Here is a 114,578-nt window from a genome sequence, read left to right on the forward strand (position 1 = left end):
ATCGAGTTATCTAGATAATGGTGCGGAAGGAGAGACTTGAACTCTCACACCTTGCGGCGCCAGAACCTAAATCTGGTGCGTCTACCAATTCCGCCACTTCCGCATCTTAATCTGTAGTTATCAAGACAATTGGTAAAGTCTCARTAACGTTGTGTATGGCAGGTCTACCTGGATTCGAACCAGGGAATGGCGGCATCAAAAGCCGCTGCCTTACCACTTGGCGATAGACCTGCAGTGTGATAACTCATCGAGTTATCTAGATAATGGTGCGGAAGGAGAGACTTGAACTCTCACACCTTGCGGCGCCAGAACCTAAATCTGGTGCGTCTACCAATTCCGCCACTTCCGCATCTTAATCTGTAGCTATCAAGACAATTGGTAAAGTCTCAATAACGTTGTATATGGCAGGTCTACCTGGATTCGAACCAGGGAATGGCGGCATCAAAAGCCGCTGCCTTACCGCTTGGCGATAGACCTGCAGGCATAGTCCTAAGACTATTCAATTTATGGTGCGGAAGGAGAGACTTGAACTCTCACACCTTGCGGCGCCAGAACCTAAATCTGGTGCGTCTACCAATTCCGCCACTTCCGCATAAATTGTTATTTGTAGAGTATATCAAGATGGTGCGGAAGGAGAGACTTGAACTCTCACACCTTGCGGCGCCAGAACCTAAATCTGGTGCGTCTACCAATTCCGCCACTTCCGCAACTTGAATCTACAGGACCGTTAGCCAAAAGCTAGCAGTCAAAATAAATGGTGGCTACGACGGGATTCGAACCTGTGACCCCATCATTATGAGTGATGTGCTCTAACCAGCTGAGCTACGTAGCCACTCGTGAGCGAGACAATATAAACTTTCACGCTCTCAGTGACAAGCCCTTTTTCCCAAAGGCTTACACTTTAAATAAATGGCAGGTCTACCTGGATTCGAACCAGGGAATGGCGGCATCAAAAGCCGCTGCCTTACCGCTTGGCGATAGACCTGCAGGCATAGCCCTAAGACTATTCAATTTATGGTGCGGAAGGAGAGACTTGAACTCTCACACCTTGCGGCGCCAGAACCTAAATCTGGTGCGTCTACCAATTCCGCCACTTCCGCATTGATTCCTAAAAACTCTTAAGCAAGAGCACTTAGGAATGGTGGCTACGACGGGATTCGAACCTGTGACCCCATCATTATGAGTGATGTGCTCTAACCAGCTGAGCTACGTAGCCATGTCATGTTTTGTACCTTCAAATAAGTTAGCTTATTGTCGGGAACGGCGCGCATTATGCGAAGTTGAGGCAAAGCCGTCAATAGTTTTTTTGAAGAAATCAGGATAAATCAACTGTTCGGTTTCTTTTTAAACAAAGAGGCGTGTTAATGATCGAAAAGTGATAACAAAATGTCATGCATTTATCGATTTAATTTAGAGGATCTAGTCGGCATAAAAAATAAAGCCAGCACTAAGGCTGGCTTTGAAAGTCAATAACTTGCAAGGAAATTATACGTTGAAGCGGAAGTGAACAACGTCACCATCTTTAACGATATAATCTTTACCTTCTAAACGCCATTTACCTGCGTCTTTTGCACCACTTTCACCGTTGTATTCGATGAAGTCATCGTAGCCGACCACTTCGGCACGAATGAAGCCTTTTTCAAAGTCAGTGTGAATCTTACCAGCCGCCTGTGGTGCTGTAGCTCCTACAGGAATTGTCCAGGCACGTACTTCTTTAACGCCAGCAGTGAAATAGGTATGAAGGGTTAGTAGTTCATAACCTGAACGGATCACTCGATTCAAACCAGGCTCTTCAATACCCATATCCGCTAGGAACTCTTCACGATCCTCGTCTTCAAGCTCCGAAAGCTCAGACTCAATTGCTGCGCATACTGGAACAACGACATTGTTCTCTTTCTCAGCAAATTCACGCACTGCATCTAGATAAGGGTTGTCTTCGAAGCCATCTTCGTTAACGTTGGCAATGTACATTGTTGGTTTTAGAGTCAGAAAGTTGAGGTAACCAATAGCCGCAAGTTCTTCTTTACTCAGTTCAACAGTGCGGGCCATGCCGCCTTCAGTTAAAACGGGCAATAGCTTCTCTAGTACTGTCAGTTCGAACTTCGCGTCTTTGTCACCACCTTTCGCTTTTTTGGCGTTACGCTGAATTGCGCGCTCACAAGAGTCTAAATCGGCCATAGCCAATTCAAGGTTGATGACTTCGATATCCTCAATCGGAGACACTTTACCAGCAACGTGAACGATGTTTTCATTTTCAAAACAACGGACAACGTGGCCAATCGCATCGGTTTCTCGGATGTTCGCCAGGAATTTGTTCCCTAAACCTTCACCTTTAGATGCACCTGCAACCAAGCCCGCAATGTCAACGAACTCCATTGTGGTTGGTAGAATTTTCTGTGGGTTAACAATTTTTGCCAGTGCATCAAGGCGCAGATCTGGCACAGGTACAACACCAGTGTTTGGTTCGATCGTACAGAACGGGAAGTTTGCTGCTTCGATACCTGCTTTAGTTAGTGCGTTGAACAGTGTTGATTTACCGACGTTTGGTAGACCAACGATGCCACATTTAAAACCCATGATAATAACCTTATTCTGCTTTGAACGTGTGTAGACGATTTTGTGCTTTTGACAAGCCATCCTTGAGTAGAATGTCTAAACAGCGAACAGACTCATCTGTTGCTGCCTCTAGCAGCTCTTGCTCTTTAGCGGGCGCTTTGCCCAGAACAAAACCGGCCACTTTATCTTTGTGCCCCGGATGACCAATGCCAATCCGAAGACGATAAAAATCTTTGCAATTGCCTAGCTTACTGATGGTATCGCGCAGGCCATTATGACCACCATGTCCGCCCCCTTTCTTAAACTTAGCGACACCTGGGGGTAAATCCAGTTCATCGTGTGCCACCATAATTTCTTCAGGCTTAATTTGGTAAAACTTCGCTGCTGCGGCGATGGATTTACCTGAAAGGTTCATGAACGTAGTAGGGATGAGTAAGCGGAGATCCTGACCATTTATCATTATGCGTCCTGTAACCCCAAAAAACTTGGCTTCATTTTTTAGTGTGATGTTATGGACGCGAGCAAGCTCTTCTACTACCCAAGCACCAGCGTTATGACGAGTCCTAGCGTATTCAGGGCCGGGATTAGCAAGCCCTACGAGAAGTTTGATTTGTTGACTCAAGGTAAGGATCTCTCTTGGAATCTCAAAAAGCGCAATATGATAGCACAGAATTATTATTGCGGGCGAGGTGTGCTTGAGCGTTTATTCTCTGGCATAAAAAAACACCCCGAAATGGGGTGTTTTGAGAAACTGACGAATTCGAAATTAATTAAACATCGCTGAAATCGATTCTTCGTTGCTGATACGACGAATTGCTTCTGCCAGCATGCGAGATAGGCTAAGTGTGGTGACTTTACCTGTTGCTTGCATTTCTTTTGACAGGGTAATGGAGTCCGTCACGATGACTTGGTCCAGTACGGAGTTCTTAATGTTTTGTGCAGCGTTACCTGAGAAAACAGCATGTGTTGCATAGGCGAATACGCGCTTCGCCCCACGCTCTTTTAGAGCTTCTGCTGCTTTACATAGTGTGCCACCAGTGTCGATCATGTCATCAACGATTACACAGTCACGACCTTCAACATCACCGATAAGGTTCATTACTTCAGATACGTTAGCGCGTGGGCGACGCTTATCCACGATAGCAATATCGATATCACCTAGCGCTTTAGCGGTTGCACGAGCACGAACTACGCCACCCAAATCAGGGGAAACCACAACTGGGTTTTCTAGGCCACGCGCTTCCATGTCATCAAGAAGCACTGGAGTACCGAAGATGTTGTCTACTGGTACATCAAAGAAGCCTTGAATCTGCTCAGCGTGCAGGTCAATAGTTAGGACGCGATCAACGCCAACGTTAGAAAGGAAGTCAGCGACAACTTTTGCAGTGATTGGCACACGCGCTGAACGTACACGACGATCTTGGCGAGCATAACCAAAGTAAGGGATAACTGCTGTAATACGGCCCGCTGAAGCGCGGCGCATTGCGTCAATCATCACTACAAGTTCCATTAGGTTGTCGTTAGTTGGTGCGCAGGTAGATTGAATGATGAAAACATCACTACCACGTACGTTTTCGTTAATTTGTACAGCGACTTCGCCATCAGAAAAACGAGAAACACTTGCATCACCAAGAGAGATGTATAGACGATCAGCAATACGTTGGGCTAGTTCAGGTGTAGCGTTACCAGCAAATAGCTTCATATCAGGCACGGTGGAAACCTCGGGGTTGCGTCCAGTATTTAGATAGATATATTGTGGGCTAAGCGATACTTAGCAAGCGTCTCGTGTAAAGGAGAAATATTTTTTCCTTTCGCTATAAAAGCGGAGACGTTGTCAGGCACTTTTTCAAGAACCTTATTGGCCTCATTTTGGCTCGAAAACTCAGCAAAAACGCAGGATCCGGTTCCTGTCAGTCTAGACGGCGCGTATTGTAGCAGCCAAGAAAGTTGCTTATCAACCTCTGGGTACAGCATTCGAACAATTTTTTCGCAATCGTTTTCGTATGGGCTGTCAAGAAGTGTTGCCAAATCGCGCTTTGGTGTGTTTCGTGTCAGATCTGGATGGGTAAAAATATCCACTGTCGCAATCGCAACATTCGGTCTGACGACTAAATACCACTTTTCCTCGGGTTCCGCTTGAGTTAATTCTTCACCCACACCTTCGGCAAATGCAGCGAAGCCCTGGGCGAATACTGGCACATCTGCCCCAAGTTTTAGGCCAATGTCAGCTAATTTTTGCTCAGTTAAGTGAGTTTGCCATAGGTGATTCAGGGCAACTAAAACGGTTGCTGCATTTGAAGAGCCGCCACCGATGCCACCCCCCATAGGCAAGCGTTTATTGAGGCTGATATCTGCGCCATATGCACAGCCGGTTTTGTTTTTCAAAGCCATCGCGGCTTTCCAGATGAGGTTGTCTTCAAGAGGAAGGCCCGGTAGCTCAGGTGTTAAAGTGATCGAGCCGGTCTCATTCGCTCTGATACTTATATCGTCACCAAAGTCAATGAACTGAAACAGCGTCTGCAGTTCGTGATAACCGTTTTCTCTCCGGCCCGTAATGTAAAGAAATAGATTGAGTTTTGCCGGTGATGGCCAATGGGTTGTTTCGCTGATCATTGTTCAATATTCCACTTGGATATCACGATGTTAATTGATATATCGCCTTGTTTTAGCTTGAGCTTTTGTGGAAGAGGCAAAGCGCTACCTTGATATTGAATGTCTTGGTAATTGAGGTAATCAAGTTGCCAAACTTTATCGTTGATTTGTTTGGTCAATGAAGCGAGAGTGTGCGTCTCATTGAGTATATAACTGTCAGCCGCTGCAGGGCTGCCTAAGAACCAGCTATTGAGCTGTTCGATAGGGAGCATCAAACCAGTCAGCCGATATATGAGAGACTGAGCGTCATGTGAGGTATAAGTTTCACCATCATAAGTCTCGACTAGTGTGCCGCTAGGTGTGATTTTTAGATTCAAAGCGGTCTGGCCGATAAAAGTCGTTAGGCGAAGTTGACTTAAATCTGGGCTGTATTTCCACTGAAAATTCAGAGATTGACGCTGTTTAGGGGAGATATAACCCAGTTTACCGTTGGACTGATATTGAGCGATACTGGCTAATCGTTGTTGATGCGTTTGCCACTCGACATTCGTTGTACTGGTGTTGAAAGTGGCACAACCCGACAGAATGAAACTAGAGAATAGAAAAATGAGTAAGGGACGAAAGTAAGTCGTCATTGGCGATTATTTATCCATTTAAGTCCTTGTCTTACGCCACACTATATCATTGAAATCACGAAGTCATGAAAACATATCCCGAATACCCTTTAATTAAATTGGGCCATCAAGTAAAATTCCGTCCTTGTTTGTTCATTCGCTGATTCAGAGAACCTCGATTACATGTCTTTGCTTGCTATAGGTATTAACCACAATACAGCTTCGGTAGAGTTGCGTGAGAAAGTCGCATTTGGGCCGGAGAAGTTACCTCAAGCACTGAAGCAATTAGGCGATAACCCTCTTGTCAACGGCAGCGTTATTGTCTCAACCTGTAACCGTACTGAAATCTACTGCGATGTTAAACCTTCTGGAAAAAGCAAAGTTATTGATTGGCTTGCGCAATTTCACCAAGTAAGCCCAGAAGATCTAAAACCCAGTCTCTATATTCATGAAGAGCAAGCTGCTATTCGCCATTTAATGCGAGTGTCTTGCGGCTTAGATTCCCTAGTGTTAGGCGAACCGCAAATTCTAGGGCAAGTTAAACAAGCTTATTCGGATTCTCGCGAGCACAAAGCGGTGGATACCGCGATGGACAAGCTCTTCCAGAAGACATTTTCTGTGGCAAAACGTGTCAGAACAGAAACCGATATTGGTGGTAATGCTGTCTCTGTAGCGTATGCCGCTTGTACCTTAGCGAAACACATCTTTGAGTCGTTACAAGATTCGACAGTATTATTGGTGGGTGCGGGTGAGACGATAGAGCTGGTTGCCAAGCATCTGGCGAGCAATGGCTGTAGCAAGATGATCGTGGCTAACCGTACTCGTGAGCGTGCTTTGCCACTTGCCGAGCAGTTTGGTGCCCAGATTATCGGCTTACCGGAAATACCAGAACATCTCCCTCGCGCTGATATTGTGATAAGCTCCACCGCCAGTCCATTGCCGATCATTGGTAAGGGAATGGTCGAAACCGCTTTAAAAGCTCGTCGTCACCAACCCATTTTATTGGTGGATATCGCTGTCCCGCGTGATATTGAGTCGCAAGTGGCAGAGCTCGATGATGCGTATCTCTACTCCGTGGATGACTTGCAGTCGATTGTTGAGAACAACATGGAGCAGCGAAAAGTGGAAGCGATTCAAGCGGAAGCGATTGTCAGTGAAGAGAGCGCCACCTTTATGTCTTGGCTACGCTCCCTGCAAGCGGTTGACAGTATCCGCGATTACCGTAAATCTGCCAATGACATACGAGAAGATTTACTGAGTAAAAGCCTCCAATCTTTGGCAGCCGGTGCGGATCCAGAAAAGGTTCTGCTTGAGCTAAGTAATAAGCTGACAAATAAATTGATTCATGCTCCAACCCGAGCGCTGCAAAGTGCAGCGGAGCAAGGCGAGCCAGCTAAGCTCGCCACGCTAAGACAAAGTTTGGGTCTGGAAGACTCCTAATTTCTTTGGTCGTGAAAGACGTCCAATTTATCGAACCCTGAGTTAAGAAAACTATGAAAGCCTCGATTCTAACTAAGCTAGAAACATTGGTTGAACGTTATGAAGAAGTTCAACATCTGCTTGGCGATCCTGATGTGATCGGTGACCAAGACAAATTCCGCGCATTGTCAAAAGAGTACTCTCAGTTAGAGGAAGTGACTAAGTGTTTCCAAGCCTACCAGCAAGCACAAGAAGATTTGGTCGCGGCTGAAGAAATGGCGAAGGAAGATGATGCAGAAATGCGTGAAATGGCTCAGGAAGAGATCAAAGAAGCACAAGACACTATCGAGCGTTTGAGTGAAGAGTTGCAAATTCTGCTGCTGCCAAAAGATCCAAATGACGATCGCAACTGTTTCCTCGAAATCCGAGCTGGGGCTGGGGGAGATGAAGCGGGCATCTTTGCAGGTGACTTATTCCGTATGTACAGCAAGTTTGCAGAGAAGAAAGGCTGGCGTGTTGAAGTCATGTCTTCAAATGAAGCTGAGCACGGCGGCTATAAAGAAATGATCGCTAAGGTCACTGGGGAAGGGGCTTACGGGGTACTTAAGTTTGAGTCAGGGGGCCACCGCGTTCAGCGAGTTCCAGCGACCGAATCTCAGGGACGTGTGCATACTTCGGCATGTACTGTCGCTATCATGGCTGAAATTCCAGAAGCAGAAATCCCGGAAATCAAAGCGGCTGATCTGAAAATTGATACTTTCCGTGCCTCTGGTGCGGGTGGGCAGCACGTTAACACCACAGATTCCGCTATTCGTATCACTCACTTGCCTACAGGTACGGTAGTTGAATGTCAGGACGAACGCTCACAGCACAAGAACAAAGCGAAGGCCATGTCGGTTCTTGCGGCTCGAATCATTCAGGCGGAAGAAGCAAAACGCGCTGCGGAAGAGTCTGATACTCGACGAAATCTACTTGGTTCTGGGGATCGCAGTGATCGCATCCGAACCTATAACTACCCGCAAGGCCGTGTCTCTGATCACCGTATTAACTTGACTATCTACCGACTGAACGAAGTGATGGAAGGGGATTTAGCCAGCTTGGTGGACCCAGTGATGCAAGAGCATCAGGCTGATCAGCTTGCGGCACTTGCAGAGAACAACTAATCAATGGCAGCAGCGCACAGTGTTGAAAACACATTAAAGAGTGCCGTCGAAAAGCTTCAGAAGAGTGGCAGCGATTCGCCTGCTCTTGATGCGGCGGTACTGCTTTGCCACACCCTCAATAAACCTCGCGCGTTTCTACTGACGTGGCCTGATAAAATTCTTGAGCCAGAGGAATTACTGGCTTTTGAAAAGACGTTGCAAAGGCGGCTCAGCGGTGAACCGGTCGCTTACATTACCGGTGAGCGCGAGTTTTGGTCCTTACCACTGAAAGTGGCACCCAGTACACTTATTCCCCGTCCAGATACAGAACGTTTGGTTGAAGTTGCTTTAGAGAAAGCCATTGAAAATCAGGGTGATATTTTAGATTTAGGCACTGGGACCGGCGCAATTGCGCTCGCCATTGCTTCAGAGTTACCAAACCGGCAAGTATGGGGGATCGACCTCAAGCAAGAAGCTAAGCGGTTAGCAGAGTCCAATGCTGAGCTCTTGGGGATTCGTAACGCTAAATTTTTATCAGGCAGTTGGTTTGAACCACTAGGAGCTGGTACAAAGTTTGCTCTCATAGTGTCAAACCCTCCTTATATCGAAGCGCAAGACCCACATCTAAAACAAGGGGATGTTCGATTTGAGCCTTTGAGTGCGTTGGTTGCAAAAGATAATGGACTGGCAGATATCATACATATCGCCAAGCAATCGGTGACATTTTTGCTGCCTGATGGGTGGCTGATGTTTGAACATGGGTATGACCAAGGAGCTTCAGTGAGAGCCATTTTAGACTCACTGGGGTTCCAGAATATTACTACTTATAAAGACTACGGCGAGAATGACCGTGTGACCATAGGTCAGTTTTCTCCAGGGAAGCAAGAGAGATAATTATGTACGAAGGGTTGAAGCACTTTCATTTATTGACGATCGCTATCAGTGCCACTTTATTGTCTGTGCGTTATGCGATGATGATGGCAAATTCCGGTTTGGTGGAGAAGAAGTTTTTTAAGGTTTTCCCTCACATTAACGATACCTGCTTGTTGTTGTCTGGTATTGGTCTGATTTTTATCACTGGATTTATTCCTTTTACTCCAGCTGCACCATGGCTGACAGAAAAAATCACTTGTGTATTGGCTTATATTGCATTGGGCTTTTTTGCACTTAAGTTAGGTAAAAATAAACTGCTACGTACGTTTTCCTTCTTTGGGGCACTGGGTTGGCTTGCAATGGCGGGTAAAGTGGCGGTAAGCAAAGCTCCAATATTTTTAGGTTAAGCGGGACTAGGAACTATTCATGCTTGAGTTGTTTGATGAAGATTTTGACGCTATTGAATTGGTCGAAGGAGCGCTCATATTAAATAAAGCGATTAATCCTGCTACCAATGTTCAATGGGCTGAGAGAGAACTGCATCGATTGCTGAAAGAAGCAGAACTCTGTCTCAGTCAAGAAGGAGATGAAAAGCAACGGTTTGACTCCTTATTGAGGCTTTTCTATCACGAGTGGGGGTTCGCTGGGGATCAGGAGGCTTACTACGACTCTTCGAATGCTTTTATCGACAAGGTCCTCGAGCGCCGAAAAGGCATCCCGGTCAGTTTAGGAGCACTGTTACTTTACCTAGGACGAAAGTTGGGCTTTCCTCTGACAGGTGTCACTTTTCCAAGCCAGTTTTTGTTAAAACTAGAATGGTATGGTGAGAGCCCGCAATTTATTAATCCATTTAGTGGGGAGTATGTCTCTAAACATGTATTAGGGGCATGGTTGATTGGTCATAGTGGGCCATTGGCGACTCTCGAAGCTAAACACCTCAAGTCTGTCGATAACCCAACCGTGATTGGCCGTTGGCTGGCACTGATTAAAAGCGCCTTACTGCGTGAGGAACGCTATACTTTGGCCCTGAGGTGTACTGACCTAGCACTGACTTTCGTGCCGGATGACCCGTATGAGATACGCGATCGTGGATTCATCTACCAGCAGCTCGACTGCCATCAGGTCGCATTGAGTGACTATCAATATTTTATTGAGCAGTGCCCAGATGACCCAGCAGCAGAGCTGTTAAAAAATCAAGTTAACGCCATGAGTGGGACTCAGGTGACACTCCATTAGTCCAGCTTTGGGTTGGCCTACACAGAGAAATAGAGAGAAAAAAATGGAACAGAAAATCGTTCATGTTGGTGACATTCCAGTGGCTAACGACAAGCCGTTTACTTTGTTTGCGGGTATGAATGTTCTTGAATCTCGTGATCTGGCTATGCAGATCTGTGAGCACTATGTCAAAGTGACCGAAAAGCTTGGCATCCCTTACGTGTTCAAAGCGTCTTTTGATAAAGCGAACCGCAGCTCTGTTCATTCGTATCGCGGCCCAGGCCTAGAAGAAGGCATGAAAATCTTCCAAGAGCTGAAAGATACGTTCGGTGTAAAAATTATCACCGATGTACACACAGAAGCTCAGGCACAGCCCGTGGCTGACGTGGTTGACGTGATTCAGCTACCTGCGTTTTTGGCTCGTCAAACTGACCTTGTTGAAGCGATGGCGAAAACTGGCGCTGTGATCAATGTGAAAAAGCCTCAATTTATGAGCCCTGGTCAGGTGGGTAATATCGTAGAAAAATTCGCGGAATGTGGTAACGAAAACATTATTCTTTGTGAGCGAGGCTCTTGCCATGGCTATGATAACCTAGTGGTTGATATGCTGGGTTTTGGTGTGATGAAAAAATCGTCAAAAGGTAGCCCGATTATCTTTGATGTTACTCACTCACTGCAAATGCGCGATCCATCAGGTGCAGCTTCAGGCGGTCGCCGTGAGCAGACTGTTGAATTGGCAAAAGCGGGTTTAGCAACGGGTATTGCTGGTTTATTTATCGAAGCGCATCCGAACCCTGAAAAAGCAAGATGTGATGGCCCGTCAGCGTTGCCATTAGATAAGCTGGAACCTTTCCTAGCGCAAATGAAAGCGCTAGATGACTTGATTAAAGGTTTCGACCACATCGACATTAAATAAGTATTTATTGTTGAGAAAAGGTTAGCCATGTGGCTAACCTTTTTTGTTTCAGACGGCTTATAAATCGATGAAACTCTTGTTAAAGCCGGAGTTATGTTTTCGTTCTTTGTTGAGTAAACGCTCAACCTCACACTTGCCGTTCGGTGATGTTAACTCACAGTCAAACGTTTGCTTGTGACCGTTTGATAGAACAGGTGTAATTATGCTGCTTTGTTACACACTTAAATGTCAATTAGGGTGATCTAATCTACATAAATATGAAATCAAGATGCCGCCCCAAATAGCTTAATTTAAACTAGTTCAAGTTTTACTGAGTTCTCAGCGACTGATTGCTGAGCATGTCTGTTCAATAGGCACAGTATCTAATGCAGTGGAAACCCAATAGTTCAAAGGTATGACAATGAAGCAACGCCTGATTGTAAAAACCGCTCTAAGCGCAGCAATTCTTGCCACTCTAGCAGGGTGTGCGACAGCACCTCAGCAAGAGTGGGAAGCGGATAAAACTTATAAGCTGACCGTTCTACACACGAATGACCATCACGGTCGTTTCTGGCAGAACAAATACGGCGAGTACGGCATGGCTGCTCGCAAAACATTGGTTGATGAGCTGCGTACAGAGGTAGAAGCCGAAGGTGGTAGTGTGCTGCTGCTTTCAGGTGGTGACATCAACACAGGTGTTCCAGAGTCTGACCTGCAAGATGCTGAGCCAGATTTTAAAGGCATGAACAAAATTGGTTACGATGCCATGGCTCTTGGTAACCACGAATTTGATAACCCACTTGAAGTGCTGTTTAAGCAGAAAGAGTGGGCAAACTTCCCGATGCTATCGGCAAACATTTATGACAAAAAAACGGGTGAGCGTATGTTCCAGGCTTACCAGATGTTTGATAAGCAGGGCATTAAGATTGCCGTTATTGGTCTAACCACTGAAGATACGGCGAAAATCGGTAATCCAGAGTTTATTGGTGGTATCGACTTCCGTGATCCTAAAGAAGAAGCGAAGAAGCTTATTGCTGAGATCGAAGAAACGGAAAAGCCCGATCTGATCTTTGCTGTGACTCACATGGGTCACTACGAAGACGGTAAGCGTGGTGTTAATGCTCCGGGTGACGTGGCTCTTGCTCGCTACCTAGACGAAGGTTCTTTGGATATGATCGTCGGTGGTCACTCTCAAGAGCCAGTATGTATGGAAGCGCCTAACGTCGTGAAGAAGAACTTCAAGCCTTCTGACGAATGTAAGCCAGATCTGCAAAACGGTACTTACATTGTTCAAGCTCACGAGTGGGGTAAATACGTTGGTCGAGCGGATTACGAATTCCGTAACGGTGAGCTAGAAATGGTGAGCTACGACCTAATCCCAGTTAACTTGAAGAAGAAGGTTAAGATCGACGGTAAGAAGCAGCGTGTTCTTATTGAAGACGAAATCAAGCAGGACGAAGAGCTACTGGAGTTCCTACGTCCTTACCAAGAAAAAGGTAAAGCACAACTAGACGTTAAGATCGCAGAAACGAACGGTAAACTTGAAGGTGACCGTAATGTGGTTCGCTTCAAGCAGACTAACCTCGGCCGTCTTATCGCGACTGCACATATGGAACGTGCCAAAGCGGATTTTGCGGTAATGAACTCTGGTGGTGTTCGTGATTCCATTGAAGGTGGCGATGTAACGTACAAAGATGTGCTAACAGTACAACCATTCGCGAATATCCTGACTTACACTGACATGTCAGGTAAAGAAGTGCTGGATTACCTAAACGTAGTGGCAACTAAGCCTGTTGATTCTGGCGCTTACGCACAGTTTGCCGGTATCTCTATGACAGTGGCAGACGGCAAAGTATCTAATGTGTTCATTGGTGGCGAGCAACTTCGCCTTGATGAGAGTTACCGTTTCACCATCCCAAGCTTTAACGCAGCGGGCGGTGATGGTTACCCTAAACTGACAGGTCACCCTGGTTATGTGAACACTGGTTTTGTCGATGCTGAAGTTCTAAAAGAGTACCTAGAAGCGAACAGCCCAGTCGATGTGAACAAGTACGCACCTGCTGGCGAGATTATTTACAAGTAAGTTGACTCAAACGTCGAAATCTCATTAACTTAAAAGCGCTGCACATTCTGCAGCGCTTTTTGTTATGTATCTAATGGAATCAGTATGACCCCAGCAATTAATCTCGCGAAGAAGAAAAAAGTGGCGCACACTATTCATCAGTATGATCATGACCCTCGTGCAAATAGCTATGGTATGGAAGCAGTAGAGGCGCTGGGGCAAGATCCTGAACAAGTCTTTAAGACCTTACTGTTTAGCATAAACGGTGAACCTAAAAACTTAGCGGTTGCGGTGATACCAGTCGATCAAAAGCTGAACCTCAAGTTGGCTGCAAAAGCAGCGAAAGCGAAGAAAGCCGAGATGGCAAATCCAGAGATAGCTCAGAACACCACGGGATATATAGTGGGTGGCATTAGCCCACTTGGACAGAAAAAAGCACTACCGACATTTATACATCAGAGTGCCGAATACAGAGAGACGATCTGTGTCAGTGCAGGCAAGCGTGGGTTAGAGATTGAACTTGCACCGAAAGATTTAGCCTCACTGACACGAGGTCAGTTTGCAGATTTATGCCTCTAGAGATTATACGATAAGAGGGTTGATGCCATCACATCAACCCTCTTGCTATCTGCGCCTTATTTTACTTTGCTTCTTCTTCCATTTGCGCATTGTCGACAACATGATTTTCACCTAGGTCCTGTGGAAGTAACAGGTTGAGAAGGATTGCGACAATACCACACAAACTCACACCTTGTAGGCTAAATTCGCCAATACCAAAAGCCATACCACCGATACCAAATACTAAGGTGATCGCAACGATAACTAGGTTGCGGGATTTGTGCAGGTCGACATTGTTCTTGATCAGGGTGTTCAGGCCAACCGTTGCAATTGAACCAAATAATAGGATCATAATGCCGCCCATAACCGGCATAGGAATGGTTTGTAGTGCTGCACCAAGTTTGCCAACTAAAGCTAATATAATGGCGGTCACCGCTGCCCAAGTCATGATTACTGGGTTGAAGGCTTTGGTCAGCATGACGGCACCTGTCACTTCAGAGTAAGTCGTATTAGGCGGTGCGCCAACCATAGATGCGGCAATCGTTGCTACGCCATCACCAGCAACGGTGCGATGTAGGCCTGGCTTTTTCAGGTAGTCTTTACCAGTGACATTGGAGATAGCCAACATATCACCGACGTGTTCGACGGCAGGGGCTATCGCGACAGGAATCATAAATAAGATTGCGTTAATGTTGAATTCTGGCGTCGTGAAATTAGGTAGTGACAGCCAAGCCGCCTGCGTGACTGGGCCAAAATCGACCACGCCATATACTAGGCTGGTTAAATAACCTGCGATAATCCCACCAAGAATTGGCATTAACTTGAGAAAGCCTTTAGCGAAAACGCTGATGATGATTGTTGTGAGTAAGGAAATACTTGAAATCACAAGCGAAGCATCAGCGTCGATGAGCTGCGTTCCATCACCACCTTTACCTAATGCCATGTTCACAGCAACGGGAGCAAGGCCCAGCCCTATCACCATGATTACCGGACCGACAACAACAGGAGGCAGCAGCTTATGAATGATTTCTACGCCGCGGAGTTTAATGACTGCACCCATAATGACGTAAACAAAACCCGCCGCCATTAGCCCCCCCATGGTGGCTGGAATGCCCCAAGTTTGGACACCGTAAAGAATCGGGGCAATAAAAGCAAAAGACGAAGCAAGGAAAATAGGTACCGTCCGTCGGGTCATAAATTGAAAGAGAAGGGTTCCAAGACCAGCACCAAATAATGCAACACTAGGGTCTAGCCCAGTCAACAGAGGTACCAACACGAGCGCGCCGAATGCAACGAAAAGCATTTGAGCGCCTTGAATGGCATTTTTCATCTTTATTTCCTTTAGTAGCAACTAAGAGCAGCGATAGCAGAGCCTGCTAAACACAAAATTCGCGGGATCTTATCACCTTGGCAAACGATTGCAATCTGAGCCGGATCAAATAAACAGTAATTGACCAATAACTTAGCTTGATGACTTCAAGGGGCAAAACACATAAATTTGAGCTTTAGTTGCTCCAAATTAGATAGTTGCTTATCATCCGAAGTTGCAATAAAAAACTGACTTTAGGAAAGCTATGCGTCATTTAGTTTTGTTGGCTTTAGCGCTAGTAGGATTACCTGCAGCAGCATTGACCAATGTAGATTTATATCAAACAGAAATTGTGCTCGACCAAAGTGCTGACAATGCAGACGCACAAGCGCGTGTGGACGGGATGAAAGAGATCATCGTCCGAGCTTCCGGTGATCAGGATGCGGTGTCTAATCCTGTGGTAAAAAAGGCGCTAAAGCAAAATTCTCAGTACCTTACTCAAATCAGCTATGGGCAACAAAATGGTCAGCAAACACTACGATTAGGCTTTAGTGCGCCACATATTCGTTCTTTGTTGAGTCAGGCTCAACTCCCAATTTGGCCTGCAGCACGCGCCAACCTATTAGTGTGGTTAGTGGAAGAAACTCAGCATGATCGTAATATCAGTTGGGAGCACTCTGATTCACAGGTACTGAATCAGATGCGTATTGAAGCACAAAGACGTGGCTTACCATTGACTGTGCCTGTCGGTGATTTTGATGATATTACAGGTGTAGCTGTCTCTGATTTATGGGGAGGTTTTGCACGCCCAGTAGGTGAGGCAAGTCAACGTTATCCAGTAGATGCTGTAGTGGTTGTCAGAGTGCAGGGCAACTCGTTGCGCTGGACTTTATATGATCAAAAACCCGCTACGATAGGCGTTACGCGTCAGGCACCTGTGTCTGGATCTAATGGTGGCGCAGAAGCAGCAATGAAAATGGTTAACCAAATCAGCGACTACTATGCGAAGAAGAGTGCTGTTGTTGTTGCAAGCGAATCTTCTGAAACCATCAAGGTGCGGTTTACTTCACTAGATAATGCTGTCGATTTCTTTACTGTAGAAAATCAGCTCAAGAAGCTAAGCTCTGTGGCATCGTTGGATATTCTGAAAATTCAGGGCAATCAAGTTACATTTAATATCCACTTATTAGCTTCTCAGGCAGAATTTGAACATGAAGTGACACGCATGGGAAAAGTGGTGCAACTAGAAAGTGCAACTGAGTCACAGCCGGTCGTTAAACAACAAGAGCAGAGCGAGCAGCCTGTTGATGCCGTAAATGATGATCTATCAACAGAGTCAAGTGACCTCACTGTTGATGTACCAGAGATTATCCCAGCAGAGCAAGTGCTGGTGTTTGAGTGGCAAGGTGCTCCCACGAGAGCCACCATTGACCATACAGAGTCCCCCGAGGGAAAAACTGACACAGCTCTTGATGAAGTCATTGAATAATAAAAAGGTCTGGCAAATGCCAGACCTTTTTATTCGAATCGCTCTTTTTCTTCTTTCTCTACTTTAGACAGCCGTTTGAGTTTGAGTCCTAACTCTTTACCTCTTGAACGTGCGTAGAGAATATTGCCGACAAAAGCGGCAGCTGTCAGTACCAGCTCAATGCTCGCTAACCAGCGTTCACCGCCATCCACATAGAGGATGGTGAAGGCATGTAAGAAGTACAACATGAGCACAAAGTTTGCCCACGCATGTGTGTAAGGCTTACCTGCGAGGATCCCGGGCAGGGGTAATAACAGAGGGATACTCCAAGCAATGGCAAGTGTGGTGCTGCTGATGTGAGGGTGGGGAGATAAACTGAGTTGCCACAGTGCGACCCAGGTAAGTAAACCTAGATTGCCAAACAGTGCAAGAAGTCGAAACAGTTTTGTATGAGATTGCATTGCCTGCATGTGTTATTTGTCCTTCACTTTTAAAGCGGTAGTAGCGAGGCGCCTGCCTAGCGTTTGTGCCAGCTCGTTCTCTTCTTTACTTAATGTGTTGCCATCATGGCTAACGGAGGTAGCTCCATAAGGCGTCCCGCCCGTTTGAGTGGTATGCAAGCTGGGTTCCGAGTAAGGGATTCCTAAAATCATCATGCCATGGTGGAGAAGAGGCAACATCATGGTTTGCAGCGTAGTCTCTTGGCCACCGTGTAAGCTAGAAGAAGAGCTAAATACACAGGCTGGTTTGTCAATCAAGTCACCAGAGACCCATAAAGACGTCGTCTGGTCCCAAAAGTGTTTCAAAGACGCTGACATATTGCCAAACCACACCGGGCTTCCCATAGCTAACCCGTCACAGTTTTGTAGTTCTTTCAAGGTCAATACAGGGTCTTGAGGTGTAATCCTTTCATCAATATCAGCGACGGTTCTAATCAAGGCTTCACAATGAGGGATAGACTCTATCCCCCTAGCGATTTGTCGTGCTAATGCGCGAGTAGAACCGTGTCGGCTGTAATAGAGGACGACGATTTGGCAACTCATAAAATATCGAGAACCTGCTCTGGTGGACGGCCATGCTTGGCTTGACCGTTATTGACCACAATTGGTCGTTCAATCAGTTTTGGGTTGTTTGCCATGGCTTCAAAAAGCTGCTCATCTGACGCTTGAGCGAGATTGAGCTCTTTATAGATATCTTCCTTAGTGCGCATCATGGCACGCACTTCAGTCAGGTTAAGCTGGGCGTAGAGTTCTTTCAATTCCGCAACACTAGGTGGGGTTTCTAAGTATTTTACGATTTCAGGTTGGATGTTTTTTTCTTCTAGTAGTGCCAATGTTTGTCGGCTTTTTGAGCAACGTGGATTGTGATAAATCACGACTGACATAATGTTAATCTCCGAATTATAAGTAAGCAGCACTGAGTGCTGCTGGTCGTTATTGTAGAGCCATAAAACGATCTCGCTGAACCATCAGCTGATCAATACGCGCATCGTAACGTGCTTGCTTGAGACTGCCAAGCTCCGCGAGCTGACTTGCCTGAGTATAATACTGAATAGCCTTATTCCAATTGGCTTTGAGAGCTAAGACCTCGGCTCGCGCAGCAAGGTCTTCGTCACTGCGACCAAGATGAATATTCGCTTCTGAAAGCAGGTGCCAGCCGTTGACATCATTCGGGTTGTCGTGGGTATACCGCTGAAGGACTCTGATGGCTTCTTCATTCTTGTCTTGCTTCATTAACACATTCGCGTAATTGATCGTCAGTACTGAGTTCTTAGGTTTGTCCTTAAGTGCCGCTTGCAATATATTCTCAGCTTGTGATGCTTTTTCCTGCGCTATATACAGGTCAGACATGGCGTCGAGATAGAAGTTATTGTCAGGTTGCAATTTGATGAGTGATTGCAAAATCTCACTGGCTTCGTCCAGTTCATTGTTATCAAGATGAACCAGCGCTCGACCATATTGGAATGAAACTTTGAGATTTTCTGGTGCTTTCTTTTCTGTACGAGAAAACCAATCCATGGCTGATTTCGCACTGATGCCCGCATATCGAGCGACAACACGAGCACGGGCTAAGTTATAATTTAGTGAAGGATCGACACGACGGGCTGGGTAATTCTGCGCTCTTGCACGACTGTCGGTAATGCGATCTTCCGGCAATGGGTGAGTCAGCAACATTGGTGGTGGCTTGCTAGCGTATCGATACTCATCGGCTAGGCGGCTGAAGAAGCGTGGCATCGCATTAACGTCGTACCCCGCTTTGGCTAAGGTATCGATGCCAAATCGGTCCGCTTCTTTTTCGTTGCTGCGTGTGTAATTTATCTGGCCTTGAATGTTTCCCGCGGTAGTGGCGGTAATTGCGGCGATCCCAGCTTCTGGGGCAGCAATAGCCAGCAACAGAGAGCCAGCTAGTGCTGCCATGGTTGCCGGCGAACGTCGTGCTTGCTCTTCCATACTGCGAGCGAGATGGCGCTGAGTTACGTGGGCAATCTCGTGAGCAACGACCGAAGCCAACTCACTTTCGCTTTGGGCATGAAGAAACAGTCCGGTATGTAGAGCAACATACCCACCAAAGAATGCAAATGCATTGATATTGCGGTCACGGATCATAAAGAAGGTAAATGGTGTCTTAACGTCATTGGCGTTAGCGACCAATTGGTGACCTAAGCTATCAATGTACTCATTCAAAACTGGATCATTGACGATGGGCTGATTATTACGCAGCATGCGCATATAGGCATCACCGTATTGCAGCTCCTGATCTATGGTCAGTGTACTACTGGCTGCGGTACCAATATCGGGTAGGTCAAGAGTATTGGCGTAGATAGGTGATGGTGCACCAAGAGAAGCCGCTACACATAAGCAGACAATCGAACGCGTATGTTTAAACATATTTTATCGGTGATACTCCGTGATCATTTGGTCTATCCACTCTGTCTGTACCATTTCGTTATACTTATGGCATAAGGACAAGAAGTATAGCTTTTTGACACTCGTTAACTGAGATGGTTTCACAGTTGTGAGAAGGGGTAAAGCCTTTAATAAGTGATACCCTTGGCTTTCGTGCTGATGCAAAAGTGTTCCACTGAGACGAGTCATTTCAATGTGAAACTTTTCGGCATCGATGTATTTGCACTGACGCTTGGAAAAAAACACTATACAATATTCTTTCTATGATAAGTATCGGGCTGAAGAATGGAACTGAATCTTTTGGATTTGCGTCAAGAGCGTTGCCCAATGGCGCTACTGTTAGCCAAGCGCCACACTAAGGCGTTGAGTGAGGGGCAGCAAACCAGTATTTATGTCTCTGATTCCAGCTCTTTGTCCGATATAACCTCTTTCCTACTTAAGCAGTCATTTGAATTGGTGTGCGAAGAGTTGGATGGCTATTACTCTTTGCAAGTGACTAAAGGAACCTTGTCGAATGTTTGAAATGGTGAGTCGCTGGTATAAGCGACGCTTTTCTGATCCACACGCTGTAAGCCTAGTGGCAATCCTGCTCTTTGGTTTTATCACGATTTATTTTTTTGGCAATTTGATTGCGCCTTTGCTGGTGGCTATCGTGTTAGCTTACTTACTTGAATGGCCTGTATCCCAGTTATCACGCCTTGGTATTCCCAGAACCTTGTCCGTTATCTTGGTGATCTTAGGTTTCACCAGTTTGATGTTGGTAGCGGTTTTTGGGTTGGTTCCTACTATCTGGCAGCAGGTCGGTAACCTGATTAATGATATTCCTTCAATGTACACCGGGCTGCAAAAAGTGATAGCTGAGCTTCCGCAGCGTTACCCCGAGCTGGATAATTTTCAGATTGTTGAATCTTTGGTGTCCAATGCAAAGAATCAAGTCATTGTGATGGGGGAAACGGTAGTAAAGGGATCACTGGCATCATTGGTGAGTATTGCGACTTTGGCGGTTTATCTAATTTTGGTGCCGCTATTAGTGTTTTTTCTATTAAAAGACAAACAAGAAATGATTGCGATGGCGAGTGGTGTTTTACCGCGTAACCGCAAGCTGGCGAACAAAGTATGGCATGAGATGAATGAGCAAATCTCGAATTACATTCGCGGTAAGGTGATGGAAATCTTGATTGTCGGTGGGGTGAGTTATGTAACATTTGCCATCTTGGATTTACGTTACTCGGTATTGCTAGCGGTTGCAGTCGGGCTCTCTGTGTTGATCCCTTATATTGGTGCAGCCGCAGTGACCGTGCCTGTTGCTATCGTAGGTTTGTTCCAGTGGGGACTAACGCCACAGTTTTACTGGTTGCTGATTGCCTATGGTATTATTCAAGCACTGGACGGTAATGTCCTTGTCCCAGTTCTTTTCTCTGAAGCGGTAAATTTACATCCCGTTGCCATTATAGTTGCGGTGTTGGTTTTTGGTGGCTTATGGGGGTTTTGGGGAGTCTTTTTCGCTATCCCGTTAGCGACGTTAGTCAAAGCAGTTTGGAATGCGCTACCCAGCAATGATGAGGAAGTGCATTCCTATCCTAGTTGATATGTTTGTAAAATTTATTGCATATATAGCCCTAATGCATTTTGTGCATTAGGGCTTTTTATTTGTGCAAACGGTATATACTTTTTAAAAGATTGTTGTACAAAGTATGAATTTTGTAAGAAATTTCTTAAGTCTGCTGTGGTTAGGGCGATAATAACTAATGACAACATAACAATTACAAAACGAATTAATCTTTGAGGGACACTATGAGATTTAGTCAAAAAATCGTTGCTGCATCATCAGCATTGCTGTTGGTAACCGTGGTATTACTTTCGGTGCAACAACTGAGTACAGTAAAGGATGAAGTCGAGGACTTGGTTGATACCAGCCTCATTGAAATGGTGAAAGGGGTGAAAAATACTGTCACTTCTGAAATGGCAAGCAAGAAATCCCTTGCTCAATCCACCACCGAGGTGATTGAACTCGATCCTCAAAATAAAGCCCGTGTTAAAGATATTCTTGAAAAGCCCAATTTAAAAGGCAGCTTCTTGGCTGTTGGATATGGTTATGAAATTGATGGTTTTGTTGTAGAAAATGATGACGGTTGGGAAGCAGGCCCTGATTATGATCCACGAGTCCGACCTTGGTACAAAGATGCCAAGGCACAAGGCAAGCTCGTCGTAACGGCCCCCTATGTGGATGTGTCTTCAAAGAAAGTCATTATTTCTATTGGTACTCCTGTTCGAAATAATGGCCAGTTTACCGCAGCTATGTTCTACGATTTAGAGCTGACAGGTTTAGCCGATTTAGTGAATAGCGCTAACCTATTGGATGCTGGTTACTTGTTTATTATCACCGCTGATGGAACAACCATTGCTCACCCTGATGCCAAAAATAATGGCCAAAACCTTTCTACCTATTTGCCTGAAGCGAGTATCAAAGAAGGTAATCAACGTATAGAAAAAGAGGGCAAATCCTACCTCGTTCACTTTACGAAAGTGCCAAGTGAAAACTGGTATATCGGTGCGATTGTTGATGAAAGCATTGCATTTGCAGCAATAGACGATATGCGTAGTAGTTCGATCCTTTATGCTGTGATTAGTGTGGTGCTGAGTGTGGTGGTATTGAGCTTCCTGATTAAGTTCCTTATGAAGCCTCTAGGTACACTCAATGAAGCAATCAAGGATGTCGCTTCGGGACAAGGTGATCTGACCAAACGTCTAGACACAAACACGGATAAAGAATTTGCGGAATTGGCTGAAGGCTTTAATACCTTTACCGAAACCTTGCAGAAGCAAATCCAACAGTCGAAAGCTATTGGTGCTGAAATTCTACGTGGTACGGAAATGACGGTTCAGGGCTCTCAAGAATCTGCTGAAGCGATGCGTAGCCAACTGCAAGAACTGGAACAGCTAGCCACTGCAATGAATGAAATGGCCGTGACGGCAACCGAAGTGGCAAATAATGCTCAAGGCGCAGCGGGGGCTGCCAAGGAAGCCGATGAAGCAACTCAGCAAGGTTCTTCTGTGGTGAGCGAGACCACAGTATCAATTGATGCTCTATCTGCTCGCATCGATCAGGCTGTTGAAGAAGTTCAAGGGTTAGAATCTGCGACTGCGAATATTGAAACCATTCTTAAAGTCATCAATGATATTGCCGACCAAACGAATTTGCTGGCTTTGAATGCGGCAATCGAAGCAGCGCGTGCTGGTGAGTCTGGTCGAGGCTTTGCGGTTGTTGCAGATGAGGTTCGAACTCTTGCGCAGCGTACTCAGGAATCCACGACAGAGATTCGCAGCATGATCGAGCAGTTGCAAGCCGGAGCAAGCTCCGTGTCTGCGGCTATGCACGAAAGTAAGAACACAGCAGTTGATGCGGTAGATAAAGCACAAGCTGCGGATGAATCTTTACACCGAATCCGTGATGCCATCCAGCGTATTACGGATATGAACATGCAGATAGCTTCTGCAGCAGAAGAGCAAAGCTTAGTGGCGGAAGAGATCAACAGCAACACTGTCAAGATTAAAGATCTCTCCACGCAAGTCGCAGACTCAGCCGAGAATGCCAATATTGCCATGCAAGTTCAGACTGAGAACGTGCGTGAGCAAGACGCCATTTTAAACAAATTTATTGTCTAGAATCCCAACAAAAACGCCAGCGACTCGCTGGCGTTTTGTTATTAGCTGAATTATTTGTTTTCGTTTAGATAGTCCAGCACGACTTCATGGTGGTTTTTGGTCTTAAACTTATCAAAGACGTGCTCAATCACACCTTCTTCGTTGATAAGGAAACTGATACGGTGTAGACCGTCGTAGACTTTTCCCATGAACTTTTTCTCGCCCCAAACACCGAACTGTTCTGCTACTGCATGATCTTCGTCAGAGAGCAGAGTGAAGTTGAGGTTATCACGTTCAATAAATTTACCCAGACGTTTTACTGGGTCGATACTGACACCTAATACAACCACATTGTGTGCATCCAGCTCAGCTTTAGTGTCACGCAGTCCCTGAGCCTGAACAGTACATCCTGGCGTCATGGCTTTCGGGTAGAAGTAGAAAAGAACTTTTTTGCCGGCAAAATCACCGAGTGAAATTGTGTTGCCGTCTTGATCCAGCAGGGAAAATGCCGGAGCTGGAGTGCCAGCTGTTAGCGTGTTCATTGATTTTCCTTTTTATTGACTGTTCTTTATGAAATTTAATGAGCCTTGCACGTCAAGGCTTGAGCATAGTGCTTCGAAATCTTCTTGGAGTTGCATCAAGTTACATTCTGCATCCACTGTCGCTGTTAGTGCGATGTGGAATTGGTTGTTCTCTGAATGAACTTTTGCTCTATCTATGGTCTGTGCGCTGAGTGACGCAAGGCCAATATTTTTATCTGCGAAGAACTGAGTGAATTTTTCGGTTAACCCCAACTTATCATCAGACTCCACAAACACTTCAAGGCTGTAAGAATTGTCAGCGTATGCGTGCTGTGATGTACGTTTCATCATAGTGATGAGATCAAGTTCTTGGCCTAACAATGGTAAAGTGGTCTCGACACGTGTGATGGCGGCGTTATTGCCAGACAACAGCATAATCAAGGTGAACTCATTGCCGAAAAGCGCAATGCGACTGTCGACAATATTGCATCTAGACTGTGTGACCAAGTGAACCACTTGGTTGCAGACGCCTGGGCGGTCTGTCCCTACCGCTGTAATCACCAAATGTTGAGTCATAGTATCACTTTGAGCATTGTTATGATTATTAATGAGATAGCTTAGCACAGTTGTCGAAGAGAAAAATGTTCGCAATGGATAAAACTGGCGCAATTTTCGTCGCTTGCTTTTCTGCTCGTCGGAGAGCTTGATATTTCTAACTTCAGGCTGACAACAGGCCTTTAAAAAGGCGTAAGTTGCCAAAGTTCTAACATCTGATAAATATTCATTCAAATAGGTGATTTAAGCGGGTTTAATCGCTTGTCTTTTTCAATCGCCTTACAGTACCATGCAGAAAGTATCTAAATTAGGGAGAAAGACATGTTTTCAGGAAGTATCGTAGCGTTAATTACACCGTTTAATGATGATGGCGAAGTAGATTACGTAAGCCTGAAAAAACTTGTGGATTTTCACGTTGAATCTGGCTCAGATGGAATTGTGGCCGTTGGCACTACTGGTGAGTCTGCAACGTTAACTGTGGAAGAGCATGTCAAAGTTGTAACCAAAACTGTAGAATTTGCCGATGGCCGTATTCCTGTCATTGCTGGTACGGGGGCAAATGCGACACATGAATCCGTGACTTTCAGCCGATTACTCAACAACTCAGGCATCTCTGGTTGTCTGAGTGTGACGCCGTATTACAACAAACCGACCCAAGAAGGTTTGTACCAGCATTACAAAGCGATAGCGGAAGAGAGTGATGTTCCACAAATCCTATATAACGTGCCAGGTCGCACTGCAGTGGATTTATTACCGGAAACCGTTGCTCGTCTTGCCGAAATCGATAATATCGTGGCGCTGAAAGACGCAACGGGCGATTTAAGCAGAATTGCAATTCATCGTGAACTTTGTGGCAAAGATTTTATCTTACTAAGTGGTGATGATTCGAGTGGCCTTGATTTTGTTAAGCAAGGTGGCCAAGGTGTGATTTCTGTAACGAATAACATTGCGGCAGCCGATATGGCGAAAATGATGAAACTTGCTCTTGAAGGCAAGTACGAAGAAGCCGAAATTATCAACCAACGCTTGATGCCGCTTCATAAGAATCTGTTTGTTGAGTCCAGCCCAATCCCAGTTAAGTGGGCGGCGCATAAGATGGGCTTGATTACTCATGGTGACTTAAGATTACCACTGACAGAACTGTCTGAAAATGCTCGCCCTATTGTGGCGCAGGCGATGACAGAAGCTTGTATTTACTAATTCAGAATGAATTGCCGAAGCACTGAGCTTCGGCATTTAATTATCAGGAGTTTCAATGAAATTGTCTCATCAGCTAGTTGTCAGTTCGCTAGCTGTTTTTGTTTTAAGTGCCTGCTCTGGTGACGCAACGCAACGTCGTCAAGCTAAGGACGATTTTGACTATCTCAATACCCCACCACTATCGGAATGGAAGAATATCGAAGGTGTTCAGCCACGTGTTTACACCAACTACCAAATCCCTCAGGGTGAGTTTGCTGGTGGAACTGGGCGTGACGTTGATATCCGCCCACCACAGCAAGTGCTTGAGCTGATTCCTGGTGCACGAGCTGAGCGTCAAAACGGTGAAGTGACTTTATGGCTGTTGCGTAAAGATGAGCTGGATAAAGTATGGCAGACAGCTCTGACTATGCTGAAAGAGCAGAATATTTCAATTCGTGAGCAGACAGATAACCGCATCGAAACCGATTGGGTTAGCTGGGTATCGGAAGATGAAGATGCCGAAATTGGCTCTCGCTACGAAATTACTAGCCTAGAAGCCAATAACCGTTATGGATTTAAGATTTCCTTAATTGACTGGCGTGAAGCGGGTAAACAAATACCAGTGTCAGCTACGAATAAAGAGCGTTATAACGCATTAATGACTAACTTAGTCACTGCCCGTTATGATCTCGATATTCGCCAAGAAGCCGCTCGTCGTGCAGAAGAACTGGTTAAACAGATCCCAATTTCAATGGGGACAGACAGAAGTGGCTTCCCGGTGATCATCGCCCGCACGTCTTACAATGTATTATGGCCTCGTTTGCCTAAACTTCTGCCAGAAATGGGGTTCACTATCGAAGAACGTAGTCAGTCGCAAGGTACAGTAAAAGCGAAATATGCGGCTCCAGATGATGAGTTTTGGACAGAAATTGGCGTTAAACCTATTGGTCTGTCTTCAGGGACTTATACTTTCCTATTTGGTGATTTAGGGAACCGCACTTCAATCAACGTTACCGACTCTTCTGGCAAGCCTGTAGAAGAAGAGTTGCTAAAAGATATGGTGCCTGTTCTATCAGCAGTAGTGGATAAACACGCGAAGTGAAGTTACGCAGAATAAGCAATAAAAAAGCTGACTTTTAAAGTCAGCTTTTTTTATGTTTGTTGTTTTGCTTTGGGCTCGATTAGAGAACCATTGCCGCAATCCAACCAAACACAATCAATGGGATGTTGTAGTGCACGAAAGTCGGGACTACAGTTTCCCAAATATGTTCATGTTGACCATCGGCATTGAGACCAGAAGTAGGACCAAGTGTTGAATCAGAAGCTGGAGAACCCGCATCACCCAAGGCGGCAGCAGTACCAACTAGAGCGATGGTTGCCATTGGCGAGAAACCGAATGCGGCTGCCAGTGGAACATAAATAGTCGCTATGATTGGGATGGTCGAGAACGAAGAACCGATACCCATTGTGACTAACAGGCCAACGATGAGCATCAATAATGCCGCAAGCGGTTTGTTATCGCCAATGCTGGTAGACAAAGCTTCAACCAAAGATTCGACACCACCAGTCTGCTTCATTACGGCAGCGAAGCCTGCAGCAGCGATCATGATGAAACCAATCATCGCCATCATATGCACACCTTTGGTAAACACATCATGGGTTTCTTTCCATGCGATCACACCGCCAAAAGTGAAGACCATAAAGCCTGCGAGCGCACCAATGATCATTGACCCTGTTGTTAACTGAACAGAAAGAGCAGCCAAGATACCTGCACCTGCGATTAGGATGTTCTTTTTGTTAATAGAAGGCGTGTTTTCTTCAACATGCGTCAGCTCCGTTTCTTTATACTCACGAGGTTGACGGTAGCTAAAGAAAATAGCGGTCAGAAGGCCAAATATCATGCCGGCGGCTGGCAGTAGCATAGCCACAGGAACTTGGCTGGCTACAACGGATTCTAACCCGTTATCGTGGAGGTTTTTTAGCAGGATGTTGTTAAGGAAGATACCGCCAAAACCGACAGGAAGCACCATATAAGGGGTAACGAGGCCGAATGTCAGCACACAGGCAATCATACGACGGTCAAGCTTCAATTTTGCAAAAACGCCTAACAGAGGTGGGATAAGAATAGGGATGAAGGCGATATGTACAGGTACGACGTTTTGCGATGACATGGTCACTAAGATCAGTGCGATTAACACTGCGTACTTAAGACCTGTCGAAGCAGAGCCGTTTTCTTTACCGTGGATACGTTTGATGACGCTATTGGCTAGCAAATCGGTGATGCCAGATTTGGAGATAGCAACAGCAAAGGTGCCCAGCATTGCGTAGCTGAGTGCAATCGTTGCGCCTCCACCAAGGCCGCTTTCAAATGCCGCAACTGCATCATTGAGGCTCATGCCTGCAACGAGGCCCCCAACAATTGCACTGAATGTCAGAGCGACGACGACATTCACACGCATCAGGGCGAGAAGCAGCATGATGCATACTGAAATTACAACAGGATTCATAGTTTACTCGTTTGTTGTGTTTGCTTTTCTAGTTATTGTCTTCAACGTTTTCACCAGCAAGTGGCCAGCCACCCAGAGCTTTCCATTTGTTGACGATGCCGCAGAAGAGTTCTGCCGTTTTTTGTGTGTCATAAAGGGCAGAGTGGGCTTCTTTATTGTCAAATTCCATCCCAGCAGCTTTGCACGCTTTAGCTAACACAGTTTGGCCATAAGCCAGTCCGCTTAGTGTTGCAGTATCAAAGGTAGCAAAGGGGTGGAAAGGGACTCGTTTTAGCTTGCTACGCTCACTGGCGGCCATCACAAAGTTATGATCGAAAGTTGCGTTATGAGCGACGATAATTGCACGGCTGCAATCGGCCGCTTTTTGTTCTTTGCGCACAAGCTTATAAATTTCTTTTAGGGCTTCGGATTCAGGTATTGCACCACGTAGTGGACTGAAAGGGTCGCGAATGCCATTAAAATCCAGAGCTTCCTTCTCAAGGTTTGCTCCTTCAAAAGGCTCAACATGAAAATGTATGGTAGAAGCGGGCTGAAGATCGCCATTTTCGTCCATTTTCAGAGTGACGGCACAGATTTCTAACAGTGCATCTGTTTTAGCGTTAAAACCTGCTGTTTCTACATCAATAACGACAGGGAAATAGCCACGAAATCGTTTTTTGAGCGTCAATGCTTCGTTTTCTACAGTCATGTTGGCCTAGTATTATGTGACAAGGGCAGCATTATTGCAGATTCTCAAGGTAAGACAAACCGGATTGGTGAATTAATAATGCTCAATGCTTATTGATAGGTGTGAAAATACGCTTAGACTTTTTGGCGAGGTTTTTGCATTCCTAAGTGTTGTAGAAGTATTAGCGGCAACTTTGCGCCGTATTGAGTAAGAGAATCCGTACCCCATGAAGAGACTGTTAGCCACTAGCTTAACGTTACTATTTACCTCTATTGCCAGTTCAGTATCGGCAATGGATGTTCGCTATGTTGCTAAGCCTCAGCAATCGCAGTGGCAGATGATTGCAAACACGCCACTGGAGTGTCGAATGGTACATCCGATTCCAAATTATGGTGACGCAGTATTTTCGTCTCATGCCAGCAAAAAAATCAATCTTGATTTCGAATTGAAGATGAAACGTCCAATGGGTAAAACCCGTGATGTTTCGTTGGTATCCATGCCTCCAGTCTGGCGCCCTGGTGACAGCTCGGAGCGCATTACCAATATTCGCTTTTTTCAGCAATTTGATGGTTATGTCGGTGGACAAACAGCGTGGAGTATTCTGACTGAATTGGAGAAAGGGCGCTATCCCACTTTCAGTTATCAGGAATGGCAAAGCCGTGATCAGCGCGTAGAAGTGGCATTATCTTCCGTGTTATTTCAGCGTTCCTACAATGCATTTAGCGATTGTATCGCCAATTTATTGCCGTATAGCTTTGAAGATATTGCTTTTACTATTTTGCATTATGACCGTTCAAGTGTGCAGCTGAACAAAGCGTCACAAAAACGTTTGGCGCAGATTGCCGAATACATTCGTCATAACCAAGATATCGATTTAGTTTTGGTGTCGACTTACACTGCCAATGATGAAAGTAAAAGTGCTAGCCAAAACTTATCAGAGCAGCGCGCTGAAGTATTACGTGACTACTTTGAATCTTTAGGTTTACCAGAAGACCGAATTCAGGTTCAAGGCTATGGCCGTCGTCGCCCTGTCGATGACAACTCTTCACCGATAGGCAAAGATAAAAACCGTAGAGTTGTGATATCACTGGGGCGGACGCAGGTTTAATTTAGACGAAACCTTGCAATGAGATTACAGTTAGTGGCGGTGTCTATGTCCTGAACAAGTTTGGCTATTTTGGGGTTTGGGTGTCTTTTCATGAACTCAATCAATGCTTTTTTACAGCAACCCATTGAGTCGACAAAGGCATCACAATCGTGGTTTGGACATTGCGGTACTAGTGTCAGCACCTTTTCGGAAGCAAGTTGAAGATATTTCAGTTCATACTTGGTATCGCCCATCATGCGCCAAAACGAAGCCATATTATGGCAGGAAATCACTGAAATCATCAGGCGCTCTTCAACGTCGATCTCACTTGAGCCACTAATTCGTTCGCTTAATGTTAACGCTTGTTGGTAGTGAAGAATGCTACGCAGATGATCAGCATCATTCATTGCGATATCAGCCAGTAGCGTGTGTTTTTCCCACTCGGCGACGCCCATTGTTTTCTCACTCTTCAAGTTCACAATACCTTGAGATTAAATGATAATCATTATCATGTAAAGTGAAAAATAATAGGGTAACAGAGTGTCACCCTATCGAGTCAGTACTGGAGGTGATCACCCCTCAAGGCCAGCAGATGCTTGTTTGTTTTGGATTAGCTCGAGCATATAGCCGTCAGGGTCTTTGACGAAAGCAATGTGAGTCGTGCCTCCCTTGACAGGGCCCGGTTCGCGAGTCACATTGCCGCCGGCTGCTTTGATCGCATCACAAGTTTGGTAGATGTCTTCGACACCAATCGCGATATGGCCAAACGCACTGCCCAGATCGTACTCTGTGGTACCCCAGTTGTAAGTCAGTTCAATGACTGCCCCTTGAGATTCATCACCGTAACCCAAGAAAGCGAGAGTGTATTCATACTCTTTATTTTCATTGGTACGCAGCAACTGCATTCCCATTACTTCTGTGTAAAACTTGATCGACTTTTCTAAATCACCCACTCGTAGCATGGTGTGTAAAATACGCCCGTTTGACATTGCTTTGCTCTCCTAGTTTTCTGGGTAAACTTTCTCTTTAAACTCACACAAATCTTCAATGATACAGCTACCGCAGCGCGGCTTGCGTGCAACACAGGTGTAGCGCCCATGGAGGATCAACCAATGATGTACATCGAGTTTGAATTCTTTGGGTACGACTTTGAGTAACTTTTCCTCCACCTGATCGACATTCTTGCCCATCGCGAACTTAGTGCGATTAGAGACACGGAAGATATGCGTGTCTACAGCAATAGTTGGCCAGCCGAAAGCGGTATTCAGTACCACATTGGCAGTCTTGCGACCGACGCCAGGTAGAGATTCCAATGCGGCCCGATCTTCAGGGACTTCGCCATTGTGTTTATCCAGCAGAATACGGCAAGTCTTGATGACGTTTTCCGCTTTTGAGTTAAACAGACCAATGGTCTTTATGTATTCTTTGACGCCATCAACGCCCAAATCGAATATTCCTTGTGGTGTATTCGCAACCGGATAAAGCTTGTCGGTTGCTTTGTTAACACTCACATCTGTTGCCTGAGCGGATAAGAGCACGGCAATCAAGAGTTCGAAAGGGGTACTCCAGTTGAGCTCAGTCTGAGGGTTAGGGTTGTTTGCCCTTAGACGTTCCAGTATTTGTACTCGTTTTTCTTTATTCATTTTGAAGCGGCTTTCCAGTGTGTAGACCAGACGTTACTGATTCGTGACGCGAGCGCGTTCAATGGTCGGTTTTTCTTGTTTTGGCTGACGAGCTTCTAGCTGTTTATCTATGATGTTTTTCAGTGCGATGAGTAACCCAACGCCAATAAAAGCTCCGGGTGGAAGAAGTGCCAGCAGAAAACTATTATCAAACTGGAATATTTCAATGCGCAGAGCACTTGCCCAGCTGCCAAGCAACAGGTCAGCGCCATCAAATAAGGTACCATTGCCGATCACTTCACGCATCGCACCTAAAACGACCAGAACACTAGTCATTCCGAGGCCCATCCAGAAGCCATCCTGAGCCGAGGGTAATAAGGCATTTTTAGAGGCAAAAGCTTCAGCACGACCGATGATAATACAGTTGGTCACAATAAGAGGAATGAAAATGCCCAGAGAGAGATAGAGGCCGTAAGCGTATGCGTTCATCAGCAGTTGCACACAGGTCACTAGAGCGGCAATGATCATCACGAAGACGGGGATACGCACTTCTTTTGGCACATAGTCACGCACTAAAGATACAGTAACGTTGGACCCTACTAATACCAGCAAAGTGGCGATCCCCAAACCTAATGCATTGGTTACGGTTGAAGAGACTGCCAACAATGGACAGAGGCCTAGTAGCTGAACCAGGGCGGGGTTGTTGTCCCACATACCATTTTTAATCAGTGTTTTGTGTTCACTCATTGTTGCCTCCACAATTACGTGGTTGGTTCTGGATTTGTGTGCGATTATCGTTTACAAATTGTACGGTATTTTTGACCGCTTTGACGACTGCCCTTGGGGTAATTGTCGCACCAGTAAATTGATCGAATTGGCCACCATCTTTGCGCACTTTCCAGTCAGCTTCATTTTCAGGTGTGAGCTTTTTACCAGCAAAACTCAGAATCCAATCAGTGACACGCAAGTCGATTTTATCGCCTAACCCCGGCGTTTCCTGATGAGCCAGTACCCGTAGACCTAGCACTGTACCGTCTTGTTTAATACCGACGATAATTTTGATCGCTCCGTTATAACCGTCCGGTGCAATGGCCTCGATAGCCAATGCGGTGGGTTCGTCATTCTTGCTCGCCATATAAACAGGCATTGGAGTATCCGTACCAAGGGCGGGATCTGTGACCATGGTGCAGGACTTATACAAGCTGTTGTCATGCATTTGTTGCGGAATCACTTGATTGAGAACAGACAATAACTGGGCTTGCTCTTGTTGACGGATCTGCTCTTTAGTTAAGTAGTGAGTGAGGGCGACGATACCTGTTGAAGCACAGGCGAAAATCGCGAGTATTACACCGTTCTTGCGAATCGCGTTTAACATATTGCTCCTTAGTGCCCGTACGTTCTAGGTTTGGTGTAGTAATCGATCAAAGGCACACACATGTTACCAAGCAGCACAGCGAAAGCGACGCCATCAGGGAAACCGCCCCAACTACGGATGATGAAAACCATTGCGCCAATAAAAGCTCCGAAAATCAGCCTACCTTTCACCGTGGTGGATGCAGAGACAGGATCGGTGGCAATAAAAAAGGCACCCAGCATGGTAGCACCTGATAGCAAGTGGAGCAGTGGGGATGCTGTCTCTGCTGGAGTTACGATAGCAAATAGGCCGCTTATTACTGTCAAACCGACAAGGAAGCTAACAGGGATGTGCCAGTTAATGACTTTCAATTTGATCAGTACCAGTCCACCTGCGAGATAAGCCAGATTCACCCATTCCCAACCAATACCGGCTAAACCACTGAACTGAGGCTGGCGGAGAACTTCCGCAGCAGTGTTACCTGTACGCAATGCCGTTTTGAACGCGTCGAGTGGTGTGGCCATGGTGACGCCATCAACACCTGTTCGGATCTGCTGGAGTGATAAGCCATCAAGGTTAAATCCTGCAAAAATCAGCGAAAAAGCATCACCGAAAGATACGGCTGTCGGTTGAAGTTCCATCGGTGAAATCCAACTGGTCATCTGTACTGGGAAAGAGGTCAAGAGCACAACGTAAGCGACCATTGCTGGGTTAAACAGGTTCTGCCCAATACCGCCATAGAGGTGCTTTGCTATCAAAATCGCAAAAATCAGACCAATGGTGATGAGCCACCAAGGGGATAGAGGAGGGATAGCCACAGCAAGCAACCAAGCCGTAACAATTGCGCTATTATCCCGTAAAGCGGACATAGGATGACGCTTGCGAGCCAACATGACACCAGCTTCAAGCAAAAGCCCAAGAATGATGGCAAAGCCAAGTTGAATTAACGTTCCCCAACCAAAAAAGTAAGTTTGAGCAAATAATCCGGGTAAAGCACATAGTGCCACACATTTCATTAAGTTGGGTGTGCTCCTGCGACTATGAGCGTGGGGTGAGCTGGCAATGAAAAAGGCCACTACTCGTTCTCCTCAAATTTATTGTTCTGTTCGCGTTCAGCCTTGCGTGCTTTGGCGCGTGCGATAGCGGCCGCGACGGCGGCTTTCTTTGGATCCTCTTCGGAAGCTTGAGCGTTTTCCGGTTCAGCGGTGACGGGTTCCGGTTTACCTTCCTGCTGCGCTTTACGTGCTTTAGCACGCGCGATAGCGGCTGCCACCGCAGCTTTCTTCGGGTCTTCTGAGGCTGCTTCGGTGTTTTCTGGCTCTGCCGTGACGGGTTCCGGTTTGCCTTCTTGCTGCGCTTTGCGTGCTTTAGCTCGAGCAATAGCGGCTGCCACCGCAGCTTTCTTTGGATCCTCTGCAGCTAATTCTGAGTTTTCTGGCTCGGCAGTGACGGATTCTGACTGACCTTCTTGCTGTGCTTTACGAGCTTTGGCACGAGCAATAGCAGCAGCCACCGCAGCTTTCTTTGGATCCTCTTCGGCTGATTCGGTGTTTTCCGGCTCTGCCATGACGGGGTCCGGTTTGCCTTCTTGCTGCGCTTTGCGTGCTTTAGCTCGAGCAATAGCGGCAGCCACAGCGGTTTTCTTCGGGTCTTCTGCGGCTGATTCGGTGTTTTCTGGCTCTGTCGTGATGGGTTCCGGTTTACCTTCTTGCTGCGCTTTACGTGCTTTGGCACGAGCAATAGCAGCTGCAACGGAAGCCTTTTTATCTTCAGTTGCTGAATCAGTACCGTTATCCTGTTGAGCGTTTTTTTTCGCTTTAGCGCGCGCAATCGCTGCTGCAACCGCATCTTTCTTATCATTGGATGAAGTTGCTGGCGTAGATTCCTGTGTCTTCTGAGCTTTTTTCTCTCTTGCCTGACGTTTGCGCTCTTCACGCAATTTTGCCATTTCTGAGTTGTCTGGTTCCGTGTCGCCTGCTTGCATTGCAGCCGCTTGCTTGGCTTTTGCTTTAGCGATTGCGGCAGCTACTGCCGGTTTCACTGCAGGTTCATCCGACTTCGATTCAGATTTCTGCGCTTTTACACGCGCAATGGCAGCAGCAATAGCATCATCGCCACCGGTTTTCTTCATATCTTTGCGACGATCATCCGCTGCTTTCTTAAATCGATTTTCGCGTTCTGCTTTATCACGCTCAAGTCGCGCTTTTTTCTCTTCAAAGCGGATTTTAGCGCGTTCAGCAGCTTCAGACTCTTCTTTGCGAGTACGTATTTCGGCTTTGGCTTGGCGGTAGTATTGCACCAATGGGATTTCACTTGGGCAAACAAAGGCACAGGCACCACATTCGATACAATCTTTAAGGTTGAGCTCTTCGCATTTGTCGTATTCCTCTGCTTTCGCGTGCCATTGAAGTTGCTGAGGTAGTAGAGATGCCGGGCAGGCCTCAGCACATTGGCCACAGCGAATACACGCCATTTCGTACTGATCTGGTGAGATCTCTCTACGAGTTGGGGCGAGAATACAGTTAGCCGTTTTGGTAATAGGCACGTTGGCATGCGGAAGCGTAAAGCCCATCATCGGACCGCCCATGATTAGGCGCGGTAGTTTTTTATCGGCTTTGTAGCCAAATTCATCAAGCAGCGATTGTACAGGGGTCCCGATCAATGCTTTGACATTACGTGGTTGCTTAAACGTGTTCCCCGTCAGGGTAACAATACGCTCTATCAGCGGTTCGCCGTCACACACAGCACGTTTGATGGCCTGCAGTGAACCGACATTTTGCACTAGTAGACCAATATCAGCCGGAATGTTATTCGCCGGTACTTCTTTGTTAGTCAGAATTTTTATCAGTTGCTTCTCGCCACCTGATGGGTATTTAGTGGGAATGACGCGAATGATAATGTCTTTGTGCTGTGCGGCTTGTTCTAAAGCTTTGATGGCTTGAGGTTTGTTATCCTCAATGCCGATAATAGTCAGCTTAGGCTTTAAGATATGTTCAACAATCTCGATGCCCTTGATAATTTCATCAGCATTTTCTTGCATCAACATGTCATCAGCGGTGATGTAAGGTTCACATTCGGCCGCATTAACAATCAGGATTTCAGTACGAGCTAATCCAGCTTGGATCTTTTTCGCGGTTGGGAAGCCTGCGCCGCCCATACCTGAAACGCCAGCCTGACGAATAATCTCAATCAACTCGTCTGGTGTTCGTTGGGTAAAATCGTTATCTGTTTTTCGTTCAATCCAGCGATCTTCGCCATCTGGAGAAATGACGATACAAGTTTCAGCTAGACCGGATGGATGCGCGGTGGTGCGAGGTTCAATCGCGGTAATTTTACCTGATGTTGGTGAATGAACCGGTAGCATGAAGCTAGTATCGTACTTGGTCAGCGGCTGACCTTTGAGTACCTGCTCGCCAACTTCTACGGTGATCGAGCCCGGTTTACCAATGTGCTGCTTTACGGGCAGAACGATTTCTTGTGGAATACTTGCCCTAGCAACCTGACTCTTGGTGGATTGTTTTTTGTTTTCCGCTGGGTGGACGCCCCCAGGAAAATCCCAAAGTGCGCCTGACTTAATTTGTTCGATGAGTGACAGCATACCAGTCCTTAATTCACGCCATTCTGCGACTTGGCAGAATCGGTAATATCAACAACAGGAATGGCGTCCAGTTGCCACTTCCAGCTCGCTGTAGTGGTTTCTACAGGAATCATTTCAATACAGTCCGTTGGGCAAGGTGCGACACACAGGTCACAACCGGTGCATTCGTCTTTGATCACCGTATGAAGGGCTTTTGTACCGCCAACTATCGCATCAACCGGACAAGCCTGAATACACTTAGTGCAACCAATGCACATGTCCTCGTGAATAAATGCGACGGTTTTGACATTATTATCCAGATCGTGAGCCGAATCTGTTGCTTCAACGCCCATAAGGTCAGCCAGCTTTTCGATGGTGGCCTGACCGCCCGGGGGACATTTGTTGATCTCGTCGCCATTGGCAATTGCTTCTGCATAAGGGCGACACCCAAGGTAACCACACTGGCCACACTGAGTCTGAGGTAAAATGTTATCAATCTGGTCAACAATCGGATCCGCTTCCACTTTAAAGCGGATCGAGGCAAAGCCTAATATGGCGCCAAATAGGGCAGCGAGTGCTGCTAGGGCCAATACAGCAATAAGAATCGCGCTCATTACAATTTCACCAGTCCAGTAAAGCCCATGAAGGCTAGCGACATCAGGCCGGCGGTGATCATTGCGATCGATGCCCCTTTGAATGGCGCAGGCACATCTGCCGCTGCGATACGCTCACGCATGGATGCAAAGAGGATTAGCACCAGTGAGAAACCGACCGCTGCACCAAATCCATAAATAATGGATTCGATGAAATTGTGGTTTTCGTTGATATTAAGTAGGGCGACCCCTAGTACTGCACAGTTGGTTGTGATCAGCGGTAGGAAAATCCCTAGCAGACGGTAGAGTGTTGGGCTGGTTTTATGTACCACCATTTCGGTGAACTGAACCACCACGGCGATCACCAAAATAAAGCTCATGGTACGCAAATATTCTAGCCCCAAAGGCTCTAGGATATAGCTTTCAACAAGATATGAGCACACTGAAGCTAAGGTCAGGACAAACGTAGTTGCCAACCCCATTCCGATTGCGGTTTCCAGTTTCTTGGAAACACCCATAAATGGACATAAGCCCAAAAACTTTACCAGTACAAAGTTGTTGACCAGCACTGTGCCGACCAGCAACAAAAGATATTCGGTCATAATTATATATTTAAGAGAATCCGATCCCGATATTATCCTGCTTTGCTGAGTCAATAACAACCAAGTAAAGCTAGGGTTTTGTATTGTTGAATGAAAATTATACGGGATATTCTCGATCTCGGAGTAAATTCGTGCTTAAACCTGTAAAAACCGTCATAAAGCAGGGGGATTTTTAGAGCTCTTGGGTATTAAGGTTAGCTTGTTAATAGCTTGAGAGAATAAAAAAAGCAGACGGATTTAATAAACTGTCAGATGAAGCTCTGAGTATTTACAAAGTGATGAGTGGTGGTAGAGGAGAAAGGTCGATAAGCGGTGATTGGCTTAACTCTCCAAATAAAAACAGTGAATTAGGCTGCTGGCCTAATAGTTTTTCTAGCGGAATCAAGCTGCGCAGGGCATAAAATCGATGTACATATTGCGTTGTTTCCAAAGGAAGAGCGAGTGTTGAGAATTGTCTACTGCCAGCTTGTTTTATAGCCCTGGATACTCGGCCTTCGCCCGCATTGTAGGCCGCAAGGGTGAGTGCCAAATCATCAAACTTATTGTGTAAAAACGCCAAATATTCAATAGCTGCCTTCGTACTGGCTTGAATGTCAAATCGTTGATCTTGATGGGTATTGACCTTAAGACCGAAACGCTGTGCTGTGGCTGGCATAAGTTGCCATAATCCCGCTGCATTGGCGTGAGAAATAGCGCTAGGATCATAGGAGGACTCAAGCATGGGCAGCAATATGAGTTGTAGTGGCAAAGAGTGTGATGACAACTGCTGAGCGATATCCTGTATTAGAGGTCGATTAACCGTTAAACGTTGCTCGATGTGTTTTTTATAGGGAGTCAGAATCGCCAATTCTTGCTCAAATTCAGTAGGTAAAGGTGAGGCCTTGAGAGGGTATACAGTACAAAGATAAACCGACAAGAGCTTGCACAATGCCCCTTTCCAACCACTGCGAACATTGATCATCTCAACGATGGCTGCTCTTCATAGGTATCTTGGCTTGGCTGAGTGATATGGGACATCAGCTCATGGAAGCTGGCAGAGCTTTGACCATTCTCTTGATTGAGAGCATGACAGTGTTTCACCAGAGATTCTAGCTCATGCCATTGTGCATGAACTTTATTTGATAACGACGGCGGTAATACAGAAAAAAGTTTGCTAATACCGGCTTGATCGCTAGTCAGCCGTAAAGCTTTCATGGCCTGGCTACGTTCACTGGCATGTTGATCAAGTTTTTTAAGCAATGGTTTTTGCTCGGCAAGATTTTGATTGAGCTTCGCTGCATCAAAAGACAGATACAGCGATTTTTGCTCTTGCAACAGTGTCGCTAATTGGCGATACGACTTGATGTCATCGCCTATTGAGGTGAGAAAACGCTGGATCACGCGAGAGGTTTCAGATGCCATATTGAACTCCAGCCTGCGTTACTCGTGACCAGTATGGAATTGAAGAACCGCTTGAGATAGCGCTTTGGTATCCAGTGCTAACTCTCCTTTTACCAGTGCATTACGGACTTGTTCCACCTTTTCCATATCTACGTTAGGCAGTGATTGCATTTCTGCCTGTGCTTTGTCGATTGCAGCAGTATTGGTGTTGACCATGGCTTCTGAAATCGGGTGAGCAGTCGAAGATTCTGCGGGTTTCTTAGAAGCTTGGTTTAGGCTGGTTTGAGGTACATGGCCGCCTGCAACTTTGTCGATTTTCATCAATGGGTTCCTTAGTCATCGTGGTTACAGGTTAAGTGCGACCATGATGCGCGAAACATTAAGTCAAAGTAATCACTTTTTTATATCTATCTGAAATGATTGTCTCTTTACGAGTCATAAACAGCGAAAATGATAACCGGAGTCCAAAAATCAGAATTGGGTCTGTACCTGATTCAGTCCAGTGACCACCGCTTTAATGACTTTTCCTGAAGAACTGTTCTGAACATCAATTTGTTCACCACGCGTTCCTTGCTCAAGGGCGACACCTTTGGTGGATGCAGTAAATCCGTCTTTGGAGGCGGTAATCACCACTTGATTACCTTTCGCGACCAAAGGCGTGGACGCTAATTTTCTTGGATCTAATATCTGGCCTGAGCGTATGCGCCTAGAGGCAACCATGCCGGAGACTTGAGAGAGCTGGGTGAAGAAATCTTGCTCCCGACTTATGGTTCTCGTTTCAAGTTTAAGGTTCATGGGTGAGAGAGCTTGGTCTCGATTGATGCCTGCCTTGGTCACGACCACCTTGAGAGTCAGTGCTGATTTGATGGTGACATTGATTCGCCATTCCACGGAAGGTACATCGCAGCTAACAGACCGTTTTAGGTTGCCGACAGGGAGTGTTTTGTTATCGATACCAGTAATACTTAGTGGTTTTGGGCACATAGGCAGGTGCTTGGCAGCATCAGGGACGCGAAGATCATAATCGAGTTGATAGTCTCCCCAGTTTCTGCTGTTGGCTTGAGTTTGGACCTGCTGTTTAAAGTTAGTTTCAACGGCCTGAATAATAGCCTGCTTGGCACTGGTATTTTCACGGCTTAATACGCCTTGGCTAGATAGCATTGCACTGATCAATGCTGCCCAATATAGAGGGGAAAGAATTCGGTTCCTCTGGCTTTTTAATACTTCCGTAATGCGGAAATGACATTTCCTTTCTTTTTTGTAAGTCATTGATTTTATTTTGTTATTTTTGTGGCATGCATCTTGTCTTATTCATCCTTATTCGAGTCGACTTTAAAGGAAAGAGACATGGCAATTTCATTTGAAAGTGCGTTAGGTGTTCACCCTGATGCGCTGAATTTTCGGGTTCAGCGTACCAAAGTCCTTGCCAGTAACCTAGCAAATGTTGATACCCCGGGGTATTTGGCGAAGGACCTGAGTTTTACCACGGTAATGAATCAGTTATCACCTCATGGAGTGAACAACTCCGTGCCGAAACTGCAGGTCTCTTCTATGTACTCGATCCCTTATCAAAACAGCAAAGACGGCAATACGGTCGAGCTGGGGGTTGAACAAGGCAAATTCACACAAAACAACATGGACTTTCAGACCAGCCTGACCTTCTTGAATATGAAGTTTCAAGGACTGGCGAAAGTGATAGAGGGACGATAATCATGTCATTTACCGATATTTACTCGATTGCTGGCTCAGCAATGAATGCTCAGACAGTACGTTTAAACACGGTGGCGAGTAACCTTGCTAACGCAGATGCCGTCTCTGCCAATCCAGATGACGCCTACAAGGCGCTAAAACCTGTGTTCGCCACGGTGTACAGCAAAACTCAGTTGTCAGCGAGTAAAGAAAGTTACCCAAATGCTGAGGTGAGAATTGTTGATGTTGTCCAAAGTGCAGCTCAGGCGGAAAAACGCTTTGAGCCGAGTAACCCGCTGGCTAACGATGAGGGGTATGTTTACTACCCAGATATTGATGTGGTGTCTGAGATGGCAGATATGATGTCAGCCACCCGTAGCTTCGAGACCAATGTTGAAGTGCTGAGCAATGTAAAAAGTATGCAGCAAGGCCTGCTTAGACTAGGGCAGGGCAGCTAATGAGCATCGCTTCTTACAACGCTTTATCTTCTGATACACCAGTCGCTTCAGGGACAAATACCTCATCGGTGACAGGCAATCCACAGGATGCCAATAGCGCCACGTCACTGGAAAACGAATTCATCAGCTTGATGGTCGCGCAGATCCAAAACCAGGATCCTCTCAACCCACTTGATGGCACTGAGTATGTCAGTCAATTGGCACAGTTCTCTCAGGTACAAAGTACAGAGAACATGGCGTCAATGATGCAAAACAGCATGGTTTTGCTCGATAACATGCAAGTTCTTTCTACGGCAGGGCTGGTAGGTCAGACGGTTTATGTGTCTGGCAATGAATTCGAAATGGGTGACGCGGTTCAAGGCGGAAAAATTGAACTTCAACACCCTTCAAGCCAAGTCAATTTGGTTGTCACAGATGAGTTTGGTCAATCGCGTAAAGTGCCTTTAGGCGCTCATCCCGCGGGAGATGTTGAATTCAGTATCAATCCTGAAGAGCTTGAGCTTAAACCTGGCAAGTACAAGGTATCGGTTCAGGTGCAGGAGGGGCAATCAGCTCCAAACATTCTTTTAGCCGGTCAGGTTGAGCAAGTTCGTATTCCAAGCTCAGGCGGCGCAGCGTTCGTCAACATCGCAGGTGTTGGCAGCGTACCTTTCTATCAAATCACTCAGTTTGGTGCTTAACCAATAAGGAATAAAGAGGTTTAGTTATGAGTTTTAATATTGCCCTAAGTGGCCTTGATGCGACTAACCAAGAGCTGAATACCATCAGCCACAATATTGCCAACGCATCGACTTACGGATTCAAGGGGGCACGTACTGAGTTTGCAGCTGTTTACAACGGTATGCAGCCAGGCGGCGTGGAAGTCGCTTCTATCTCCCAAAACTTTGATAAAAATGGTTCGGTGAGTGGAACGGGCCGAGCAATGGATCTTGCCATCAATGGTAACGGCTTCTTTGTGACCAAAGATAGTGCAGGACAATTGCTTTACACTCGCTCAGGTGTATTTGGTACAGATAAAGACAATTACGTTATTGGCAACACGGGCGCTAAATTGCAAGGCTACAGCGTTGATGGAAACAACAACCTACTTACGGGAGCCACGGGCGATATTAAGATCTCGACGTCTTCATTGGCGGCTAAAGCGACTGATAAGATGGCGTTCATCGCCAACCTAGATGCAACCAATTCGATTGTTGACCAGACGGTGAACCCGTTTGACCCTAACAACACTGATTCATTCAACTCCTCTTACACGACAAAAGTTTACGACTCTCAAGGTAAGCCGCATACCGTTACTCAGTATTTCACCAAAACGGCGGATAACGCGTGGGAAGTGAATGTGCAGGTTGATAGCGGGGCAGCGGCAGTGTCAACCGTTGCAATGACGTTCAACCCAGATGGCTCTATTGCAACACCATCAGGCGCTTATAACGTTTCGTTCCCAGCGGCGGGTGCGAACCCAATGAGCATCGATATTGACTTGTCAGGCAGCACTCAATTTGGCACAGGCTTTGGTGTCAGTACTAACAATCCGAATGGTTACACATCGGGTGAACTCGCGGGTGTTCGCGTAGAAGACAACGGCATGGTTTACGCCACATACACTAACGGTCAGTCCCAATTACAGGGTCAAGTTGTGCTGGCGGATTTTGCTAACCCTCAAGGCCTCTCAAAAGTCAGCGGGACAGCCTGGACTCAAAGTTTCAGCTCAGGCGCGCCAGTAATGGGTGTTCCAGGTTCTGGCACTTTGGGTGATCTAACACCGGGAGCGCTAGAAGGTTCAAACGTCGATCTGACAAGCGAGTTGGTCAATCTGATGACAGCACAGCGCAACTATCAGGCGAATGCAAAAACCATTTCGACCAATGACAAACTGACTCAGGCGTTGTTTAACGCAATCTAACGGAGCCTGATATGGACAGTTTGCTATTCACTGCAACATCTGGCGCGAGTCGAGTACTCAAGGCTCAGCATGTTCGTTCAAACAACTTATCCAATGCGGATACCGCTGGTTTTCGTGCTGATATGGAGCGTGTCTCGAGTGTTCCGCTTCAGGGCTCAGGTTTTGATGGCCGTACTATGGTGGTGACCAATTCTGCGTCTACTCGTTTTGATGAAGGAGACATCGTTAAAACGGGACGTGCATTGGACGTTGCCGTTATGGGGGAAGGCTATCTGACCGTTCAGACGGCTGATGGTCAAGAAGCGTATACCCGCGCAGGTAACATCAAAGTCGACCCGTTCGGCGCTTTATCTATCAATGGTTTCGCGGTTGTCGGTGAAGGTGGCCCTTTGGTTCTTCCAGACTATCAGAAAGTTGAAATCAGCGAACGTGGTCGTATTTCTGTCGTGCCGCCGGGTGGCGGTGCTGAGCTTGAAGTCGGCACGTTGAAACTAGTTAAACCGGAAACCAATCAACTGCAGAAAGAGAGCGATAGCTTACTTCATAGCGTTGATGGCAACCCATTTGAGGTTGACCAAACTGTGCAGCTGGCGCCAGAGCATATCGAAGGCAGCAACGTATCAGCGATCGATGAACTGCTGAATGTGATGTCGCTAACACGTAACTTTGAAATGCAGGTGCGGATGATGAAAACCGCAGAGACTTTGGCGCAAGCCGGTAACAAATTAATGTCGTCGCGCTAAGCGTGGCGCAAGGAGTAGAAAATGCACTCAGCATTATGGGTAAGTAAAACGGGCATGGCGGCTCAAGACACTAAAATGACGGCCATCTCTAACAACCTAGCAAACGTTAACACTGTTGGTTTTAAACGTGACCGAGTGGTGTTTGAAGACCTATTTTACAGCATTCAACGCCAGCCGGGAGCGCTGGTGGATCAGGTCAATGAGTTGCCATCAGGCGTTCAGTTGGGTAGCGGTGTGCGAGTGGTAGGCACACAAAAGGTGTTCACTCAAGGCAATACGCAAAACACCAGTCAAGAATTGGATCTTGCTGTGATGGGGCAGGGTTTTTTCCAAATCGAAAACTCTGATGGCCAGATCATGTACACCCGTAATGGCCAGTTTCACGTCAATTCGGAAGGCCTAATGGTCAATAGCCAAGGTCTGCCTTTGGAACCGCAAATCCAGATTCCCGAGAACGCATTATCGGTTTCCATTGGTGTGGATGGTACGGTGTCGGCTACCTCAGCTGACAGCACCGCACCGCAAGAACTCGGTCAAATCACCTTAGCGAAATTCATCAACCCAGCCGGCCTTGAAGCCGTGGGCGGAAACTTATTCCGTGAAACGGAAGCCAGTGGTCAGGCGGATGAGCTGATCGCCGGAGAAGACGGTGTGGGCAGTATTAAACAAGGCTCTTTAGAAGGTTCAAACGTTCAAGTCGTGGAGGAAATGGTTGACATGATCACGACTCAGCGTGCTTACGAGATGAACGCCAAAGTCGTTTCGGCTGCGGATGACATGCTGAAGTTTGTCGCTCAGTCGGTGTAACGGTCAAGTAATAAAGGAACAGGGAATGAAGGCATTATTGAGAGTTTGGCCTCTGGTTGTCATTTTGCTTGCTGGGTGTGCGGGTCGACAGGAGTTTACCCCTCCTGAACCTGATGAAGAAAAATACGCACCGCCTACGCTGGACTATTCACTTCCAGCCGCGCAAAACGGCAGTCTTTATCGTCACCAATATTCCATGACCCTGTTTCAGGACAGGCGAGCGTATCGTGTCGGCGATATGCTCACAGTCGTCCTTTCCGAAGAAACGGAATCGAGCAAAAAAGCCGATACCAAGTATGGTAAAAACTCGAGCGTTGGCTTTGCTACGCCGAGTTTGGGTGGCAAAACTATCGATGAACTCGCCGCTAGTGTCGATGCTCAACGCGCTTTTGATGGTAGTGCATCCAGCTCACAGGGCAACAAATTAGAAGGGGCTATTACTGTGACGGTGCACGAAGTGTTACCTAATGGGGTATTGCGCATCAGTGGTGAAAAATGGATTCGCCTCAATCAGGGCGATGAGTTTATTCGCCTAACGGGTATTGTTCGTGTTGATGATATCAGTCGTAATAATCAGGTCTCTTCTGCACGCATCGGTGATGCGCGAATTACTTATTCAGGTCGAGGTACGCTGGCTGACAGTAATGCTGCTGGCTGGTTAAGCCAATTCTTCAACAGTCCTTGGATGCCGTTTTAATGAAACAGAAAATGACTATGTTTACCGCCGTTCTTAGCTCTCTTTCTCCCCGATTTAGCTCGGCGCATGAGAAGAGGGTTGCTAAGCAAAGAGATTCATTCTTGATGGGGATGCTGCTGGTGTTGTCACTAGGGACAGCGTTACCTGCTCAAGCTGAAGTTGAAATCCCTATCATGGACTTAGTTGATGTGCAGGGTATTCGTGAAAACCAATTGGTTGGTTACGGACTAGTGGTTGGCCTAGACGGGCAGGGCGACCGCAATCAGGTCAAATTTACCGCGCAATCCATCACCAATATGTTGCGACAATTCGGTGTACAAATCGATGACAGCACTAACCCAAAATTGCGCAATGTTGCTTCAGTGAGTGTGACTGCTACGGTTGAGCCGATGGCAGGTGCAGGGCAAACGCTGAATGTGGTGGTGTCTTCCATCGGTGATGCCAAGAGTTTGCGCGGCGGTACCCTGCTGCTGACACCACTGCGCGGTATCGATGGTGAGGTGTATGCCGTTGCTCAGGGCAATGTCGTCGTGGGCGGCGTGTCTGCTGAAGGAAAAAGTGGCTCTAAAATCGTCATTAATACCCCGACTTCTGGTCGGATTCCCGGTGGTGCCACGCTGGAACGAGAAGTACCCAATGACTTTTCAGAGCAAGATAACGTGGTACTGAACCTGAGAAAACCAAGCTTTACGACCGCTAAGAATATTGCACGTGAGATCAATAACATCTTTGGGCCTAAAGTCGCGGTTGCCAAAAACAATGTGCGCATTAGCGTCAAAGCGCCAAAAGACAGCCAGCAGCGAGTGGTCATGATGTCGATGTTAGAAGACATCAGCGTGGTAGAAGGACGCAAACCAGCGCGCATCGTTTTCAACTCTCGTACCGGTACCGTTGTGATAGGTAAAAGTGTCAAGGTCAGTGAAGCGGCGGTAAGCCATGGCAACTTAACGGTCACCATTGCTGAATCGCAACAGGTGAGCCAGCCAAACGCGTTTGCTGACGGTGAAACAAAAGTTGTCGACCAGTCGCTATTGGACGTCAGCGAAGAGCAAGCGCAAATGGTGATCTGGCCTCCGGGTACGGAGCTCAACACAATCGTTAGTGCGGTCAACAGCTTAGGGGCGACACCTACGGATTTGATGTCGATTCTACAAGCCTTGCATGAGGCAGGGGCATTGAATGCAGAGCTGGTAGTGATTTAAGGAGTCTTTATGAAACTTGACGGACTGAACGAACAGTCTTCTATGAACTCGGTGCTTTATCACGATAACAGTGCTCTGATGAACATAAAGAATAGTAACGAACAGGGAGCCGCTCTGGAGACAGTGGCGGGTCAGTTTGAAGCGATGTTTTTACAGTTGGTACTGCGGCAGATGCGCAGTAGTAGTGATGTATTGGCCGACGATGACAGCCCATTCTCCAGCCAGCAACAGGGTGTTTTTCGCGATATGTACGATGGCCAGCTGGCGATTGAAATGTCCAAGAAACAGCATTCTGGTATTTCAGAAATGTTGATTAAACAGCTCAGCCCTTCAATTTCAGAAGTGGCATTTTCAGCCAGTGAATCAACCTTGCCAGCGAATGACACTCTTAGTGAGGTGGAAGCAAGCTCACACGCTGAAGCTTCCGTTGCGCCTAATTCTGCACCTGCACTTCATTCGAGCCAGGAGTCGGTCGCCTCAGTTAGACAAATGTTGGGCGAAGCAGGTGTGACAACGGCTTTCGCCCAACCATTGATTCGAAAAATGGAGCTGTAAATGAATCTCGTCAATATTGCCCTTTCTGGGCTTAACGCGAATCGTGTGGCCCTAGACGTCACAGCGCAAAACGTCTCCAACATTAATACACCGGGATACAGCCGGCAACAAGCTTTGATGGCATCGGTTGGTGGAACGAAACACGACAAGTTACACCCTGGGCTAGGGGTCGAAGTGACCAGTATTCGCCGAGTCACCGATGAGTATCTGGTCAAGCAAACTTGGGCGACAAATAGTCTTTCCGCTTACGCGACTCGCTACAGCAGCACGATGAGTCAACTGGAAAATACGCTCGGCGCTGACGGGTTTAGCCTTTCAGCTGGTCTGGATACTCTATTTTCAGCCCTGAATGATGCAACGGTAAAACCAGAATCGGTGCCTTATCGTCAGCAAATCATTAATGAATCCGAAGCCCTTGCGCGACGTTTTAACACCCTCACTGAGTCGCTCTCGCACCAACATAAAGATGTTAACGACCAGCGTAATGCGGCCATTGCTCATGCTAACAGTTTGATGACTAATATTGCGGACGTGAACAAACAGATCGTTGAGATGCAAGGAACAGGGGGAAACCCAGCTCAACTAATGGACACCCGCGACACATTAATTGGAGAGTTGTCCCAAGTGGTGGAAGTGAAAACGACATCACAGGCTGATGGTAGTTTGCAGGTGACGCTTTCTTCTGGGCAACCACTGGTTATGGGTGGAGATGCCGCTGTGCTTAAAGCCGTTCCTGACCCAAGTGATCCATACCTTGCTGCTTTGCATGTTGAGTTTGGTACTCAGAGCTTTGCGGTGACGGATACGCCAGGCGGGCAGGTTGGCGCACTGACGGATTATCAGACGGAGGTGTTAAAGCCATACCGTACCGCGATTGACGATATGGCTCAGGCATTAGCCGATGAATTCAATTCTGTACTGGTTACTGGTCAAGATCTCAATGGTAATACGGGTAAGCCTTTGTTCAGTTACGACCCTGCTAACCCTGCTGCAAGCCTGACGATTACTGATTTGAAGCCAGAGGAACTTGCTTTGTCTGGTGACGGTAATCCTGGCAATGCGGATGTACTGGACAGCTTAATTGCTGTCAGTAACAAAGCCGTGTCAATTAGTGGTTTTGGCTCAGTAACATTGAACGATGTATTTGCTGCAATGGTAGGTGAAACAGCAATCAAAGCACGTCAGGCTGATGCGGATTATCAGGCTAAGTTGGCAATGAGTGAACAGGCCGTTGCCGCTCGTGACAACGTCAGTGCCGTAAACAGTGATGAGGAAGCGGCCAATTTAATGACGTTTGCCAACGTTCACAACGCCAATATGAAAGTGATCAGTACAGCGAATCAGCTGTTCGATTCAGTACTTCAGTTATTCTAAATATAGGAAAGACAGATGAGAATTAGTGATACTCAATTCAGTCAGATGATGCTGCAAAGTTTGCAAATTAATAACGCTGGGCTTGGGCAAGTGATGCAGCAAATGTCTACCAGTGAACGTCTGACCAAACTGTCCGACGACCCAATGGCGTCTGTTCAATTACTAAATTTAGAGCGTGAAGGCTCGGCGATCACTCAGTACAAGACTAATATATCCAATGTAAAGACGGCATTATCCAATCAGGAAGTGCAGCTCGACTCCGTGAATGAAAGTCTAAAGATGATGAATGAGCGTGTGCTATGGGGAGCGAACGGGACGTTAACAAGCAGTGAACGTATTGGCATCATCAGCGAATTGGAAAGTCTACGTTCTTCAGTTGTTTCCGCGTTCAATGCTCAGGATGAAGAAGGCCGTTACTTGTTCTCCGGAACTAAAACAGATACGGCGGCTTTGTCCAACGCGAGTGGTAGCTACGTAATCCAAGGCAACAGTGATAAGCGGGTTGTGACAGTAGCGAAAGGCGTGACGATGGAATCCAATATGACCGCACAGGAAATTCTAGATCTAGGTGGCAATAACGTTCTTAACGATCTTGATGCCTTGATTGCAGAGTTCCAATCACCCACTCCAGCTTTTCGAACTACGGTTGAATCGACGCTCAGCTCTATCGAAGCAACATCCAGCAACGTGTTAGCTGCGATGACTGAAATGGGTGGTCGTCACAACAACCTAGATTTGATGGATAGTGCTCACGGTGAAAATAAATTGTTTGTTGATAAGGTCAGCAGCGACCTCTCCGCGCTAGATTATGGTGAAGCTTCAGTTCGTTTGAGTAACTACATGGCCGCATTGCAAGCGACTCAAGCTAGCTACGTTAAGATTAATGATCTCAACTTATTCGACCGCATTTGATAAGCAGGAATTGAAATATGGTAATGAGCACAGTTGAGGTTCGCCCACACAATGTCAGATTGACTGGGCACGATAGAGCTTCTATTTCTCCTCCTCGTTCTTCAGAGTCTCATGGTGATACCGGGCAGCGTAAATTGGCGGCCCACAATCAAACACCAGCATCGTATTCGGTGTCTGGTGTTTTGCTTACTCAGGGGCAACAAAATGCCACTTCAGTTCAGATTGCGACACGCTCTTTACAAGCCATAGGCGGTGAGTTGGCCAAGATTAAGCAGGGCCTTACCCGAGCAATGAATCTTGGCGCGAGCAATGTGGCTGGTTTAAAAGAAGGCTTAACAGGAGCCAAAGCAAACATAGAGCGCATTCTAGACAACGCACGTTTTGACGGTAACAAGGTGATCGACAACGAGCTGACGCTCAAGCTCGACAAAGCGGATATGCGTCGTTTCTCAATTCCCGGGCTAAACATCCATCGTTTGAGTGATAAAGCGGAACAAATTCGCCTCGACTTCCCACAAGGAAACTCAGTGATGGTTGAGTTTGATGGCCTGTCAGAGGGCAAGCAAACCGTCAAGATGCTAGACCGAAGCCTGATTCCTCTTGGGCTCAGAGCCTCGTTGTCTGAGGATGGAACGATACTATTTGAATCCTCAGAGAAGGCTTATCAGCAGATGCAACAGAAGGTGATGGTCACGGGTCAGGGGCATCGTTTCCCTGCTGGGCAATCTAATGTGATGACGCTTAAAGCGGAACCAGAAGGTATTGCCGAGCTAAGCTTTGACTTGAGCTCACGCGACGGAATCAAACAGACCATCGCCAAGGTGAACCAGCACTTCCGTCAAGTACAGGTTGGGTTAGAGCAGGCGAGCGCAGTGGGTTCTGAATTGACGATGCAAATGCAAACGCTTCATAAGCAGTCTTCGGTGATTTCTGCTCACCAAGTCGAAGACAAACTTAAACTCTTCGATGAGAATTCAGGTCAGTTTTCCACAGCCTTTATGGCTCTCAATGCTCAGGCGAACGTAAAGCGTCATTCTGTGGTGGCGTTGATGAGAAGCTAAGACGGAAGCCCAGCTAAAACAATTGACCGATTTCTATTGCTCGTTTGGCTCTTCATTAATTGAAGAGCATTTTTTTGCCTAAAGGAAAGTCGCGTCAGACCAGAAAGAAGAAGTACAGGAAGCAGACGAAAGCCAGTAGCGTTGCTGATAACGTTGGGTAAATAATGTAAGAATCGCGCTTGTCAGTACGTTGAAAGCAGAGAAAAGTGAGTAGGACATTGTAGATAAGCAGTAGAGTGCTAATGGCCGTGCCTCCATTTAAAGTCAGGTTGTACAACTGGCTAAGGAATAGAGAAAGCAACACGTAGTCGATGACAATCAGCCACATAAAGGCTTTTTGTAATCCATCTTTTTTGGCGTGTCGGACCGTATATTGAGGCATGTGCTTTTACGCTTGAGTTAGTAGGCGCTGCAAGAGCGCCTGAGAGAGTTAAAGTTGTTGAAGCGCTGGCTTCGAAGGAGCTTGGGTGCCGGAAAAGTTAATCACTTCCTGGCGAATTACTGGCTGATTAAACTCTGCTTTCTGTTTTGCTTTTTGCAGTTCGCTGTCAGCTTGATTACCAAAGAAGGTTTCCAATACTTTGGCGGCTGGTGTGGTCAGTATAAACAGCTCGATACGTCGGTTCTCACTGGATTCCGGCTCATCTCCATTGAGTAAAGCGCGATCCGACATACCGGTTACTTGCAATACTCGCTCGTCGGGCATCCCACCTGAAACGAGAGTCTGTCTGGCGATATTCGCGCGTGATGCTGATAACTCCCAATTCGAACGGCGTTCAACATGACCTTTGAACCGGGTAGAATCCGTATGACCGCTAATGATCAGTGGGTTCTCTACCCGCTTAAAGACAGGCGCCAACGCAAGGAGAAGATCTTCAAAGAATGGTGTTAGTTCTGACCCGCCACGACTGAACATATGCTGCTTATAATCGTCTTGCAGAACAATCCGTAAACCCTGTGGTGTCACCGTGACATTGACATTCCCCTGAGCGCTGATTTGGCGAACCGCTTCTTTTATTACCTTCGCCAATGCTGCCAGTCGCTCTTGAGTGTCGAATGTGCCCGGGATCAGAGAATCGGTTTCCGGACCATCACCATCGCCTTGAAAGAATGAACTGACAATATGCGTCGAATCATGTCGGCTCGGTACGGAAGAGTCGGCAGCCAAGTCAATCGGAGAGATACTTTGTGAGGTATCAAACGGATTACCGTAACTCTTGTCAAAGACGCTTGCACTTTGAAGGTGAGCCACAATCGCCTTGCGCTCTTCTTTATCGACAATCTGCATCACCCATAAGACCAAAAATAGAGCCATTAGGGCGATCATGAAATCAGCGAAAGCGACTTTCCAAGCGCCTCCGTGGAAGTCATCATCAGCGACGGTCTTGGTTCGTTTGAAAACCACCTGTTCTTGTCTTTGCATTACGCCTCCTGCTCAGAGAGCCACTTCTCCATCTGATTGAATGTCGGTTTAATGTCTAACTGGATATGCTTACGGCCGGCATCGATGGCAAGTAACGTGGGTTTTTTCGCCACATAGGCCACCAGTGTTGCTCTAACACACTCGAATGCGGTCATGTTGCGCTTTACACGTTGCGCCATAGCATTGCTGAGCGGATCAAGGCAGCAGTAACAGCTAAAGATACCAACAAATGTTCCAACCAGAGCTGCAGCGACGTGGTAGCCCACTAGGGCGATTGAGCCATCAATAGCCTGCATCGTAATGATGATGCCACCCACAGCCGCCAAGATACCAAAGCCCGGCAGTGCTTCAGCCGTTCTCTGCATTGAGCGAGAAGGCAGCAGCATTTCGGTTTGAATGGCTTCGATTTCCTGTTCCAGTAAACCTTCTAACTCGTGAGGCGACATTTGACCCATGGCCATTAAACGCAAGTTGTCAGTAATGAAAGAAATCAGCCGATAATCTGAACCGACTTTCGGGTAGGCGAGAAAGATCGAACTCTGATCAGGGGCTTCAATATGAGAGTCGAGAAACTTAAAGCCTCGGCTACGTGCTGTTTCAAGCAGGTTATTAAGTAGAGCCATCAGCTCCATGTAGTACTCATACTCTTCGCGTGGGGCGGAAATGGTAGCACGGACTTGCTGACGCATTTCTTTTAGAACTTGTGGTGGGTTACCTATGATCAAAGAACCTGCAGCGGCACCAATGATGATCAGAAACTCAGCCGGTTGCCAGATAGCGCCAAGCTTACCGCCTGCCCACATATATCCGCCAAAGACACACAGTAAGACGGTGATGGCTCCAAAAAACTTTTGCATTTGTGACTCCTAGGAGGATAAGTAGTGGTTGAGTTGTTTGAGTGCTTGTTTGTGTAGCTGACAAATCCTTGGAGGCGTCAGATCAAGCACTAAAGCGATTTCGTGAAGGTTAAGTTCGTGTTGATAAAATAGCGTCAAAAGCAGTTGATCTCTTTTCGGCAATTTATCCAGAGCGACTTCGAGACTGCGACGAGTTTGCTCATGGGACATTCCGTCATAAACAGCGTCAGATTGTGCTTCGATACCGTTCTCAATCAATTGATCAAGACTCTGCATTTCTCCGGCCAGCGCCGCATTTTGTCGAGTAAGATAATCTTGTTCGTCTGTTCCCAATGCCTTGATGATTTCAGCATCGGTTGGTTGCCTGCCAAGAGAACGCATCAAATCGCGGGTTACATCATTAAGTTCATGAGCCTGCTGACGCGTTTTTCTTGACCGCCAATCCAGCCGTCGTAACTCGTCTAATATTGCTCCGCGGATCCGACAGACCGCGAAGGCAGGGAAGTTGGGGTCCTCAACGTTTCCGTATCGACGGCCCGCTTCCAGTAAACCAATAAGGCCAATTTGCTGCATGTCTTCGATACTGCAATGCGGTGTAGCATGGGCTCTGAGTTGATTGACGATACGGTTGACCAGCACTTGGTGCTGTTTGAGCAACTTGTTCTCATCAATAGGGATGGAAGGTGAACTGATTTCACCTTCGACGCCGTATTCTTCCTGAAAATTCATATCCAACATGGGCCGTGTTCCTTATTGCACGACGTATTTCGTCAGCAAGACATCATCGATGTCGCGAAGAATGTCGGTTTTTTCAAAGGCCAGCAGTACCGTTTGTTTGACCTGATTCTGCAGCAGGTTAACGGCGCCATCTTGATGAAGGTCTTCGTAGGTTTTGTCACTGAAAAGCTTAAGTAACGAATTCCGTACAACCGGCATGTAGTCATCGATATTCTGAATTCGTTCTGGACGGCGAGTTTCAATCGCGACTTCCAACATAACAAAGTGAGTCTGACGCTTACCTTTGACACTCAGAACAATTTTATCCAGTGAGTGGAAGCTAGGTGTCTGAGCTGGTTGACGTTCTTCGATGAGAAAAGCGAGAGGAGAATCTGAGAAAAATGATTCTGACTGAGGACTGTCTCCCGACTGCTTTATGAGCCAAATTCCGCCGATGACGGTTGCTGCTGAAACCAGAGCACTGGTGAGAATCATCGCTGCAAAGAGCGCGATCATTTGTTGTTTTGTCATAACCCTATTCCTAATTATGCGTGTGTGCTGAGCCAATGCTCTGATGGATCATTGGTATTGTCTGAATTGGCAAACTCGCGACTGTCGAATATATGTGTTTGATGTTCACCTTGATGAGGTGACGGGTCGCGCTCGCTTTCTCCTGAGCCTACGTTGACGTCGACATGGACAAAGTTCTGGTCTTGCAACTCAGCACGTAGCCTGTCAGAAACCTGAAGCAAGGCTTCCCTAGTTGCGGCCGCATTGGCGTTGATTTGCACGTTGAGGCGATCGCCATCAACACGAACCAGCAAGTCCAGTTTCCCAAGCTCTGGCGGGTCAAGACGGATTTTGGCTTCTTGCATACTTTGTTGTGCTTGAAGCGAGACTCTATCATGCAGCACCTGCATCATTTGCTCGCCCCACTTAGCCGCACTCGTATCGACCTTAACTGCTGCCCACTCTGCCGTTTGTACAGATGTTGTTGTAGGTTGTTGATGTGAGACTTGAAGTTGTGTTTGTGTTGAGGCTAACGTTTGCAGAGCACTCTGTACTGATGGGCTTTGGTTGATAGGCGTGTCGATACTCAAAGGCCCGCCTGCTTGCTTGATCAATTGACTGCTGATTGTTTGTGACGTCATTTTGTCTGACGAATTTGTTGCTGAAACGGGGGCGGCATTGAACGCTTGAGAACCGTCCACTGCTCGTTTTTGTTTCAGTTGCAGCGATGCCAAAGTATCCATGGTCGCAGAGTGTTCTTTTAGTAGATGAGGGCTTTCAATCTGTAGCGTAGTCGCATGATCTGAGCTATTTTCCTGCCCTAGCATTTCCTCGCTATCATCCGTGAAGGTTACGACAGTTTGTTCAGCATTTGGCTGACTGCCAGTAAGCGTCGATGCTGGTTGCCCCATGAGAGTAAAGCCAGTGTTTTGTTCGGCAGGCTGACCGAATCCACGGGCTTTTTGGATCGTACCATCAGCGGATAACTGCTCTGGTCTTTGACCTGTCATGGTGTGCAGTGAAGGTGTATTCATTGCTAGTACTCCATGGTCATGGCAAGTTGGTAAGCTTTTGCTCGCTCATGTTGAGCGTCGACAACATTAATCTCGGCTTCCAGCTCGTTGATGGCTTTATCCAGTGCGTCAAAAGCCTGTTTGTGTACCGATTTAACTTCAGTAATGACAGGCGCGAGTCGGGGATCTTTGAGATAGGGCTGATGGCTTTCTAGCAGCTCTCTTAATTGAAGATCGTAGCGTTTTAGCCCTTGCCAATCTTGGGTTTTTGTTGCGATCTGAATCAGTTTGGCGAGATGGCGAAACCGTTCAGGGGACACTTTATGCTTGCTGACCAAAACTCATCCACCCTTCTCGTATATTGTTCATGACGTGTTCCACGCTCGTGAGTTTGTCTAGGTTGTTTTGTACGCTTGCTTGATAAAGCTCGACCTGACAGAAGTCGTAGAGTTGGTGGAGGTTTTCAGCGATTTCGCCGCCGTTTTCTGCATCAAGTGCGCTGTCTAAACCAACCAAAATGTTCATACATTTGTTGATGCCAGCCCCTTTCTCTGCAAGGCGGCCCGCGGCCATGTGACCGCGGACTCGTTCGATTTCGTTGAGTAACCCATCGATCAACATCACCACCAGTTGATGTGGGTTTGCCGAGGCTGCCTGAGCATCAAGATCGACCTGTTGATAAGAGTTGTAGCCTGAATCCATTAACATAAAATCGTCTCCTGGTGGCCGTTAACCAAACATCGACATGGTTTGGTTCATTTGGCGCATAATGGTGTTCATTTGAGTAAATTGCTTGAGGTAGCGGTCGTAAGCCATATCGTATTTACGGTCCAGCACGACCTGCTTGTCGCTGATGCGATCAATGTTCTGCTTTAGTGCGTCTTTACGAGATTTAAATAGGCCGGAGGAGAATTGCAGGTAAGGCTCAATGATGGTGTCGATGCTATCCAATAGATTGCCGTCTCCATTAAACATCGCTTCAAGACCTGCACTATTATCGATTTGAGCCTGTTCAAATTTTTCAGAATCGATCTTCATTTTGCCGTTACGATCAATCTCAATACCGACTTGACTTAGGCGCAGACCACCGAAATCACCGCGTACAACAGACTTCACCTGGCTTTCAATCGCTCGTAGGGTAGGGTCACTGGCTAGAACAGCCCGAGTGTTGTTTTCCGTATCTACCTTGGTGTATTCGTCAACGGTCGACATCAGCTTGTTATAGGCGTCAACGAACTGAGTAACTTGCTCTTTAGTGGCGTCGTTGTCACCGCTGACACTGAGCGTTAACGGCGATTCGCCAGTTTCCTGGGCCTTGCTGACAGTGATGTCGAGGCCATCGATAGCATCACTAAAGGTATTGCTGCTGCCTTCGAGTTTAAGGCCTGAATCTTTGGCACCTAACCAGATAATGGCGTCTTTTGCTTCGCTAATCTGATTTAGGTTTGTGAAGGCATCTTCAAACCAACTTTGGCCGGTTCCAGTTGCTGAGACTTCAATCTTGTTAGCGACCCCCGTTTCTTCACTGGAGAGCATAAAGTGGGTTTGTCCACCGGAGCGAACTAAGGTAGCGTTAACGCCCGGATTGTCGGAGTCATTGTTGATCGCTGAAGTTAAGTCGGCCATAGTTGCTTTGCCGTCTCCATCACTGTCTAGAGTGGAGAGATCCAGCGTCATTGTCTCGCCGTTGATTTTAAATTCGAGCGTGCCCGTCAGCGGTATTTCAGTTGTCGGCTCCAGGTTTGCAGGCATACCCGTTGAGACTTGATGTGCTGTTGCGATCTGCTCAACAAAGATCTGGTAACTGCCTGTCAGTGCTTTGGAGTCTGCACTGGCAGTGAAGAACCCCTCACTCGACACGGTTGCGCTATTTTTGATGATCCCTGATGTGCTGTTGTTCATGTCATTCACAGCGGTACGGAATTCACGCAATGCAGATTCGACTTTGCCAAGTGCATCCAGTTGAGATTGGTACTGGGAGGCCTGATTGGTGTAGCGCTGTCTAAATGACTGGACGTCGAAGGTGGCGAGTTGCTGTGCCATCGTAGCTGGATCGATTGAACTCATCAGAGTACTCCCTTGTCTTTTGTGTATGACCGTTGTGGTTCATATCGCTATCATCATTCTGATTTGATTAGAAAAATAGCAAGATGAGTGCCATTCACTTAGCTTTTAAATATCAATAAGTTATGTTTTTTTTCTTGGTTTTGCGGAAGTGTGACTTCCCATGGCTGAGTTCCGCTGTTTCCTTGAATGAAGATCAGCTTTGCTCAATGTTTTAAGGCGACCAAATGGCAGGGGTTGTTAAATGAAAAAAGCGTTTGATGAGAGACTTTAAAACCAAAAAAAGCCTCCGCAAGGGAGGCTAAAATCACTGGAGTAAAATAAATAGAAGAGTGTCTATCGCTGATTAGCGAAGTAGAGACATTGCCATGCTTGGCATTTGGTTCGTTTGAGCAAGAACCGTAGTGCCTGCTTGCATTAGCATTTGGTTCTTCGTCATGTTTGAAGATTCAACCGCGAAATCAGCATCTGTGATTCGGCCTTTCGCAGCCGCCGTGTTTTCAGACACGTTTGCTAGGTTATTGATGGTGTGCTCGAGACGGTTAATGTTTGCACCTAGTGATGAACGAACAGTGTTGATTTTATCAAATAAGCCATCAACAACAGCGATTTGAGCGTTAGAGTTAGCATTAGTATCAAGGTCACCTGTTGTAGTGAAGTCTACGTCGCCTAGTGCAGTAGACACGTCAACAGTGAGCTTCTCTGCACCTGATGCGCCGATTTGAAAATCTACTGCTGCAGCTAGTTTACCGCCAGTCAGTAGCTTTTGACCTGCACCGTATGTGGTTTCACCCATAATACGTACCGCTTCTTTCTCAAGCTCTTGATATTCTGAGTTTAGCGCTGAAAGCTCAGTGGTACCGTTTGTGCCGTTCGCACCTTGAGTAGCAAGGTCTTTCATGCGGTAAGCAATGTTAGTTAGCTCTTCTAGTGCGCCGTCTGCTGTTTGCAGCATTGAGATTGCATCTTGAGAGTTACGCATCGCAACTGACATGCCACGAGTTTGCGCTTCTAATTTGTTAGCGATAGTCAGACCTGCGGCATCATCCGCTGCAGAGTTGATACGCATACCAGTACTTAGGCGCTCCATAGCGGTTGTCAGTAGATCGTTTGTGCTGCTTAGTGTGTTCTGTGTAACGAGTGATGCGTAGTTAGTGTGCATTGATAAAGCCATTATGGTCTCCTTCGGTTTTCACAATACTCAGATTTTGGCTTCAGGGTTTCCCTGGTCACTAACAGGAGGCGGACGATAAATATCGAAGATTAATTAAAAAGTGTAAATAACGGGAATATTTAGGGATTTGGTGCTGATTTAGTGAAGCTGATTCCACTAATTGGCTCTTTTCGGTGCCAATTAGTGGATTTACTAGATGTCGTATTCGCTGGTAAACGTTTTAAAAGAGAGCGGGGTTGGGATGTCACTGAAGTAGCCAAAATAGTAACTGGCGCCGAGCAATTTATATTGGTTCAATTCTTTTTGACTTGCGACCCGGCTGGCGACCCACTTCAATTTGTGTTTTTTCAAAAAACGTACGATGGGCAACAAGGCCATTCGATCTTGTTTTTCTTCCAGTGACACTGAGAGTTTCAGCATCGCAGGTTCATAGCAAGCCAGTTGTTCAAGTAAAGGGTAGGGCGGAGTGACTTCAAACCACAGTGCGTAAGCGTATTCTTCCACACACTCGATCAGGCTTTCTACCGACGAGTCAAACCCTAAAGGATGGCTGAGTTGCAGTGAAGGAATAACATGCGTGAATGCTTTCTTATGGCAGAGGATAACTTGCTCTAAAAAATATTCACCCGGTGGCCAGATGAGTGCCTCGACTTGAAGAGGTACCACAACATTGCTGATCAAATCTGGATGAAACGTTTCTAGCTGAAAGTGAGTTTGGCGTAGTGCTAGGTACAGGCTGAACAAGTCAAGACAGTATTTTACCTGTTGAGAGAGGTTGAATTGATACACACTTTGTTCGCCATCACCGCCAAACCTAAGGGTCAGGTGTTGAAATTCTACTTCACCAGAGTCCGCTGCGCGGATCGCTTGACATGCATGTCGGATGTCATTGTGAATCAGCGCTTGATGGATGAGTTGATCGTCTTCGGTTTCAAGGTGTTCTTCCATGAGTTTGGCGATGTAGCTATACATCGCCTGATGTGAGTTGAGGTTATCCAAGGTTACCTACCACGTTGATTTGTTTTGTTTCTGGTATTTCGTTATATGACAATACCGCCAATCCCTGAGAAAACGTACGAGCATAGCGGGCAATCAGCGGTCTAAGCTGCGGCATAACCAGAAGTATCGGTGCCAAGCCTTGTTGTTTTAGCTGTTGTTTTATCAAAGGTAAATTTTGTTGGAATTGAGCCAGAATATTGGGCTCAACAGGGAAACTGTCTAGATTGACACTGCCACTTGCTTGCGCCTGCTGAAGAGAGGTTATCAGCATTTGTTCCAGTTCATCGGAGAGTGCATACACCTTCAGTTCCACCTTCTGCCCAGCGATCAAGCTCACTAGGGTTCGGCGCAACGCACAACGCACGTCAGCCGCGAGAAGTATCGGATCTTTGGTGTTTTCAGACGACTCAAGCATGGTGTTGGCAATGGTACGGATATCTTGTAGAGGTACCTGATCCAGTAGCAGTTGACGATACACTTTCAGCTGCTGTGCTGGGTTCAGTGCTGCGCCGAGCGCTTCCGCTAATTTCGGCGCTTGCTGGGTTAGCCTCTGCATCATGGCATCGACATCGTCGTGATTAAACAGTTCTGAAAGGTGGGTTTTGATCACTTTGCTGATATGGGTTGCGATGACAGTCGCATCATCTACCACCTGATAACCCATATTTAACGCTTTGGCTTTATCTGTATGCTCAATCCAGACCGCTGGCAACTGGTAGGCGGGATCACTGCCGAGGATACCATCGACTTCGCCATACGTTTCGCCAACCGCAATCGCCATCAATCGCTCTGGCTCAATAAAGCCTTGCTCTATCGTTTCGCCATTGAGTGAAATGGTGTACTGGTTGGGTTTTAGGCTCAGATTGTCACGAATACGCACTTCCGGTAGCAAGAAGCCGACTTGCTCAGACAGGTTACGCCTTACACCACGAATGCGTTGGGTGAGTGGCGCGCCTTGTTCTTTATTGACCAGGTGAACCAGTCGGTAACCAAGAGCCAGCGACAGCGTGTGCACATGTGGAATGTCTTCCCAACTGAGTGGGGTTTCTTCCTGCTGCATGGCTTGAGTGAGTACTTCGACGTCTTCAATTTGAGAATCATGAGCCGGGTTCTTGCGCTGCCTCCAAGCTGCAAATCCGAGCACCGCGGCAAAAGTAAAGAAGGCGAGGTGAGGCATGCCAGGCACCATGCCGATAATTAACATCACCGCAGCTACCGTAAACAGGGTCGCGGGTGAAGCCAATAACTGCTTTTGCATAGTTTCTGACATATCATTATCGCTGTCGTTGATACGAGTAACGATAATGGCCGCTGCGGTTGCCAAAAGTAGTGATGGTATTTGGGCGACTAAGCCGTCACCAATAGTGAGTAATGCGTAAGTTTTAAACGCTTCAGAAGTGGTGAGTCCGTGTTCAAACACACCGATGCTGATACCGCCAGTGATGTTAATAAACAGGATTAGTAATCCGGCGATAGCATCCCCTCTAACAAACTTTGACGCACCGTCCATAGAACCGTGGAAATCGGCTTCATTAGCCACTTCACGCCTACGCTGACGGGCGGCTTCCTGATCGATCAAACCTGCATTGAGGTCGGCATCGATTGCCATTTGCTTGCCAGGTAAAGCGTCAAGTGTGAAACGCGCTGATACTTCTGAAATACGTTCACCACCTTTGGTGATTACTACGAAGTTGATGATCATCAGGATGACGAAAATCACCATACCGACCACATAGTTGCCACCAATGACTACTTCACCAAAGGCCTGAATGACTTTACCTGCAGCATCGCCTCCGTTGTGACCTTCGAGCAGGACGACTCGAGTTGAGGCAACGTTGAGCGTCAGGCGTAATAGGGTTGCCACTAGCAAAATGGTGGGGAAAATGGAAAAGTCGAGGGGGCGCTTAGCGGTTGTACTGACCAACAGTACCAAAATAGCGAGTACGATATTAAAAGTGAACAAGGCATCCAGTAGCAGGGGTGGCAGCGGCAGGATGACCATTGCCAGCACCATAAGTAAGACTAGCGGAATACCGACAAAGCCTTTTGTAGAATCTTGTATCTGTTTTAACCGATTGAGCATAGGTGGGTGTCCTTGGGTAAATACGGATGATCAGTGTTGCAAATGCTTTGGAATAGCAAAATGGGGCAAAGGCATCGGCTTATCGCCATTGCCGGTACGGAATGCTTTGAGTTGCATGACATACGTCAGAATATGCGCCACCGCGATGTAGAGCTGGCTTGGTACAGCCTGTTCGATCGCCGTGGTGTAGTAAATAGAACGGGTCAGCGGTGGCGAGTTGATGATTTCAACCTGATTTTCACGGGCGATACGTTGAATATGCATCGCTGTTTCATCCACGCCTTTGGCGACCACAAATGGAGCGTCTGATAACGCAGGGTCATATTTCATCGCGACGGCGAAGTGGGTCGGGTTGGTGATGACCACATCGGCAGTCGGTACCATTTTATCGATTTTACGCCGAGCAAATTGTTGCTGAATCTGACGAATACGCTGTTTGACCTCAGGTCGTCCCTCATTATTTTTGTACTCTTCTTTGAGCTCCTGCTTGGTCATTTTGAGCTCTTTCATGTGCTCCCAACGTTGATAGGGGATGTCAATAACGCCGAACAGCAGTAAGGCAAACCCCATCATTAGCAGGCCATCGAACAGGATTTGCATTACGGAAATGACACCTTGCTCCAGCGACAGTCTCTGCATACCGAGTAAGGGTTGCAGGTGATTATCAAGATAGCCATATAGCACGCCAAAAATGACCAGCACTTTGAGGGTTGATTTGAGGAGTTCAACCAGAGAGCGGGTTGAGAATATCCGTTTGATACCGCTGAGTGGATTAAGCTTACTCAGTTTAGGAAAAGCGTTCGCTAAACGAAACATCCAGCCACCCAGTACCATAGTGCTAGTAAGCGTTACCGCAATAATCACGATAAACATAGGTAGAAGCAGCGTAATGATCATGCCGAGGCTATGTCCGAGCTGCTCCACCATTTGCTTCGGGTTCGCTAAGTCTTGCTTCGTCAATGTCATGTTAAAACGAAAAATACCTGCAATACTGTCCCAAATCACTGGGAGCTGACTGGAGAAGTACACGGTGACCGCGAGAAAAATTGCGGCGGTCGTGAATTCTTTCGCTCTGGGTATCTGACCTTCCTGACGCGCTTTCTTGAGCTTCTGCGGTGAAGCTTTTTCTGTTTTGTCCTGAGAAGATTGCTCGCTCATCCGCCCCCCGCCATGAATTGGTTGAGAAAACGTAGTGTGTCGTTGACCAGTACCGTATATCGGCTCGGTACACCTGACACCGAAATGAGCACGCTGAACAGGCCAAGCAGCATGGTCATTGGAAAGCCTAACGCATAGACATTGAGTGAAGGGGCAGCACGGTTCATCACGCCAAAACTGATGTTCGCCAATAGCATAGAGACAATTGCCGGGAGGGCGAGTGCCAGTGCAGAAGCGAACATCCAGCCAAATAAATTAACGATACCTTGCAAAGAAGCTGAAGTCAGACCGGAGCCAACTGGCCAAACAACAAAACTTTGGATAAGGACATCAAGCACCACCAAATGACCTTCGAGAGATAAAAATAATAAGGTGCAGAAAATCAGAAAAATACGACCAAGAATTGCTACGGACATGCCGTTGACAGGGTCGTTCATCATTGCCATGCCTAAGCCCATCTGCATGGAGACAATCTGGCCCAGCGTCGTAAAAATGGTAAACAGCATATGCAAAATCAGGCCAAAGAACAGTCCCCAAATGGCTTGTTCAAAAGCGAGAAACAGCGAAGTCATCGAGAAAAACTCGACCGCTGGCATTGGCGGCATCAAAGGAGCGGAGATCATCACAATCGAGAGTGCTAGTAAGCTACGCACCCAGACGGGTATCAATGAATCACCAAAGAAAGGCATGGAGATAAATACCGCACCAATGCGGAAAAAAGGCCACCATAACTGCCCAAGGAGGCGAGAGATTTCTGCGAAGGTAATCTCCATCAGCCAATCATTCCTGGAATATTGTGGAACAGGTAGTCGAACAGCTCCATGATTTTACGTAGCATCCAGTGCCCAGCAAAAATTACCATGAGTAACGTGACCAGAAGCCTTGGCAGAAAGCTCAATGTTTGCTCGTTGATTTGTGTGGCGGCCTGGAAAATTGCAATGCCAAGGCCGACAATCAGGCCAGGCACAACCAGTACTGCGACCATAGTGATGATCAGCCATACTGCATTGGAAAACAGGGTGACGGTCATTTCTGGTGTCATGCGAACTCCTGTCTACCCAAAACTGGCGGATAATGTGCCGACCGTCATGGCCCAGCCATCGACTAGAACAAACACCACCAGTTTGAATGGAAGTGAGATGATCAGCGGTGATAGCATCATCATACCCATTGCCATCAGGACACTGGCGACGACAAGGTCAATGATTAGAAACGGAATAAACAGCATGAAGCCGATTTGAAAAGCGGTTTTGAGCTCACTGATGACAAAAGCGGGCAGTACCACTGCAAACGAAATGTCCTCCAACGCGGTATCGAGCGGCTCATTAGCAATGCGCAACATTTGTTCCAAGGATGTTTGCTGAGTTTGTGCCAACATGAAGTTTCGTACGGGCTTTTCTGCGACTGAAAACGCCTGCATTAAGGTAATTTCCCCTTTGTCGTATGGCTGGAAAGCATTTTGGTAAATATCTGTCCAGACAGGGCGCATGATCAGTAGGGAAAGCGCGAGTGCAATACCCACCAATACTCGGTTCGGTGGGCTTTGTTGGAGCCCTAAAGCCTGACGAAGGATTGCAAGAACCACAATAATGCGAGTAAAGCTGGTGGCCATCAGAATAAAAGCTGGGAGAAAACTCAGGGCTGTCATCAATAACAGAATCTGCAGTTTTACACTGTATTCTTGCTGAGTAGCTCCGTCACTGACAGACAAAATGGTTAAGCCTGACTCATTCGCAACAGAAGGGAAAGCGAAGAGCAGGCTAACCAAGCCGATTAGGATCCCCCATCCTTGCAAGGAAGGTGACTTAGTCATGTTTCAGTGAACCCTTATTCAACTGCAGAGGTCAGAGCCGAATCGACAATATCAATCAATCTCAGGCCATATTTTTCGTTCACAACCACCACTTCAGCATGGCCCATCAACGATCCGTTGACTTTAACATCGAGGGGCTCGCCATTGAGTTTATCAAGCTCAATAACACTGCCTTCGCCAGCTTTCATTAGATCGCCCAAAGCAATATCTTTACTGGCGACTTCCAGAGTGACGGTAACCGGAATATTTTTGAAAAAGCTCAGATCACGTTCTGGTGTTGGTACCGCGGTATCGAGAATATCGGTGTGTGAATCTTCCAGTTGAAAATCATCAAAGTTCAGCTCTTCGCCATTAAATGTGGCAGTTTCTGTTGTCTCGCTCATTAAAAAGAGTCCTTATCGTGATTAAGAATTAAAACTAGTTGCCCATCATTCTCTGCAACTCGACCAGAAAACAGCTGTTCTTGACCAATGCTCACGGGAGCGGAAGACAATAACTCGATGGGTAATATATCGTTAGGTTGCAGTGAAATGACTTCACTGAGCGGCATGGTTTTTTTACTAAGTAAGACATTGAGTTTGACAGGCGTTGCTGCCAGAGATTGGCAGAATGGCTCGTACATGGACTCTTTGGGTTGCAAATCCAATTGTTCGGTTAAGGTGGCGACAAGCTGTTCATCTAGCTTAAGGTGGATGGTACCTTGGTGATTGTTGAGGTTGACGTCAATGGTGGCGTGAAGGCCTGTCCCTTGTGCTGGCTCAAATTCACAGTCAGACCACATTTCTTCGGGCGCCAACCAGTTAATAATCAGTCTGCCAATTTTTTCCTGAAGTCGTAAATCACTGTTATTGAGTGAACTATGGCTTCTTTCCATCCTTGCGTTGTAAAAGCTATCAGCTAATTTAATCAGTATCTGACTATCGGTATAGATAAATACTCGCCCACCCTCGTCATGCTTAAAAGTACTGATAAAAGACTTATCCATTTCATTTGGTGCAAAAGTATGCAGTGAAACTTGGTTTATATTGACGTCTGCGTGGTGTGTTTTTAACCAGTTTTGCAGCTCATAAGTCAGGCCGTTACACGAGGTGGATATTAAGTCATCCAATCTTTCTCGAATTACGTGAATAGGTTTCCCTAAAGATTCTATGCTTAGAGTCTGATAGTCTGGAATAGATATCTTGCTGCTACTTTCCATTTATATTTTACCATGTCTTGACAAAGCGATTTTTAAATTTTCTAACTCAATTGGCGCAAGTCTACATAGAAAAATTTGTTATAAATAACCCCGTTTTATAAAATTTGTGACTTTACTCCATATGTTGATTTTAAGTCGTAATATATATCTTCTCATAAAAAATAAAACAGGTTAGTTTTCGATGTATACAAATGATGAATGATGATTTCTAGTTGTTATCAGTTTGTTGTTCTGTTTTATCTTTTTGGTTTTTAATGATTTTATTGATTTGTTACATGTTAATTACATTGTGCCAGCACCTGAGGGTGGTGGTTGAAATATAGACAATTATAAATTCACGAATTCAATGATATATCTTATTTAATTCTAATTAGATGATTCTTCTTTTTATTTAATGGCACTCATATAACATCATGAATACTAAAGCTCAGAAAATATATTTATTAGCTTTACTCTTTCATTGTTCTTCTTTTGCTGACACTGAAGTAGAAGTTCCTATGGATGAAGTAGATTGGGTTTATAAAGGGAGTAGCTTAGCGTGTAATTTGGAGTATGAAGACTCTTCCTATGGGAAGTTTTATTTCCGCTCTGAAGAAGTGGGAAACATATATTTCCATGCACAAGTAGAGAAGAATAATAAAAACTGGAATAGTGGGAAGTTATATAGTTATCCAGCGCCATGGAGTAATGAAAATGAACTTCTACTCATCAGTCAGAATACGACTATTAATAATCAGTATTCTACTTTTAAGCATAATATGGCTGAATTGTTGAATAACATGGAAACTGGACATTGGATAAAGTTTGCTTTTAGCGGAAGAAACGCTTCCGATTATAGAGCCTATATTCTCCCGACGATTCGAATTCAGACTGCTCTCACCCAATTTCGTCGCTGCCAATCCTCCTTACCAAGTATGTCCTATGCTCAAGCACGAAATATCACTCTCTCATTTGAGCTTGGCCAACGCCAACTAACCACCCAACAAACGAATACGCTTGATGCACTAAACACCTATCTTCGAGCCGATAACAATATCAGTAAAATTCTCATTGATGGTTATACCGACAACATTGGTTCCAAGGTGGCTAATTTAACCATCTCAAAGCAACGAGCCGAGTTGGTGGCTAAGGCACTTAAAAAATACGGTATAGAGGACGCAAGAATAGAAGTACGGTCTCATGGTTCTCGGTACCCCATCGCCAGTAATACAACACCAGAAGGGCAAGCGAAGAATCGTCGGGTGACGTTAAGACTGGTACGCAATGATGAAGCAGTAATACCCACAAAAATTAGAAAAATTAACGAAATGGAAAAGGCTTAAAAATGACAGAGACAAATATCTTGTTAGTTGAGCCAAAGGATGAATTTGCTCAGCCAGTCATTAGAGTGTTAGAGGATTCAGGTTATCGAGTGACTCACGCTCGGACGGGGCGAAGTGCGCTGCTTGAAGGCGCGATGCCCATTACTTTGGTGAGTTCAAACCTGCCTGACATGTGTGTCAGAGAATTCGTCAGTTGTCATCAAAAGACATCGAGTAATGGAGTGGCTATAGCAATTGTTGAACAAGAGCAGGGAATCTTAGCCGCTGAAACCATGAAGGCTGGCGCGACGGATTATCTGCTTCGTCCTTTTGAAAATAGTCAGTTAGTCAACCTTTTACGCCGCGTTGAAGTGATTGGTAAACCAATGGCCAACATTGTTGCCGAGTCATGGCGGAGCAAACAGGTACTTCAGCTCGCTCACCGTGCAGCGTGTACGAATGCCAGTGTCTTGGTGACGGGAGAATCCGGCACCGGTAAAGAAGTGTTGGCGCGTTACGTCCACGAACATTCTTCACGCTCAAGTGGTCCTTTCATCGCTGTAAACTGTGCCGCTATCCCCGAATCTATGCTTGAAGCTGTGTTGTTTGGTCATGTCAAAGGGGCTTTCACTGGGGCGACTCATTCTCAAAGCGGCAAGTTCGAAGAAGCGAATAATGGAACCATACTGCTGGATGAAATCGGTGAGATGACGCCTGCGGTTCAGGCCAAGCTTCTGCGTGTACTTCAAGAGCGCGAAGTAGAGCGAGTAGGTAGTCATAAGCCGATTCAACTTGATATTCGAGTGATTGCGGCGACAAACAAAGATCTGCGCGAAGAAGTGAAAAATGGCACGTTCCGCGAAGATCTTTACTACCGATTGGATGTATTACCCCTGCATTGGCCTCCTCTACGAGAGCGCAGTGAAGACATCTTACCTATCAGTCAGTTTTTTATTAACAAATATCAGGATGGCAGCCAATGTCATCTCTCCCAAGATGCCATGATGGCTCTTAGCCAGTATCACTGGCCTGGCAATATCCGAGAGCTGGAAAATGTTATCCAGCGTGCTTTGGTTATGCGACACGGTGACTACATTACCGCGCATGATCTGATGCTACCAGTTGAGCTCATCAGCCCAGTTGAAACAGCCACGCCTTCACAGAGCATGGGGCATGTTGAGGCTAAAAAACAGGCTGAATACCAGTACATTCTTGAACAACTCCGCCAGTATGGCGGCAATCGAACCAAGACGGCAAACGCACTTGGTGTCACAACGCGCGCTTTGCGCTACAAACTAGCGGCAATGCGCGAACAAGGTATTGATCTACAGTCGGCTCTAGGCTCGGCTGCTTAAGGAGGATAAGTTATGGCAAGTCAACCAATAAACAGTGCAATGACCGCAGAACAGCTAATGCTATCCAAAATGGATGCAATGCGTACTCAGATTCAACCCGAGTTCGCGGTTTCTGCCAATCCACTTGATGTGCAGCAGGTGAATCAGCCTCTCTCATTTTCCACCGCAATGACCAATGTGCTTGATACGGTTAATCAACACCAGTCGGCAGCCAGTCAAAAAATGACCGCAGTAGAGACAGGGAAAAGTGATGATTTAGTCGGAGCTATGATCGCTAGCCAGAAAGCCAGCCTGTCGTTCAATGCATTGATGCAGGTACGTAACAAGGTCGTGACCTCGTTTGAAGATATTATGAAGATGCCGGTGTAATCCATGTCAGACTTAACAACACAAGTTGCAGGTGGTGGAACATTTAGCACTGCCAGTACGCAAACTTCCTCGACTCGGGGAATGGAAGATTTTACTCATAAATTAAAACAGTTGTGGTCAAACAGTCAGAGAAATCTGGTTCTGTCTGCTGTGCTAGCTGCCATTGTAGCGGCCATCATTGTGGTGGCCCTTTGGAGTTCAACGCAGAGCTACCGTCCGTTGTACAGTCAACAAGAAAGATTTGATACTGGTGAAATTGTCTCTGTTCTTGAATCCGAAGGTATCAATTACCGACTTCAAGAGCAAAATGGCCAAGTATTAGTGCCCGAAGGTGAAGTGGCTAAGATCAGAATGTTGTTGGCGGCAAAGGGTGTGAAAGCCAAGCTACCAACAGGTTTGGACTCACTCAAAGAAGACAGCTCGCTTGGCACCAGTCAGTTTATGGAAACTGCGCGCTATCGCCATGGTTTGGAAGGTGAATTGGTACGTACCATCATGTCTCTCAATGCAGTTTCCAATGCTCGTGTTCACCTAGCCATACCGAGACAAACGCTCTTTGTGAGACAAAACAGCGAAGCGCCTTCAGCATCAGTCATGCTTGAACTTAAACCGGGTGAAGATTTGAAGCCGGAGCAGGTCGAAGCGATCATTAATCTGGTTGTTGGCAGTGTGACAGGAATGAAGCCTGAGCTAGTCTCTGTGATTGATCAATATGGTCGCTTGCTCAGTGCCGATGTTGCCTCTGCGGAAGCCGGTAAGGTCAATGCCAAATATCTTGAATATCAGAAGAACGTTGAGAAACAAATTATTCAGCGCGCGTCCGACATGCTAACTCCGATTGTCGGGCCGAGTAACTTTCGCGTGCAAGTGGCGGCGGATCTGGACTTCAGCCAGGTGGAAGAAACTCAAGAAATCCTGGATAACACGCCGATCGTCCGGAATGAGCACACCATCTCTAACAATTCGGTTGATCAGATTGCGTTAGGTGTGCCGGGAACATTGAGTAATCAGCCCCCTGTAACCGGTGAAGTCCCGACCCAAGATAGCCAAAACACCAATGCTCGCTCTGAAGTCAATCGTCAGTATGCAGTGGGAAGTAGCGTGCGACGCACACACTATCAGCAGGGCCAGATTGAAAAGCTGAGTGTTTCTGTCTTGCTCAATGAGGCCGCGGCGCCGAATGGTACCGCTTGGACTGCGGACGAAAAAGCTCAGATTTCCACTATGGTCACAGATGCCGTGGGTATTGCCGCTGAGCGTGGCGACAGTCTCAGCTTAATGAGTTTTAGCTTTACACCACTCGCGATTGAGGCGCCACCGACCATTCCTTGGTGGCAAGACCCAACGATTCAGCAGCCAATGCGCTATGTGATTGGTGGCATGTTAGGTATGGCGATGATTTTCTTCGTGCTGCGTCCACTTATCATGCATTTGACCGGTGCGGACCTACGTTCTCAAGAGCTGGAATTTGCCGATCCACAAGAAGAGCCTATCTTCGACAATCTGCAAACACGTGAAGAGCGTGAACGTGAAGAGGCCCTGAATCGCAAGCTATCAGAAAAAGGTATTGCCGCTTCCTCTGGCTTAGATGTGGGTAATGATATGTTACCGCCAGCGGGTTCCCCACTAGAGATTCAGTTGAAACATCTACAGTTAATTGCCAACGAAGAACCTGAACGAGTCGCCGAAGTATTAAAACAATGGGTAAATGTGAATGAACACAGCAGAGTTAAAGCAAAAAGCAACGCTTAGTCATGTAGAACAAACCGCTCTGGTTCTTCTCGGCATGGGGGAAGATGCCGCAGCCAAAGTGCTGCGACACTTCACCCGAGACGAAACCCAGCGTGTGACCAAAGCAATGGCGAAATTGAGTGGGATAAAAAGTGATAGTGCCAACGGCGTTATCCAGCATTTCTTTGAAGATTTTCGTCAACATAGCGGTATTCGTGGTGCATCGAAAGAATACCTGTCGAATACACTGCGTAAAGCGTTGGGCAATGACTTAGCCAAGGGGCTTCTTAATAACCTATATGGTGATGAGGTCCGCAATAATATGCAGCGTTTGCAGTGGGTGGAAGCTGAGGTCTTAGCAAGATTTATCTCCCATGAGCACCCACAGATGCAGGCGATTTTTCTGGCTTATCTTCCCCCAGAAAGCTCATCCGCTGTGCTTAAGTATCTGCCGGAAGACCATCATGATGAACTTCTGTATCGGATTGCTCAGCTTCAGGATATCGACCATCAGGTTGCAAGCGATCTGAACGACCTGATTGAACGTTGCATTGAGCAGGTATCGGTTAGTCAGAGTGCACCGTTATCTGGGGTCAAGCAAGTGGCGGATATTATCAATCGCTTTGAAGGTGACCGTGGTTCACTGATGGAAATGCTCAAGTTGCACGATGAAGAAGTGGTGAGTGAAATTGAGCTGAACATGTTCGACTTTATGGTATTAGGTCGTCAGAGCGAAGAAACCATGGACCGATTGGTTCAGCAAGTCCCACTTGAGCTTTGGGGCTTGGCCCTGAAAGGGGCAGAGATTCTTCTGCAGCAATCCATTAAGAGCGCAATGCCGCAGCGCATGGTGAAAGCGCTCGAAGATGACATGGAAATTCGTGGCGCGGTGCCACTCAGTCGAGTAGAGCGAGCTAGGCAAGAAATCATGCAGATCGTACGTGAACTGGATGAGGCGGGCGAAATCGAACTCTTGCTTTATGATGAACCGACAGTGGAGTAAGGCATGTCAGTAGTGAAATCAAGTTTACTGCAAGTCCCAGCATCAGGTTATCGTATTCACCGTTTTCCGCCACTGGCGCAGCCAATGGCAAGCGATGATGAATTTGCCATCGATGATTCTTGGCAGGAATCCCAGATAGACCTTCAACAAAAGCTTGAAGAAGGCTTCCAGACTGGTCTCGAACAGGGGCATGAAGAAGGTCTTCGTCAAGGATTAAGCCAAGGGAAGCAGCAAGGCCTTTTGGAAGGCCAGAAAGAAGGGTTCCAGAAAGGCTTCGTATCTGGTGAACAGTCAGGCAAACAGGCATTTCTTGAAGCAGCCAAACCGGTGAATGAGCTTTATCAAACCCTGTCACGTTGGCAGTCTGAGCGTGAGCAACAACAACGTCACATTATTTGCGAGCTGGTACAGAAAGTCGCACAACAGGTAATTCGAGCAGAGCTGACTTTGATGCCACAGCAAATTCTGGCACTTGTTGATGAAACACTTGAAGCAATGCCCGGAAAAACAGAGAAGGTGACGGTTCATCTTAACCCACAGGATCTCGAACGCATCACTCAAATCAATGCGGAATTGCCGAAAGAATGGAAGCTGGTCGCCAATCCAGAACTGCCGACTGGCGGGTGTCATTTGGTGACCGATGATGCAGAGGCGGACGCCAGCTGTGACTCGCGCTTACAAGCGTGCATGGATAACGTTAAAGAGCATCTGCTTGAAGAAGTGACACCAGCAGCAGAAGGTGATAATGAGTAATACGCTTGCTTTTGAACTCCTCTCTGAACGAACCAGTGAAGCGATAGCTTCACTGGATTCCATTCCTGTGGCGAGGGTCACGGGACGACTAGTGAAAGTAACCGGACTCATGCTTCAAGCGGTGGGGTGCCGTTTTAAGCTTGAGCAACGTTGCCTGGTTGAAACTGCAGAAGGTGACATGATTGAAGCGCAGGTCGTGGGTTTTGATCATACCATCGCTTATCTGATGCCCATTCGCCGTCTCGGTGGTTTGTTCGCGGGAGCGAAAGTGGTACCGCTGGATGGGGACAGTACGGTTCAACTCAGCGACAACTGGATGGGACGAGTCGTCAATGGGCTAGGTGAAACCCTTGATGACGGCCCGACATTACAAGGTGGTGATCGGGTATCTCTTGAACCTAAGCCGATCAATCCACTTAAGCGCAGGCCTGTTGATTCACCGCTCAATGTTGGGGTACGAGCGATTAATGGCTTGCTTACGGTGGGTAAAGGCCAGCGTATTGGGTTAATGGCTGGTAGTGGCGTGGGAAAAAGTGTTTTGATGGGAATGATCACTCAAAATACAGAAGCCGATGTCATTGTGGTGGGCCTTATTGGTGAGCGGGGCCGTGAAGTGCGCGAATTCATTGAATCGAACCTCACCCCCGAAGCGCGTGAGAAAGCCGTTATTATCGCAGCACCGGCAGATGAATCACCTTTAATGCGTCTTAGAGCCACACTGTTATGCCATCGAGTGGCTGAGTATTTTCGTGATAAAGGTAAAGATGTTTTATTAATGATGGATTCTTTAACCCGTTACGCGATGGCTCAGCGGGAAATTGCGCTTTCTCTGGGGGAGCCGCCTGCCACACGTGGTTATCCACCATCGGTGTTTAATGTCTTGCCACAGTTACTTGAGCGTGCCGGGAACAGTGAAAACCAAAACGGTAGTCTGACTGCCATCTATACCATTCTTGCCGCAGGTGATGATCAGCAAGATCCGGTGGTCGACTCGGCTCGCGCCATTCTTGATGGTCATGTTGTTTTATCTCGTAAATTGGCAGAGCAAGGGCACTACCCAGCGATTGATATTAATGCATCAATCAGCCGTTGTATGACGGCTTGCGCGCAGCCTGCACATTTGACTGTAGCTAATGAATTTCGCAGGGCCTACTCGAACTACCTTCAGGTTAAAGATTTATTGCCACTTGGAGGTTACCAACCAGGACAAGATCCTGAACTGGATCGCTCAGTGGCTTTGTATCCACAATTGACCGAGTACCTTCAGCAAGCGGCAGACTGTTCTGTGGATTTTCCTCAAAGCCTGACAGAGCTGGCACAGCTGTTTCAATCAAACTAGGAATTAACGTATGGAAGCAAAATTGCGTGCTGTGGAAAAGTTTCAGAAAATTCAGCGAAAACATCGAGATAGGATGTCAACGCAGTTGGAATCGCTGCGTCAACAGCACACACTAGCCCAGCTGCGTTTACAACAGCTTATGGACCTCAAAAGCCAGACTCAGCCACGATCGAGTACTGCAACGTCTTTGCACCGAGAGGCACTGCTCAATCGCAGTCGTGTCGATCAGATGCTTCATAGGTTGATTGTCCATCAGGAGCACGAGCAGGAGGTAATGCAAGCGCAGTGCACATCATTGCAAAAGCAGCTGGAAATTAAACATTTTAGAGTTAAAGGTCTAGAAAACACCCTTAAAGGTTGGAAGGAAGAGCACAATTCTGACATTCGATATAAGGAAGAGCTCGCGTTAGAAGAGATTATCAATAGCCGATTCGTGCAAAAAGCTCAATAATTCGTCACCCGCAAGGCTTTGCGTCACCTTAAACGGCATCAAGCCTAATTAACCTAAGGAAGGAGAGAAAGGTTGGTATGCTTAAGTTAAGAGATGCAAATGTCCTTATTATCAAAGAATTTCCCAACAAAAACATCAGTATATCTAGTCTTATGCTGTCATTGGGAATCAAACAACACAAGATAATCCATCTTAATTCTCCTCATGAAGCGCTCAATCGGACGTTCCATGGTCGGTTTGATATTCTGATTTGCGATCAAAGCTTTCGCAAAAACACCGTAAAGTCACAGGATGTGGTTCTTGAGCTGAGGAAAGCGAATACCATTGATGAGCGTTCGACAATCATTATGGATTGTTCTGATAGCAGTCTCCGTGACAGTTCTTACTACTTGGGTGATGTTCACCTTAAACCTGAGGATAATCAGCGAGATATTAGCGTTTTGATCCGCAAGGTGTTTGAGAAGAAGAACAAAGTATGGCCGCTGCTGCAGCGTAACGATCTTGAATGTGCTGACGAGATAGCAAAACGTTACCAATTCTTTGAGCAGCACTACGTTGAGTATCAGTACGATTTCAAACTCAATCGAGCTCATCACCATCTGGTGAAACGTGAGCTTAAGCAAGCAACTGAGTTATACGGAGCCTTGATAAAAGAAGCCGGCAAGCGAGATTATTCCCTAGAGATTAGCCTGTTTCTCAATGCTCTGGTGTTAAATGCGCAGTCAGGCGACGCACTAGAATTGTATAACAAGTTTAGTTCAGCCAAGTTTCAACTCGGTCAGCCATTTGATGAGATAGGAACGTTGCTGATGTTGAAAAATGGCAACATCCAGGAGGCTTATCGCTTGCTGAGTCGGTCAGGCTCACGCTGGGGTCTGAATTTGGCTCAGCAGACATCGTTGGCGCTGATGAGTATTACCGCTGGCCGACATGATGATGCTTTGGTGCATTTTTCCTCTGGTCTTAACACGGCCAAGCTGATTAACCGAGATGTTGCCCAATACACACTAAATTATCTGTTTGCGTTGTTAATGCTTTGGATGCGAAGTGAAGAAGGGAGCGGCTTGTATGGGAAGAAGTTTGACCAGGTTGTTAAAGAAATTTCTCGCTATAAGCTCACAGAGAGCGAAAGCCAGCATTTGGCGTTAATTCAACTCCATGCTGAATTTCTTACGGGGGCTCGTCAAAGTGCAGAGTCTGTATTGGATAGCTTTACCCGCAAGCTGGACAAAGTGAGTAGTGTGGCGAAAATCCACGCACTGTACCTTTCTACTGGGCTATCCAACAAAGATAATTTGACCCTCATTGTTGATAATCTTATCCATCATGACAGCGTGTTCATGTTTGACCCCCTGCCACCAGTTTGTGCGGCGTTGGTTAAATGTATTGCCTTTAAACAATTTGCCAGTGACATGAAGCGTTTTCATCGCGAGAAAGTTGCGGAGTAATTTTCTCGCTGTTTTTCGTACCAAAATAGGCAAAGCGACCTGTTTTGACCTGCAATTAAATTCGATTTTTATCTCTGGGATAAGGTTTCCGAATTGGAAACCTGCCTCTTTTCGCGTTGTTCTGCCCTGATAGAATTCCTTGCACTTGAATGATTGTAAGACTGTGTCATTGAGAAAATATGGAATCTAATCACTTAACCGTTATGGTCACAGGCATTGATGGGACGCGCTTTTTTAATCTTTCGTTCCGCGCCATAACCGGGATTAAGTATTCTCTGTTATTCATTGTTGTGGTGTTTTGCACGCTGCTTGGGCTTTTGTCTATGCTCGCGGGGGATGCCTCAGATTCTGAGCGAGAAAAAAGTGAGTTGTTGAGTAAGACCTATTCTCTTGAGAAAGAGTTGGTACGTTCTCATGAATTTCAGAGTGATTTAGAAAGCCACCTGACAAAGAAGAAGAATGATCTCGCTTATGTGACGGACAAGCTGCGTGATATTGAGTCTGCGTTGGCGCTTTCTAACGAGTCTTTAGATTTAAGAGATCGAGTGGATAGTGCCGCACTTAGTACCGCTGTTCGTCACCAAATGATGCAGTTGATACCCAATGGTCGACCTGTGAAATCTGGTTATCTTTCTTCCCATTATGGCCGCCGGGTACATCCCGTAACCAAAATGAAGACTATGCATCATGGTATTGACTATGCGGTGAATGCAGGTACGCCAATTTATGCTCCTGCAGATGGCATTATTGAAGTGGCGAGAAAGAGTAATAAAGGCTCAGGTAATTTCTTAAAACTAGCGCACTCATTTGGCTTTACTTCTTCTTATTCTCACTTGAGTGCATTCAAGGTGCAACGTGGAGATTACGTTAAAAAGGGTGATTTGATTGGCTTGTCAGGTAACTCTGGGTTGTCGACTGGGTATCACCTTCATTATGAGGTTCGTTTGGTGGGGCGCTCTCTGGATCCTTTGCCTTTCACTAAATGGGAAATGAACAACTTTGACTCGATTTTCGAATCGAATAAGGACGTAAAATGGGATTACTTGGTAAACAGAATAGAGAATCAAATAGCCACTGCTCTCAAACTGTCATCGCGGAAGGAGGCTACATTGAAGGACAACTCAAGCTTACTTGTCACATCCAGATAGATGGACAAATAAAGGGCAGTATTGAAACCGATCGAAGTGTCACTATCAGTGCGACGGGCTCAGTGGATGGTTCAATTCGAGCCGAGCGTTTAATCGTTAATGGTCGCTTTCTTGGCAAGGTGTACACCAAAAGCTTGGAGATTCTTGAGCACGGTTACCTTGAAGGGGAGGTGTCTGCCACAGAGTTCACTATTCAGAAAGGCGGTGTCTTTCTTGGGAATTCAAAGAATGTCTCCACAGAAGAAGTTGTGAATCTAGACGCTGCGAAAAAGACATCAAAACCAAAGGCGAAAACAGAACAAGGTAAAGTCGAGCAGTGCGCTTGAGTCGTTACTAGGCTCTTTAAAACGAAAAAAGACGTCCTAGGACGTCTTTTTCTTGAATTTGGCTCCCCCTGCGGGACTCGAACCCAAATAGATAGATACTATTTCCTGCTTGGTCTAAGCCTGTGCTGAGACAGTTTAGGTGTAGGACAAATGACCTATCCGTGCACTTAAAGTCAGTTGCTAGCTTTATTAACAATTACTTTATGCTGCTTAAAGAAAAGATCGATACGGGTTCAGTGTTCTATGTATGGCGCAAGCGAGAGGACAAGGTGCCGTCACACAACTATCGCGTGATGTTGTTTACTGACTACAGCAAACATTTTGTCCTAACCATATGCTGGGACAAGCGCAACGAATTGGTTGAGCACCTTAAAGAGGCTTGGCAAGAAGCGATAGAGGAGCACTACAGCGGCAAAGAGCGCTCATTGGTATTACTTGACACACCCAACTTTGTACAGAAAGGAGCTATTAGTATATTGGCCAGCTTATTCTAGTTCTGAGTTGGGCGTATGTAAAACCACTAGGGGTTGAATATCGCAACTAGGGATTGAGATTGCGCTGAAGGTACCTTACTTGTCCCTTCTTGAGTTCCGTCAGTTGTCCAGAAATCTATGTTATTGCCGTTAGTTCCGTCCACACCTACAAAAAGCAATTTGTTTTCAGAAACTGGGTCGATTCCTGTGACATCAGTATAAAACTCATACATGGTACTTGGTGCAGGATCTTGTAAAACAATGACCTCATTCCCATCTGCTTTTATCAAGAAAGCGTCAGAGTTAGAGTTCTCCATCGATACAATCGCCTCCCCATTGACTATCGCTAGGTCTTCCACTCGGCCATTGAGTTGTTGCGTAACAAAGTTTCCGCCAGCAATTGATCTTGATAGATAGGTTTTTTCATCTCCTGTCACGGGGCGATGATGGTGTGCAACGTAAAGTATGTTACCCCTGACTTTAACATCTTGAGCATCAGTGCTTGATCGAACGTTTGAATCATAGAAAGACATTGTTGATTGTGATGTGATCTGACCGTCTTTAATTTGATAGACAGATTCTTGAACAAACAAGTAGATCTCCGAGTTGAAGACAACAAGCCTGTGCACATTACCGGGCAAATCAGAGACAAGTTCTTTTGTAGTCGCAACTGAGCCTTCAGTCACGTATAAATTTGTTTTTGTGCCATCATTCGCGACAAAATAGAACATGTCGCCAACGGATACGTATTGTCTAATGTTCGCAGATTGTGGGCCAGGCGCAACAATGATTCTTTCAGAGGCCCCTACAGAGTTTACATCCTTAGTCTTAGGAATTGCAGATAGCTCTCTACCTTCATTGCTACTCACCAACTCAGATTCTACGTAAACGTGGCTGTCACTTTGGGCAATAACTTTTGGAGAAAAATAGGGCCAACTGTACACATCACCGCTTGTTGTATCCAGTATAGAGACTCCCACATCATTTCCTGGGTTTGTATTTGATTCTGTGGCAATGTAGATCATATTGTTGTCAACCACAAAACTATCTTGGCCGCTCAATTGGTAGGCTTGCAAGACTCCTATAGATGGGTGAGTTAGACCATAACTCGTTGATAGTGTGCCATTGGTCGTATTGTAGCTAACTAGCTGTGACGACATACTGTTAATATTATCGCCAATCCAGAATACGTTGTCATTGTTTACTGAGAAGGCTCGAGGACTTGTTGTTGTAGCAGGATCTCCCAATACACTGAAACTGGTTCCGTCAGTCGAATAAGCAGTGCGGATTGCAGTAGTTGCATCAGTAGCAGGTACGACGAACAGTCTTTTAACGCTATCGGCTGATCTTGCTTCGGCTAGAACCTCTAACCCATTGTCTTCTCCGTCTACATTAGTTGAGTCTGACCCAGACCCTGATCCCCCGTTACAACCTGAAAGCGTGGCTCCGATTAAACAGGCAATAAAGGCGGTTTTGGCTTGTCGCATTTTGTTATCTCCATAATTCGTTTTAAACGCGGTAATCATAAGAGAGATAAAAAAAATCGATAACTACCCTGATGGGTAGTAGACTTTGAGCAGCAACAAGTTCTAGATCTCAAGTGTTGGTAGGTGAGACATTAGCGGTAATCGCGAGATACAATAACCCTTAACAACATCTTCTATGAGGTATAAATAGATGGTAGAGCCCCATGACTCTTTGGTTACAGCTATTGCAAACAGTGAACTAGGATGGCAGAACGTTGCGATAGATATGGTAAAGCAGTTCAGTTTGCACGTTTGTCATATTATGGTGGTTAACCGCAAAACATTAACGATTCGCTACCATATCGATGCAGGAGAAAAGCTTGCCGACGATCTGGCTCGTGAATACCTTAAAGTCATTCAAAGCGATCAAATAATGATGCAGATTTTAAGCTACCCACCCGTTGACTCTTTTTATGCAGTTTCACAGCTTTCCGCAGACGAGTATCGCTACTACATCAATAGTGAATTTTATAAAACGTGGTCAAAGCCGCAGGGCTTAGTAGACAGCGCAACACTGTGTTTAAATGAAGATGGCGATTGGCTGACTTTAATGATGTGTAACAGGAACAGATCTGTTGGGGACTTTACTCAAACGGATTTGAGTGAAATGAACGCTATGATTCCGCAACTCAAACGCGCAGCACTACATACGTTTTCACATCAGGCTGACCATTTATTGTCGTCTCGATTTACTAGCCTGTTAGAAACATTTCGTATTCCAGTCGCTATATTGACAGAGCGTGGGCAGCTATGTGCCATGAATCGAGCAATGCAAAATCTGATATGCGATAAGAACGAAATTAAAATTATCAATAACTGTCTTACTTTAGATCACCGTGAAAAAAATCAAATGTTATACAGTAATCTAATTCAAGCAAGTAAACGCTTGGATGTGTATCAAGATTATACACTGGTTGAGCATGACAATATCGATTTAAGTAATAAGCTGACCATAGGAGTCCAACCTTTGGAAACCTCTTTAAGTTGTGGGAAGCAATATCTCAATGGCGTAATGATCTATGCGATATCGCCGAAAATCATCTCCCCTGCTCCTATTGATAAACTAATGATTCTATTCGACCTAACTGGGAAAGAGGCTATAGTATGTCAAAAGCTCGCGATGGGGCATCCTGTTAAACGCATTGCCTTAGATGAAAACATCTCTGTCAATACAGTCAAATTTCACGTTAAACAAATATTTCAAAAAACAGGCTGTAATGACAAAGTGTCATTGGCGAGCTTAGTCAATGTCATCCCTAATGGGACGGTATAGATAAAACAACCGAGCGCTAATGATGACTCATAGGGTAGTAAGTAACTTCAAAAGGAAGAGCAATGACAACTCTTCCTTTTTAGGCTCCATTTCTTCAATACGAAGTACTGATAGGTGAAATCTTTGGCTGCGGATTTTTCATAAATTTCAATTTCTCCTTAATACCTATGAGCACCTGCGAGTCAGGCATGGCTGGCGTTAACTATTCCATTCTCTCGGTAAGTGGGTGCCTGTAGTTTTTCTAGGCCCTCACCTCTAAAGAGAACTGATCAACTTCTGGATTGGGCGTGTCTGTTAATCACTCGAAGTCACTGATAATAATAACACTTAGGTGTGATTCAATGATGCGGCGTGTAAGGCTGGGACGCAACGAGTGCAGCTACAAAGTTACCTATTTGAGTATCGATGCACGAAAGAGATAAATCCTATTGATGAGTGAATTACTAACGTGAGGAACTGAAGGAACAACGGTCACACTCTTGCGCATTGCTGAGAACAAATAGAGGTTATCAGCCCTGCTCCCTCTATGGATTGAGTAGAATAGGCCTTGTTAACGGATACTCCATCTAAGCCAGTGATGCTTAGAAATGGAATGAGTAAATCGTGGAGCTTGTCTACTGAAGGGCAAGAGGCCTTATCGCCAGAGGCAAAAAACGCCTTTCTCTCTAGAGCGAAAATATCTCGTGGAGCGGTAAGTAGAGCAGCGTCAAGTCAAAGCCGTGCGGCATACGCTCCAAGCATCGAAGAGACCTATGTCCCTGAGCCCATCAAGCCTGATATGTCTGATGCTCCACCCCAACTCAGTTATGAATATTGCTTTGAGATAGCGTGCTCTGAGGACACGTTCAAAAAAAGCGTGGGCTGTGCGTTTCAACTGGGCAAGACCAAACAAGAATCCATGATTGGTCGCTGGCAGACGGAGCCCACGGAACACGGTACTAAGTACATCGCTCACACGGCCTTTGATGAGCCGAAAAAATTGTTTGCGAAAGTGGCAGATAGTTCAATGGGCATCAACTTACCTGACGGCGTGCAAGTGAAACCAATAGGCTCCGGTGTTGTGGAAGAAGCGTTTATCCCAGTCGTCCCATCGGTGCAGCTAGGGGAGCGATTAGGACTGCCAACAGAAGGTTACTATTACCACTTTCATAACGACCGATTAGTGCAAGAGTACAAGCTGCTGGGTGAAGGCAAGTGGGCATTTTACGCTACATGTTCCACGCATGAGCAACTGAATGATGAGCAAGGCTACAATCGACTGCAAAGCGCTATCTTAGTGTACTGGAAACTGACTGGCCAAGACGTTGAAAACCAAAGCCTTGTGTACCTTGAACAGCAAATCACCCGAGAAGAGCTTGATAATCTCAATGATGACTGGGTGGCTCAGCACGGTATCAAGGTTGATATCAATGAACTGCTTTCGGTGTCGAAAGAAGCTCACGTCGAACGACAGCCGGACTCAGCGCAGGATAAGCCTAGTGCTGAAATAAAGACATACAACAAGCTTGCCAATTCAATTTATGATTACTCAAGGCCTTACCTCCTTGGTTCCACTGCAAAAGCTGTTAATTCGGAAGGTGTGGTTCATGAAGATCTCGCCATCGTTAACTTAAAAGAGGTTGAAGAGCAGATAGAGTTCCAATTGGGCTTTGCGAGGGTGGAAGAGTCTCAGTCTCTCAGTGATTATTGGGAACAAGCGCTAAGTGGTGCCTCTTCGAAAACGAAATCCCTGATCCAAGAACACAACCAACATCTGAATGACCCCTTAATTCCTGGAGAAATGGTTATCTTCCTAACGAAGGCGCCGTCTTCAAAAGAGGAAAAAGCCAAGCTAACGTCATTAAAAGAGAATTCAGAGTTAGCCAGTGAAGAGCTGGGTAAGTTGAGTCCCGACCAAGTCGAATTGCATCAAGCTTACTTTGAAGTAATAGAAAATAAGCTGGTGGAGTATTGGAATACGGGTAAGCCGTCGGACTCATTCGCATACATGGGAGCAGCAGTTGGAACAATAGCGCCTGCAATGCAGAAAAATCTGGAAAATGTATCTTCATCACTCAAAAAGATGGATCGTCTATACCTCGATCTCCTAGCTAAAAAAATCGACCGTTCAAGCTTTGTTCGACAGAGACAAGGTTTGAAGAAAATCCTCGATAAGCAGTTGGATAAATTTACGCAGCGTACTCTGAAGATACCAGTCGACCAAGGCTTAAAGACGAGTTTGGGCATAGACTCTACTAAGTCACTCATTCACAATGCTGATGAAATATTAAAGGCAGGCTCGGTTCCCGAGCTGGGAGCCCGTGTAGCCAATACCGCTAAGTGGATAACTTATGCGGAGAAAGCAGGAAAACTATCGTTAGGCCTTGGAGTTGCAAGCGGCGTATACAATGTTACCCAAAACTGTGAGTCGTTAGCATCATGTACTCGTCAAGCTGCAATTGAAACTGGAGGCGTTGCTGGTGGATGGGCTGGAGGGATGTTAGGCGCTGGTATTGCTGGTCTTTTGGTTGTTGGTCTATCTATAAGTGCTGCACCAGTTGTGATGTTGCTTTATGCAGGGGGAGCCCTGACTGGTGGGTTCATTGGAGCTGGCGCTGGCAAAGAGCTTTTTGAAGAAAAATATGACCTGTTGGGCTTAGATAGTTATCTTGATTCTGTAGAAAAGGAATTGGAAAAAGGTATCCCAGTGGAAGTGGAAAACTATATTAATTCAAATAGATATAGTGACTTTGATATGCCAAAAGTATTTTAAGAGCACAGTATGGAAGACTTTTTTACCCTCATTCACAAGTTGGCTAGCCTATGGGTTTTTATCTGGGCATTGCCATTTATGTTTTATTCTTATCGCTACTGCTTCGGTGATCAGCGATATATTGATGAACTGATTGACAATTTGTCTAAAGAACCAGAGCAGTTTAAGGAAAAGTGGTATCTGAATACGTCAGGCCTAGGGGCCGGAGGATTGTTTGTGATGTATGCACTCTTCTATCCTTTAGTGCGTTATAGGGCTAAAAAGAGAACCATGAAATTTGATTTTTTTATGTGGGCTAACTTTGCTTTTTTGCTAAGCTTTCTCATTTAGCTTATTTACTTTGTTAGTATTCAATTGAATTAATGACTTGTAACTACGTTTTTCCAGTGGTGTTTAAATCTTTGATAGGGCTTGTGTTTTTTGCATGGGCTCTAGTCTATTTTTATCATCTTGTCGTCTATTCTTTAGGCGACAAAAAGCACATAAATCAATTAGTAGACAACTTAGCGCAAGAGCCAGAAAGCTTTAAGAGTAAAAACTACATTGCTATGAATAGTATGGGGGCGGGTGGTTTATTCTCATACTTCTGCTTGGTTTATCCTTTTGTAAGACATCGAAGAAGAGAAAAGAAGTGGTCTTCTGACATTTTTATGTGTTTAAACTGGTTATTTTTTATGACCGTGCTTTACATTTTTGTTTTCGTGTAAAGGGTTAATACAACTATCATTTTTTGGTAGGAATACACGCTTTTTTACAGAGAACACCTTTCTTCAAATAGATTTGTTGAGACAAAACATGGGGAGCGGGACAGCTCCCCATTGTCATTTTTAGCTTTGGCTGGTGGTACTTTTTACTTCTAACCAGCTGTTTGTTACTTCAGCTAATGTAGATTCTACGCTGTTGCTCGGTTATTTGTTGGTTCTTGAGTTTAACTTGAGGATCAATGCCTTGCAGGAGCGTCTCTATCGCTCCAAGAGCTCTCTTTCTTGCATTAGTGAGTGGAAAGCTGCCAAACGTCATGTTAGCGCGTTTACCGTTGTGCGGGCGTGTATAGTTGAATAACCACGTCTTTGTACCGTTTGGTTTTACACGTAGACGAAGGCCGTTATCATCAAAGAGTGTAAATTCTTTATCTTGTAGTTTAGCGTTGAGATTTGTTTATCTGTTAAAGATTTAGTTGTTCTTTCCATGATTGTTACGCCGTAAATTGGAACATACGGACAATGTACCTATTTGTGTACCTAAACTTCTAAACTAGTACGAGTCAGGAAAAGACATTAAGAGAATACAATTCCTTGAAATAGCTAGGTTTAGATACAAAAAAAGACGTCCTAGGACGTCTTTCTTCTTGAATTTGGCTCCCCCTGCGGGACTCGAACCTGCGACATACGGATTAACAGTCCGCCGTTCTACCAACTGAACTAAGGGGGAATTGCGTTTAAGCGCTGCGAATATTATCGATGAGACGAAATTCTGTCAACCTCAAAATTGCCTCATTTCTCTAAATTTTTTTGTTAAAAAATGCTTTACTTTTTTGTAGCCCTTGACGTGTATAGGCTAGGTTTACTTATCCACCAAAATTGTGGATAACTGTGTTAATGAATCTTGGGCAATGAATAAATCTAGCAATAATAGGGTTTTAGCTCTAAAAATAATCAATCAGGATCATGAGCTAACTTATTGTATAATAAAGCATCAAAGCAGGCTTAGATCGTACTTTGTTCCGTCAATAAATTTTTGAACGATGTGGGTAAGTTTAAGTTTTATAGAAAAATGTGGGTAAGCTGTGGTTAGTTTTTGGAGTTTTTAAGAGAGGGATCTCGAGTAGGGCGAGAGATAATAGCAGGATTGAAGATAGGGATCTAGCATTAGCAGAGCAAATTTTTTAAAACAGAGGGTTATTTTCTCTTCTGCTATTGTATCTGTATATCTATACAGTCAAAATAGACCGGATGTCTTCTTCATTTTCGGACGAGGTGCAAATGAGCAAAGTTTTTGATTTGGTGTCGGATTACCAACCATCAGGTGACCAGCCAACCGCGATTAGCCAGTTACTGGATGGGTTAGATTCGGGCCTCGCTCACCAAACTTTGTTGGGGGTGACTGGCTCAGGTAAGACGTTCACCCTTGCTAATGTCATTGCGCAGGCGCAGCGTCCGGCCATTTTATTGGCACCGAATAAAACGCTAGCAGCACAGCTTTATGGAGAGATGAAAGCGTTTTTCCCTAATAATGCGGTTGAGTACTTTGTGTCTTACTATGATTATTACCAACCTGAAGCCTATGTACCGACGACGGATACCTTTATAGAGAAAGATGCGTCTGTGAACGCGCATATCGAGCAAATGCGTCTCTCAGCAACCAAAGCCCTACTGGAACGAAAAGATGCCATTATCGTCGCTTCTGTGTCCGCGATTTATGGTCTGGGTGATCCGCAGTCCTATTTACAGATGATGCTGCATATCCGCCGTGGAGACGTGATGGACCAGCGTGATATCCTGCGTCGTTTGGCGGAGCTGCAGTATAGTCGCAATGATGTGGCTTTTGAGCGAGGTCAGTTTCGTGTGCGTGGTGAAGTGATCGATGTTTTTCCTGCTGAATCGGATCAGGATGCTGTAAGAATCGAAATGTTTGATGATGAGATCGATTGCATTAGTATTTTCGATCCCCTCACAGGCGTTGTTAAACAGCGCGATTTACCTCGTTTTACCATCTATCCAAAAACGCACTATGTGACGCCCAGAGATAAAATCCTAGAGGCGATAGAGAACATTAAAGTTGAGCTGGAAAGTCGAAAGAAATACTTGCTGGACAACAACAAACTACTCGAAGAACAACGTATCTCCCAGCGAACCCAGTTCGATATTGAAATGATGACTGAGCTTGGTTTCTGTTCGGGAATTGAAAACTACTCGCGCTATCTCAGTGGTCGCAGTGAAGGTGAGCCGCCACCGACTTTATTTGATTATTTGCCTCATGATGGTCTGCTAGTGATCGATGAATCGCATGTGACGGTGCCACAAATTGGTGCCATGTTTAAAGGCGATCGATCTCGCAAAGAAACATTGGTGGAATTTGGCTTCCGTTTGCCTTCAGCCTTGGATAATCGCCCGCTAAAGTTTGAAGAGTTCGAATCTCTTGCGCCACAAACCATTTTTGTCTCTGCCACACCGGGTAACTATGAGCTGGAGAAGTCCGATGGTCAAATAGCCGATCAAGTCGTACGTCCAACGGGCTTACTCGACCCAGAGTTAGAAGTTCGCCCAGTCGCAACTCAGGTGGATGATTTGCTCTCTGAAATTCGGATTCGTTCTGCTAAAGACGAGCGTGTCCTTGTTACGACTCTGACAAAACGGATGGCAGAAGATCTGACCGAGTATCTAACAGAACATGATGTTCGTGTTCGTTATCTTCACTCTGATATCGATACGGTTGAGCGAGTCGAGATTATTCGTGATCTGAGGTTAGGTGAGTTTGATGTACTGGTTGGTATCAACCTGTTACGAGAAGGCTTAGATATGCCGGAGGTCTCGCTAGTAGCTATTCTGGACGCTGACAAGGAAGGTTTCTTACGCTCAGAACGTTCGCTAATTCAGACCATAGGCCGTGCGGCACGTAATATTAGTGGTAAGGCGATTCTTTATGCTGACACTGTCACGAAATCGATGCACAAAGCAATGGGAGAAACTAACCGTCGCAGAGAGAAACAGCAAGCATACAATGATAAGATGGGTATCAAGCCTCAGGCTCTGAAACGTAATATCAAAGATATTATGGAGCTTGGGGATATTGCTAAGAGCAAGAAGCCACGAGCAAATAAGCAGGTTCCGTTATCCAAAGTTGCAGAGCCCTCACAATCATATAATGCGATGACGCCTCAGCAACTTGAAAAAGAGATTAGCAAGCTGGAAGCCCAGATGTATCAGCACGCCCAAGATTTGGAGTTTGAAGCAGCGGCTGAGAAGCGAGATCAGATAGAGAAGTTACGTCAGCAGTTTATTGCCAACAGCTGATCCTATGCACCTCTGACAGACAGGTAAAAAAATAGCCAGTAGAAAGCATTCTATTGGCTGTAATTTGTGAATACTAAGTTCACTAACAACGTCAGTTGGCTAGGTGACCCATGAGGGTCAATTTGGTAGCAGCATTTAGCGTGCCAATTTTTTTACGCCAATTTTCGCGCATTTCTCGTTTTTTTAGTATTTAATTTGCAAAATGCAAAGCGCAATGCAATCATTTATACAAATTGCAAAGAAAAAATCGGCTAGGTTATGCAACACAATACGCAAACACAAAAGTCTAAATACCTTTTGATGGTGGAAGATACCGCATCGGTTGCGGCGTTGTATCGATCTTATCTCACCCCATTGGGTATCGACATCAATATTGTTGGTACTGGGCGCGATGCTATTGAAAGTCTCAACTTTCGCACTCCTGATTTAATTCTGTTGGATCTTCGCCTTCCCGACATGACGGGGATGGATGTTTTACATGCTGTAAAGCAGAAAATGCCGGATGTGCCGGTGATCTTCATGACGGCTCATGGATCGATTGATACCGCTGTAGAAGCCATGCGTCATGGTGCGCAAGACTTCTTGATTAAGCCATGTGAAGCAGATCGTCTTCGTGTCACGGTGAACAATGCTATTCGTAAAGCAACCAAGCTTAAAAATGAAGCAGATAATCCCGGCAACCAGAATTATCAGGGGTTTATAGGCAGTAGCCACACTATGCAGGCTGTCTATCGTACCATTGACTCGGCGGCATCCAGTAAAGCCAGTATTTTTATCACTGGGGAAAGCGGTACCGGTAAAGAGGTCTGTGCTGAGGCTATCCACGCCGCGAGTAAACGTGGTGATAAGCCGTTTATTGCGATCAACTGTGCTGCTATCCCCAAAGATCTGATTGAAAGTGAACTGTTTGGCCATGTGAAGGGAGCTTTCACCGGCGCAGCCACTGATCGACAAGGCGCGGCTGAGTTGGCTGATGGAGGCACGCTGTTCCTTGACGAGCTGTGTGAGATGGATCTGGATCTGCAAACTAAGCTACTACGCTTTATTCAGACGGGTACCTTCCAGAAAGTCGGCTCTTCGAAAATGAAAAGCGTCGATGTACGTTTCGTTTGTGCAACCAACCGAGACCCTTGGAAAGAGGTGCAGGAAGGCCGCTTCCGTGAAGATTTGTATTATCGTTTATACGTGATTCCATTACATCTACCCCCTTTGAGGGAACGTGGCGATGATGTCATAGAAATTGCTTATTCTCTGCTAGGCTTTATGTCTAAAGAGGAAGGAAAAGACTTTGTCCGATTAGCACCAGAAGTGGTGAGTCGATTCTCTCAATATGAGTGGCCTGGTAATGTTCGCCAGTTGCAGAATGTTCTGAGAAATGTAGTCGTGCTCAATAATGGCGAAAATATCTCCTTGGATATGCTGCCGCCACCGTTGAATCAACCTGTGGAAAATCAGATTAGGGTTGATCTGCAAGACAAGGACAGCTTTTCTGTGCATGACATTTTCCCTCTGTGGTTAACAGAGAAGAAAGCTATCGAGCAAGCGATTCAGGCGTGCGAAGGAAATATCCCTAAAGCCGCAGGTTATTTGGATGTGAGTCCATCGACTATCTATCGCAAGCTGCAAAACTGGAATACAAAGGAAACACAGTAATCGATCATGGAAGTGTTAAATCAAACTAAAATAGACCGACTGGCGAATGAGATAGGCACAGATAACGTTCCTGTGCTGCTTAATATCTTTCTGGGTGAATTAGCTCAGTACATAGAAAAGCTGAGTACTGGTGAGGAGCTAGACAAAGATGCGTATCTGAAAGAGATTAGCCATGCGCTAAAAAGCAGCGCCGCCAGTTTTGGCGCGGAAGCTCTCTGTGCCTATGCGGTTGAGATTGATGCGAAAGCCAAGTCTGGTCAATCACTTGACCTTAATGACACTCAGCATCAGATGGTTGCGTTGCTGAATGAAACCCAGCAACGCTATCAAGCTCTACTCGCGCAGTAACGACTCAATGGCAGATTGCAGCTTGGATCTGTCATGTCGCCAGTCTCGATTCGGTGAAGCGAGAGGTGTTGTTACGCAATTCCAGTCACTCAGTTCAGGATGTGGCTCTTCTCCCAAAACCACATCAATTTTTCGACCGCGACAGGCACGTTCACACCATTCTAGTTTTTCTTTCAGAGTCATCTTACCCGCAGGGCCGTATTCTGGAGAGAGGTTCTCAACGAAAACCAGCTGGGCTTTTTGATTGTTCTCAATTGCTCGGCCAATTTCAGATAACAGCAAAGGCGGCATAATACTGGTTAGAAAGCTGCCGGGGCCAAGAATGATGGCATCGGCTTGCTCTATCGCGAGTACCCCCTCGCTGGTAGCTGGGACTTCGGGTTCTAAATCGAGACGAACTAATTTTTCTGGCATCTCATCGACGCTGGTTTCCCCCGTGACCCACTGGCCGTTTGTCGCGAGTGCTTTTAGATCAGAAGGGTGCTCGGTCATTGGGATGATATTGACGTCCACTTTGAGCATGTTTCGGATCAGATTTGTTGCATCTAATGGACGAACAGAGAGGTTATCGAGAGCGGTTAGCATCAGGTTACCGAGGTTGTGTCCGTCGAGTTCACCAGAGCCTTTAAAACGGTATTCAAACATCATCGAGCTGATGGAAGGATCGGTAATTAACTGATTAATACAATTGCGAGTGTCACCCCAAGCAATCCCTCCCTGACAGTTTCGGATCCTGCCTGTCGAACCACCGTTATCGGTTGTAGCAACTATGCCTGTTGCGTTCTCACCAAAGTCTTTCAACGCCGCCAGCATACGTCCAAGGCCGTGACCACCACCAACAGCAACTACTTTTTTTGTACAGTACAGAGTCATTAATTTTGCTCTTATTCGATCATATTCATCTACAATCTAGAATAATCGAACGATGCAAAGTACTCAATACGAGGTATTTTGGGTTATGGGTGTGATTTTTTTATCTTGAGGGTAGAAACACACACAATTATTAAGTATTTTATCGTCAGCTACTGTTTTTAAGCTTGGTCTTAACTGGCAGTTGCCATAACTCCGAGCTCATCGGGCTAAGTTCATAGTGAATAAGCGTGCTGAGCCAGTGACAAATTGTCACAAGGGCATAATTGGAAATGATTATCGCCTCCCGTGTTTGGAAAGGTGTTCCGTGGCGCAACAATTCGAAGATAGATTTCAGCGCAAGTTTTATTACTTGCGCCTCTCCGTTACAGATGTCTGTAACTTTAAATGCACATATTGCCTGCCTGATGGTTATAAACCGTCGGGGCAGAAAAACTCGTCTTTTTTAACCCTTCCTGAGATTAAACGTGTGGTCAGAGCATTCGCCGACTGTGGTACGTCGAAAGTACGGATCACTGGTGGGGAACCGAGTCTACGCAAAGACTTCACAGATATTATTCATACGGTTGCTAACACTCAAGGTATTAGTAAAGTCGCGACGACCACCAATGGTTACCGGATGGCAAAGCAGGTAGCTGACTGGAAGCAGGCAGGACTGACGCATATTAATGTTAGCGTTGATAGCCTTGACCCACGCATGTTCTATCAAATCACCGGTGAGAATAAGTTTACAGAAGTCATGGCGGGCATCGATCGGGCGTTTGAAGTCGGCTATGAGCAGGTCAAGGTTAATGTGGTGCTAATGAAAGACCTTAACTCTCACGAATTGCCGGCATTCTTACATTGGATCAAAGATCGCCCCATTCAACTGCGCTTTATTGAGCTAATGCAAACTGGTGAAATGGATCAATTATTTCACAATCATCATGTCTCGGGCGTCGCGATTCGTAATCAACTGATTGCCAATGGCTGGCTACTTAAAGCTCGTGCAAACAATGATGGCCCAGCTCAAGTGTTTGTTCACCCTGATTATCAGGGTGAGATTGGTCTTATTATGCCTTATGAAAAAGACTTCTGTGAAAGCTGCAACCGCTTACGAGTCTCGGCTAAAGGTAAATTGCATCTTTGCCTGTTTGGTGAGCATGGCGTTGAGCTGCGTGACTTATTGCAGCAAGATGAGCAAGAGCAAGCACTTATTCAGCGCATTCAAGAACAGTTACAGACTAAATCAGTGAGCCACTTCCTCCACGATGGCAATGCAGGTATGACACCGCATCTCGCGTCAATTGGCGGCTAAACGCTGATATTCAATTTCAAATCATACTATGTTTGGCTAAGTCTCAGGCTTAGCGTAACCAGAACAAATCGAAATAGGTAGGTGAACAAATGGGTCACGCAGAAAGCAAATTTCAACCAGCAAACATTGCCGTATTAACCGTCTCCGACACACGTACAGAAGAGAACGATACTTCTGGTGCGTATTTGGTTGAGAATGTGAAAGAAGCGGGTCACAACATTGTTGATAAGCAGATCGTCATCGACGATATGTATAAGATCCGTGCCATTGTTTCTCAGTGGATTGCGGATGAAAACGTACAAGCTGTGATGATAACTGGTGGTACGGGTTTTACTTCTCGCGATAGCACTCCAGAAGCGCTGAAACCTCTCTTTGATAAAGAAGTGGAAGGTTTTGGTGAGTTGTTCCGTCAAGTCTCTTATGAAGAAATTGGCACTTCTACCATTCAGTCTCGAGCGATTGCAGGTTTTGCTAATCATACAGTGATTTTTGCCATGCCAGGTTCAACAGGTGCTTGTCGCACGGGGTGGACGAAAATCATCAAACAGCAATTGGACGCCAGCCATCGCCCATGTAACTTCATGCCACACCTTTCGGTATAAGTGGGGGCATTATGAGTCAATTCACTCACATCAATGCTTCCGGTGAAGCCAACATGGTCGATGTGTCGGCTAAAGACGACACGGTTCGTGAGGCACGAGCGGAAGCTTTCGTCCATATGGCTCCAGAAACGTTACAGCTGATTGTTTCTGGTCAGCATCATAAAGGGGATGTATTCGCAACGGCTCGAATTGCGGGTATTCAGGCGGCGAAGAAAACTTGGGATCTGATCCCTCTTTGTCATCCACTTCTTCTTTCGAAAGTCGAAGTGCAGTTGGAAGCGATTGAATTTGAAAACATGGTTCGTATTGAGTCTGTGTGTAAACTAGCAGGTAAGACTGGGGTAGAGATGGAAGCGCTCACCGCAGCGTCAGTGGCTGCGTTGACCATCTACGATATGTGTAAAGCGGTACAGAAGGACATGGTGATTGGTCAGGTTCGTCTGCTGGAGAAAACCGGTGGCAAGTCTGGTCACTTTAAGGTGGATTCATGATTAAAGTTCTGTTTTTTGCTCAAACTCGTGAATTAGTCGATACCGATTCACTCGAACTAGAAGCTCGCTTTGATACTGTTGAGGCTCTACGCGCAGAGCTTGCAACGCGTGAAGGTAAATGGGACTTAGCGTTGGAACCCGGTAAATTATTGGCAGCGGTGAACCAGTCGATTGTACCGCTAGAACACCCTTTGAGTGATGGTGATGAAGTGGCGTTCTTCCCACCCGTCACAGGAGGTTGATAATGAAACGTGTGTCCGTTCAGTTCGAAGATTTCTCTGTTGGTACTGAGTACGAGGCTCTCGCACAGGGCACAGCCTCTGGCGCGGTTGTGACATTTGTTGGCAAAGTACGAGATATGAACCTTGGCGATAATGTAACTGGTCTATCTCTGGAGCATTATCCAGGGATGACAGAAAAAGCACTCGGTGATATTTGCCAGCAGGCTGAGCAGCGCTGGCCTTTGCTTGATGTTCGCGTCATTCACCGTGTCGGTGATTTGGATATTGGTGCTCAAATAGTATTTGTTGGTGTATCCAGTGCACACCGCGGTGCTGCGTTTGAAGCTTGTGAATTCATTATGGATTATCTAAAGACCAAAGCACCATTCTGGAAAAAAGAACGCACAACGGAAGAGATTCGCTGGGTTGAATCCCGAGAGTCGGATGCGAAAGCCGCTGAACGTTGGAAATAATAAAGAAACAGGCCCTTCTTGATGATGGGCCTGTTTTGTATTTGATTTACATTTTGTGGATGGTGCCTCGTTGGTGTTTTTTGGCAAAGAACAAGGCTTTGTCTGCAATTCCCACAAACTTTTCCGCGGTCATATCTGCGGGGATTGGATCGCAATGACGAATCCCAACAGTAATTGTCAGGTATTGAGAAACGTGTGATGTGTCGTGTTCAAGTGCGAGAGCAGCGATCGTGTCGAGGAGGTTCTGAGCATGCTGAATGCAGTTTTGCTCTGAAATGCCGGGCACAAACACCAGAAACTCATCTCCCCCATATCGAAAGCACAAGTCGCTATCGTGAGCCCATTGCTTGATAGCTTTCCCTAACGCTTTTAACGCTTCATCTCCTTTGATGTGTCCATAGTGATCATTGAACTCCTTGAAACAATCAATATCGATCATAAATACCGCCGCACCGAGGTTATTTTGCCTTGCGAGTGTTATCGCGTCGGGTAGCAACGCATCCATTGCGTAACGGTTATAGACTTGAGTGAGGTGCTCTCGGTAAGTGAGTCGTTCAAGCTCCAATTGTTGTTGGGCTAGTTTGTCGAGAGCTCGTTGATATTCGGAGATATTACGTACTGTCCATAACACGTATTCCGTATTGGGCAATGGGATGACCAGGGCGCTAAAATGTTGAATTTCAATTGGACCCTGAATCCCCTCAAAACATGTGAGATCTTTCGGGTTGAGCGAGTAGCTGAGTTCAGCGGGCTTTTGTGTATTGATGACATCAACGATCACCTGACTGAACCAAGTTGCCTTGTCGGCAGGTAAAACTTGCTCTTGGTTAAGGCCGATCAGGGAGGCAGGGTTATGATGGCGTTTCGTGTCTGTGCCACCCCAAGCTTCAACATAGACCCCAGACTTGTTGAGTAAGAATGTCGGTTCTGGTAGTGATTCAAAGACAGCATGCATGAGATCTGGGCTATTGGCGACTGCCGCTGAAAATGTCGAGCTCACGAGTCTTATCCTTACGGTTCTTGTCTCCCTTAACTATAGTTTACCCATAGAATAAATGACTTATAAAAATACAACTCTCAATAATATGATCGTAAACATGATAAAAAGAGCGCTAATTATTGCATTCGTGGTGGGGACTCTACTGAATTTAATCAACCAGTATGATGCAATCCTAGGTGAGGCGACTATCCATTGGACTAAAGCGCTTTTGACCTACTGCGTGCCTTTTTGTGTCTCACTGTTCAGCAGTTGGTTAGCAACACGTGATGCTCAGGCCCATTATTCCGATGATTAGTTTTGTGATAGGTAGCGCCTATTGGAAAAATTGTTGTTTTCCATTTAGTAAAATCAAGAAATTAGGCAACAATTACACTATGACAAACGTGATTTGCACGTTAAGGAGACACAAATGGAATCATTGAAAGTCAGAGATTACATGACACTGCAAGCAGTGACGTTCAAGCCTGAAATGTCGCTAAGTGCTGCGTTGGACAAAATGATGAAGTCGAGTTATCTCGGTGGACCGGTTATTAACGAGAAAGAAGAAGTCATAGGCTTTCTCTCAGGTCATGACTTACTCGATAAGCTGGTTAAGGTCAGTTATTACTGTCAAGATACTCACATTGTGTCAGATTGTATGCATCCCGAAGTTATTTCGGTGGGACCGGATACTTCGATTATCGAGTTGGCAGATATGATGCAGGTAGGTAAGCCTAAAGTGTACCCTGTTATAGATAATGGGAAATTGGTTGGGATCATCACTCGCCGAGATGTGTTAAGGGCAGTAGCTAGGAATTTGGATGATTGCTTTAAGCATCCGGTATAGTTATCAAGCAAAAATGATAAAGAGAGGCGCAAATGAGCGCCTCTTGCTTTTATTATCACCAATAAATATCGGGGAAGAGAATGCAAAACCAGAGCGCAAAATTTGTTGAAGGCTCCACTATGCGCCATATTTTGGTGATGTCTGGGGCTGGCTCTGTTGGTTTGATGGCCCTGTTTGTTGTTGACTTACTGGACATGCTGTTCATCAGTATGTTGGGGCAAGTCGAGCTAGCGGCTGCCGTTGGTTTTGCAGGCACTCTGGTATTTTTCTCCACCTCGATTTCAATTGGTACCTCAATTGCAATGGGCGCGTTGGTGTCCAAAGCGATTGGCGCTAAACAACGCGCTCATGCTAGGCACTTAAGCAGTAGTATTATTGCCACGGCGTTTGTTATCAGTAGCGTGGTTAGCGCTGTGATGTTTATTTATATCCCCGAGTTGTTGCAGGCGATTGGTGCGAAAGGGTACGTGGCAGAGCGTGCAGAAGCTTATCTGAGAATACTGATCCCAAGCGGCCCTGTGATTGCTATTGCTATGTCCGCGGGGGCAGGTTTAAGGGCGGCTGGAGATGCAAAGCGCTCCATGTGGGCGACGCTTGCAGGCGGTATTGCTAATGCGATTCTTGATCCTATTTTTATCTTTGGTTTTGGTTGGAATGTTGAAGGGGCAGCGATTGCCACCGTCTTTGCCCGCTTTACCGTGTTGTTTTTTTCTATCTATCCGCTGATTCGCGTTCATCAACTAGTTGCACCACTATCTTTGCCCGATTGGAGCCGTAATCTCAAAGCAATTTTGATGATTGCGATTCCAGCCATTATTACCAACATCGCAACGCCGATTGGAAATGCGATTGTCACTACGTCAATTGCACAGTATGGCGAAGACTTTGTGGCAGGTTATGCGGTTATCGGACGTTTGATCCCAGTGTGTTTCGCGGTGATATTTGCTCTGTCGGGGGCAGTCGGGCCAATCATAGGCCAAAACTTCGGAGCAGAGAGGTTTGATCGTGTACGTGACACGTTAAACAACTCACTAATCGTGACCACCACCTACACGATTCTGGTTTGCTTCATTCTCTACTTCGCACAATCGTTAGTGATCTCTGGATTCAGCTTGAAAGGTGACGCCGCCGTTATCGTCTCTGCCTTTTGTACCTATGTGGCCGTGAGCTTTATTTTCAATGGGGCGCAATTTGTTGCCAATACCTCTTTCAATAACCTTGGTAAGCCGCTGTTTTCGACAGCATTAAACTTAGGTAAAGCGACGTTGGGGACCTTGCCGTTTGTTTATTTAGGTTCGAGTTGGTTTGGGGCGCTAGGCGTGCTGTATGGTCAAGCGTTTGGGTCGATTGTATTTGGTATCCTAGCGACCTTTGTTTTACGTATGCACTTGGCCGACTTAATGAAAGGTGAAACCACAGAGCTGGTGGAGGAAGATCCCTCGATTACCAGTATCAACTCTCAGCCGTTTTGTACTCATGATGCTGTCTTGATTGATGAAGTGGCCAGTCAGAAAGACATCTTGCCTCAGGAAGTAAAAAATAGTTGACCTTGGAGTTGACTCCAAGGTTTATGATTAAGGTGTACATTCAATGGAGATAAACTTATGTGCACCAAACATCAAGCATGTCGTTCAGATAAAGTAGCGGTTAATCCCTCAAATACAGGCTCTTGTGCCAGCCCAAAAATTTCAACCATTAAGATGGCAGGCGTTGAAACGGCAGATTCTGGCTGCTGCTCAGACAACTGCACTAGTGGTACGGATCCAGCCGATGAGGAAAGTGACTCCGGCCGGTTACAAAAACCAAATGTGACGCAAAGCTGGAAAATCGGTGGTATGGATTGTCCATCCTGCGCGCGAAAAATTGAAACTGCCGTCAACAAAGTTGATGGTGTTGTTGAAGCAAAAGTTCTGTTTGCGACAGAAAAATTGGTTGTAAAAGTAGACCACTCTGGTGTGGCACAACTGGTTGAACAAACTATTCTTGATACTGGCTTTAGCTTTGCCAGCCCCAACTCTTCTTCTAATCAAAAAACGGCTTCTGGCTGGAAACATATCTTCAAGCAAAACGCCCAGATTATTGCCATTGCATCGGCGATGGCGGTTGCGGCAGTGCTCAAACCGGCTCTTCCTTTAGCCAGCGAATGGATGTTTATCCTAACGTGTTTGGCTGGCCTATATCCCATCGGTAAGAAAGCCATTGTATTAGCCAAATCAGGTACGCCCTTTGCCATTGAAACACTAATGAGTGTGGCAGCACTGGGGGCTCTTTATTTGGGGGAGACTGTCGAAGCAGCCATGGTATTGCTGCTGTTCTTGATTGGTGAGCAGTTAGAGGCCTTTGCCGCTTCTCGAGCCCGCAGCGGCGTTCAAGCCTTGATGGAATTGGTGCCGGAAACCGCGACCAAAATTGTTGATGGCCAGCGTGTTGAAGTCTCAGCCAGTGAGTTGCAACCGGGTGATATCATTGAGGTCTCGCCTGGTTCAAGATTGCCTGCAGATGGCAAATTAGTCGGTGACGTAGCCAGTTTCGATGAAAGTGCACTCACTGGTGAATCCATCCCAGTCGAACGTTATCAAAATGAATCCGTCATGGCTGGCGCTGTTGTGGTGGACAAAGTGGTGCGCTTCACCATTACCTCTAAACAAGGTGAGAATGCCATTGATCGTATTCTTCATCTAATTGAAGAAGCAGAATCACGTAAAGCGCCTCTGGAACGTTTCTTAGACAAATTTAGCCGTTGGTACACGCCACTCATGATGCTGGTGTCGCTGTTTGTGATTATCGTGCCGCCAATGTTCTTTGCTCAGCCATGGGAAACTTGGGTATATCGTGGTCTGGCGTTGCTGTTGATTGCATGCCCTTGTGCACTGGTGATCTCCACACCAGCAGCGATTACATCGGGGTTGGCTGCGGCAGCAAAACGTGGGGCTCTAATCAAAGGCGGAGCGGCGTTAGAACAACTTGGAAAGATTGAAACCATTGCCTTCGATAAGACGGGTACTTTGACTAAAGGTAAACCGGAAGTGACGGACATTATCACATTTGGTGATGTTAGAGAGTCCGAAGTACTCGAAAGTATCGCGGCTATTGAGGTGGGTTCAAGTCATCCTCTGGCAGTCTCGCTGGTGAACAAAGCCAAATCAACAGGTATCCACTTACCGGAAGCTTTGGACAAACAGGCGTTGATCGGTAGTGGTGTCCGCGGTGTGGTGAATGGGGTTGTGTATCAGGCAATTGCACCAAGTAAGCTTGGGTTTGAGTTGAGCGGTAACATCGAATCTCGTATTCAGCAGATGGAAGAGCAAGGTAAGACAGTCGTAGTAGCTGTGCAGAATGAAGATACGGTAATGGGCCTGATTGCCTGGCAAGATACCTTGCGTGAAGACTCCGCGCAAGCAGTGAAAGCGTTGAGAGGCTTAGGCATCAATTCGATTATGTTAACGGGGGATAACCCGCGCAGTGCGCAAGCGATCAGCTCAATGATCAACATTGATTTCAAAGCCAGCCTGCTGCCTCAGGATAAAGTAACCTATGTTGAGGAGCTGTCCTCCAACGCGAATGTCGCTATGGTTGGTGATGGCATCAATGATGCTCCTGCGATGAAAGCATCAAGCATCGGTATTGCTATGGGTGGCGGTACTGACGTTGCTCTTGAAACCGCAGATGCTGCAATCACTCACAACCGTTTGGTGGAGCTGGCAAGTATGATAGAGCTGTCACGTGCGACACTAAGCAATATTCGTCAGAATATCTTCTTAGCTCTGGGTCTGAAGGGAGTGTTCTTAGTGACCAGTTTATTGGGTATTACTGGCCTCTGGGTGGCAGTATTAGCAGATAGTGGGGCAACAGCGATTGTGACGTTGAATGCGCTTCGGCTATTGAAATTCAAGTCTCAGCAGGATTAGCCCATTCACAACATTTCTGGTTAAACGCTCAGCCTCTGTATCTATGGTGCAGAGGCTGTTTTTTATGCAACACAAGAAGCCGATTTGTATAAAAATGTGATGCCAACCGATTTTATGTGCAAGGTTAATTCTTTTTGCGCTCATCTATGTGAGTTTAATCACTCTTTGGTAAGGCTGAGTCAGATAAAGTATTCCTGTACCCAATGAAATTTAAAGAACGAAAAGATTCGGACGCTGAATCAAGTTTCGTCAAAACAAGGAGCCCCCTATGTCTCAAGCCGTATTTCACTTAGGTGTTACTGAAGCTGATCTTGCTGGTGCGACACTCGCGATTATTCCAGGTGACCCAGCTCGCGTTCAGAAGATCGCTGAAGAGATGGAAAATCCAGTATTTTTGGCTAGTCACCGTGAATACACCCTGTACCGTGCAGAGCTAGATGGCAAGCCAGTTGTGGTTTGTTCTACAGGTATCGGCGGCCCTTCAACTTCAATCGCGGTTGAAGAACTGGCGCAACTTGGTGTACGTACTTTCTTACGTGTTGGTACTACAGGTGCAATTCAGCCACACGTTAACGTTGGTGACATGATTGTATCAACAGGCTCGGTTCGCTTGGATGGTGCAAGTCTTCACTTTGCTCCAATGGAATTCCCAGCAGTGGCAGATTTTGAAGTGGCTACAGCAATGAAAGCGGCGGTTGAAGAGTCTGGTGCCACTGTTCATATGGGTGTAACAGCATCAAGCGATACGTTCTACCCAGGTCAAGAGCGTTATGATACGTTCTCTGGCCGTGTGGTTAAGCGCTTCCAAGGTTCTATGAAAGAATGGCAAGATATGGGTGTGCTTAACTTTGAAATGGAGTCTGCGACACTGCTAACCATGTGTGCTAGCTCAGGCTTGAAAGCTGGCTGTGTGGCGGGTGTTATCATCAACCGTACTCAGAAAGAGATCCCAGACCATTCAACGCTGAAAGAAACAGAAGCGCGTTCAATCAAAGTTGTGGTTGAAGCTGCACGCAAAATGCTTTAATTCTCCGTAGAGAGTGAATCTGAAGCCTCACATTGGTATGTGAGGTTTTTTTGTTGTGGGTATCATTGAGAGCTGATGCGTTAGCCGATTAATCTCTCTTGGGCAACGCTTTGCTGGTTGACTAACACCGTTTGTGCTCGCTTGAAGAAGTTAAAGTCTGTTGCAGTCGCACTGGTATAGGCTCCCATCATACGCCCAACCACTAAGTCACCGTTGTTCAACTTGGGTAGCATGATGTTTTCAGCAATCACGTCAATGCTGTCGCATGTTGGTCCTGCTAAAACGCTCGGTAAGCATTCACCCTCTTTATTTAAGGTTGTCAGTGGGTATTTAGCGTCATCGAACATTAACCCACTAAAGGAGCCATAGATACCGTCATCAAGGTAATACCAGATTTGTCCATCACGCTCTGCTTGCCCCATAACTGAAGCGACACTCGTCATAGCTTGAGCGACAATAAAACGCCCTGGCTCAGCGATAACTTGAACGGTTTCAGGTAGCTGACTCAATGCTTGATTTATCGGCTGGCAAAAGAGCTCAATAGGCATTACTTGTGAGTTGTAGCTGACAGGAAAGCCACCGCCAATATCCAATGTGCTCAAGGCTGGTAGATTTTGAACAACCACTTGTTCCATCACTTCGCAGCAAGTGTTGATCGCATCCACATACTTCTGTGGATTCATCGTCTGAGAACCGACATGAAATGACAAACCCTTGATGTGAATATTCCACTCTTGAGCTTGAGCAATTAACTCTAGCGCTTGTTTTGGAGTGCAACCAAACTTTTTCGACAGATCAGCGAAGGCCTCAGAGTTACGAAAACTTAAGCGAACCAACAACTCGACTTCATCTCGATAAGCAACAAACTTTTCCAGTTCATTGATGTTATCTACTACAAAGACTTTGCATCCATAAGCAAGAGCGTCACGAATGTCGCTATCGCGTTTGATTGGGTGAGTGTGAATAGTTCGTTCAGCAGGTACACCTTGTTGTTCGACCAACTCAACTTCTCCACTGGTGGCTAGGTCGAAACTGGCTCCTTCTGCTAACAGTGTTTGCACCACAGCAGGATGTGGCAAAGGCTTCAGTGCAAAGTGAAGAGTGACATTTGGTAATGCGCGACTCAAAGCTTGGTATTGCTGACGTACTACATCGCAGTCCAGTAACAAAAGTGGTGAGCCCAATTGCTCTACAGACGATTGGATAAGTTGTGACTCTTGCGCAGATAGTGCGTTAGAAGTGTAAGACTGAAAATCAAGGACAGAATGAGCGATAGCCATGGCTAATCTCCAACAAAGTTAAGACACGTTCACTAAGTGATAGGTAGAACGTGGAGCGTCAAAAAATGCGCAATGCGCAGTCAAAGTCACTCTTGGATAGTTGCTCTATCGCCTTGCCACAAACTGCTGTGATGTACTCGGATTGGCTATCATCAAGAAGCGGGGTGATAGTAAAAGTATCAATCCTTTCGATCAATAGCGGAACCTAGAAAAGAAAATGAATAATTTTTGTCGTTACGATAAGAGATTATTGAGTCATTTCCGAGTAATTAAAAATCGAGAGAGGCTAACACTGACAGTGTTAGCCTGTTGTTACTAGCTGTATGCGATTTTAGGTAAAGGCTGGTATAGGCTTTCTGTCATGTCGGATAGCATCTGGTCGTAAACTTGTGAAATGATCAGTGAGATATCGGTGGTTAGTTGATAAAGCTCTTCTATTGATAGCAGCATCTCATCGGATGCACTGACTTCAGACAAGGTATGCATGGCTTTAGAGCTAAGTGGTGAAGAAATTGACATTGGGCAGATAAGCGACAGTTGATTGAGTTTACGTCTCGATTTATCGCAGTAGTACTTCACACGCAGCATTCCTTCTGGGTAATGGGCCTCTTGAATGGACACACGTAATTGAGTCAACACCTCCATACTGTCTAGTACCTGCTGCCAATTGAGGTGGTACTCGTCACTAAGCTCTTCTCTGCCGGATTCAATCAGCCAAGCAATCGCAACTTCATCCATTAGAAACAGGCAATGGCGTATCGCATGACCATGAATGACTTGATTGCGCGCAACAGAACGTTGTGACCAGTCTTTATGTAGTCCTTTTAGTTTAAGCTGCAGTATTCGATACATAGGTTTGTTCTCAAATTGTGCAACGGAGATAAGTTCACCGGATGTATCTATCATCTGATTATAGAGACGGTCTAACTCAAGATGTGTGTGTGATGGACTTTGATTGAACAGCGCTTGATGAGTCAGAGACCTATGCTGTCGGCTGAGTAGTAACACCTTCCTAAGTAAGACCAGAATGTCGAACTTTCTTTGAAGTGTTGACTGACGGTGTTTTGAAAAGTGAAACAGTGCCAGCAAAATACTGAGTGATATAACGATAGAAATAAGCACAAACATAACCAACTCCTTGTTGATTGATACCTCTTTATGGGTAGAGCAGGTTCGGTGCCAGAAATTTATCAATTATATTTCAATGGTTTATTTATATTAGGTGTACTGGTGTGCTCTTAGAAGGTGCACCAGCTCACCAAAAGTGTGAAATAGGGCACAAAAAAGCCCCGCTACACCAGAGGGCGGGGCTTGAATAACTAAAAGTCAGTTGACTTACATGACACGCATGCCTGGCTGGGCACCTTCGTGCGGCTCTAGGATCCAAAGATCACTGCCACCTGGGCCTGCTGCCAGTACCATGCCTTCAGACATACCAAACTTCATCTTACGTGGTTTAAGGTTTGCCACCATGACTGTGTGCTTACCAATCAGATCTTCAGGCTTGTAAGCGGACTTAATGCCTGCAAATACCTGACGCACTTCACCACCGATATCCAGCTTCAATTTGAGAAGCTTGTTTGCTTTTGGTACTTCTTCACACTCAATGATCTTAGCAATACGAAGATCAACTTTCGCAAAGTCATCGAATTCGATTTCGTCCGCAATTGGTTCTTTATCAAGTTCAGTCTGGCTTGCTTGGTTCTTTGCTGCTTCTGCCGCTTCTTTTGCTGCAACTTCTGCTGCTGCATCTTCTTTTGAAGCTTCAACCATTGCTTCAACCTTCTTAGGATCGATACGGTTGAACAGTGCTTTGAACTTAGTGATTTCGTGACCAGTCAGTGGTGCAGCGATACCTTCCCAAGTCAGTTCTTCGTTTAGGAAGCCTTCACTTCGCGCAGCAAGCTCTGGCATGACTGGTTTTAGGTAAGTCATCAGAACGCGGAATAGGTTAATACCCACAGAACAGATGTCTTGCAGTTCTTGGTCTTTACCTTCTTCTTTCGCTACAACCCACGGTGCTTTTTCATCAACGTATTGGTTTGCTTTGTCTGCTAGCGCTGTGATTTCACGGATAGCACGGCCAAACTCACGAGTTTCAAAAAGCTCTGCGATACGATCAGCGGCTGCAACGAATTCGTTGTATAGCTCAGGCTCAGCGAACTCTGAAGATAGCTTGCCTTCAAAACGCTTAGTGATAAAGCCTGCGTTGCGAGAAGCTAGGTTAACGATCTTGTTGACCACGTCTGCGTTAACACGCTGAGTGAAATCTTCAAGGTTAAGGTCTAGGTCATCGATACGGCTGTTTAGCTTCGCTGCGTAGTAGTAACGTAGGCACTCTGGGTCAAGGTGATTCAAGTAAGTAGCTGCTTTGATGAATGTGCCTTTCGACTTAGACATCTTAGCACCGTTTACGGTCACGTAGCCGTGGACGAATACGTTGTTTGGCTTACGGAAGCCAGAGCCTTCAAGCATTGCAGGCCAGAATAGCGAGTGGAAGTAAACGATGTCTTTACCGATGAAGTGGTAAAGCTCAGTTGTGCTGTCTTTATTCCAGTACTCATCGAAATCTAGGTCATCGCGCTTGTCACATAGGTTTTTGAATGAGCCCATGTAGCCGATAGGGGCATCGAGCCATACGTAGAAGAACTTGTCTTTCTCACCTGGGATTTCAAAGCCGAAATATGGTGCATCACGAGAGATGTCCCACTGTTGGAGACCTGACTCAAACCACTCTTGCATCTTGTTTGCTGTTTCAGCTTGAAGTGAGCCAGAGCGTGTCCACTCTTGCAGCATGCTTTCAAACTGAGGTAGATCGAAGAAGAAATGCTCAGAGTCTTTCATTACTGGAGTTGCGCCAGATACTGCTGATTTAGGCTCAATCAGTTCAGTCGGGCTGTAAGTCTCACCACAGTTGTCACAGTTATCACCGTATTGGTCTTCTGACTTACACTTAGGACAAGTACCTTTTACGAAACGGTCCGGTAGGAACATCTCTTTTTCAGGGTCGAAAAGCTGAGAGATAGTGCGGCTAGAAATAAAGCCGTTCTTTTTCAGCTCAAGGTAGATGTGCGAAGCCAGCTCACGGTTCTCTTCAGAGTGCGTGCTGTGGTAGTTATCGAAGCTAATATCGAAGCCAGCGAAGTCTTTTTGGTGCTCTTCACTTACTGCAGCGATCATCTCTTCTGGCGTAATTCCCATCTGTTGTGCTTTTAGCATGATTGGCGTGCCGTGAGCATCGTCAGCACAGATGAAGTTTACAGTGTTGCCACGTAGGCGTTGGTAGCGAACCCAGATATCAGCTTGAATGTGCTCAAGCATATGACCTAGGTGAATCGAACCGTTAGCGTACGGAAGGGCACAAGTGACCAGTAGTTTTCTTGGATCGTTTGCCATACTTAATATTCGCTTCTTAAGGTGTATGAAAAAATAGAGAGTAATACTACCTTATCCCACCAGTGACTCCAAGGAGTCATCAGCGTGATTACCTTAGTTTTTTCGGGGTTCAGTCCAGCGCCGCTCAGTGCTACGATTAGATGCATAAGGAGGACCTATGCGTCAGTTCACTTCAAAGCAAGAATTTTGTGCTTGGTTAAACCAATTTGAGCACCCGAGTTTGGCTCCGCAATGGGCATCTGTGGCCAATATTGTCACGGTCGGAGCGAATGCTATCCAGATCGCGATTCCATTTGCGGCTAAAGCGCTCGTTAGCGAGTTGTCTGAATGGGTTCAGTCTCAGCAACAAGGTGGTGAGGTTGCCGCTTTTGAGTGTGAGGTTACCGTGGCACCTAAACCATTGGAAACTCATGTCGGCCATGAAGTAAAAGGGGTAAAAAATGTCATCGCAGTGACGTCTGCGAAAGGCGGTGTCGGTAAATCGACCACTTCAGTCAACTTAGCGCTTGCCATGGCGCAATCTGGTGCAAAAGTCGGGTTACTTGATGCGGATATTTATGGGCCGTCCGTACCAATGATGCTTGGCCAGCAAAATGCGACACCGGTTGTTCGTGATGACAAGTGGATGCAGCCGATTGCCGCACATGGCATTTACACACATTCGATTGGTTATCTGGTATCGAAGGATGAAGCAGCAATTTGGCGCGGGCCGATGGCGTCTAAAGCACTGGCTCAACTGCTAAATGAGACGGAGTGGCCAGAGCTGGATTATCTGGTGATCGATATGCCGCCGGGTACGGGGGATATTCAGTTAACACTCGCGCAGCAAATTCCTGTGACAGGCGCTGTGATAGTGACCACGCCACAAGATCTCGCATTGGCCGACGCGCGCAAAGGTGCGGCAATGTTTGAGAAGGTACAAGTTCCAGTTGTTGGTCTAGTCGAGAACATGAGTTACCACATTTGCAGCCATTGTGGTGGTAAAGAACACATCTTTGGAGCAGGTGGAGCAGAGAAGATGTCGAGTGAATATGGTCTCGATTTATTGGCTCAAATTCCTCTGCACATCTCTATGCGTGAAGACATCGATAACGGTTGCCCTACGGTGGCAGCGCGTCCAGATTCTGAACATGCGGCTCAGTATATTCAACTAGCAGAGTCTGTCTGTGCCCGAATGTACTGGCACGGCAAGGAAAAGCCGGCATCTATCCAATTTACAATGGTTGAGTAACGGTGAAATGAGCGCTTTTTACGCGCTCATTTGTACATCTTATGGTTTGTAATCGTTTGCGCTGTTGTTATTTATTCCATTTGTAGGTTTGGGCTAAATCCTTACTAGCAACTACAGGCTGAACTCCCTATAATCAGGCGGTTTATCTATTACACACTAATACAATGTGTGCTTTTATGCACAATGCTAGTATTAGAACATGACACCAATTCAATTCATCGGGTGCAAGAATAATGTCTGATAATAATCAATGCGTCATCGTCGGTATTGCTGGCGCGTCTGCTTCTGGAAAAAGTTTAATCGCCAGCACTATCTATAATGAGCTTCGTGAGAAAGTGGGCGATCATCAAATTGGTGTGATTACGGAAGATTGCTATTACAACGATCAGGGTCACCTGAGCATGGAAGAGCGTGTTAAGACCAACTATGACCACCCGAGTGCGCTGGACCATGACCTTCTCTGTGAGCATCTTGAAATGCTAACTCGTGGTGATGCTGTCGAAGTTCCTGAGTACAGCTATACCGAACATACACGTACAGAGAATACGACCTCAATGACGCCTAAGAAGGTGATCATTCTGGAAGGTATTCTTCTTCTAACTGACCCACGCTTACGTGATTTGATGCATGCGACTGTCTTTATGGATACACCTCTCGACATCTGTTTACTACGCCGTGTGAAGCGCGATGTAGAAGAGCGTGGCCGGACGATGGAATCTGTATTGAAACAGTACCAAAAAACAGTGCGTCCAATGTTTATGCAGTTTATTGAACCTTCTAAGCAGTATGCCGATATCATTGTTCCTCGTGGTGGTAAAAACCGTATTGCTATCGATGTACTCAAAGCTCACATTGCAAAACTTTTGAAAGCTTAAGCCCTTATCTCGTTCAGGCGCTTTATTTTTTATGTAAGAAGTGGCACTTTAAGTGCCACTTTCTTTTTATGAGACATAAAAGTTCTCCGACAAGACTTATACTTGGGATATTTGTCCACTCACGTCTGGCAATACCCGAATAGCAAGGATAATGCTGATGAAGAAACTGTTCCTATTTATAGCGATTCCTCTAGTAATCATTATCGGTGCTCTATTGGCACTGGTGCTTTTGGTTAACCCAAACCAATTCAAACCTCTTATTGTTGAGCAAGCGCAGAAACAAACTGGCCTTGAGCTAGTGATTGAAGGCGATATCAGCTGGCAATTCTTCCCATCTATCGGCTTTGAGCTTGGTAAAACGGAACTGCGTAACCCGCAGGGTTTTAGCCAGCCAAACTTGTTCAAAGTTGAAACGGTGGGCATTGATGTGTCCGTTATGCCTTTATTCAGCCAACAGCTTGAAATTGGCAACATCACTTTGGATGGCGCAGAGTTTTACTTAGAAACACTCAAAGATGGCCGTAAAAACATCGATGCTTTGACTCAGGCACAAACTACGCAAGCGGAATCTGCCGCAGCGGATACGCCAAAGAGTGAAGCGCCAGTTGAAGCAACCTCGACAGAGTCAGCTGCTGATCCAGCCTCTGCTTGGACGATCAATCTTGCCGGTGTGACAGTCTCTAATGCTGCGGTTGAAATCCAGGATAAGCTGGCTGGTTCGTACACTAAGCTCTACGATGTGTCGCTCAACTTGTCGGAGTTTGCAGTAGATACTTGGACCAAGGCCGATTTTGCCGCTAAAGGCGAAAACAACCAGCAAAAGTTCACGGCGCAAGGCAGTGCCGAGTTTAAGCTAGCAAAAGGTTTTGCTGAGTATGCGCTGCGTAATATTGACCTCAATGCGAGCTTTAGCGATCCGGCAACCAAGATGGATTCAATCAAGCTAGGGTTGGAAACCTTTGAGTTTGATAAAGCCAATGCTTTGACTTACAGCATTGCAGGTCAAGCGGCTGGTCTAGATATTAATATGAAAGGCGCTGGTGCACTGACGGTCGACAAAGCGATTTCTAAAGTGGTGATGAACAAACTGACTTTGGATGCGACATTCAAAGGTGACTCATTGCCGCAATCGCCAATGAATGTGGATATGGCGTCTGATTTGACGTTTGATCTGACAAAAAACCACTTGAGCTTTGTGTTAGAGAAGTTAACCGCCAACGTACTTGCTTTCGATGGAAAGGCGGATGTGACGCTAGGTGATATTCCAAAAGTGCGTTTTGCACTGCACAGTCCAAATATTGATTTGGATGAGTTTCTTGGTCTCAATAAGCCAGCAGAGAATACTTCAACATCAAGTACCGCAGGTACGCAAAATACAGGCTCGACAAGTTCTAATAGCGCTTCTGCATCGACAAGTAAGCCGCAGGCCGAAGTAGAACCGGATCTGTCAGCGTTGAAGACGTTGGATGTCAAAGGTGACATTGCCATTGATAAGTTCAAAGCCAGCAACGCCAGAATGCAGAACGTTAAAGCGAGCTTCAACATCAATCGTGGTATCGCAGAGTTGACATCGTTCACGTCAGACTTGTACCAAGGTTCAATTTCAGCAACCGCTAAATTGGATGCGCGTAAGAGCCCAGCCTCTTACACGGCGAAGAAACAAATCAAAGGGGTGAAAGTTCAGCCGTTACTGAAAGATGTGGTAAACAATGACAAGCTGGAAGGCACAGGTAATATTGATGTTGACGTTAAAGGCAGTAGCCTGACGCCAACGGGTATTCAGAAAAACTTAATCGGGACTGTTGGTATTAATTTCACCGATGGCGCGGTTAACGGCATTAATGTGGCACAGTTAATTCGTGAAAACTACGCCAAGATAAAAGGCCAGAAAGTCGAGTCGACCAACGAGCCCCAAAAGACGGATTTCAGTGCGATGAAGGCGACACTGAAACTGAACAAGGGCAATGTGTCGACCAAAGATTTAACCATGCAATCACCACTGCTGCGCATTCGTGGTAATGGTAGCGCCAATTACCTGAATCAAACCGTCGACTTCACGGTTAGCACTTCAATCGTTGGCTCGCTAGAAGGTCAGGGCGGTAAAGACATTGATGAGTTGCGTGATGTAACGATTCCAATCAACATCTCTGGGTCTTGGCAGCAACCTAAGTTCAAGTTGGTTTTCGATGATGTTCTGAAGCAAAAAGCGCAGAAAGAAATTGATCGCGGCCTGAAGAAGCTCGATGAGAAACTGGGCGATAAGATTAAGGATGAGAAGACCAAAGAAGCAGTTAATGGGTTACTGAAAGGTCTATTCAACTAACCCACTTGGATATCAATTGAAAGCGCACCTCAGGGTGCGCTTTTTTTGTTTCTGGTCCACTTACAAAGTCATTACAAGTGCTTACAGATTCATATTGTGAATGTGAGTAGAGTGGAGTTCTGACTAAGGAGGGAACATGAAACGACTGACTTATCTTTTACCATTTATGGTTGTGCCAGCGTAGGCTGGGGAATTCGATCCTAGCCCCTACGCTAAACAAGGCTGTCCGGCTGATTTCTTTACACAAAAAGCAACGGTGTTTAATGCCGTTACGATTTGTGCAACGAACCAGGTGCCGATTGATAAACTGTGCCACGCTGCGAATGTTGCCGCACAGTGGCTAGACAACGATCAAGATGGTCAGGTTGACCAAACGAGTATTGTTAATGAGCTTCAGGGTAATCGAGCAACATTGGTCATGAGTGCCAGAGGATTTAGTAACCAAGCGTTTGAACAAATGGACATCGATGGCATTGTTGGGCAGGACTTGTCCGCGGAAGAAACCAATCCAGATGCGGATCGAGATGCCTCCCAGGAAGAGATTCATCATCTGGTCTTAAACGCGGGGTGGCAAGGGTTGTTTCCGGATGTATTCAGCGATCAAAGTTCTCAGCAGAGTGAGCTGTACCGCCAATGGCAAACTGCAGAGCAGAAAGGTTACTACTATTATGATGACCCGACATGCGATGACGCGTGTAAAGTTACTGAGTTCTTCTATCTGGCAACCGCTGCGTATTCAGGATCTCAGGCGGATTTGTTTTCTAATGAGATGAGGCTTAAGACGAGAAAAGCACTGAGAGATAAATTGCCAGGCACAGTTGCTATCATGGAATCAGAACGCTATCACTATCCCATATGGCCTGACGGACATTATAAGCATCAAAACAACATCCATATCGAATAGAGATACAGTGCCAGCGGCACGAAAGCGTGGCGCAGACTGACTACGCCACCGACCAGAAAATCTTTACCAATCAACACCCTTGAGCGCTTTCACCCCAGATTCAAAAGCATGCTTAACGTTTTTCACTTCTGAAACAGTATCGGCCATTTCGATCAACGTACGATGCGCGCCGCGACCTGTGATAACGACAGATTGCATCTTTGGGCGGTTGTTCAGTGCTTCGATGACTTCATCAAGTTCAATGTAGCCGTAGCTGATCATGTAGGTTAATTCATCAAACAGAATCACGTCGATAGACTCATCGCTCAACATTCGCTTACATTCTTGCCAAACTTTTTGTGCGGCTTCGGTATCGGTGGCTTTATTCTGAGTTTCCCAAGTAAAGCCAGTCGCCATGACTTGGAATTCTACTCCGAGTTTTTCTAGCAGATTACGCTCACCGTTATCCCATGTCCCTTTAATAAACTGGGCAACCGAGCATTTGAAACCATGGCCAACTGCGCGAGCGATAGTACCAAACCCTGAGGTGGACTTACCTTTACCGTTACCAGTGATGATCAGTAGCAGGCCTTTTTCTTCCTGAGCAGCAGCAACTTTAGCGTCGATTTGCTCTTTCACTTTTTGCTGACGCGCTTTATGGCGTTCTTCTTTGTGGCTTTCAGAGGTCACGGTAAATCCTTTTTAATTTAGTCAAACTGTGCCTATCATAGCGTATCTAAGGCAGAGCAAAAAACCATTGGTTTTAAAGGGAAAGGCTAGGAAGAGGTATGGCAAAGAAACTATTAGTTGTCTGTATGGGAAACATTTGCCGTTCTCCCACGGGAGAAGCAATTCTGCGCGCGAAAGCAGAGCAAATGGGTGTGGATGTCGAAGTCGATTCCGCGGGTACGATTGGCTACCACCAAGGTAACCCACCAGATCCTCGCTCGAAAGCTGCGGGTGAGCAGCGAGGTTATTCATTCAAAGGGATTCGTTCCCGCAAAGTTGTTGATAGCGACTTTGAGCACTTTGACCTGATTTTGGCGGCTGATCGAGACAATTTAGCTGACTTGAAAGAGCAATGCCCATCTCAGTATCAAGATAAGCTCAGGCTGTTTCTTAGCTTTGGAGAAGCGGGTGAAGAGGACATTCCGGATCCCTACTACGGCGGTGATAAGGGGTTTGAGTTGGTGTTGGATTTGATCGAAGAAGCATCAGAAAAACTTCTTCGATCTCTTTAGCTTAGGCGGCCATCACTCGGCCGCTGAAATAATCGTTTGAAACAATGTATTCCGTATTGCGGATCAGCTCATCGTGGATTTTAGCCCAATGGGTGTCTTCTTGTTCGTAGCAAGGGACCACACCACCGACTCGAATGTTAAACGGCGTCAGCTCTTTGGCCCAGCTCTGGGTAAACCCGGCAACCATAGAGGTCGCGTTTTCAAATCCGGACAAATCATGGTAATCCGCGTGAGCAATCACATTCACAATCACACCATTTTTCTTATCCTGACGCATTTTTTCCGCAGTCGCCTGACCAAAGCTAAATAATGTTGCGGCCATTAAAGATAAATGCTGGGTAAAGACATCACCAGCCCGATCATCAAAGAATTTGGGCATCGTTTGACTGGTTAGGGCATTGATCAAAACGTCTGGCGAATGATGAACCGATAGATCAATAAATTCAAAAAGTGAGTGGATAGAATCCATCGAGTGATCCGGCAATGCGTATTGATATATGTCTGATGAAATGGCTTTGCAACGGACAAACGTTTCGTTCAATTGAGCCGCGCTTTTATCACAAAGAACGACGGTGGCACCCAGTGAAGCAAAGTGCGTAGCAAGTGTACTACCAAGCTGTGAGCCCGCCGAAGTGATTAAAATCACGGCACTTTTTATATTCATATAGTGAGCCTCCGTCCATGGCTGAAAAGGTTGTCCACATAGCATGGTAGATTGCTTGTTACTTAAGTGTGAATAAGCTCAAATAACGTGTGTATATCTTGTGCTTGCGGTGAATAATTTGCACTCATTCACATTAATAAGTGATTGATTGAGTATTAGAGGAAAGGACGAACAGGTTTATGTGATCTTGATTGATCTTCAAACTTGCGTTTGGATTTGGAAGGTTCGCTGGGCTTTGATCAATTGGTTATAGAGATCAATTGGCATCAGTTCTTTTGCTTCTTTTTCACCTAGTTTCCGGCGCTGATGACCCGATAAATTATTGTAAATCTCTTCAGGAAAGTCGTGTGTGTCTTCCGGCAGGTATGTCAGAACTTCAGGGTGAAGGTAGTGAGTGAGCTTGGCGCTCGGTAAACCTGAGCGATGAAACATATCGGCTTGCATCGCCGAGATAGGATAGGAGTCCTGATCAGAGCGGATTTTCTGGGGTGGTGGTAACTCGAAACGGCGCCTTAAAGCTTCTTCGGTTGCGTCCTGTTCATTTATTTTTTCGATAGGTGTGTTATCGCGAACGTCGTCAGAAAACATTGATAGAATTAAAGCGAAATCGGCACGACGCCCTTCGTGAACAGCATGGTTAATCCCCTTGCCGAACTGAAGTTCGTTAATAATGCTCGCTTTGTCTAAGGTGTGAATCTGAGTTTGCATGTTACCTCGCTTGATGCCTATGTAGCGGCAATATCGAGGTGAACTTTAGGGGAAATGACTGACTCGAAAAGAAAAAAGCCAGCTAAGTGCTGGCTTTTTAAGCGACTAAATTTTAAATCCTATAGGGGAGGATTACTTAGCTAGGTTTTCTGCTACGAAGTCCCAGTTAACTAGCGCCCAGAAACCATTCATGTAGTCTGGACGAACGTTACGGTAATCGATGTAGTAAGCGTGTTCCCATAGGTCAACAGTAAGAAGTGGAGTTGTACCTTCTTCTGTTAGAGGTGTAGCTGCGTTAGAAGTGTTAACGATCTCTAGAGAACCGTCAGCTTTTTTAACTAGCCAAGTCCAAGAAGAACCGAAGTTGTTGATTGCAGAATCAGTGAACTTCGTTTTGAACTCTTCGAAAGAACCGAATGCAGCGTTGATTGCGTCTGCAACTGCGCCTGTTGGTTCACCGCCCGCGTTTGGAGCTAGACAGTGCCAGTAGAACGTATGGTTCCAGATCTGTGCTGCGTTGTTGAACACGCCACCAGTTGAGGTCTTGATGATTTCTTCTAGCGTTTTGCCTTCAAACTCAGTACCTGGGATAAGACCGTTTAGCTTAACTACGTAAGTGTTGTGGTGCTTACCGTGGTGGAAATCTAGAGTCTCTGCTGAGATATGTGGTTCTAGCGCGTCTTTCGCGTAAGGAAGAGCTGGTAGTTCAAATGCCATTACTCGATTCTCCATTGATATGAAAGAGTTAAACTCTCTCGATTGCTTCCAGTGTTATTAATTTATGATGGCTAGCTAAGTACTAACCACGTCATTCTGCTGACTTGCGCTATAGTTTAGCAAGTTTTTACTTTATTAAAAGCATCACGACCAATTTCTATATGAAATTTCTTTATCATATAAAACCACAGATATTATAGGCTTTTTATTCTCAGACAATGGTTTAAAATATGTCAATAATTTGCAGTAACTCCATGAAGAGGAAGTAATGGAAACCATCGACAAAATCAAACAGCAAATCGAAGAGAACGCTATCCTTCTTTACATGAAAGGTTCTCCAAAGCTACCTAGCTGCGGCTTCTCATCTCAGGCTTCGCAAGCACTTATGGCGTGTGGTGAAAAGTTCGCTTACGTGGATATTTTACAGAACCCTGATATTCGTGCTGAGCTACCAGCATACGCGCAGTGGCCGACATTCCCACAGCTTTGGGTTGAAGGTGAGCTGATTGGCGGCTGTGACATCATTATTGAGATGTTCCAGAAAGGTGAACTTCAGCCTCTAATTAAAGAAGCGGCTGAACGCGCAGGTACAGACGAAGAGTAATCAATAAACTACTGTTTAAATTTACAGTTTTTCTTGATTTTTAAGGGCCACATTCGATAATGTGGCCCTTATTGTATCTGCCCGATAAATTTTATGTCACGTCTGTTTATTGCTGAAAAACCAAGCTTAGGTCGAGCTATCGCTGCTGCGCTTCCTAACCCGCAAAAGAAAGAGCAAGGCTTTATTCGTTGTGGCAATGGTGACGTGGTGACCTGGTGTATTGGTCACTTGCTAGAGCAGGTAGAACCAGACGCCTATGATGACAGATACAAAAAATGGAATTTGGCTGATTTGCCAATCGTTCCTGAACACTGGCAACTGCGTCCTCGTAAGTCGGCGTCTAAACAGCTGACAGTGGTCAAGAAGTTACTCAAAGAAACATCTGAGATCATTCATGCTGGCGACCCGGATCGCGAAGGTCAGTTGTTGGTGGATGAGGTGTTGGATTACTGCAAAGTCAGTAAAACAAAAAAAGAAGCCACGCAACGCTTATTGATTAGCGACCTCAACTTACCAGCGGTCAAGCGCGCGCTAAATCAGATGCGCAGTAACCGCGAGTTTATTCCTCTTTCGGTTTCTGCTCTTGCTCGCTCCCGAGCTGATTGGCTGTATGGCATGAATATGTCCCGCGCTTATACGCTGCTGGGGCAAAAGGCTGGCTATCAAGGAGTGCTGTCTGTCGGTAGAGTTCAGACGCCCGTGCTTGGGCTGGTAGTCCGTCGTGATGAAGAGATCGAGAACTTCATCCCTCGTGACTATTTTACCTTACATGCCTTGATTCCTTATCAGGATGGCAATAGTGCGTTTGATATTCGCGCCCGCTGGAAACCGAGCGAAGCATGCAAGCCTTGGCAAGACGAAGAAGGGCGGGTTCTCAATCGTAAACTGGTCGAGAATGTGGCTAACCGTATTGCCAATCAACCGGCCAAGGTGGTTGAGTCGGAGCAAAAACAAACTAAGCAATCAGCTCCTTTACCTTATTCTCTCTCAGCTTTACAGATTGATGCGGCCAAACGCTTTGGTATGAGCGCTCAACAGGTGTTGGATACCTGCCAATCTTTGTATGAAAAGCACAAGCTCATCACTTACCCTAGGTCGGATTGCCGATACCTGCCGATGGAACATTATGGACAGGCCAAAAGTGTTTGCGATGCGATATCGAATAACTGTAACGAGTTAGGCCAGGCTGTTCATGGCGCTGATTTAAGTCTCAAATCCAAAGCATGGAATGATAAAAAAGTGGATGCACACCACGCTATCATCCCCACGCCTAAAAAGGCTTCCGTTAATGCGTTGTCAGGCAATGAGATGAAAATCTATCAGCAAATTGCTCGTCAATATTTAATGCAGTTTTATCCAGCCGCAATTTAT

Annotated in this window: 117 protein-coding genes, 11 tRNA genes, 2 pseudogenes and 1 riboswitch (1 of these 131 running past the window's edge); of the genes and pseudogenes, 63 read left to right on the forward strand and 67 right to left on the reverse strand. The window is 46.0% G+C overall.

The features are described from left to right. Positions 1-18: 18 nt before the first annotated feature. The 15 genes from L1D31_RS16020 to lolB all read right to left on the reverse strand — a co-directional run bounded on the left by L1D31_RS16020 (position 19) and on the right by lolB (position 5,783). A tRNA-Leu gene (locus L1D31_RS16020) sits at positions 19-103 on the reverse strand. A 53-nt stretch (positions 104-156) separates the two neighbouring features. Further along, a tRNA-Gln gene (locus L1D31_RS16025) sits at positions 157-231 on the reverse strand. 33 nt (positions 232-264) lie between these two features. Beyond that, positions 265-349, reverse strand: a tRNA-Leu gene (locus tag L1D31_RS16030). A gap of 53 nt (positions 350-402) precedes the next feature. Continuing rightward, positions 403-477: transfer RNA gene (locus L1D31_RS16035), tRNA-Gln, on the reverse strand. A 30-nt stretch (positions 478-507) separates the two neighbouring features. Beyond that, a tRNA-Leu gene (locus L1D31_RS16040) sits at positions 508-592 on the reverse strand. Positions 593-622: 30 nt separating this feature from the next. After that, positions 623-707 (reverse strand) — tRNA-Leu (locus tag L1D31_RS16045). 48 nt (positions 708-755) lie between these two features. Next, positions 756-832 (reverse strand) — tRNA-Met (locus L1D31_RS16050). Positions 833-910: 78 nt separating this feature from the next. Then, positions 911-985 (reverse strand) — tRNA-Gln (locus tag L1D31_RS16055). Positions 986-1,015: 30 nt separating this feature from the next. Continuing rightward, positions 1,016-1,100: transfer RNA gene (locus tag L1D31_RS16060), tRNA-Leu, on the reverse strand. A 39-nt stretch (positions 1,101-1,139) separates the two neighbouring features. After that, positions 1,140-1,216: transfer RNA gene (locus L1D31_RS16065), tRNA-Met, on the reverse strand. A gap of 269 nt (positions 1,217-1,485) precedes the next feature. Continuing rightward, positions 1,486-2,577 (reverse strand): redox-regulated ATPase YchF, encoded by a 1,092-nt coding sequence (ychF, locus tag L1D31_RS16070; protein ID WP_239838085.1) that lies wholly within the window; start codon positions 2,575-2,577, stop codon positions 1,486-1,488. 10 nt (positions 2,578-2,587) lie between these two features. Beyond that, a complete protein-coding gene (gene pth, locus L1D31_RS16075; RefSeq protein ID WP_239838086.1) occupies positions 2,588-3,178 on the reverse strand; it encodes an aminoacyl-tRNA hydrolase in 591 nt (196 codons plus the stop codon). A gap of 144 nt (positions 3,179-3,322) precedes the next feature. Then, the gene (locus tag L1D31_RS16080; RefSeq protein WP_239838087.1) at positions 3,323-4,267 is read right to left on the reverse strand and encodes a ribose-phosphate pyrophosphokinase; all 945 of its coding nucleotides are present in this window, start codon (positions 4,265-4,267) and stop codon (positions 3,323-3,325) included. Positions 4,268-4,296: 29 nt separating this feature from the next. Further along, positions 4,297-5,169: a 4-(cytidine 5'-diphospho)-2-C-methyl-D-erythritol kinase gene (gene ispE / locus L1D31_RS16085; RefSeq protein ID WP_239838088.1), complete on the reverse strand. Its 873-nt coding sequence runs from the start codon at positions 5,167-5,169 to the stop codon at positions 4,297-4,299. After that, the gene (gene lolB, locus L1D31_RS16090; protein WP_239838089.1) at positions 5,166-5,783 is read right to left on the reverse strand and encodes a lipoprotein insertase outer membrane protein LolB; all 618 of its coding nucleotides are present in this window, start codon (positions 5,781-5,783) and stop codon (positions 5,166-5,168) included. The genes ispE and lolB overlap by 4 nt, the downstream gene beginning before the upstream one ends. Positions 5,784-5,945: 162 nt before the next feature. On the opposite strand from lolB, the gene hemA reads away from it, so the two are divergent. The 8 genes from hemA (at position 5,946) to ybaK (ending at position 13,947) form a co-directional block, all read left to right on the forward strand. Continuing rightward, complete coding sequence (hemA, locus tag L1D31_RS16095; RefSeq protein ID WP_239838090.1) at positions 5,946-7,202, forward strand: glutamyl-tRNA reductase; 1,257 nt, start codon at positions 5,946-5,948, stop codon at positions 7,200-7,202. Positions 7,203-7,255: 53 nt separating this feature from the next. Next, a complete protein-coding gene (gene prfA, locus L1D31_RS16100) occupies positions 7,256-8,344 on the forward strand; it encodes a peptide chain release factor 1 (protein ID WP_239838091.1) in 1,089 nt (362 codons plus the stop codon). Positions 8,345-8,347: 3 nt separating this feature from the next. Continuing rightward, positions 8,348-9,217, forward strand: coding sequence for a peptide chain release factor N(5)-glutamine methyltransferase (gene prmC, locus L1D31_RS16105; protein WP_239838092.1), 870 nt, complete (start codon positions 8,348-8,350; stop codon positions 9,215-9,217). A 2-nt stretch (positions 9,218-9,219) separates the two neighbouring features. Then, positions 9,220-9,603 (forward strand): SirB2 family protein, encoded by a 384-nt coding sequence (locus tag L1D31_RS16110; RefSeq protein WP_239838093.1) that lies wholly within the window; start codon positions 9,220-9,222, stop codon positions 9,601-9,603. Between the two features lie 19 nt (positions 9,604-9,622). Next, positions 9,623-10,432: a SirB1 family protein gene (locus L1D31_RS16115; protein ID WP_239838094.1), complete on the forward strand. Its 810-nt coding sequence runs from the start codon at positions 9,623-9,625 to the stop codon at positions 10,430-10,432. 43 nt (positions 10,433-10,475) lie between these two features. Further along, a complete protein-coding gene (gene kdsA, locus L1D31_RS16120) occupies positions 10,476-11,327 on the forward strand; it encodes a 3-deoxy-8-phosphooctulonate synthase (RefSeq protein WP_239838095.1) in 852 nt (283 codons plus the stop codon). Between the two features lie 400 nt (positions 11,328-11,727). Beyond that, positions 11,728-13,389, forward strand: coding sequence for a bifunctional UDP-sugar hydrolase/5'-nucleotidase UshA (ushA, locus tag L1D31_RS16125; protein WP_239838096.1), 1,662 nt, complete (start codon positions 11,728-11,730; stop codon positions 13,387-13,389). 84 nt (positions 13,390-13,473) lie between these two features. Beyond that, positions 13,474-13,947, forward strand: coding sequence for a Cys-tRNA(Pro) deacylase (gene ybaK, locus L1D31_RS16130; RefSeq protein WP_239838097.1), 474 nt, complete (start codon positions 13,474-13,476; stop codon positions 13,945-13,947). Between the two features lie 61 nt (positions 13,948-14,008). Here ybaK and L1D31_RS16135 read toward each other — a convergent pair whose 3' ends face one another. Continuing rightward, entirely contained in the window at positions 14,009-15,256 is a 1,248-nt protein-coding gene (locus tag L1D31_RS16135) for a uracil-xanthine permease family protein (protein ID WP_239838098.1), read from the reverse strand. Between the two features lie 244 nt (positions 15,257-15,500). Here L1D31_RS16135 and L1D31_RS16140 point away from each other — a divergent pair, with 244 nt between their 5' ends. Then, positions 15,501-16,724 (forward strand): DUF2066 domain-containing protein, encoded by a 1,224-nt coding sequence (locus tag L1D31_RS16140; RefSeq protein WP_239838099.1) that lies wholly within the window; start codon positions 15,501-15,503, stop codon positions 16,722-16,724. A 29-nt stretch (positions 16,725-16,753) separates the two neighbouring features. Here L1D31_RS16140 and L1D31_RS16145 read toward each other — a convergent pair whose 3' ends face one another. From L1D31_RS16145 to L1D31_RS16160, 4 genes are read right to left on the reverse strand one after another with little or no spacing between them, the layout of a single operon-like run. After that, complete coding sequence (locus L1D31_RS16145) at positions 16,754-17,173, reverse strand: DUF2069 domain-containing protein (RefSeq protein WP_239838100.1); 420 nt, start codon at positions 17,171-17,173, stop codon at positions 16,754-16,756. Positions 17,174-17,176: 3 nt separating this feature from the next. Beyond that, positions 17,177-17,746, reverse strand: a complete 570-nt coding sequence (gene wrbA, locus L1D31_RS16150; RefSeq protein ID WP_239838101.1) for an NAD(P)H:quinone oxidoreductase — start codon at positions 17,744-17,746, stop codon at positions 17,177-17,179. Further along, the gene (gene arsC, locus L1D31_RS16155; protein ID WP_239838102.1) at positions 17,743-18,087 is read right to left on the reverse strand and encodes an arsenate reductase (glutaredoxin); all 345 of its coding nucleotides are present in this window, start codon (positions 18,085-18,087) and stop codon (positions 17,743-17,745) included. Before arsC ends, wrbA begins: the two co-directional genes overlap by 4 nt. A 49-nt stretch (positions 18,088-18,136) precedes the next feature. Further along, positions 18,137-19,591 (reverse strand): M48 family metallopeptidase, encoded by a 1,455-nt coding sequence (locus tag L1D31_RS16160; RefSeq protein WP_239838103.1) that lies wholly within the window; start codon positions 19,589-19,591, stop codon positions 18,137-18,139. A 303-nt stretch (positions 19,592-19,894) separates the two neighbouring features. Here L1D31_RS16160 and L1D31_RS16165 point away from each other — a divergent pair, with 303 nt between their 5' ends. The 3 genes from L1D31_RS16165 (at position 19,895) to L1D31_RS16175 (ending at position 23,275) form a co-directional block, all read left to right on the forward strand. Continuing rightward, entirely contained in the window at positions 19,895-20,131 is a 237-nt protein-coding gene (locus tag L1D31_RS16165; protein WP_239838104.1) for a sulfurtransferase TusA family protein, read from the forward strand. After that, positions 20,124-21,197 (forward strand): AI-2E family transporter, encoded by a 1,074-nt coding sequence (locus L1D31_RS16170; RefSeq protein ID WP_239838105.1) that lies wholly within the window; start codon positions 20,124-20,126, stop codon positions 21,195-21,197. The genes L1D31_RS16165 and L1D31_RS16170 overlap by 8 nt, the downstream gene beginning before the upstream one ends. A 206-nt stretch (positions 21,198-21,403) precedes the next feature. Next, the gene (locus L1D31_RS16175; protein WP_239838106.1) at positions 21,404-23,275 is read left to right on the forward strand and encodes a methyl-accepting chemotaxis protein; all 1,872 of its coding nucleotides are present in this window, start codon (positions 21,404-21,406) and stop codon (positions 23,273-23,275) included. 50 nt (positions 23,276-23,325) lie between these two features. Here the strand turns inward: L1D31_RS16175 and bcp are convergent, their stop codons facing one another. After that, positions 23,326-23,796: a thioredoxin-dependent thiol peroxidase gene (gene bcp / locus L1D31_RS16180; RefSeq protein ID WP_239838107.1), complete on the reverse strand. Its 471-nt coding sequence runs from the start codon at positions 23,794-23,796 to the stop codon at positions 23,326-23,328. A gap of 12 nt (positions 23,797-23,808) precedes the next feature. Then, the gene (locus L1D31_RS16185) at positions 23,809-24,351 is read right to left on the reverse strand and encodes a glycine cleavage system protein R (RefSeq protein WP_239838108.1); all 543 of its coding nucleotides are present in this window, start codon (positions 24,349-24,351) and stop codon (positions 23,809-23,811) included. A 300-nt stretch (positions 24,352-24,651) separates the two neighbouring features. On the opposite strand from L1D31_RS16185, the gene dapA reads away from it, so the two are divergent. After that, positions 24,652-25,530 carry a 4-hydroxy-tetrahydrodipicolinate synthase gene (gene dapA, locus L1D31_RS16190; protein ID WP_239838109.1) on the forward strand — a complete coding sequence of 293 codons (879 nt, stop codon included), beginning with the start codon at positions 24,652-24,654 and terminating at the stop codon, positions 25,528-25,530. Positions 25,531-25,585: 55 nt separating this feature from the next. Further along, positions 25,586-26,611 carry an outer membrane protein assembly factor BamC gene (bamC, locus tag L1D31_RS16195; protein WP_239838110.1) on the forward strand — a complete coding sequence of 342 codons (1,026 nt, stop codon included), beginning with the start codon at positions 25,586-25,588 and terminating at the stop codon, positions 26,609-26,611. 79 nt (positions 26,612-26,690) lie between these two features. Here bamC and L1D31_RS16200 read toward each other — a convergent pair whose 3' ends face one another. Together L1D31_RS16200 and rnt are read right to left on the reverse strand one after the other, a co-directional pair. Continuing rightward, positions 26,691-28,016, reverse strand: a complete 1,326-nt coding sequence (locus tag L1D31_RS16200) for a Na+/H+ antiporter family protein (protein WP_239838111.1) — start codon at positions 28,014-28,016, stop codon at positions 26,691-26,693. A 28-nt stretch (positions 28,017-28,044) separates the two neighbouring features. Then, positions 28,045-28,704, reverse strand: a complete 660-nt coding sequence (gene rnt, locus L1D31_RS16205; protein WP_239838112.1) for a ribonuclease T — start codon at positions 28,702-28,704, stop codon at positions 28,045-28,047. Between the two features lie 205 nt (positions 28,705-28,909). Between rnt and L1D31_RS16210 the strand changes: the two genes are divergently transcribed. Next, complete coding sequence (locus L1D31_RS16210) at positions 28,910-29,791, forward strand: OmpA family protein (protein WP_239838113.1); 882 nt, start codon at positions 28,910-28,912, stop codon at positions 29,789-29,791. Here the strand turns inward: L1D31_RS16210 and L1D31_RS16215 are convergent. The 13 genes from L1D31_RS16215 to flgA form a co-directional block, all read right to left on the reverse strand. Next, on the reverse strand, positions 29,788-30,225 hold the full coding sequence (locus tag L1D31_RS16215) for a DUF2753 domain-containing protein (protein WP_239838271.1): 438 nt from the start codon (positions 30,223-30,225) through the stop codon (positions 29,788-29,790). The two genes, L1D31_RS16210 and L1D31_RS16215, sit on opposite strands and share 4 nt — an antisense overlap. Positions 30,226-30,342: 117 nt before the next feature. Then, positions 30,343-30,759, reverse strand: coding sequence for a lactoylglutathione lyase (gene gloA, locus L1D31_RS16220; RefSeq protein WP_239838114.1), 417 nt, complete (start codon positions 30,757-30,759; stop codon positions 30,343-30,345). A gap of 12 nt (positions 30,760-30,771) precedes the next feature. Next, entirely contained in the window at positions 30,772-31,413 is a 642-nt protein-coding gene (gene nth / locus L1D31_RS16225) for an endonuclease III (protein WP_239838115.1), read from the reverse strand. Between the two features lie 33 nt (positions 31,414-31,446). Further along, positions 31,447-32,139, reverse strand: coding sequence for an electron transport complex subunit E (locus tag L1D31_RS16230; protein WP_239838116.1), 693 nt, complete (start codon positions 32,137-32,139; stop codon positions 31,447-31,449). Continuing rightward, positions 32,132-32,767: an electron transport complex subunit RsxG gene (rsxG, locus tag L1D31_RS16235; protein WP_239838117.1), complete on the reverse strand. Its 636-nt coding sequence runs from the start codon at positions 32,765-32,767 to the stop codon at positions 32,132-32,134. The genes L1D31_RS16230 and rsxG overlap by 8 nt, the downstream gene beginning before the upstream one ends. Positions 32,768-32,775: 8 nt before the next feature. Further along, positions 32,776-33,822: an electron transport complex subunit RsxD gene (gene rsxD / locus L1D31_RS16240; RefSeq protein ID WP_239838118.1), complete on the reverse strand. Its 1,047-nt coding sequence runs from the start codon at positions 33,820-33,822 to the stop codon at positions 32,776-32,778. Next, complete coding sequence (gene rsxC, locus L1D31_RS16245; RefSeq protein ID WP_239838119.1) at positions 33,822-36,344, reverse strand: electron transport complex subunit RsxC; 2,523 nt, start codon at positions 36,342-36,344, stop codon at positions 33,822-33,824. Before rsxC ends, rsxD begins: the two co-directional genes overlap by 1 nt. A gap of 8 nt (positions 36,345-36,352) precedes the next feature. Next, the gene (rsxB, locus tag L1D31_RS16250) at positions 36,353-36,937 is read right to left on the reverse strand and encodes an electron transport complex subunit RsxB (RefSeq protein ID WP_239838120.1); all 585 of its coding nucleotides are present in this window, start codon (positions 36,935-36,937) and stop codon (positions 36,353-36,355) included. Continuing rightward, positions 36,937-37,518: an electron transport complex subunit RsxA gene (gene rsxA, locus L1D31_RS16255; protein WP_006963066.1), complete on the reverse strand. Its 582-nt coding sequence runs from the start codon at positions 37,516-37,518 to the stop codon at positions 36,937-36,939. The genes rsxB and rsxA overlap by 1 nt, the downstream gene beginning before the upstream one ends. A gap of 268 nt (positions 37,519-37,786) precedes the next feature. Continuing rightward, positions 37,787-38,479 (reverse strand): lytic transglycosylase domain-containing protein, encoded by a 693-nt coding sequence (locus tag L1D31_RS16260; protein ID WP_239838121.1) that lies wholly within the window; start codon positions 38,477-38,479, stop codon positions 37,787-37,789. Further along, on the reverse strand, positions 38,476-38,919 hold the full coding sequence (locus L1D31_RS16265; protein ID WP_239838122.1) for a flagellar protein FlgN: 444 nt from the start codon (positions 38,917-38,919) through the stop codon (positions 38,476-38,478). Before L1D31_RS16265 ends, L1D31_RS16260 begins: the two co-directional genes overlap by 4 nt. A gap of 18 nt (positions 38,920-38,937) precedes the next feature. After that, complete coding sequence (gene flgM / locus L1D31_RS16270; protein ID WP_239838123.1) at positions 38,938-39,219, reverse strand: flagellar biosynthesis anti-sigma factor FlgM; 282 nt, start codon at positions 39,217-39,219, stop codon at positions 38,938-38,940. A 150-nt stretch (positions 39,220-39,369) separates the two neighbouring features. Then, positions 39,370-40,167 (reverse strand): flagellar basal body P-ring formation chaperone FlgA, encoded by a 798-nt coding sequence (gene flgA, locus L1D31_RS16275; RefSeq protein ID WP_239838124.1) that lies wholly within the window; start codon positions 40,165-40,167, stop codon positions 39,370-39,372. A 78-nt stretch (positions 40,168-40,245) separates the two neighbouring features. On the opposite strand from flgA, the gene flgB reads away from it, so the two are divergent. From flgB to L1D31_RS16335, 12 genes are all read left to right on the forward strand, one after another. Then, on the forward strand, positions 40,246-40,608 hold the full coding sequence (gene flgB / locus L1D31_RS16280) for a flagellar basal body rod protein FlgB (RefSeq protein ID WP_239838125.1): 363 nt from the start codon (positions 40,246-40,248) through the stop codon (positions 40,606-40,608). A gap of 2 nt (positions 40,609-40,610) precedes the next feature. Further along, positions 40,611-41,045, forward strand: coding sequence for a flagellar basal body rod protein FlgC (gene flgC / locus L1D31_RS16285; protein ID WP_239838126.1), 435 nt, complete (start codon positions 40,611-40,613; stop codon positions 41,043-41,045). Next, complete coding sequence (gene flgD, locus L1D31_RS16290; RefSeq protein ID WP_239838127.1) at positions 41,045-41,725, forward strand: flagellar hook assembly protein FlgD; 681 nt, start codon at positions 41,045-41,047, stop codon at positions 41,723-41,725. Before flgC ends, flgD begins: the two co-directional genes overlap by 1 nt. 26 nt (positions 41,726-41,751) lie before the next feature. Then, positions 41,752-42,948, forward strand: a complete 1,197-nt coding sequence (gene flgE, locus L1D31_RS16295; RefSeq protein ID WP_239838128.1) for a flagellar hook protein FlgE — start codon at positions 41,752-41,754, stop codon at positions 42,946-42,948. 11 nt (positions 42,949-42,959) lie between these two features. Continuing rightward, positions 42,960-43,691, forward strand: coding sequence for a flagellar basal body rod protein FlgF (locus L1D31_RS16300; RefSeq protein ID WP_239838129.1), 732 nt, complete (start codon positions 42,960-42,962; stop codon positions 43,689-43,691). 21 nt (positions 43,692-43,712) lie between these two features. Beyond that, positions 43,713-44,498, forward strand: coding sequence for a flagellar basal-body rod protein FlgG (flgG, locus tag L1D31_RS16305; RefSeq protein WP_239838130.1), 786 nt, complete (start codon positions 43,713-43,715; stop codon positions 44,496-44,498). Positions 44,499-44,523: 25 nt separating this feature from the next. Beyond that, positions 44,524-45,195: a flagellar basal body L-ring protein FlgH gene (flgH, locus tag L1D31_RS16310; protein ID WP_239838131.1), complete on the forward strand. Its 672-nt coding sequence runs from the start codon at positions 44,524-44,526 to the stop codon at positions 45,193-45,195. 104 nt (positions 45,196-45,299) lie between these two features. Continuing rightward, a complete protein-coding gene (locus L1D31_RS16315) occupies positions 45,300-46,397 on the forward strand; it encodes a flagellar basal body P-ring protein FlgI (RefSeq protein WP_275666164.1) in 1,098 nt (365 codons plus the stop codon). 9 nt (positions 46,398-46,406) lie between these two features. Further along, entirely contained in the window at positions 46,407-46,952 is a 546-nt protein-coding gene (locus L1D31_RS16320; protein ID WP_239838132.1) for a rod-binding protein, read from the forward strand. Further along, the gene (gene flgK / locus L1D31_RS16325) at positions 46,953-48,326 is read left to right on the forward strand and encodes a flagellar hook-associated protein FlgK (RefSeq protein WP_239838133.1); all 1,374 of its coding nucleotides are present in this window, start codon (positions 46,953-46,955) and stop codon (positions 48,324-48,326) included. Positions 48,327-48,341: 15 nt separating this feature from the next. Beyond that, positions 48,342-49,238 carry a flagellar hook-associated protein FlgL gene (gene flgL, locus L1D31_RS16330; RefSeq protein WP_239838134.1) on the forward strand — a complete coding sequence of 299 codons (897 nt, stop codon included), beginning with the start codon at positions 48,342-48,344 and terminating at the stop codon, positions 49,236-49,238. 17 nt (positions 49,239-49,255) lie between these two features. After that, positions 49,256-50,299, forward strand: a complete 1,044-nt coding sequence (locus L1D31_RS16335) for a flagellin (RefSeq protein WP_239838135.1) — start codon at positions 49,256-49,258, stop codon at positions 50,297-50,299. Between the two features lie 94 nt (positions 50,300-50,393). On the opposite strand, the gene L1D31_RS16340 is transcribed toward L1D31_RS16335, so the two are convergent. From L1D31_RS16340 to L1D31_RS16425, 18 genes are all read right to left on the reverse strand, one after another. Beyond that, entirely contained in the window at positions 50,394-50,681 is a 288-nt protein-coding gene (locus tag L1D31_RS16340; protein WP_239838136.1) for a hypothetical protein, read from the reverse strand. A 48-nt stretch (positions 50,682-50,729) separates the two neighbouring features. After that, positions 50,730-51,722, reverse strand: a complete 993-nt coding sequence (locus L1D31_RS16345) for a flagellar motor protein MotB (RefSeq protein ID WP_239838137.1) — start codon at positions 51,720-51,722, stop codon at positions 50,730-50,732. Next, complete coding sequence (motA, locus tag L1D31_RS16350) at positions 51,722-52,579, reverse strand: flagellar motor stator protein MotA (protein ID WP_239838138.1); 858 nt, start codon at positions 52,577-52,579, stop codon at positions 51,722-51,724. Before motA ends, L1D31_RS16345 begins: the two co-directional genes overlap by 1 nt. A 9-nt stretch (positions 52,580-52,588) precedes the next feature. Further along, entirely contained in the window at positions 52,589-53,317 is a 729-nt protein-coding gene (locus L1D31_RS16355; RefSeq protein WP_239838139.1) for a FliA/WhiG family RNA polymerase sigma factor, read from the reverse strand. Positions 53,318-53,329: 12 nt separating this feature from the next. Then, positions 53,330-53,827, reverse strand: coding sequence for a flagellar basal body-associated FliL family protein (locus L1D31_RS16360; RefSeq protein ID WP_239838140.1), 498 nt, complete (start codon positions 53,825-53,827; stop codon positions 53,330-53,332). Between the two features lie 14 nt (positions 53,828-53,841). Further along, complete coding sequence (locus tag L1D31_RS16365; protein ID WP_239838141.1) at positions 53,842-54,840, reverse strand: flagellar hook-length control protein FliK; 999 nt, start codon at positions 54,838-54,840, stop codon at positions 53,842-53,844. Between the two features lie 2 nt (positions 54,841-54,842). Continuing rightward, on the reverse strand, positions 54,843-55,157 hold the full coding sequence (locus tag L1D31_RS16370; protein WP_239838142.1) for a LafD: 315 nt from the start codon (positions 55,155-55,157) through the stop codon (positions 54,843-54,845). Beyond that, on the reverse strand, positions 55,141-55,527 hold the full coding sequence (gene fliS, locus L1D31_RS16375) for a flagellar export chaperone FliS (protein ID WP_239838143.1): 387 nt from the start codon (positions 55,525-55,527) through the stop codon (positions 55,141-55,143). The genes L1D31_RS16370 and fliS overlap by 17 nt, the downstream gene beginning before the upstream one ends. Before the next feature lie 21 nt (positions 55,528-55,548). After that, on the reverse strand, positions 55,549-56,886 hold the full coding sequence (gene fliD / locus L1D31_RS16380; RefSeq protein ID WP_239838144.1) for a flagellar filament capping protein FliD: 1,338 nt from the start codon (positions 56,884-56,886) through the stop codon (positions 55,549-55,551). A 343-nt stretch (positions 56,887-57,229) separates the two neighbouring features. Continuing rightward, positions 57,230-58,057 carry a lateral flagellin LafA gene (lafA, locus tag L1D31_RS16385; protein ID WP_239838145.1) on the reverse strand — a complete coding sequence of 276 codons (828 nt, stop codon included), beginning with the start codon at positions 58,055-58,057 and terminating at the stop codon, positions 57,230-57,232. Positions 58,058-58,249: 192 nt separating this feature from the next. Beyond that, positions 58,250-59,056, reverse strand: a complete 807-nt coding sequence (locus L1D31_RS16390) for a diguanylate phosphodiesterase (protein WP_239838146.1) — start codon at positions 59,054-59,056, stop codon at positions 58,250-58,252. After that, positions 59,049-61,139 carry a flagellar biosynthesis protein FlhA gene (gene flhA, locus L1D31_RS16395; protein ID WP_239838147.1) on the reverse strand — a complete coding sequence of 697 codons (2,091 nt, stop codon included), beginning with the start codon at positions 61,137-61,139 and terminating at the stop codon, positions 59,049-59,051. Before flhA ends, L1D31_RS16390 begins: the two co-directional genes overlap by 8 nt. 30 nt (positions 61,140-61,169) lie before the next feature. Further along, on the reverse strand, positions 61,170-62,297 hold the full coding sequence (flhB, locus tag L1D31_RS16400; RefSeq protein ID WP_239838148.1) for a flagellar biosynthesis protein FlhB: 1,128 nt from the start codon (positions 62,295-62,297) through the stop codon (positions 61,170-61,172). After that, complete coding sequence (gene fliR / locus L1D31_RS16405) at positions 62,294-63,070, reverse strand: flagellar biosynthetic protein FliR (protein ID WP_239838149.1); 777 nt, start codon at positions 63,068-63,070, stop codon at positions 62,294-62,296. The genes flhB and fliR overlap by 4 nt, the downstream gene beginning before the upstream one ends. Beyond that, positions 63,070-63,339 carry a flagellar biosynthesis protein FliQ gene (gene fliQ / locus L1D31_RS16410; RefSeq protein ID WP_006963035.1) on the reverse strand — a complete coding sequence of 90 codons (270 nt, stop codon included), beginning with the start codon at positions 63,337-63,339 and terminating at the stop codon, positions 63,070-63,072. Before fliQ ends, fliR begins: the two co-directional genes overlap by 1 nt. Before the next feature lie 12 nt (positions 63,340-63,351). Then, on the reverse strand, positions 63,352-64,110 hold the full coding sequence (gene fliP / locus L1D31_RS16415; protein WP_239838150.1) for a flagellar type III secretion system pore protein FliP: 759 nt from the start codon (positions 64,108-64,110) through the stop codon (positions 63,352-63,354). A gap of 14 nt (positions 64,111-64,124) precedes the next feature. After that, positions 64,125-64,493 carry a flagellar motor switch protein FliN gene (gene fliN, locus L1D31_RS16420; protein ID WP_239838151.1) on the reverse strand — a complete coding sequence of 123 codons (369 nt, stop codon included), beginning with the start codon at positions 64,491-64,493 and terminating at the stop codon, positions 64,125-64,127. Then, the gene (locus L1D31_RS16425; protein ID WP_239838152.1) at positions 64,493-65,308 is read right to left on the reverse strand and encodes a FliM/FliN family flagellar motor C-terminal domain-containing protein; all 816 of its coding nucleotides are present in this window, start codon (positions 65,306-65,308) and stop codon (positions 64,493-64,495) included. Before L1D31_RS16425 ends, fliN begins: the two co-directional genes overlap by 1 nt. A gap of 413 nt (positions 65,309-65,721) precedes the next feature. On the opposite strand from L1D31_RS16425, the gene L1D31_RS16430 reads away from it, so the two are divergent. The 12 genes and pseudogenes from L1D31_RS16430 to L1D31_RS16485 form a co-directional block, all read left to right on the forward strand. Further along, a complete protein-coding gene (locus tag L1D31_RS16430) occupies positions 65,722-66,630 on the forward strand; it encodes an OmpA family protein (protein ID WP_239838153.1) in 909 nt (302 codons plus the stop codon). Positions 66,631-66,632: 2 nt separating this feature from the next. Further along, positions 66,633-67,964 carry a sigma-54 dependent transcriptional regulator gene (locus L1D31_RS16435; protein ID WP_239838154.1) on the forward strand — a complete coding sequence of 444 codons (1,332 nt, stop codon included), beginning with the start codon at positions 66,633-66,635 and terminating at the stop codon, positions 67,962-67,964. A 12-nt stretch (positions 67,965-67,976) separates the two neighbouring features. Next, positions 67,977-68,333, forward strand: coding sequence for a flagellar hook-basal body complex protein FliE (gene fliE / locus L1D31_RS16440; RefSeq protein WP_239838155.1), 357 nt, complete (start codon positions 67,977-67,979; stop codon positions 68,331-68,333). A 3-nt stretch (positions 68,334-68,336) separates the two neighbouring features. Beyond that, entirely contained in the window at positions 68,337-70,085 is a 1,749-nt protein-coding gene (fliF, locus tag L1D31_RS16445; RefSeq protein WP_239838156.1) for a flagellar basal-body MS-ring/collar protein FliF, read from the forward strand. After that, a complete protein-coding gene (locus L1D31_RS16450) occupies positions 70,048-71,067 on the forward strand; it encodes a flagellar motor switch protein FliG (protein WP_239838157.1) in 1,020 nt (339 codons plus the stop codon). The genes fliF and L1D31_RS16450 overlap by 38 nt, the downstream gene beginning before the upstream one ends. A gap of 3 nt (positions 71,068-71,070) precedes the next feature. Next, positions 71,071-71,820, forward strand: coding sequence for a flagellar assembly protein FliH (gene fliH / locus L1D31_RS16455; RefSeq protein ID WP_239838158.1), 750 nt, complete (start codon positions 71,071-71,073; stop codon positions 71,818-71,820). Then, the gene (locus tag L1D31_RS16460; protein WP_239838159.1) at positions 71,813-73,159 is read left to right on the forward strand and encodes a FliI/YscN family ATPase; all 1,347 of its coding nucleotides are present in this window, start codon (positions 71,813-71,815) and stop codon (positions 73,157-73,159) included. Before fliH ends, L1D31_RS16460 begins: the two co-directional genes overlap by 8 nt. A gap of 10 nt (positions 73,160-73,169) precedes the next feature. Further along, on the forward strand, positions 73,170-73,610 hold the full coding sequence (locus L1D31_RS16465) for a flagellar export protein FliJ (protein ID WP_239838160.1): 441 nt from the start codon (positions 73,170-73,172) through the stop codon (positions 73,608-73,610). A 77-nt stretch (positions 73,611-73,687) separates the two neighbouring features. After that, positions 73,688-75,058, forward strand: a complete 1,371-nt coding sequence (locus tag L1D31_RS16470) for a hypothetical protein (protein ID WP_239838161.1) — start codon at positions 73,688-73,690, stop codon at positions 75,056-75,058. A gap of 179 nt (positions 75,059-75,237) precedes the next feature. Continuing rightward, positions 75,238-76,206 (forward strand): M23 family metallopeptidase, encoded by a 969-nt coding sequence (locus L1D31_RS16475; protein ID WP_239838162.1) that lies wholly within the window; start codon positions 75,238-75,240, stop codon positions 76,204-76,206. Then, positions 76,092-76,532, forward strand: a complete 441-nt coding sequence (locus L1D31_RS16480) for a polymer-forming cytoskeletal protein (protein ID WP_239838163.1) — start codon at positions 76,092-76,094, stop codon at positions 76,530-76,532. The genes L1D31_RS16475 and L1D31_RS16480 overlap by 115 nt, the downstream gene beginning before the upstream one ends. Positions 76,533-76,720: 188 nt before the next feature. After that, positions 76,721-76,966 (forward strand): annotated as a pseudogene (locus L1D31_RS16485) (inovirus-type Gp2 protein); the annotation flags it as partial. Between the two features lie 86 nt (positions 76,967-77,052). Here L1D31_RS16485 and L1D31_RS16490 read toward each other — a convergent pair. After that, entirely contained in the window at positions 77,053-78,492 is a 1,440-nt protein-coding gene (locus L1D31_RS16490) for a hypothetical protein (RefSeq protein WP_239838165.1), read from the reverse strand. 190 nt (positions 78,493-78,682) lie between these two features. Here L1D31_RS16490 and L1D31_RS16495 point away from each other — a divergent pair, with 190 nt between their 5' ends. The 4 genes from L1D31_RS16495 to L1D31_RS22680 all read left to right on the forward strand — a co-directional run bounded on the left by L1D31_RS16495 (position 78,683) and on the right by L1D31_RS22680 (position 83,263). Beyond that, positions 78,683-79,804: a helix-turn-helix transcriptional regulator gene (locus L1D31_RS16495; protein WP_239838166.1), complete on the forward strand. Its 1,122-nt coding sequence runs from the start codon at positions 78,683-78,685 to the stop codon at positions 79,802-79,804. Between the two features lie 592 nt (positions 79,805-80,396). Then, on the forward strand, positions 80,397-82,556 hold the full coding sequence (locus L1D31_RS16500; protein ID WP_239838167.1) for a LysM peptidoglycan-binding domain-containing protein: 2,160 nt from the start codon (positions 80,397-80,399) through the stop codon (positions 82,554-82,556). Positions 82,557-82,565: 9 nt separating this feature from the next. Continuing rightward, entirely contained in the window at positions 82,566-82,886 is a 321-nt protein-coding gene (locus L1D31_RS16505; protein ID WP_239838168.1) for a hypothetical protein, read from the forward strand. A gap of 32 nt (positions 82,887-82,918) precedes the next feature. Beyond that, a complete protein-coding gene (locus L1D31_RS22680; RefSeq protein WP_345772841.1) occupies positions 82,919-83,263 on the forward strand; it encodes a hypothetical protein in 345 nt (114 codons plus the stop codon). 169 nt (positions 83,264-83,432) lie between these two features. Here the strand turns inward: L1D31_RS22680 and L1D31_RS16510 are convergent. Beyond that, positions 83,433-83,639 (reverse strand): annotated as a pseudogene (locus L1D31_RS16510) (Arm DNA-binding domain-containing protein); the annotation flags it as partial. Between the two features lie 272 nt (positions 83,640-83,911). After that, positions 83,912-83,987 (reverse strand) — tRNA-Asn (locus L1D31_RS16515). 551 nt (positions 83,988-84,538) lie between these two features. Here L1D31_RS16515 and uvrB point away from each other — a divergent pair. From uvrB to luxU, 3 genes are all read left to right on the forward strand, one after another. After that, positions 84,539-86,569 carry an excinuclease ABC subunit UvrB gene (gene uvrB / locus L1D31_RS16520; RefSeq protein WP_239838169.1) on the forward strand — a complete coding sequence of 677 codons (2,031 nt, stop codon included), beginning with the start codon at positions 84,539-84,541 and terminating at the stop codon, positions 86,567-86,569. Positions 86,570-86,827: 258 nt separating this feature from the next. Then, complete coding sequence (gene luxO / locus L1D31_RS16525; RefSeq protein WP_239838170.1) at positions 86,828-88,222, forward strand: quorum-sensing sigma-54 dependent transcriptional regulator LuxO; 1,395 nt, start codon at positions 86,828-86,830, stop codon at positions 88,220-88,222. 3 nt (positions 88,223-88,225) lie between these two features. Further along, on the forward strand, positions 88,226-88,570 hold the full coding sequence (luxU, locus tag L1D31_RS16530; RefSeq protein ID WP_239838273.1) for a quorum-sensing phosphorelay protein LuxU: 345 nt from the start codon (positions 88,226-88,228) through the stop codon (positions 88,568-88,570). Here the strand turns inward: luxU and L1D31_RS16535 are convergent. Then, positions 88,556-89,443 carry a YvcK family protein gene (locus L1D31_RS16535; RefSeq protein WP_239838171.1) on the reverse strand — a complete coding sequence of 296 codons (888 nt, stop codon included), beginning with the start codon at positions 89,441-89,443 and terminating at the stop codon, positions 88,556-88,558. The genes luxU and L1D31_RS16535 overlap by 15 nt on opposite strands. A 178-nt stretch (positions 89,444-89,621) precedes the next feature. Next, positions 89,622-89,759: riboswitch (molybdenum cofactor riboswitch) on the forward strand. On the opposite strand from L1D31_RS16535, the gene moaA reads away from it, so the two are divergent. The 5 genes from moaA (at position 89,748) to moaE (ending at position 92,524) form a co-directional block, all read left to right on the forward strand. After that, a complete protein-coding gene (gene moaA / locus L1D31_RS16540) occupies positions 89,748-90,737 on the forward strand; it encodes a GTP 3',8-cyclase MoaA (RefSeq protein ID WP_239838172.1) in 990 nt (329 codons plus the stop codon). (Overlaps the previous riboswitch by 12 nt.) An 89-nt stretch (positions 90,738-90,826) precedes the next feature. Then, positions 90,827-91,339, forward strand: coding sequence for a molybdenum cofactor biosynthesis protein B (gene moaB / locus L1D31_RS16545; protein ID WP_239838173.1), 513 nt, complete (start codon positions 90,827-90,829; stop codon positions 91,337-91,339). A gap of 11 nt (positions 91,340-91,350) precedes the next feature. Beyond that, positions 91,351-91,830, forward strand: a complete 480-nt coding sequence (gene moaC / locus L1D31_RS16550) for a cyclic pyranopterin monophosphate synthase MoaC (RefSeq protein WP_239838174.1) — start codon at positions 91,351-91,353, stop codon at positions 91,828-91,830. Then, positions 91,827-92,072, forward strand: a complete 246-nt coding sequence (gene moaD, locus L1D31_RS16555) for a molybdopterin synthase sulfur carrier subunit (RefSeq protein WP_239838175.1) — start codon at positions 91,827-91,829, stop codon at positions 92,070-92,072. The genes moaC and moaD overlap by 4 nt, the downstream gene beginning before the upstream one ends. Next, positions 92,072-92,524, forward strand: coding sequence for a molybdopterin synthase catalytic subunit MoaE (gene moaE, locus L1D31_RS16560; RefSeq protein WP_239838274.1), 453 nt, complete (start codon positions 92,072-92,074; stop codon positions 92,522-92,524). Before moaD ends, moaE begins: the two co-directional genes overlap by 1 nt. 46 nt (positions 92,525-92,570) lie before the next feature. On the opposite strand, the gene L1D31_RS16565 is transcribed toward moaE, so the two are convergent. Continuing rightward, positions 92,571-93,524 carry a sensor domain-containing diguanylate cyclase gene (locus L1D31_RS16565; protein ID WP_239838176.1) on the reverse strand — a complete coding sequence of 318 codons (954 nt, stop codon included), beginning with the start codon at positions 93,522-93,524 and terminating at the stop codon, positions 92,571-92,573. 85 nt (positions 93,525-93,609) lie between these two features. Between L1D31_RS16565 and nrtS the strand changes: the two genes are divergently transcribed. The 5 genes from nrtS (at position 93,610) to udp (ending at position 99,285) form a co-directional block, all read left to right on the forward strand. After that, a complete protein-coding gene (gene nrtS, locus L1D31_RS16570; protein WP_239838275.1) occupies positions 93,610-93,819 on the forward strand; it encodes a nitrate/nitrite transporter NrtS in 210 nt (69 codons plus the stop codon). Between the two features lie 114 nt (positions 93,820-93,933). Next, a complete protein-coding gene (locus L1D31_RS16575; protein WP_239838177.1) occupies positions 93,934-94,350 on the forward strand; it encodes a CBS domain-containing protein in 417 nt (138 codons plus the stop codon). 80 nt (positions 94,351-94,430) lie between these two features. Further along, positions 94,431-95,897: an MATE family efflux transporter gene (locus L1D31_RS16580; protein ID WP_239838178.1), complete on the forward strand. Its 1,467-nt coding sequence runs from the start codon at positions 94,431-94,433 to the stop codon at positions 95,895-95,897. 57 nt (positions 95,898-95,954) lie between these two features. Further along, positions 95,955-98,258 (forward strand): zinc/cadmium/mercury/lead-transporting ATPase, encoded by a 2,304-nt coding sequence (locus tag L1D31_RS16585; RefSeq protein ID WP_239838179.1) that lies wholly within the window; start codon positions 95,955-95,957, stop codon positions 98,256-98,258. 268 nt (positions 98,259-98,526) lie between these two features. Then, complete coding sequence (udp, locus tag L1D31_RS16590) at positions 98,527-99,285, forward strand: uridine phosphorylase (RefSeq protein WP_239838180.1); 759 nt, start codon at positions 98,527-98,529, stop codon at positions 99,283-99,285. A gap of 80 nt (positions 99,286-99,365) precedes the next feature. Here udp and L1D31_RS16595 read toward each other — a convergent pair whose 3' ends face one another. The 3 genes from L1D31_RS16595 to metG all read right to left on the reverse strand — a co-directional run bounded on the left by L1D31_RS16595 (position 99,366) and on the right by metG (position 103,961). Beyond that, complete coding sequence (locus tag L1D31_RS16595; RefSeq protein WP_239838181.1) at positions 99,366-100,565, reverse strand: type III PLP-dependent enzyme; 1,200 nt, start codon at positions 100,563-100,565, stop codon at positions 99,366-99,368. A gap of 315 nt (positions 100,566-100,880) precedes the next feature. Next, positions 100,881-101,693 carry a hypothetical protein gene (locus L1D31_RS16600; RefSeq protein ID WP_239838182.1) on the reverse strand — a complete coding sequence of 271 codons (813 nt, stop codon included), beginning with the start codon at positions 101,691-101,693 and terminating at the stop codon, positions 100,881-100,883. Positions 101,694-101,900: 207 nt separating this feature from the next. Continuing rightward, a complete protein-coding gene (gene metG / locus L1D31_RS16605; protein ID WP_239838183.1) occupies positions 101,901-103,961 on the reverse strand; it encodes a methionine--tRNA ligase in 2,061 nt (686 codons plus the stop codon). Between the two features lie 157 nt (positions 103,962-104,118). On the opposite strand from metG, the gene apbC reads away from it, so the two are divergent. The 4 genes from apbC to L1D31_RS16625 all read left to right on the forward strand — a co-directional run bounded on the left by apbC (position 104,119) and on the right by L1D31_RS16625 (position 109,294). Further along, positions 104,119-105,192, forward strand: coding sequence for an iron-sulfur cluster carrier protein ApbC (gene apbC / locus L1D31_RS16610; protein WP_239838184.1), 1,074 nt, complete (start codon positions 104,119-104,121; stop codon positions 105,190-105,192). A 233-nt stretch (positions 105,193-105,425) separates the two neighbouring features. After that, positions 105,426-106,067, forward strand: a complete 642-nt coding sequence (udk, locus tag L1D31_RS16615) for a uridine kinase (RefSeq protein WP_239838185.1) — start codon at positions 105,426-105,428, stop codon at positions 106,065-106,067. A gap of 157 nt (positions 106,068-106,224) precedes the next feature. Next, complete coding sequence (locus L1D31_RS16620; RefSeq protein WP_239838186.1) at positions 106,225-108,390, forward strand: AsmA family protein; 2,166 nt, start codon at positions 106,225-106,227, stop codon at positions 108,388-108,390. A 256-nt stretch (positions 108,391-108,646) separates the two neighbouring features. Continuing rightward, positions 108,647-109,294 (forward strand): hypothetical protein, encoded by a 648-nt coding sequence (locus tag L1D31_RS16625; RefSeq protein ID WP_239838187.1) that lies wholly within the window; start codon positions 108,647-108,649, stop codon positions 109,292-109,294. Between the two features lie 63 nt (positions 109,295-109,357). Here L1D31_RS16625 and cobO read toward each other — a convergent pair whose 3' ends face one another. Then, the gene (cobO, locus tag L1D31_RS16630) at positions 109,358-109,963 is read right to left on the reverse strand and encodes a cob(I)yrinic acid a,c-diamide adenosyltransferase (RefSeq protein ID WP_239838188.1); all 606 of its coding nucleotides are present in this window, start codon (positions 109,961-109,963) and stop codon (positions 109,358-109,360) included. A 98-nt stretch (positions 109,964-110,061) separates the two neighbouring features. Here cobO and L1D31_RS16635 point away from each other — a divergent pair, with 98 nt between their 5' ends. After that, entirely contained in the window at positions 110,062-110,514 is a 453-nt protein-coding gene (locus L1D31_RS16635) for a low molecular weight protein-tyrosine-phosphatase (protein ID WP_239838189.1), read from the forward strand. Between the two features lies 1 nt (position 110,515). Here L1D31_RS16635 and L1D31_RS16640 read toward each other — a convergent pair whose 3' ends face one another. The 3 genes from L1D31_RS16640 to sodB form a co-directional block, all read right to left on the reverse strand. Further along, positions 110,516-111,178 carry an SDR family oxidoreductase gene (locus tag L1D31_RS16640; protein ID WP_239838190.1) on the reverse strand — a complete coding sequence of 221 codons (663 nt, stop codon included), beginning with the start codon at positions 111,176-111,178 and terminating at the stop codon, positions 110,516-110,518. 198 nt (positions 111,179-111,376) lie between these two features. Further along, positions 111,377-111,886 carry a VC2046/SO_2500 family protein gene (locus L1D31_RS16645; protein WP_239838191.1) on the reverse strand — a complete coding sequence of 170 codons (510 nt, stop codon included), beginning with the start codon at positions 111,884-111,886 and terminating at the stop codon, positions 111,377-111,379. Between the two features lie 132 nt (positions 111,887-112,018). Further along, the gene (gene sodB, locus L1D31_RS16650) at positions 112,019-112,603 is read right to left on the reverse strand and encodes a superoxide dismutase [Fe] (protein ID WP_239838192.1); all 585 of its coding nucleotides are present in this window, start codon (positions 112,601-112,603) and stop codon (positions 112,019-112,021) included. Between the two features lie 268 nt (positions 112,604-112,871). On the opposite strand from sodB, the gene L1D31_RS16655 reads away from it, so the two are divergent. Beyond that, the gene (locus L1D31_RS16655; RefSeq protein WP_045974984.1) at positions 112,872-113,207 is read left to right on the forward strand and encodes a Grx4 family monothiol glutaredoxin; all 336 of its coding nucleotides are present in this window, start codon (positions 112,872-112,874) and stop codon (positions 113,205-113,207) included. 93 nt (positions 113,208-113,300) lie between these two features. Then, positions 113,301-114,578 carry the 5' portion of a DNA topoisomerase III gene (locus L1D31_RS16660; RefSeq protein WP_239838193.1) on the forward strand. 687 nt of this gene lie beyond the right edge of the window, so 1,278 of the gene's 1,965 nt are visible here — the first part of the coding sequence; its start codon is at positions 113,301-113,303; its stop codon lies off the right edge, out of view.

Source organism: Vibrio sp. Isolate23, from assembly GCF_022398095.1.
GTDB classification, from domain to species: domain Bacteria; phylum Pseudomonadota; class Gammaproteobacteria; order Enterobacterales; family Vibrionaceae; genus Vibrio; species Vibrio coralliilyticus_A.

Coding starts and splice junctions, on each gene's coding strand:
- L1D31_RS16465 (WP_239838160.1), top strand. CDS start 73,170: ATGGAAGCAAAATTGCGTGCTGTGGAAAAGTTTCAGAAAATTCAGCGA.
- metG (WP_239838183.1), bottom strand. CDS start 103,961: ATGGCAAACGATCCAAGAAAACTACTGGTCACTTGTGCCCTTCCGTAC.
- L1D31_RS16345 (WP_239838137.1), bottom strand. CDS start 51,722: ATGCAAAGACAAGAACAGGTGGTTTTCAAACGAACCAAGACCGTCGCT.
- L1D31_RS16580 (WP_239838178.1), top strand. CDS start 94,431: ATGCAAAACCAGAGCGCAAAATTTGTTGAAGGCTCCACTATGCGCCAT.
- flgD (WP_239838127.1), top strand. CDS start 41,045: ATGAGCATCGCTTCTTACAACGCTTTATCTTCTGATACACCAGTCGCT.
- L1D31_RS16335 (WP_239838135.1), top strand. CDS start 49,256: ATGGTAATGAGCACAGTTGAGGTTCGCCCACACAATGTCAGATTGACT.
- fliS (WP_239838143.1), bottom strand. CDS start 55,527: ATGTTAATGGATTCAGGCTACAACTCTTATCAACAGGTCGATCTTGAT.
- moaC (WP_239838174.1), top strand. CDS start 91,351: ATGAGTCAATTCACTCACATCAATGCTTCCGGTGAAGCCAACATGGTC.
- flgK (WP_239838133.1), top strand. CDS start 46,953: ATGAATCTCGTCAATATTGCCCTTTCTGGGCTTAACGCGAATCGTGTG.
- bamC (WP_239838110.1), top strand. CDS start 25,586: ATGAAATTGTCTCATCAGCTAGTTGTCAGTTCGCTAGCTGTTTTTGTT.
- flgB (WP_239838125.1), top strand. CDS start 40,246: ATGGCAATTTCATTTGAAAGTGCGTTAGGTGTTCACCCTGATGCGCTG.
- L1D31_RS16500 (WP_239838167.1), top strand. CDS start 80,397: ATGAGTAAATCGTGGAGCTTGTCTACTGAAGGGCAAGAGGCCTTATCG.
- L1D31_RS16495 (WP_239838166.1), top strand. CDS start 78,683: ATGGTAGAGCCCCATGACTCTTTGGTTACAGCTATTGCAAACAGTGAA.
- ychF (WP_239838085.1), bottom strand. CDS start 2,577: ATGGGTTTTAAATGTGGCATCGTTGGTCTACCAAACGTCGGTAAATCA.
- uvrB (WP_239838169.1), top strand. CDS start 84,539: ATGAGCAAAGTTTTTGATTTGGTGTCGGATTACCAACCATCAGGTGAC.
- L1D31_RS16600 (WP_239838182.1), bottom strand. CDS start 101,693: ATGTTTGTGCTTATTTCTATCGTTATATCACTCAGTATTTTGCTGGCA.
- flgG (WP_239838130.1), top strand. CDS start 43,713: ATGCACTCAGCATTATGGGTAAGTAAAACGGGCATGGCGGCTCAAGAC.
- L1D31_RS16475 (WP_239838162.1), top strand. CDS start 75,238: ATGGAATCTAATCACTTAACCGTTATGGTCACAGGCATTGATGGGACG.
- bcp (WP_239838107.1), bottom strand. CDS start 23,796: ATGAACACGCTAACAGCTGGCACTCCAGCTCCGGCATTTTCCCTGCTG.
- L1D31_RS16320 (WP_239838132.1), top strand. CDS start 46,407: ATGAAACTTGACGGACTGAACGAACAGTCTTCTATGAACTCGGTGCTT.
- L1D31_RS16170 (WP_239838105.1), top strand. CDS start 20,124: ATGTTTGAAATGGTGAGTCGCTGGTATAAGCGACGCTTTTCTGATCCA.
- L1D31_RS16185 (WP_239838108.1), bottom strand. CDS start 24,351: ATGACTCAACATTTGGTGATTACAGCGGTAGGGACAGACCGCCCAGGC.
- flgL (WP_239838134.1), top strand. CDS start 48,342: ATGAGAATTAGTGATACTCAATTCAGTCAGATGATGCTGCAAAGTTTG.
- flhA (WP_239838147.1), bottom strand. CDS start 61,139: ATGCTCAATCGGTTAAAACAGATACAAGATTCTACAAAAGGCTTTGTC.
- flgH (WP_239838131.1), top strand. CDS start 44,524: ATGAAGGCATTATTGAGAGTTTGGCCTCTGGTTGTCATTTTGCTTGCT.
- wrbA (WP_239838101.1), bottom strand. CDS start 17,746: ATGAGTTGCCAAATCGTCGTCCTCTATTACAGCCGACACGGTTCTACT.
- fliE (WP_239838155.1), top strand. CDS start 67,977: ATGGCAAGTCAACCAATAAACAGTGCAATGACCGCAGAACAGCTAATG.
- fliF (WP_239838156.1), top strand. CDS start 68,337: ATGTCAGACTTAACAACACAAGTTGCAGGTGGTGGAACATTTAGCACT.
- L1D31_RS16430 (WP_239838153.1), top strand. CDS start 65,722: ATGAATACTAAAGCTCAGAAAATATATTTATTAGCTTTACTCTTTCAT.
- L1D31_RS16165 (WP_239838104.1), top strand. CDS start 19,895: ATGGAACTGAATCTTTTGGATTTGCGTCAAGAGCGTTGCCCAATGGCG.
- L1D31_RS16535 (WP_239838171.1), bottom strand. CDS start 89,443: ATGACTCTGTACTGTACAAAAAAAGTAGTTGCTGTTGGTGGTGGTCAC.
- gloA (WP_239838114.1), bottom strand. CDS start 30,759: ATGTCAAACGGGCGTATTTTACACACCATGCTACGAGTGGGTGATTTA.
- L1D31_RS16115 (WP_239838094.1), top strand. CDS start 9,623: ATGCTTGAGTTGTTTGATGAAGATTTTGACGCTATTGAATTGGTCGAA.
- prfA (WP_239838091.1), top strand. CDS start 7,256: ATGAAAGCCTCGATTCTAACTAAGCTAGAAACATTGGTTGAACGTTAT.
- L1D31_RS16260 (WP_239838121.1), bottom strand. CDS start 38,479: ATGATCAATGTTCGCAGTGGTTGGAAAGGGGCATTGTGCAAGCTCTTG.
- fliQ (WP_006963035.1), bottom strand. CDS start 63,339: ATGACACCAGAAATGACCGTCACCCTGTTTTCCAATGCAGTATGGCTG.
- L1D31_RS16470 (WP_239838161.1), top strand. CDS start 73,688: ATGCTTAAGTTAAGAGATGCAAATGTCCTTATTATCAAAGAATTTCCC.
- L1D31_RS16230 (WP_239838116.1), bottom strand. CDS start 32,139: ATGAGTGAACACAAAACACTGATTAAAAATGGTATGTGGGACAACAAC.
- L1D31_RS16210 (WP_239838113.1), top strand. CDS start 28,910: ATGAAGAGACTGTTAGCCACTAGCTTAACGTTACTATTTACCTCTATT.
- L1D31_RS16450 (WP_239838157.1), top strand. CDS start 70,048: ATGAACACAGCAGAGTTAAAGCAAAAAGCAACGCTTAGTCATGTAGAA.
- L1D31_RS16595 (WP_239838181.1), bottom strand. CDS start 100,565: ATGGCTATCGCTCATTCTGTCCTTGATTTTCAGTCTTACACTTCTAAC.
- nth (WP_239838115.1), bottom strand. CDS start 31,413: ATGAATAAAGAAAAACGAGTACAAATACTGGAACGTCTAAGGGCAAAC.
- ushA (WP_239838096.1), top strand. CDS start 11,728: ATGAAGCAACGCCTGATTGTAAAAACCGCTCTAAGCGCAGCAATTCTT.
- fliP (WP_239838150.1), bottom strand. CDS start 64,110: ATGACTAAGTCACCTTCCTTGCAAGGATGGGGGATCCTAATCGGCTTG.
- rsxA (WP_006963066.1), bottom strand. CDS start 37,518: ATGACCGAATATCTTTTGTTGCTGGTCGGCACAGTGCTGGTCAACAAC.
- L1D31_RS16575 (WP_239838177.1), top strand. CDS start 93,934: ATGGAATCATTGAAAGTCAGAGATTACATGACACTGCAAGCAGTGACG.
- dapA (WP_239838109.1), top strand. CDS start 24,652: ATGTTTTCAGGAAGTATCGTAGCGTTAATTACACCGTTTAATGATGAT.
- L1D31_RS16140 (WP_239838099.1), top strand. CDS start 15,501: ATGCGTCATTTAGTTTTGTTGGCTTTAGCGCTAGTAGGATTACCTGCA.
- moaD (WP_239838175.1), top strand. CDS start 91,827: ATGATTAAAGTTCTGTTTTTTGCTCAAACTCGTGAATTAGTCGATACC.
- flhB (WP_239838148.1), bottom strand. CDS start 62,297: ATGAGCGAGCAATCTTCTCAGGACAAAACAGAAAAAGCTTCACCGCAG.
- ybaK (WP_239838097.1), top strand. CDS start 13,474: ATGACCCCAGCAATTAATCTCGCGAAGAAGAAAAAAGTGGCGCACACT.
- L1D31_RS16480 (WP_239838163.1), top strand. CDS start 76,092: ATGGGATTACTTGGTAAACAGAATAGAGAATCAAATAGCCACTGCTCT.
- fliH (WP_239838158.1), top strand. CDS start 71,071: ATGTCAGTAGTGAAATCAAGTTTACTGCAAGTCCCAGCATCAGGTTAT.
- L1D31_RS16655 (WP_045974984.1), top strand. CDS start 112,872: ATGGAAACCATCGACAAAATCAAACAGCAAATCGAAGAGAACGCTATC.
- L1D31_RS16365 (WP_239838141.1), bottom strand. CDS start 54,840: ATGAATACACCTTCACTGCACACCATGACAGGTCAAAGACCAGAGCAG.
- L1D31_RS16620 (WP_239838186.1), top strand. CDS start 106,225: ATGAAGAAACTGTTCCTATTTATAGCGATTCCTCTAGTAATCATTATC.
- fliD (WP_239838144.1), bottom strand. CDS start 56,886: ATGAGTTCAATCGATCCAGCTACGATGGCACAGCAACTCGCCACCTTC.
- L1D31_RS22680 (WP_345772841.1), top strand. CDS start 82,919: ATGACTTGTAACTACGTTTTTCCAGTGGTGTTTAAATCTTTGATAGGG.
- rsxB (WP_239838120.1), bottom strand. CDS start 36,937: ATGAGCGCGATTCTTATTGCTGTATTGGCCCTAGCAGCACTCGCTGCC.
- fliR (WP_239838149.1), bottom strand. CDS start 63,070: ATGGAGATTACCTTCGCAGAAATCTCTCGCCTCCTTGGGCAGTTATGG.
- L1D31_RS16265 (WP_239838122.1), bottom strand. CDS start 38,919: ATGGCATCTGAAACCTCTCGCGTGATCCAGCGTTTTCTCACCTCAATA.
- hemA (WP_239838090.1), top strand. CDS start 5,946: ATGTCTTTGCTTGCTATAGGTATTAACCACAATACAGCTTCGGTAGAG.
- rsxG (WP_239838117.1), bottom strand. CDS start 32,767: ATGTTAAACGCGATTCGCAAGAACGGTGTAATACTCGCGATTTTCGCC.
- rnt (WP_239838112.1), bottom strand. CDS start 28,704: ATGACTGTAGAAAACGAAGCATTGACGCTCAAAAAACGATTTCGTGGC.
- kdsA (WP_239838095.1), top strand. CDS start 10,476: ATGGAACAGAAAATCGTTCATGTTGGTGACATTCCAGTGGCTAACGAC.
- lafA (WP_239838145.1), bottom strand. CDS start 58,057: ATGGCTTTATCAATGCACACTAACTACGCATCACTCGTTACACAGAAC.
- L1D31_RS16435 (WP_239838154.1), top strand. CDS start 66,633: ATGACAGAGACAAATATCTTGTTAGTTGAGCCAAAGGATGAATTTGCT.
- flgC (WP_239838126.1), top strand. CDS start 40,611: ATGTCATTTACCGATATTTACTCGATTGCTGGCTCAGCAATGAATGCT.
- L1D31_RS16640 (WP_239838190.1), bottom strand. CDS start 111,178: ATGAATATAAAAAGTGCCGTGATTTTAATCACTTCGGCGGGCTCACAG.
- L1D31_RS16110 (WP_239838093.1), top strand. CDS start 9,220: ATGTACGAAGGGTTGAAGCACTTTCATTTATTGACGATCGCTATCAGT.
- apbC (WP_239838184.1), top strand. CDS start 104,119: ATGCGTCAGTTCACTTCAAAGCAAGAATTTTGTGCTTGGTTAAACCAA.
- flgE (WP_239838128.1), top strand. CDS start 41,752: ATGAGTTTTAATATTGCCCTAAGTGGCCTTGATGCGACTAACCAAGAG.
- L1D31_RS16135 (WP_239838098.1), bottom strand. CDS start 15,256: ATGAAAAATGCCATTCAAGGCGCTCAAATGCTTTTCGTTGCATTCGGC.
- L1D31_RS16315 (WP_275666164.1), top strand. CDS start 45,300: ATGGGGATGCTGCTGGTGTTGTCACTAGGGACAGCGTTACCTGCTCAA.
- L1D31_RS16340 (WP_239838136.1), bottom strand. CDS start 50,681: ATGCCTCAATATACGGTCCGACACGCCAAAAAAGATGGATTACAAAAA.
- rsxC (WP_239838119.1), bottom strand. CDS start 36,344: ATGCTGTCACTCATCGAACAAATTAAGTCAGGCGCACTTTGGGATTTT.
- fliN (WP_239838151.1), bottom strand. CDS start 64,493: ATGAGCGAGACAACAGAAACTGCCACATTTAATGGCGAAGAGCTGAAC.
- moaB (WP_239838173.1), top strand. CDS start 90,827: ATGGGTCACGCAGAAAGCAAATTTCAACCAGCAAACATTGCCGTATTA.
- flgA (WP_239838124.1), bottom strand. CDS start 40,167: ATGACTTACAAAAAAGAAAGGAAATGTCATTTCCGCATTACGGAAGTA.
- L1D31_RS16175 (WP_239838106.1), top strand. CDS start 21,404: ATGAGATTTAGTCAAAAAATCGTTGCTGCATCATCAGCATTGCTGTTG.
- udk (WP_239838185.1), top strand. CDS start 105,426: ATGTCTGATAATAATCAATGCGTCATCGTCGGTATTGCTGGCGCGTCT.
- L1D31_RS16160 (WP_239838103.1), bottom strand. CDS start 19,591: ATGTTTAAACATACGCGTTCGATTGTCTGCTTATGTGTAGCGGCTTCT.
- L1D31_RS16355 (WP_239838139.1), bottom strand. CDS start 53,317: ATGTTGGATATGAATTTTCAGGAAGAATACGGCGTCGAAGGTGAAATC.
- L1D31_RS16460 (WP_239838159.1), top strand. CDS start 71,813: ATGAGTAATACGCTTGCTTTTGAACTCCTCTCTGAACGAACCAGTGAA.
- luxO (WP_239838170.1), top strand. CDS start 86,828: ATGCAACACAATACGCAAACACAAAAGTCTAAATACCTTTTGATGGTG.
- ispE (WP_239838088.1), bottom strand. CDS start 5,169: ATGATCAGCGAAACAACCCATTGGCCATCACCGGCAAAACTCAATCTA.
- L1D31_RS16585 (WP_239838179.1), top strand. CDS start 95,955: ATGTGCACCAAACATCAAGCATGTCGTTCAGATAAAGTAGCGGTTAAT.
- L1D31_RS16645 (WP_239838191.1), bottom strand. CDS start 111,886: ATGCAAACTCAGATTCACACCTTAGACAAAGCGAGCATTATTAACGAA.
- L1D31_RS16215 (WP_239838271.1), bottom strand. CDS start 30,225: ATGGGCGTCGCCGAGTGGGAAAAACACACGCTACTGGCTGATATCGCA.
- flgM (WP_239838123.1), bottom strand. CDS start 39,219: ATGAAAATCGACAAAGTTGCAGGCGGCCATGTACCTCAAACCAGCCTA.
- L1D31_RS16425 (WP_239838152.1), bottom strand. CDS start 65,308: ATGGAAAGTAGCAGCAAGATATCTATTCCAGACTATCAGACTCTAAGC.
- L1D31_RS16490 (WP_239838165.1), bottom strand. CDS start 78,492: ATGCGACAAGCCAAAACCGCCTTTATTGCCTGTTTAATCGGAGCCACG.
- L1D31_RS16360 (WP_239838140.1), bottom strand. CDS start 53,827: ATGACAAAACAACAAATGATCGCGCTCTTTGCAGCGATGATTCTCACC.
- L1D31_RS16505 (WP_239838168.1), top strand. CDS start 82,566: ATGGAAGACTTTTTTACCCTCATTCACAAGTTGGCTAGCCTATGGGTT.
- nrtS (WP_239838275.1), top strand. CDS start 93,610: ATGATCGTAAACATGATAAAAAGAGCGCTAATTATTGCATTCGTGGTG.
- L1D31_RS16635 (WP_239838189.1), top strand. CDS start 110,062: ATGGCAAAGAAACTATTAGTTGTCTGTATGGGAAACATTTGCCGTTCT.
- L1D31_RS16200 (WP_239838111.1), bottom strand. CDS start 28,016: ATGAATCCTGTTGTAATTTCAGTATGCATCATGCTGCTTCTCGCCCTG.
- udp (WP_239838180.1), top strand. CDS start 98,527: ATGTCTCAAGCCGTATTTCACTTAGGTGTTACTGAAGCTGATCTTGCT.
- prmC (WP_239838092.1), top strand. CDS start 8,348: ATGGCAGCAGCGCACAGTGTTGAAAACACATTAAAGAGTGCCGTCGAA.
- motA (WP_239838138.1), bottom strand. CDS start 52,579: ATGCAAAAGTTTTTTGGAGCCATCACCGTCTTACTGTGTGTCTTTGGC.
- arsC (WP_239838102.1), bottom strand. CDS start 18,087: ATGTCAGTCGTGATTTATCACAATCCACGTTGCTCAAAAAGCCGACAA.
- L1D31_RS16300 (WP_239838129.1), top strand. CDS start 42,960: ATGGACAGTTTGCTATTCACTGCAACATCTGGCGCGAGTCGAGTACTC.
- L1D31_RS16145 (WP_239838100.1), bottom strand. CDS start 17,173: ATGCAGGCAATGCAATCTCATACAAAACTGTTTCGACTTCTTGCACTG.
- lolB (WP_239838089.1), bottom strand. CDS start 5,783: ATGACGACTTACTTTCGTCCCTTACTCATTTTTCTATTCTCTAGTTTC.
- sodB (WP_239838192.1), bottom strand. CDS start 112,603: ATGGCATTTGAACTACCAGCTCTTCCTTACGCGAAAGACGCGCTAGAA.